General features: G+C 72.1%; 76 protein-coding genes (1 of these 76 only partly in view). 24 read left to right on the forward strand and 52 right to left on the reverse strand.

What is annotated here, in order from left to right; translation table 11 throughout:
• Positions 1–1,273 carry the 5' portion of a metal-dependent hydrolase family protein gene (locus ACZ5K7_RS28590; protein ID WP_351706025.1) on the reverse strand. Its footprint begins 8 nt before the window's first position, so only the first 1,273 of its 1,281 coding nucleotides appear in the window; it begins with the start codon at positions 1,271–1,273; its stop codon lies off the left edge, out of view.
• Between the two features lie 82 nt (positions 1,274–1,355).
• Between ACZ5K7_RS28590 and ACZ5K7_RS28595 the strand changes: the two genes are divergently transcribed.
• Together ACZ5K7_RS28595 and ACZ5K7_RS28600 are read left to right on the forward strand one after the other, a co-directional pair.
• The gene (locus tag ACZ5K7_RS28595; protein ID WP_468917618.1) at positions 1,356–2,531 is read left to right on the forward strand and encodes an Lrp/AsnC family transcriptional regulator; all 1,176 of its coding nucleotides are present in this window, start codon (positions 1,356–1,358) and stop codon (positions 2,529–2,531) included.
• Between the two features lie 58 nt (positions 2,532–2,589).
• Positions 2,590–3,396 (forward strand): alpha/beta fold hydrolase, encoded by an 807-nt coding sequence (locus ACZ5K7_RS28600; protein WP_468917621.1) that lies wholly within the window; start codon positions 2,590–2,592, stop codon positions 3,394–3,396.
• On the opposite strand, the gene ACZ5K7_RS28605 is transcribed toward ACZ5K7_RS28600, so the two are convergent.
• The 17 genes from ACZ5K7_RS28605 to ACZ5K7_RS28685 all read right to left on the reverse strand — a co-directional run bounded on the left by ACZ5K7_RS28605 (position 3,350) and on the right by ACZ5K7_RS28685 (position 19,572).
• Entirely contained in the window at positions 3,350–4,138 is a 789-nt protein-coding gene (locus ACZ5K7_RS28605) for an IclR family transcriptional regulator (protein WP_468917624.1), read from the reverse strand. The genes ACZ5K7_RS28600 and ACZ5K7_RS28605 overlap by 47 nt on opposite strands.
• Positions 4,135–4,929, reverse strand: a complete 795-nt coding sequence (locus tag ACZ5K7_RS28610; protein WP_468917627.1) for an alpha/beta fold hydrolase — start codon at positions 4,927–4,929, stop codon at positions 4,135–4,137. Before ACZ5K7_RS28610 ends, ACZ5K7_RS28605 begins: the two co-directional genes overlap by 4 nt.
• Positions 4,929–5,918 carry an ABC transporter ATP-binding protein gene (locus ACZ5K7_RS28615; RefSeq protein WP_351706010.1) on the reverse strand — a complete coding sequence of 330 codons (990 nt, stop codon included), beginning with the start codon at positions 5,916–5,918 and terminating at the stop codon, positions 4,929–4,931. The genes ACZ5K7_RS28610 and ACZ5K7_RS28615 overlap by 1 nt, the downstream gene beginning before the upstream one ends.
• Entirely contained in the window at positions 5,911–6,948 is a 1,038-nt protein-coding gene (locus ACZ5K7_RS28620) for an ABC transporter ATP-binding protein (protein WP_468917629.1), read from the reverse strand. Before ACZ5K7_RS28620 ends, ACZ5K7_RS28615 begins: the two co-directional genes overlap by 8 nt.
• Positions 6,945–8,522: an ABC transporter substrate-binding protein gene (locus tag ACZ5K7_RS28625; protein WP_468917632.1), complete on the reverse strand. Its 1,578-nt coding sequence runs from the start codon at positions 8,520–8,522 to the stop codon at positions 6,945–6,947. The genes ACZ5K7_RS28620 and ACZ5K7_RS28625 overlap by 4 nt, the downstream gene beginning before the upstream one ends.
• A gap of 56 nt (positions 8,523–8,578) precedes the next feature.
• Positions 8,579–9,457 (reverse strand): ABC transporter permease, encoded by an 879-nt coding sequence (locus ACZ5K7_RS28630; RefSeq protein WP_351706002.1) that lies wholly within the window; start codon positions 9,455–9,457, stop codon positions 8,579–8,581.
• Entirely contained in the window at positions 9,447–10,409 is a 963-nt protein-coding gene (locus tag ACZ5K7_RS28635) for an ABC transporter permease (RefSeq protein WP_468917634.1), read from the reverse strand. Before ACZ5K7_RS28635 ends, ACZ5K7_RS28630 begins: the two co-directional genes overlap by 11 nt.
• Positions 10,410–10,421: 12 nt before the next feature.
• The gene (locus ACZ5K7_RS28640; RefSeq protein WP_468917636.1) at positions 10,422–11,756 is read right to left on the reverse strand and encodes a metal-dependent hydrolase family protein; all 1,335 of its coding nucleotides are present in this window, start codon (positions 11,754–11,756) and stop codon (positions 10,422–10,424) included.
• Between the two features lie 155 nt (positions 11,757–11,911).
• Positions 11,912–12,244: a ferredoxin gene (fdxA, locus tag ACZ5K7_RS28645; protein ID WP_351705995.1), complete on the reverse strand. Its 333-nt coding sequence runs from the start codon at positions 12,242–12,244 to the stop codon at positions 11,912–11,914.
• 1 nt (position 12,245) lies between these two features.
• On the reverse strand, positions 12,246–13,268 hold the full coding sequence (locus ACZ5K7_RS28650; protein WP_468917638.1) for an NAD(P)/FAD-dependent oxidoreductase: 1,023 nt from the start codon (positions 13,266–13,268) through the stop codon (positions 12,246–12,248).
• Between the two features lie 66 nt (positions 13,269–13,334).
• Positions 13,335–13,727: a hotdog family protein gene (locus ACZ5K7_RS28655; RefSeq protein ID WP_468917641.1), complete on the reverse strand. Its 393-nt coding sequence runs from the start codon at positions 13,725–13,727 to the stop codon at positions 13,335–13,337.
• A complete protein-coding gene (locus tag ACZ5K7_RS28660; protein WP_468917643.1) occupies positions 13,724–14,245 on the reverse strand; it encodes an FAS1-like dehydratase domain-containing protein in 522 nt (173 codons plus the stop codon). Before ACZ5K7_RS28660 ends, ACZ5K7_RS28655 begins: the two co-directional genes overlap by 4 nt.
• A complete protein-coding gene (locus ACZ5K7_RS28665) occupies positions 14,242–15,057 on the reverse strand; it encodes an IclR family transcriptional regulator (protein WP_468917645.1) in 816 nt (271 codons plus the stop codon). Before ACZ5K7_RS28665 ends, ACZ5K7_RS28660 begins: the two co-directional genes overlap by 4 nt.
• A gap of 43 nt (positions 15,058–15,100) precedes the next feature.
• Entirely contained in the window at positions 15,101–15,970 is an 870-nt protein-coding gene (locus ACZ5K7_RS28670; RefSeq protein ID WP_468917648.1) for an alpha/beta fold hydrolase, read from the reverse strand.
• On the reverse strand, positions 15,967–16,926 hold the full coding sequence (locus ACZ5K7_RS28675; protein ID WP_468917650.1) for a DODA-type extradiol aromatic ring-opening family dioxygenase: 960 nt from the start codon (positions 16,924–16,926) through the stop codon (positions 15,967–15,969). Before ACZ5K7_RS28675 ends, ACZ5K7_RS28670 begins: the two co-directional genes overlap by 4 nt.
• Complete coding sequence (locus ACZ5K7_RS28680; protein ID WP_468917653.1) at positions 16,923–18,248, reverse strand: M20 family metallopeptidase; 1,326 nt, start codon at positions 18,246–18,248, stop codon at positions 16,923–16,925. Before ACZ5K7_RS28680 ends, ACZ5K7_RS28675 begins: the two co-directional genes overlap by 4 nt.
• Before the next feature lie 115 nt (positions 18,249–18,363).
• Positions 18,364–19,572, reverse strand: coding sequence for a Rieske 2Fe-2S domain-containing protein (locus ACZ5K7_RS28685; RefSeq protein WP_468917654.1), 1,209 nt, complete (start codon positions 19,570–19,572; stop codon positions 18,364–18,366).
• A gap of 259 nt (positions 19,573–19,831) precedes the next feature.
• On the opposite strand from ACZ5K7_RS28685, the gene ACZ5K7_RS28690 reads away from it, so the two are divergent.
• Genes ACZ5K7_RS28690 through ACZ5K7_RS28705 form a run of 4 tightly spaced genes read left to right on the forward strand, consistent with a single transcriptional unit; the run spans position 19,832 to position 23,434 of the window.
• Positions 19,832–20,833 carry an ABC transporter substrate-binding protein gene (locus ACZ5K7_RS28690; protein ID WP_468917657.1) on the forward strand — a complete coding sequence of 334 codons (1,002 nt, stop codon included), beginning with the start codon at positions 19,832–19,834 and terminating at the stop codon, positions 20,831–20,833.
• Positions 20,830–21,666 (forward strand): ABC transporter ATP-binding protein, encoded by an 837-nt coding sequence (locus ACZ5K7_RS28695; RefSeq protein WP_468917660.1) that lies wholly within the window; start codon positions 20,830–20,832, stop codon positions 21,664–21,666. Before ACZ5K7_RS28690 ends, ACZ5K7_RS28695 begins: the two co-directional genes overlap by 4 nt.
• A complete protein-coding gene (locus tag ACZ5K7_RS28700; RefSeq protein WP_351705965.1) occupies positions 21,663–22,484 on the forward strand; it encodes an ABC transporter permease in 822 nt (273 codons plus the stop codon). The genes ACZ5K7_RS28695 and ACZ5K7_RS28700 overlap by 4 nt, the downstream gene beginning before the upstream one ends.
• Positions 22,481–23,434 (forward strand): quinone oxidoreductase family protein, encoded by a 954-nt coding sequence (locus ACZ5K7_RS28705; RefSeq protein WP_351705962.1) that lies wholly within the window; start codon positions 22,481–22,483, stop codon positions 23,432–23,434. The genes ACZ5K7_RS28700 and ACZ5K7_RS28705 overlap by 4 nt, the downstream gene beginning before the upstream one ends.
• Before the next feature lie 50 nt (positions 23,435–23,484).
• Here the strand turns inward: ACZ5K7_RS28705 and ACZ5K7_RS28710 are convergent, their stop codons facing one another.
• From ACZ5K7_RS28710 to ACZ5K7_RS28720, 3 genes are all read right to left on the reverse strand, one after another.
• Entirely contained in the window at positions 23,485–23,847 is a 363-nt protein-coding gene (locus ACZ5K7_RS28710) for a cupin domain-containing protein (protein WP_468917664.1), read from the reverse strand.
• A gap of 92 nt (positions 23,848–23,939) precedes the next feature.
• The gene (locus tag ACZ5K7_RS28715) at positions 23,940–24,353 is read right to left on the reverse strand and encodes a hotdog family protein (protein WP_468917666.1); all 414 of its coding nucleotides are present in this window, start codon (positions 24,351–24,353) and stop codon (positions 23,940–23,942) included.
• Positions 24,350–24,835 carry an FAS1-like dehydratase domain-containing protein gene (locus tag ACZ5K7_RS28720; RefSeq protein WP_468917668.1) on the reverse strand — a complete coding sequence of 162 codons (486 nt, stop codon included), beginning with the start codon at positions 24,833–24,835 and terminating at the stop codon, positions 24,350–24,352. The genes ACZ5K7_RS28715 and ACZ5K7_RS28720 overlap by 4 nt, the downstream gene beginning before the upstream one ends.
• Positions 24,836–24,962: 127 nt before the next feature.
• On the opposite strand from ACZ5K7_RS28720, the gene ACZ5K7_RS28725 reads away from it, so the two are divergent.
• The 3 genes from ACZ5K7_RS28725 to ACZ5K7_RS28735 are packed head-to-tail and all read left to right on the forward strand — an operon-like array spanning position 24,963 to position 28,320.
• Positions 24,963–25,829: an alpha/beta fold hydrolase gene (locus ACZ5K7_RS28725; RefSeq protein ID WP_468917670.1), complete on the forward strand. Its 867-nt coding sequence runs from the start codon at positions 24,963–24,965 to the stop codon at positions 25,827–25,829.
• A gap of 17 nt (positions 25,830–25,846) precedes the next feature.
• Positions 25,847–28,165, forward strand: coding sequence for a CaiB/BaiF CoA-transferase family protein (locus ACZ5K7_RS28730; protein WP_468917673.1), 2,319 nt, complete (start codon positions 25,847–25,849; stop codon positions 28,163–28,165).
• The gene (locus tag ACZ5K7_RS28735; protein WP_468917676.1) at positions 28,162–28,320 is read left to right on the forward strand and encodes a hypothetical protein; all 159 of its coding nucleotides are present in this window, start codon (positions 28,162–28,164) and stop codon (positions 28,318–28,320) included. Before ACZ5K7_RS28730 ends, ACZ5K7_RS28735 begins: the two co-directional genes overlap by 4 nt.
• 129 nt (positions 28,321–28,449) lie before the next feature.
• Here ACZ5K7_RS28735 and ACZ5K7_RS28740 read toward each other — a convergent pair whose 3' ends face one another.
• Positions 28,450–34,605: a LamG-like jellyroll fold domain-containing protein gene (locus tag ACZ5K7_RS28740; RefSeq protein WP_468917678.1), complete on the reverse strand. Its 6,156-nt coding sequence runs from the start codon at positions 34,603–34,605 to the stop codon at positions 28,450–28,452.
• A 415-nt stretch (positions 34,606–35,020) separates the two neighbouring features.
• Between ACZ5K7_RS28740 and ACZ5K7_RS28745 the strand changes: the two genes are divergently transcribed.
• Positions 35,021–41,722, forward strand: coding sequence for an RHS repeat domain-containing protein (locus tag ACZ5K7_RS28745; RefSeq protein WP_468917680.1), 6,702 nt, complete (start codon positions 35,021–35,023; stop codon positions 41,720–41,722).
• Between the two features lie 17 nt (positions 41,723–41,739).
• A complete protein-coding gene (locus tag ACZ5K7_RS28750; RefSeq protein WP_468917682.1) occupies positions 41,740–42,081 on the forward strand; it encodes a hypothetical protein in 342 nt (113 codons plus the stop codon).
• Positions 42,082–42,507: 426 nt separating this feature from the next.
• Here the strand turns inward: ACZ5K7_RS28750 and ACZ5K7_RS28755 are convergent, their stop codons facing one another.
• Both ACZ5K7_RS28755 and ACZ5K7_RS28760 read right to left on the reverse strand, forming a co-directional pair.
• Complete coding sequence (locus ACZ5K7_RS28755; RefSeq protein WP_468917685.1) at positions 42,508–43,158, reverse strand: response regulator transcription factor; 651 nt, start codon at positions 43,156–43,158, stop codon at positions 42,508–42,510.
• The gene (locus ACZ5K7_RS28760; RefSeq protein WP_468917688.1) at positions 43,146–44,432 is read right to left on the reverse strand and encodes a sensor histidine kinase; all 1,287 of its coding nucleotides are present in this window, start codon (positions 44,430–44,432) and stop codon (positions 43,146–43,148) included. The genes ACZ5K7_RS28755 and ACZ5K7_RS28760 overlap by 13 nt, the downstream gene beginning before the upstream one ends.
• A 135-nt stretch (positions 44,433–44,567) precedes the next feature.
• Here ACZ5K7_RS28760 and ACZ5K7_RS28765 point away from each other — a divergent pair, with 135 nt between their 5' ends.
• The 4 genes from ACZ5K7_RS28765 to ACZ5K7_RS28780 all read left to right on the forward strand — a co-directional run bounded on the left by ACZ5K7_RS28765 (position 44,568) and on the right by ACZ5K7_RS28780 (position 50,019).
• A complete protein-coding gene (locus tag ACZ5K7_RS28765) occupies positions 44,568–45,083 on the forward strand; it encodes a hypothetical protein (protein ID WP_468917691.1) in 516 nt (171 codons plus the stop codon).
• A 53-nt stretch (positions 45,084–45,136) separates the two neighbouring features.
• A complete protein-coding gene (locus tag ACZ5K7_RS28770) occupies positions 45,137–45,622 on the forward strand; it encodes a hypothetical protein (protein WP_468917694.1) in 486 nt (161 codons plus the stop codon).
• A 208-nt stretch (positions 45,623–45,830) separates the two neighbouring features.
• The gene (locus ACZ5K7_RS28775; RefSeq protein WP_468917696.1) at positions 45,831–46,994 is read left to right on the forward strand and encodes an exonuclease SbcCD subunit D; all 1,164 of its coding nucleotides are present in this window, start codon (positions 45,831–45,833) and stop codon (positions 46,992–46,994) included.
• Positions 46,995–47,028: 34 nt separating this feature from the next.
• Complete coding sequence (locus ACZ5K7_RS28780; RefSeq protein WP_468917699.1) at positions 47,029–50,019, forward strand: AAA family ATPase; 2,991 nt, start codon at positions 47,029–47,031, stop codon at positions 50,017–50,019.
• A 151-nt stretch (positions 50,020–50,170) separates the two neighbouring features.
• Here the strand turns inward: ACZ5K7_RS28780 and ACZ5K7_RS28785 are convergent, their stop codons facing one another.
• Entirely contained in the window at positions 50,171–50,617 is a 447-nt protein-coding gene (locus ACZ5K7_RS28785; protein ID WP_360495034.1) for an Lrp/AsnC family transcriptional regulator, read from the reverse strand.
• A 132-nt stretch (positions 50,618–50,749) separates the two neighbouring features.
• Between ACZ5K7_RS28785 and ACZ5K7_RS28790 the strand changes: the two genes are divergently transcribed.
• Positions 50,750–51,223: a rhodanese-like domain-containing protein gene (locus tag ACZ5K7_RS28790; RefSeq protein WP_468917703.1), complete on the forward strand. Its 474-nt coding sequence runs from the start codon at positions 50,750–50,752 to the stop codon at positions 51,221–51,223.
• A gap of 47 nt (positions 51,224–51,270) precedes the next feature.
• Positions 51,271–51,786 carry an immunity 21 family protein gene (locus ACZ5K7_RS28795; RefSeq protein ID WP_468917706.1) on the forward strand — a complete coding sequence of 172 codons (516 nt, stop codon included), beginning with the start codon at positions 51,271–51,273 and terminating at the stop codon, positions 51,784–51,786.
• Between the two features lie 7 nt (positions 51,787–51,793).
• Here the strand turns inward: ACZ5K7_RS28795 and ACZ5K7_RS28800 are convergent, their stop codons facing one another.
• The 6 genes from ACZ5K7_RS28800 to ACZ5K7_RS28825 form a co-directional block, all read right to left on the reverse strand.
• Positions 51,794–53,026, reverse strand: coding sequence for a cytochrome P450 (locus ACZ5K7_RS28800; protein ID WP_450973725.1), 1,233 nt, complete (start codon positions 53,024–53,026; stop codon positions 51,794–51,796).
• Positions 53,027–53,060: 34 nt separating this feature from the next.
• A complete protein-coding gene (locus tag ACZ5K7_RS28805) occupies positions 53,061–54,455 on the reverse strand; it encodes an NAD(P)/FAD-dependent oxidoreductase (protein WP_468917710.1) in 1,395 nt (464 codons plus the stop codon).
• A complete protein-coding gene (locus ACZ5K7_RS28810; protein ID WP_351706295.1) occupies positions 54,442–54,669 on the reverse strand; it encodes a ferredoxin in 228 nt (75 codons plus the stop codon). The genes ACZ5K7_RS28805 and ACZ5K7_RS28810 overlap by 14 nt, the downstream gene beginning before the upstream one ends.
• A 144-nt stretch (positions 54,670–54,813) precedes the next feature.
• Positions 54,814–55,488: a hypothetical protein gene (locus tag ACZ5K7_RS28815; protein ID WP_468917713.1), complete on the reverse strand. Its 675-nt coding sequence runs from the start codon at positions 55,486–55,488 to the stop codon at positions 54,814–54,816.
• 144 nt (positions 55,489–55,632) lie between these two features.
• The gene (locus ACZ5K7_RS28820) at positions 55,633–57,321 is read right to left on the reverse strand and encodes a DUF885 domain-containing protein (RefSeq protein ID WP_351705897.1); all 1,689 of its coding nucleotides are present in this window, start codon (positions 57,319–57,321) and stop codon (positions 55,633–55,635) included.
• 33 nt (positions 57,322–57,354) lie between these two features.
• A complete protein-coding gene (locus ACZ5K7_RS28825; protein ID WP_351733861.1) occupies positions 57,355–57,846 on the reverse strand; it encodes an Lrp/AsnC family transcriptional regulator in 492 nt (163 codons plus the stop codon).
• Between the two features lie 59 nt (positions 57,847–57,905).
• Between ACZ5K7_RS28825 and ACZ5K7_RS28830 the strand changes: the two genes are divergently transcribed.
• A complete protein-coding gene (locus ACZ5K7_RS28830; RefSeq protein WP_468917716.1) occupies positions 57,906–59,114 on the forward strand; it encodes a trans-sulfuration enzyme family protein in 1,209 nt (402 codons plus the stop codon).
• A 101-nt stretch (positions 59,115–59,215) separates the two neighbouring features.
• Here ACZ5K7_RS28830 and ACZ5K7_RS28835 read toward each other — a convergent pair whose 3' ends face one another.
• The 6 genes from ACZ5K7_RS28835 to ACZ5K7_RS28860 form a co-directional block, all read right to left on the reverse strand.
• Complete coding sequence (locus ACZ5K7_RS28835; protein ID WP_468917719.1) at positions 59,216–60,628, reverse strand: GNAT family N-acetyltransferase; 1,413 nt, start codon at positions 60,626–60,628, stop codon at positions 59,216–59,218.
• Between the two features lie 180 nt (positions 60,629–60,808).
• Positions 60,809–63,475: a DUF7825 domain-containing protein gene (locus ACZ5K7_RS28840; RefSeq protein ID WP_468917722.1), complete on the reverse strand. Its 2,667-nt coding sequence runs from the start codon at positions 63,473–63,475 to the stop codon at positions 60,809–60,811.
• Positions 63,472–64,881, reverse strand: a complete 1,410-nt coding sequence (locus ACZ5K7_RS28845; RefSeq protein ID WP_468917724.1) for an SWIM zinc finger family protein — start codon at positions 64,879–64,881, stop codon at positions 63,472–63,474. The genes ACZ5K7_RS28840 and ACZ5K7_RS28845 overlap by 4 nt, the downstream gene beginning before the upstream one ends.
• Before the next feature lie 255 nt (positions 64,882–65,136).
• Positions 65,137–66,717 carry an alkaline phosphatase D family protein gene (locus ACZ5K7_RS28850; protein ID WP_468917727.1) on the reverse strand — a complete coding sequence of 527 codons (1,581 nt, stop codon included), beginning with the start codon at positions 66,715–66,717 and terminating at the stop codon, positions 65,137–65,139.
• Between the two features lie 154 nt (positions 66,718–66,871).
• Positions 66,872–68,302: a MocR-like pyridoxine biosynthesis transcription factor PdxR gene (gene pdxR / locus ACZ5K7_RS28855; RefSeq protein WP_468917729.1), complete on the reverse strand. Its 1,431-nt coding sequence runs from the start codon at positions 68,300–68,302 to the stop codon at positions 66,872–66,874.
• A 1,007-nt stretch (positions 68,303–69,309) separates the two neighbouring features.
• A complete protein-coding gene (locus ACZ5K7_RS28860) occupies positions 69,310–70,140 on the reverse strand; it encodes an alpha/beta fold hydrolase (protein ID WP_351705873.1) in 831 nt (276 codons plus the stop codon).
• Between the two features lie 764 nt (positions 70,141–70,904).
• Between ACZ5K7_RS28860 and ACZ5K7_RS28865 the strand changes: the two genes are divergently transcribed.
• Positions 70,905–71,666, forward strand: coding sequence for a GntR family transcriptional regulator (locus tag ACZ5K7_RS28865; RefSeq protein ID WP_468917732.1), 762 nt, complete (start codon positions 70,905–70,907; stop codon positions 71,664–71,666).
• 162 nt (positions 71,667–71,828) lie between these two features.
• Here the strand turns inward: ACZ5K7_RS28865 and ACZ5K7_RS28870 are convergent, their stop codons facing one another.
• From ACZ5K7_RS28870 to ACZ5K7_RS28880, 3 genes are all read right to left on the reverse strand, one after another.
• On the reverse strand, positions 71,829–72,986 hold the full coding sequence (locus ACZ5K7_RS28870) for an ROK family transcriptional regulator (RefSeq protein WP_351705867.1): 1,158 nt from the start codon (positions 72,984–72,986) through the stop codon (positions 71,829–71,831).
• Between the two features lie 101 nt (positions 72,987–73,087).
• A complete protein-coding gene (locus ACZ5K7_RS28875; protein WP_351705864.1) occupies positions 73,088–73,738 on the reverse strand; it encodes a response regulator transcription factor in 651 nt (216 codons plus the stop codon).
• Between the two features lie 14 nt (positions 73,739–73,752).
• Complete coding sequence (locus ACZ5K7_RS28880; protein WP_351705861.1) at positions 73,753–74,907, reverse strand: sensor histidine kinase; 1,155 nt, start codon at positions 74,905–74,907, stop codon at positions 73,753–73,755.
• A 109-nt stretch (positions 74,908–75,016) separates the two neighbouring features.
• On the opposite strand from ACZ5K7_RS28880, the gene ACZ5K7_RS28885 reads away from it, so the two are divergent.
• A complete protein-coding gene (locus tag ACZ5K7_RS28885; RefSeq protein ID WP_468917736.1) occupies positions 75,017–75,940 on the forward strand; it encodes an ABC transporter ATP-binding protein in 924 nt (307 codons plus the stop codon).
• Positions 75,941–75,942: 2 nt separating this feature from the next.
• Positions 75,943–76,653: an ABC transporter permease gene (locus ACZ5K7_RS28890; RefSeq protein ID WP_468917739.1), complete on the forward strand. Its 711-nt coding sequence runs from the start codon at positions 75,943–75,945 to the stop codon at positions 76,651–76,653.
• 32 nt (positions 76,654–76,685) lie between these two features.
• On the opposite strand, the gene mug is transcribed toward ACZ5K7_RS28890, so the two are convergent.
• The 10 genes from mug to ACZ5K7_RS28940 form a co-directional block, all read right to left on the reverse strand.
• Positions 76,686–77,174: a G/U mismatch-specific DNA glycosylase gene (gene mug / locus ACZ5K7_RS28895; protein WP_351705852.1), complete on the reverse strand. Its 489-nt coding sequence runs from the start codon at positions 77,172–77,174 to the stop codon at positions 76,686–76,688.
• A 65-nt stretch (positions 77,175–77,239) separates the two neighbouring features.
• Complete coding sequence (purB, locus tag ACZ5K7_RS28900; RefSeq protein WP_468917741.1) at positions 77,240–78,685, reverse strand: adenylosuccinate lyase; 1,446 nt, start codon at positions 78,683–78,685, stop codon at positions 77,240–77,242.
• Between the two features lie 188 nt (positions 78,686–78,873).
• Positions 78,874–79,212, reverse strand: a complete 339-nt coding sequence (locus ACZ5K7_RS28905; RefSeq protein WP_351705846.1) for a DUF4326 domain-containing protein — start codon at positions 79,210–79,212, stop codon at positions 78,874–78,876.
• Between the two features lie 10 nt (positions 79,213–79,222).
• The gene (locus ACZ5K7_RS28910) at positions 79,223–80,005 is read right to left on the reverse strand and encodes an SGNH/GDSL hydrolase family protein (protein ID WP_468917744.1); all 783 of its coding nucleotides are present in this window, start codon (positions 80,003–80,005) and stop codon (positions 79,223–79,225) included.
• 60 nt (positions 80,006–80,065) lie between these two features.
• Positions 80,066–81,079 (reverse strand): hemolysin family protein, encoded by a 1,014-nt coding sequence (locus ACZ5K7_RS28915; RefSeq protein WP_351698252.1) that lies wholly within the window; start codon positions 81,077–81,079, stop codon positions 80,066–80,068.
• Positions 81,076–82,416, reverse strand: coding sequence for a hemolysin family protein (locus ACZ5K7_RS28920; RefSeq protein ID WP_351698254.1), 1,341 nt, complete (start codon positions 82,414–82,416; stop codon positions 81,076–81,078). Before ACZ5K7_RS28920 ends, ACZ5K7_RS28915 begins: the two co-directional genes overlap by 4 nt.
• A gap of 299 nt (positions 82,417–82,715) precedes the next feature.
• Positions 82,716–83,135 (reverse strand): GNAT family N-acetyltransferase, encoded by a 420-nt coding sequence (locus ACZ5K7_RS28925; protein ID WP_468917747.1) that lies wholly within the window; start codon positions 83,133–83,135, stop codon positions 82,716–82,718.
• 79 nt (positions 83,136–83,214) lie between these two features.
• Positions 83,215–84,069, reverse strand: a complete 855-nt coding sequence (locus ACZ5K7_RS28930; protein ID WP_468917749.1) for an LLM class F420-dependent oxidoreductase — start codon at positions 84,067–84,069, stop codon at positions 83,215–83,217.
• Positions 84,070–84,111: 42 nt separating this feature from the next.
• Positions 84,112–86,679 (reverse strand): ABC transporter permease, encoded by a 2,568-nt coding sequence (locus tag ACZ5K7_RS28935; RefSeq protein ID WP_468917752.1) that lies wholly within the window; start codon positions 86,677–86,679, stop codon positions 84,112–84,114.
• A 4-nt stretch (positions 86,680–86,683) separates the two neighbouring features.
• Positions 86,684–87,526: an ABC transporter ATP-binding protein gene (locus tag ACZ5K7_RS28940; protein ID WP_351698262.1), complete on the reverse strand. Its 843-nt coding sequence runs from the start codon at positions 87,524–87,526 to the stop codon at positions 86,684–86,686.
• 140 nt (positions 87,527–87,666) lie between these two features.
• On the opposite strand from ACZ5K7_RS28940, the gene ACZ5K7_RS28945 reads away from it, so the two are divergent.
• Both ACZ5K7_RS28945 and ACZ5K7_RS28950 read left to right on the forward strand, forming a co-directional pair.
• Positions 87,667–87,918: a toxin-antitoxin system HicB family antitoxin gene (locus ACZ5K7_RS28945; RefSeq protein WP_351698264.1), complete on the forward strand. Its 252-nt coding sequence runs from the start codon at positions 87,667–87,669 to the stop codon at positions 87,916–87,918.
• 4 nt (positions 87,919–87,922) lie between these two features.
• The gene (locus tag ACZ5K7_RS28950) at positions 87,923–88,297 is read left to right on the forward strand and encodes a fic family toxin-antitoxin system, toxin component (RefSeq protein WP_351698266.1); all 375 of its coding nucleotides are present in this window, start codon (positions 87,923–87,925) and stop codon (positions 88,295–88,297) included.
• Between the two features lie 24 nt (positions 88,298–88,321).
• Here the strand turns inward: ACZ5K7_RS28950 and ACZ5K7_RS28955 are convergent, their stop codons facing one another.
• Positions 88,322–89,005, reverse strand: coding sequence for a class I SAM-dependent methyltransferase (locus ACZ5K7_RS28955; protein WP_468917757.1), 684 nt, complete (start codon positions 89,003–89,005; stop codon positions 88,322–88,324).
• Between the two features lie 75 nt (positions 89,006–89,080).
• Complete coding sequence (locus tag ACZ5K7_RS28960; RefSeq protein ID WP_450972357.1) at positions 89,081–89,767, reverse strand: esterase/lipase family protein; 687 nt, start codon at positions 89,765–89,767, stop codon at positions 89,081–89,083.
• Between the two features lie 116 nt (positions 89,768–89,883).
• On the opposite strand from ACZ5K7_RS28960, the gene ACZ5K7_RS28965 reads away from it, so the two are divergent.
• Positions 89,884–92,064: a helix-turn-helix transcriptional regulator gene (locus tag ACZ5K7_RS28965; protein ID WP_468917761.1), complete on the forward strand. Its 2,181-nt coding sequence runs from the start codon at positions 89,884–89,886 to the stop codon at positions 92,062–92,064.
• Positions 92,065–92,246 lie beyond the last annotated feature (182 nt).

The raw sequence follows: 92,246 nt of genomic DNA on the forward strand, positions 1-92,246 counted from the left end.
GTCCGGTGGGCGGCAGAAGATCCTTGCGTACGACGCCGTCCTGGACGACGCACACGATGTTCCCGGGATCGCCGAGCACCCCGATGTCCGTGAGCGGGTCGCCCTCGCACAGGACCAGATCGGCGGTCCTGCCGGCGGCCAGCGTGCCCAGCCGGTCAGAGAGGCCCAGGAGTTCGGCGGAGGTGCGGGTGCCGGCGACGATGGCGGCCATGGGGTCCATGCCCAGCTCCACGAGATAGCTGAGCTCCAGCAGGTTCTGGCCGTGCGGGCAGACGGCCGCGTCGGTGCCGAGCGCGATGCGGGCGCCCCGCTCGATGGCGCGGGCGATGTTCTCCTTGGTGATGCCCGACCAGCGGACCTTCTTCTGGTAGTGGTGCGCGGGCATCATGTCCTTGTCGATCCCCGCGAACACCGTGGACAGGGTCGGCACCAGGAAGGTCCCCCGCTCGCCCGCCAGGTCCAGCGCCTGCTCGTCCAGGCCGTAGCCGTGCTCGATGCTGGTGACGCCGCCGTGGATGGCGTTGAGGATGCCCGCGGTGCCCTGGGCGTGGGCGGCGACCGGCTTGCCGCCGTGCCGCCGGCACTCGTCCACCACGGCCCGGATCTCCTCTTCGAGCAGCCCCTCGTCCTCGGGCTGGTCGTAGGGGCTGGCCATGCCGCCGGTGGCGCAGATCTTGATCACGTCGGCGCCCGCGCGCAGCATCGTGCGTACCGCGAGCCGGGACTCGTCCACGGTGTCGGCCAGTTCGGCCATCTCACCGCCGCTGAGGTCGGTGCCGTCCGGCAGCCGGAAGTCGGCATGTCCGCCGGTGTGGCTGATGATCCGGACGGCGGTGTGCAGCCGGGGACCGACGATCCGGCCGGTCTCGACGGCGGTACGGAAACCGGTGGACAGTCCGCCCAGGTCACGGGCGGTGGTGATGCCGGCGTCCAGGGTCTGCCGGAGCCGGGTCGCGGTGTCGTAGGTGACCAGCACCGGGTCGAGTTCGCCACGCCGCCCGGGCGGCGAGCCCTGCGCGTACGCGAGATGGGTGTGGCAGTCGAAGAACCCGGGGAGAACCGTCCGGCCGCCCGCGTCGATGATCCGGACCGCGGCGGTGTCGCCGGGCAGCGGCGGGGCACCTGCGGCCGGGCCGGCGTAGGCGAGGGTGCCGTCCGCGTCCGAGACGATGACGGCGTCGTCCAGCGGGAGGGCACCGGTACCGTCGATGAGGCGGGCGTTCTCGACTCGCAGCGCGGTCCTCAAGCTCTCTTGCGTCATGGCATCCGTCATGGTGGGGCCGAATCACTCCTCGGTATCAGGAACCCCGGTATCGGGCACCTCGGTGTCAGGAACAGGCGAAAGGGAGTCTGCAATGGACGAGAGAACGCCGCGCTGCGGTGCAGCTTCCGGTCGTGATTCCAGTCGGGCACGCAGGAATACGCCGTCCCAGGAGGCGCAGGATTTCGCTGCGTCGGACCTCGATGAACTCGACCGCGGTGTCGTGCACGCGCTGCAGATACACCCTCGGGCCCCGTGGACCCTGGTGGGGGACGTGCTCGGCGTCAATCCAGTGACGGTCGCCCGGCGTTGGCAGCGGCTGGAGGAGGCCGGCCTGGCCTGGGTGACCGCCTATCCGCGGCTGTCCGACTTCCGGATCGTGGTGACGGGCATCGTCGAGGTCGACACCGAGCCGGGCGTCGCGGAGGACGTGGCGCGCGCGCTCGCCGCCGAGCACGCCGTGGCCAACGTCAAGATCACGGCCGGCGGACGCGATGTCGTGACCGCCGTACAGACCAGGGATCTCGACGAACTGGCGCACCTCACCACCCGGCTCTTCCAGCAGACACCAGGCGTACGGGCGACGCGTACGCACGTCTCCACCGGTGTCCCGACCGAGGGGAGCCGCTGGCGGCTGCGCAGCCTGGACGCGGCACAGTGCGCCCGTATCGAGGCCAGCCACGCGTCGGACGTTCCGCCCGATGCGGGCACGGGGACCAGCGCGCCCTGGGACGCCCTGGACGCGCAGATCCTGGAACTGCTCAGCTCCGACGGCCGGATGTCGATCCGCGCCCTGGCGACCGCCACCGGCGTCGGTCTCACCACGGTGCGCCGCAGGCTCCAGTCGCTGCTGGTCTCGCGGGTGAGCCTGCGCTGCGACCTGGCCAGGCCGCTGTCGGGCTGGCCGCTGTCCGCGGTGTACTTCGCGTCCGTCCCCGCCCAGTACCTGGAGGAGACCAGCCGCGTGCTGTCCGGTGTACGGGAGGTCCGGTCGTGCGCGATCACCGCGGGCCCGCACAACCTGGTGATCGACGTGTGGCTGCGCGCGCTGGCCGACGTGCACACCTTCGAGGCACACCTGTCGCGGCGGCTGCCCCGCCTCGTGATCGACGACCGCTCGGTGGTGCTGCGCACGGTCAAGCACATGGGACGGCTGCTGGACCGGGACGGCCGGTGCGTCGGCGTCGTGCCGTTGCGGGAACCCCGGGAGACCCACGCCCCGGCCGACCGCCTCGCCGGGGTGCCGGACGACAGACGTCTGTGGCGATGAGGACGGCACCGGCGAACCCGCCGGCTTCCCGCTGCCCGACACCTGCTGAGGAGCACTGATGCGATCCACCTACATCCCCACGGCCGGCGGTCACCTGCGCTGGATCGACATCCCGGGCGAGGGCCCCGCACAGGTGTACATCCACGGGCTGGGGTGCGCCGGCTCCGCCGACTTCGCCGGGACCGTCACGCATCCCGGCCTCCACGGCCGGCGGGCGGTGGTCGTCGACCTCCTCGGGCACGGGTTCAGCGACCGTCCGCAGACGTTCCCGGGCACGCTGGAGGCCCATGCCGAGACGGTCGCCGCCGTCCTGGACCACTGCGGGATCAGGGACGCCGTCCTCATCGGGCACTCGATGGGCGGGAGCATCGCGATCGTCCTCGCCGCGGCGCGCCCGGAGCTGGCCTCGCGGGTCGTCGTGGCCGAGCCCAACCTGCGGGCCGGCGGCGGGCTGTACAGCGCGGCCATCGCGGCCCATCGGGAGGAGGACTTCGTCAGCCATGGATTCCGTACCGTACTGGCGGGGCTGGAGCCCGACTACGCGGCACGGGTGCGCGTGGCGGACCCGGCGATCCTGCACCGCAGCGCGGTGAGCCTGGTGGCCGGTACCACTCCAGGGACGGCGGAGATCTTCTTCGGTCTTCCGCAGCCCCGGGTCATGCTGCTCGGCATCCGCAGCCGCCCGTACGAGGACGAACACGCGGTCCGGGCGGCCGGCATCCCGGTCGTCGAGGTCCCCGACGCGGGCCACCACATGATGCGCGACAATCCCGCGGGCTTCGTGGCGGCCCTGGTCGCAGGCGGTGCGGTGGCCGCCCTCACAGCGGAACGAGGAGGGACTCGTACCGGGCGAGTCGCGCCGTGATGATGCTCGACGCCCGGGTCAGGGCCGGGAGCAGCCGGGAGATCCTGCTGTCCGCCGTGGGGGCGATGACCGACAGCGCGCCCAGGTAGGCGTCGCCGGCGCCGCGTACGGGCACCGCGACCGCGAGGTAGCCGAGGCGTTTCTCCTCAACCTCGACGGCGTGGCCCTGCTCCCGGATACGCCTGAGTTCGCCGGGCAGTTGGGCGGGTCCGAGCGTGTGCGGGGTGCAGCGGACCGTCAGGGGGAGGATCCGCGCGAGCGGGTACTGCTCGGGGAGCAGGGCGAGGGTGAGCTTGCCCGCGGCGGTGCTGTGCAACTGCAGACGCCGGCCGCCGGCGGTGGAGCGGGCCCGGTTGCGGTGGGTGCCGAGGCTCTCGACGCACAGCAGCCCGGAGTCGTGCGGTATCGCCAGGATGACGGCGTTGTCGAGGCTCTGGGCGAGGTTCTCGATGACGGGCCTGGCCGCCTCACGCAGGGTGCGCTGGTGGGGTGAGCGCAGGCCCATCGTGTAAAGCCGCACGCCCAGGCGGTAGTTGCAGCCGTCTCGTTCCAGGAAGTCGGTGGCGACGAGTTCCCGGCAGAGCCGGTGGACGGTGGCCTTGGCGATGCCGGTACGGGATGTCAGCTCGGCCAGGCCGAGCGAGAAGTCGTCGTCCCCGAAGGCGGACAGGATGAGACTCACCTTGCCGAGCACCGAGTTGGGCCGCTCGTCGGCCGCCCGGACATCGCTGACGGTGGTCATTCCGCCGCCACCCATTCGATGACGTGCCGGGAGAACTCCTCGGGGAGCTGCTCCGGCACCGGGACATGCCCCCCGGGGATGACCCGTGTCTCGCAGCCGATCGCCTCCGCGAACCTCTCCAGCCCCGGCATCGAGTAGTGGTCGCCGGAGGCGCAGACGGCGAGGGTACGGGCGGTGACGAGGGGCAGGCGCCGGTCCATCATCGAGCCCCGTACCGCCACGTGTCCCTCCTCCACCCGGTCCAGCACGGTCAACGCGTCGATCATGAACCGGTTGAGGGCGGCCTCCTCGCCGTCCTGGTAGAAGGCGCGTCGGTGGTTCCACAGCTCCAGCAGGTGCGAGCCGTCGGGCTTCGGGACGACGTGGTCGACCGGTTTGCGCTGGTCCGCCGTACGTCGTTTCTCCTCGTCGATGAAGGGGGTGGCGGACAGGAACAGACTCGCGACCCGCTTCTGGTGACGCGCGGCGAGCTCCACCGCGATCACCCCGCCGGTGTGGTGGCCGACGAGATGGAAGCGCTCCAGGCCGAGTTCCTCGATCAACGCGTCGGCCGCGTCGGCCCACCGCTCGATCGTGTGGGGCCCGTCGGGTTTCGCGGAGGATCCGAAGCCCAGGGTGTCCATGGCGATGGCCCGGTGCACGGCCCCGACCCGTGGCAGTACCTCCAGGTACTCGGTCCAGGAACGAGGCGTCTGATGGAGCATCAGCACCGGTTCGCCCGTGCCGCATTCGACATAGTGCAGCTGACCGAAACGGCTCGATACGTAGCCGCGGCGCAGCGTGTCCGTCATCAGTGACTCCCTGGTTTGTGGCACGCAGTCAGATGGCCCGGCGCCTGTTCGGTGAGTGCGGGGCGTTCGCTGCGACAGCGGTCGTCGGCCAGCCAGCAGCGGGAGGAGAAGGGACAGCCGGCAGGCACGTCCGCGGGCGAGGGCAGTTCGCCCTTGAGGACGATCCGTTCGCCCGGCTCGGCGTCGGCGCCCGGCTCCAGGACGGAGGAGAGCAGCGCCATGGAGTAAGGGTGCTGCGGAGCCTCGAACAGCTCCCGCGACGGGGCGATCTCGACGATCGACCCGAGGTACATCACGGCGACCCGTTCGCTGAGATGGCGGACCACACCGAGGTTGTGCGAGATGAACAGGTAGGCGATGCGGTCGCGCTGTTGGATCTCCTGGAGGAGGTTGAGGATCTGCGCCTGGATGGAGACGTCGAGTGCCGACGTCGGCTCGTCCAGGACGATGACGGACGGCCGCGGGGCCAACGCGCGGGCCAGTGCCAGCCGTTGGCGCTGGCCGCCGGAGAACTCGTGCGGGTAGCGGCCGGCTGCCGCCGCGTCGAGGCCGACCTCCTCCAGCACCTGCGCCAGGCGGGTACGCCGGTCGGCGCGCGGTACGCCCCGGGCGCGCAGCGGTTCCTCGATGCTGGAGCCGACCGGCAGCCGCGGGTTGAGCGAGCCGTTGGGATCCTGGAACACCATCTGCACCGCACGCCGGAAGGCCCTCAGGTCGGCACTCCTCGGCTGGTGCGTCATGTCCCTGCCCTCGAAGCGCACCGCGCCGCGAGTGGGCCGGTACAACCGGGTCGCGATCCGGCCCAGCGTGCTCTTGCCGCAGCCCGACTCGCCGACCAGGCCGACCGTCTCGCCGGGGTTCAGGGTGAGCGAGATGTCGTCGACCGCCCGGACACCGGAACGGCCCGGGCGGCCGCCGAACTCGTGCCCGATACCGGAGAGTTCGAGCAGCGGCTCGCCCACGGTCCGGTCCGGCTGCGCTTCACTCATCGTTTCCTCCGGCCGCCGTCGGGGCGTCCTCCACGTCGCGCCAGCAGCGCGACACCCACCCGTCACCGACGGGCCGCAGCGGCTGCGGGGCGGTGCAGGCGTCGGCGGCACTCGGGCAGCGCGCCGCGAAGCGGCAGCCGGGCACCCGGCGGGCGTCGTCGGTGAGCTGGCCGCGGATCGCGGTCAGCGGGGTACGGTCGCCGTCCCTCGTCCGCGGTACCGCCGCGAGCAGCGCACGCGTGTAGGGGTGCCGGGGCGCGTTCAGCACCTGGTCGACGGTGCCGGACTCGACCGCCTGACCGGCGTACATCACCTGCACGCGACTGCACATGGCGGTGATGACACCGAGGTCGTGCGAGATGAGCAGCATCCCCATGCCGTGCTCCTCCTGGAGCGAGCGCAGCAGGCGCAGGATCTCGGCCTGCACGGTGACGTCCAGCGCGGTCGTCGGTTCGTCGGCCAGCAGCAGCCGCGGGTTGCCGGCCATCGCGATGGCGATGACGACGCGCTGCCGCATGCCGCCGGACAGTTCGTGCGGGAACTGCCGGGCCCGGCGCTCGGGCGAGGGGATCTCCACGAGGCGCAGCAGTTCCACCGCCCGTTCCCGGGCCTCCCGCCGGCCTGCCTTGCCGTGGATCCGCAGCACCTCGGCGACCTGCGCGCCGACCCGCATGCACGGGTTGAGGGAGGTCATGGGCTCCTGGAAGACCATGGCCACCCGGTCGCCGCGCAGGCTCTCCAACTCGGCGGGGCCGCTGCCCAGCAGATCCGTGCCGCAGGCCGTCAGCCGGTCGGCCCGGACGGAGGCACCGGAGCCCAGCAGCCCCATGGCTGCGAGCGCCACGCTGGACTTGCCGCAGCCGCTCTCGCCGATCAGGCCGACCACTTCGCCCTGTTCGACGCGGAGGTCCACACCGGAGACCACGTCCGAGCCGCCGAATCCGATGTGCAGTCCCGAGACATCGAGGACCGGGCCCGTGTCGTCGGCCTCGGTACCGGCCCGAGGGGGAGTCAGGGTGTCGGCTTTCACGGCACCAGCCACGCGTTCTTCAGGTTGAGGCGGGTCGCCGTGGCATCCGGCTGGTAGCCGTGCAGCCGGTCGCTCCACGCCTCGCCCCGCACCGCCTTGGCGTAGGGCACCAGCAGGTAGGCCTCGTCGGCGATGTACTGGGCGAGCCGGTGGTACAGCGTCACCCGCTTGGCGTTGTTCTCCTCGGCCTTCGCGGCGGCCATCAGGTCCCACAGGTGCTGGTCCTTGACCTTGGTCCCCGGGCTGCCCTTGGCGAACCACAGGTCGAGGTACTGGCTCGGGTCGGCGTTGAGCACACTGGTCATCATCACCATGTCGCCGTAGTCGCCGGCCAGCACGTGCGGCACGATGCTCGCGAACGGCACGAGCTTCAGGTTGAGGGTGATGCCGACCTTCGACAGCTGTGCCTTCATCAGCTCCATGGCGGAGATGTCGGGGCCGTAGGCCGGGTCGCTGGGGGCGAGCAGTTCGATGCTGACCTTGCTCTGCCCCGCCGCCCTGAGCAGGTCCTTGGCCTTGGACTGGTTCTGCTGGTACATCGGGTCGGAGGCCGTGGGGGTGGTGCCGTACGGGTCCTGGGGCGGGATGACGTAGCCGAAGGTGGCGGAGCCGCTGCCCAGGGTCTTGATCAGGGTGTTGCGGTCGATGGCGAGGTTGAACGCCTGCCGCACCCGCTTGTCGGCGAGCGGCCCGCTCAGGGTGTTCATGTTGAGCCAGACACTGGAGACGAGGGGCCCGTTGGCCTCGGTGACGCCGTTCGTGCTCTTGACGTCCTCGACCATGCGCAGGTCGCGGAAGGACAGCAGCTGGACCGAGTTCGAGCGCAGCGAGGCGACCCGGGAGGTCTCGTCGGGGATGAGCCGGTAGGTGACCGAGTCGAGGTACGGCTTCGGCTTCTCCCAGTAGCCGCGGTATCCGGAGAGCTGGATGGAGACGCCCTTCGTCCACTTCTTCAGGGCGAAGGGGCCGGTGCCGTTCTCCGACTGCTTGAGCTGGTTGCCGGTGCGCGACGTCGTCCACTTCCGGCTCATGACGGCGCCGCTCCACGGGCGGGCCAGGAAGTTGTACAGGGACGGCTGGGGGGCGCTGAGCTTCACCTCCACCGTGCTGCTGTCCACCGCGGTCACCGTCTTGATCTTGTACTGCTGGGTGTACGGCGACTTGATCGCGGGATCCATCAGCCGCTTCAGGCTGAAGATCACGTCATCGGTGGTCAGCTTGCTGCCGTCGTGGAAGGTCACCCCGTCGCGGAGCGTGAAACGGTAGGTCGTGGGGTTCACCTGCTGGTAGCTCTTGGCGAGGCCGGGCTGCACCTTGCCCTTGCTGTCCAGGCTCAACAGGCCCTCGTAGAACTGCGCGACGATCTGCTGGTCGAAGTAGGCCTGGGCCACATGCGGGTCGAAGCCGACGGTGGGCTCCCCGTCGAGGCCCACGAGGAGGGATCCGCCGCTGACCGGCTTGCCCGAGACCTTGCCGGCCGTGGCCGTGCCGCCGCAGCCCGCCAGCAGCAGGCCGGCCAGCGTGCTCCCGCCGAGCGCCAGCGCGGTTCTGCGCGTGTGTACATGGTTCGTCATGGTGACCGCCTGTTTCTCAAGAACGTGAGGGTGAAGTGACGTGGACCGACGTCCGATCAGGTGGTACGGCGCTTGCCGCGCGGGTTCAGCTGTTCCTGCAGGCCGTCGGAGATCAGGCCGAAGGCGGCGGTGGCGACGGCCAGCGTGATGCCGGGGACGATCACCAGCAGCGGGTCGTCCTTCATGTAGCGCTGCCCTTCGAAGATCATCCGGCCCCAGCTCGGTGTCGGCGGCTGGATGCCGAGGCCCAGGTAGCTCAGGGACGCCTCGACCAGGACGCAGGTCGCCGCCGTGTTCGCGTACTGGACGAGCGCGGAGGACAGCACGTTCGGCAGCACATGGCGGCCGATGATCACCGGGGTGCGGACCCCGGCGACGCGGGCCGCCGAGACGAAGTCGCGCTCGCGCACGGTGAGCGCCGGAGCACGCACGATCCGGGCGAAGTACGGCACGAAGATCAGGCCCATGCCGGTGATCAGGACCCACATGCCCGGGGTGAAGACCGACACCAGCACCAGCGCGAGCAGCACCGAGGGGATGGACATCGCGGTGTCCATCGCCGCCATCAGCACCGCGTCAAGACGCCGGGCGTTGTAGCCGGCGACGAGCCCGATCGGCACGCCGATCAGCGCGGCGAGCGTGGTCGCCCCGAAGGCCACCAGGAGGGACTGCCGGGCCGCGACGAAGGTCCTGGTGAACAGGTCACGGCCGAGGTTGTCGGTGCCCAGCCAGTGGCTCGCCGACGGACCGGTGAGCAGCGAGTCGCCGACGTCCTCCGCCGAATAGCGGCCGAATCCGGCGATGAGCAGGGCCAGCACCACGATCGCGCCGAGGATGCAGACACCCGTGGTCAGCGTCGGGTTCCAGCCGAGGCGGAGCCGTCGTCGCGGCGCCGCGGTCACGGTGACGGCGGGCGCGGTGGATTCAACCGTCACGGCGGCCTCCAGTCGTCCGGATGCGAGGGTCGATGAGGGGGTAGACCAGGTCGGTCACCAGGTTGATCAGCACGTAGGAGGCGCCCAGGGCGAGGATCGCGCCCTGGATGACCGTGAAGTCGTGCTGGGTGATGGAGTTGACGATCAGTGAGCCGAGCCCGGGCAGGGCGAAGACCTGCTCGACGATGACGGTGCCGCCGACCAGCACCCCGAGCTGGAGGCCGCCGGCGGTGACCACCGGCACCAGCGCGTTGCGCAGCGCGTGCCGCAGCATCAGCCGTCGCCGTCCCGCGCCCTTCGCCGCCGCCGTCCGCATGAAGTCCTGGCCCTCGACGTCGAGGACGGCGGTGCGCATGTAGCGGCAGAGCGTCGCGCCGAACGGGATGCCCAGGGCCACCGCGGGGAGCAGCAGCACCTGGAGGTTGAGGAGCGGGTCCTGGGAGAACGGCACGAACGAGAACAGCGGCCAGGCCGGTGCCAGCGTGCTGACGAGGAGGACCATGACCGTGCCGACCACGAACGGCGGGACGGCCAGCCCCATGAAGGCAGCGCTGTTGACCACCCGGTCCTTGACGCGCCCCTGGTGCATGGCCGACCAGATCCCCGCCGGAATGCCCCACAGGACCGCGATCACCGCGGCGTAGACGGCGAGTTCCAGGCTCACCGGGAGGCGCGCGGCGACCTGTGCGGCGACGCTCTGCCCGTCCAGCAGGGACGAGCCCAGATCGCCCCGGACGGCGTGCCCGATCCAGCTGAGGTACTGCGACCACACGGGCTGGTCGAGTCCCAGTTGCCGGGTGATCTCGGCACGCAGCTGGGGAGTCGAGTTCTCGCCGGCGATCAGGGCCGCCGGGTCACCGGGGACGAGATGCGCCAGGGCGAACACGATGGCGCTGAGGCAGAGGACCACCGCGAGCGAGCGGACCACACGGATCGACAGATAACGCAGCACTGGGTCTCTCCCCTATATCGCGGCGGCCGCCGCCGACGCCCGGGGCGCCGGACGGGCCGGGTCGGAGGGACGGCGGCGCGCGGCCAGGGCGTCGGGGACGGACTCCTCCGTGCCCGGGTCCACCGCCCGGCCCTCGCGGAACACCGCGCGCAGCCGCCGCCGGTCGGCGAGCACGCTCAGATCGGCGAGCGGATCACCGTCCACCAGCAGCAGGTCCGCCCACATGCCCGGGGCGACCGTCCCCGTCCTGGCACCGAGACCGAGGGCGTCCGCGGCCGCCGAGGTCGCCGCGACCAGGACCTCCGCCGGTGTCATCCCGATCTGCTCGTGCAGCAGCTCCAGTTCGCGGGCGTGGTTCCCGAAGCGCATCGTGTTGGAGGAGTCGCTGCCCGAGATGATCCGTACGCCGGCCCGATAAGCCCTGCGCACGGACGCCAGCCGGCGCTCGCGGAGCCGCTCCGCCTTGTCCAACTGCTCGGCGGCCAGGCCGCGCCCGGGCCCGTGTTCCGTCATGAACTCGCTGATCGAAAGGGTCGGGCACAGGAAGGTGCCCTGTTCGAGCATCAGCTCGATGAGGTCGTCGTCCAGGTCGGAGCCGTGCTCCAGCGTGTCGACCCCGGCGCTCAGCGCCGCCGTGATCCCGCCCCGGGTGTGCGCGTGGGCCGCCACCCGCAGGTCCAGGGCGTGCGCCTCGTCGACGATCGCGTCGATCTCGGCGTCCGTGTAGTTGCGCCACTCGGTCTTGTCACCGAGGGACAGCGTGCCGCCGCTCGTGCAGATCTTGATCAGGTCCACGCCCATCCGGGCGTACTGCCTGACCCGCTTGCGGCACTCGTCGACCCCGTCCGCCGGCGCCCACATCCGCTTCTCGTCGAGCGTCGCCGGACAGAACATGTCGCCGTGCCCCGCGGTCATGCCCACGAGACCCGAGGCGACGACCCGCGCCCCGTCGAGGACGTACTCGTCGATCACGTGCTTGACCGCCACCTCGGGCAGCGAGCCGGCGGTGTCACGGACCGTGGTGAAACCGGACCGCAGCGCCTCACGGGCATTGGCCGCGGCATGGAGGGTCTGTTCCTCCACCGAGGTCAGCATGTTCCACAGGTGCACGTCGTGCGGCCGGGTGCCCGCGTTGGACCGCAGGTGCACATGACAGTCGATGAGGCCGGGCACCAGGGTCGTCCCCCGCAGGTCGTACACCGCGTCCCGAGGGGTCGTCGCCACCGCGTCCGCGGGACCCACCTCGGCGATCACGGCACCGTCGATCACCACGGTCGCATTCGCCCGCGCGGCACTCCCCGTGCCGTCGATCAACGTCACTCCCGACAGGACCGTTCGCTCCGTCATGAGGCTGTGTTCACTCCTCTCCGTGGGAACTGGTAAGGAGGAGTGTGAGTGGGCGATGGTATGCCCGTGTTGCGGTGCAGCTTTCGCTTGGAATTCCCTCGGCAGGCGCAGGATTGCGCCACCCATGGGGACGCAGATTTGCGCCACCCCGTCCGTCAGGCACGGTCTGCGAGGGAGTTCACGAGGGCGGTGTCGACACCCACCGGTCCCAGCCCGCTCGCCCCGCCCGGCGTGCCGAGGGGAGCCGTACGGCCGGACAGCGGCTCCTCGAAGAAGCGGCGGTTGTCGGCGCGGAACTCCGGGTCCGCCAGCCGGTCGACGGTGATCGCCTGCTCGGGGCAGGCCGTCTCGCAGGCGCCGCAGTCGATGCACTCCACCGGGTTGATGTAGAGCTTGCGCTCGCCCTCGTAGATGCAGTCGACCGGGCATTCCTCCATGCACGACCGGTCCATGACGTCGACGCAGGCCGATCCGATGACGTAGGCCATGTCAGTTCTCCTTCTCCGTGGAATGTCCGGGGAACAGTGCCGCCTCCGGATCGATGACGGTGGCCGCGTTGTTCACGGCGGTGGCGACCTCGCCGAAGCCGACGGAGATCAGCCGCACCTTGCCCGGGTAGTCGGTGATGTCGCCGGCGGCGAACACCCGGGGCAGGTTGGTGGCCATCCGGGTGTCGACGGCGATCCGTCGCGCCTGGAGTTCGAGTCCCCAGGTCTGGAGCGGCCCGAGGTCGGCGACGAAGCCGAGGGCGGCGACGACGGTACGGGCGGGCAGCAGCCGGGTGGTCTTCTCGGTACGGTGCCGGACCTCGACCCGCTCGACCCCCAAGTCTCCGTGCAGCGCGCTCACTTCGGAGTCGGTGATCATTTCGATACCGAGGGCGCGCACCTTCTCCACGCTCGCCGCGTGCGCCCGGAACCGCGCGCTGCGGTGGACGAGGGTGACGGACCGGGCGATCGGGGCGAGCAGCGCCGCCCAGTCGAAGGCACTGTCGCCGCCACCGACCACGACCACGTCATGACCGGTGTGGGCGGCCGGGTCCGGCACGAAGTACACCTGCCCGCGCCCGAGATAGCCCTCGCCCGCCGGGAGCGGCCTGGGGGTGAACGTCCCCACTCCGCCGGTGATCACAACTGCCCCGGCCCGCACGACGGTTCCCCGGTCGGTGCGGACCAGGGGACGGCCGTCGGGCCCGTGGACCAGGTCGACCGCCCGCTCCCCGAGGAGGTAACGGACCCCGTACGGCGCCGCCTGCGCGACCAGGTTGCCGACCAGGTCGCGACCGCGCACCGACGGGAACCCGGCGATGTCGAAGATGGGCTTCTCCGGGTACATCGCGCTGATCTGGCCACCGCACTGGGGCAGTACGTCCATCACGGTGACGCGCAGTCCGCGGAAGCCGGCGTAGTAGGCGCCGTAGAGGCCGGACGGGCCGGCGCCGATGATCAGGATGTCGGTGTCGGTCACCGGCGATTCGTCCGGGGCGACCGGCTCAACTGTAGGAACGCTCATGGTTCAGGAGCGTAGGAACGGGCCGCTCCGCGCCCAACGGAACCGGTCCGGCTGACGGGACGGCGGTCAGCCGAGGGCCAGTTCGACGGTTCCCGTCACGCACGGGGTGCCGTCGGCCTTGAGAACGGCCACGTCCAGGGAGACCCGCGCGCCCTCCGCGGCCCGGACGGTCGCGGTCCAGGTGAGCGGTTCGCCGGCCACGGCGGTCGTACGGTTGCGCCAGCTCACCGTCTCCAGACGGGCGCCGGGTCCGGCCCACGCCAGCGCGTGCCGGCTGAGTGTCTCGCCGTGCAGGGTGGACTGTACGACCACGTCCGGGAAGCCCTCCGAGGCCGCGAACTCGGCGTCGTAGTGGATGCGGTGGGCGTTCCAGGAGACCGCGCTGAAGCGGAACAGCTGGACGCTGCTGTGCGTGTACCGCTGCGGCGGGCAGCGGTCACCGGCGACGGGCGTGTTCATGCGGCCTCGGGGGAGTCGATGGCTTCCAGCACGACGATCGTCTCGTCGACGGCCGTCAGTTCGGTCCCGTCCGCCGAGGTGAAGCGGGTGGTGAGACCGAGCAGGACGAAGGCGCCGGACCGGCCCTGTTTGCGCTCGGCGGAGGTGACCGCGCGGGAAGCGGTGACGCGACCGCCCGCGACCGGGGCCCGGCCCAGCCGTACGGTCTGTCCGCCGTGCACCTGGCGGACCGGCAGGCCCTCGGTGCACGGGGACTCCCGGGCGGCCAGCCCGTCCGGCCGCAGGTCCCGCTCGACCGGCCCGTCCTCCCAGCTCATGGTGGCCGCGAGGAAGAGGGCGGGCGCCTCGACCGCCGCGCCCGCCGCCTCCCGTTCGCGGGCCCGGCGGAGGTAGTCGGTGTCGTTCAGCGCGGCCGCGTACCGGCAGAAGTCCTTCACGGTCGGCGTGCCGCAGTCCTCGTCCTCCCACCGGCCGACGAGGCTCCGGGCCCGCGCCAGCACCTGCTCCAGGGCGCTCACAGGGCCGACCGCAGCGAGCGGCCGATGCCCAGACCCGCGGTGCGCAGCGCGCTCGCGTGCGCGGCGGCGTCCACGCGGTAGGTCGGGGCGGTGATCGACAGGGCACCGGCCAGGGTGTCCTGCCGGCCGAAGACCGGCACGGCCATGCTCATGTAGCCGAGTCTGACCTCCTCCGCCTCGGTCGCGATGCCCTCCTCCCGGATCCGCTCCAGCTGGCCGCGCAGCCGCCCCGGAGAGGTGATGGTGTGCCGGGTGAACGGCTTCAGCCCGTTCCTGACCACCTCGCCGAACAGCGCGGCCGGGGAGAAGGCCAGGATCGCCTTGCCGGTGGCGGTGCAGTACAGGGGGAGCCGCCCCGCCACCCGGGACTCCTCGCTCAGGCCCCGGTGCGGCAGGATCTTCTCCAGGTAGACCACGTCGAGGCCGTCGTGGATCGCGAAGTGGATGGTCTCCCGGGTGGCCAGCAGGAGGTCCTCCATGTACGGCTGCGCCACCTCGCGCAGGATCCGCTGCCGGTGCACTCGCTGACCGATCTCGAAGAGCCGCAGCCCGAGTCGGTAGTCGCAGCCCGCCCGCTCCAGCAGGCCCCACACGACCAGCTCCTGGCAGAGCCGGTGCACGGTGGCCTTCGCCACGCCCGTACGGCGCACGAGATCGGCGAGCGAGAGCGACTCGTCGTCGGCGGTGAAGGCTTCAAGGATGGGCCGCACCTTGCCGAGGACGGAGTTCATCGACTCCGGCCCCAGCGACGGCCCGGTCGCGGGAGACGGGGGAGAAGGGGCCACGGCACGGATGATCGGGACGACGGTCACGGCAGACACCTCACGATCAGGAGTTACGGCTGGAATCTCACGATCAGTGACCGGACGACGACTCGGCGAGAAACGCGAGACTCAGCGGGTTGTACAGCGTGGCCTTCTCATGTTGCGGCCAGTGCCCGCATTCGGTGAAGACCTCCAACCTGGCCCCGGGAATCGCGGCGGCGATCGCCTCGGCCTCCGGGACGTCCCCGAGCGGGTTCTTGTTGCCCCACACCACCAGCGTCGGGGCCTTGATCCGCGCCATCCGCTCGGGGCGCAGCAGATTGCGCTCGCGGGCGTCGACCTCCTGGAGGGCCAGCAGGTTGTGCAGGTTCCGCTGGAACTCGGGATGGTGGTAGATCTCGTAGCGCACCCGGGTCAGCTCCTCGCCCAGGTCCTCGTCCCACTCGGCCCACAGCAGCGCCAGCCGGTCGCGCGTGTACGAGACCTCCGGCTCCAGGGCCGCGGCGCGGGTCGAGGTCTTCAGCCGCTCCATCACCGCCGGGTTGACCTTCGTACCGCCCATGCACAGCAGCTGGAGGGAGGCGACCCGGTCCGGGTGCTCGCTCGCCGCCCAGGACGACACCCAGCCGCCCAGCGACTCGCCCACCAGGTGTGCGCGCTCGGCACCCACCGCGTCGAGGTAGGCCATCAGGTGCTCCACGTACGCGGGGATCTCACCCGGCCGGTCCGGCTTGCCGGTGTAGCCGTGGCCGAGCATGTCGAGGGCGTGGCAGCGGTAGCCGGCCGCGGCGTGCGCCGGGATGTTGCGGACGAACGCCTCCAGGTGACCGGTCGTGCCGTGCAGGAACACCACGTGCTCGCCGTCCTGCGGACCGGCTTGCAGGGCGCGGGTGGTGACGTCGCCGGTCTCGACGTACGCGTGCCGGTAGTCGATGCCTGACAGTTCGGTCCAGATGCTCATGACTGCCTTTCGGTGGGGGCCTGTTGGGGGTCGAGGACGGCCACGGCCATCCCGGTGAGCCACTCGGGCATCGGCTCGTACGCCAGTCGGCGGCCGGGCACGTGGTCGAGCACGGCCGACATCAGCAGCCAGGTACGCAGCTCCTGCGCCCCGTTGCCGGCGACCTTCTCCAACTCCTCGGTGGTGTACGCGGTGATCCGCCCGGCCTCGCCGCGCTCGACGAGGGACAGGAAGCCGTCGTCGAACTCCGGGTTGAGCGCGGCCTCGGCGGCGCGGATGATCTCGCGGCGCCGGACGTCGTAGTCCTGCCAGTTCTCCCGGCCGTTCAGCCAGGCGCCGACCATGAACTCCTCGTCGTCGCCGTGCGGTTCCCGCCAGTCCGGCCAGGGCAGCCGGTGCGACAGCCCGCCCGAGCCGACCACCGCCACCCGCCGGTCCCCGGGGAAGGCCAGAACGGCGTCCCGGATCGCCCGGCCCAGTTCCTCGCAGCGGGTGAGGGTGGGCAAAGGCGGGGCGAAGACGTTGACGACGAGCGGCACGATCTCCACGTCCAGCCCTTCGAGGAGGTACTGGATCGCGTGCGACTGACCGTGGTCGATCTGGAGCCTGGCCGAGAACGCCGGGTCGAAGCGGCCGTGCTCCACCAGGGCGCCGGCGATGTGCCGGGCCAGGGGGATGTCCACCGGCTGGGGTCCCTTCGGGGTGCCCGACTCGCCGCTGGCGACGCACTCGCCGACCCCGATCGTGAAGCTCGGGATGAGGTCCAGCCAGAAGCCCCGGAAGTGATTGGAGCCGACCACGATCACCGTGTCGGGGCGGGCCGCGGCGAGTGCCTCCCGGGCCCCGTACAGCGCGTCGCGGAACCGCTCGGCCCGGTCCTTGTGGAAGGTCTCCTCCCAGTGCGTGTTCATCAGCGTGCTGTGCGAAGCGCCGACGCCCAGGACGATCTCGGTCACGGTGCTGCTCCTTCCACGTCGGCGCGGGACCGGGTGACGGTGTCGACCGCCGTACGGATCAGGTGGCGTGTCAGCTTCTCCATGGCCCGCACGGAGACGGTGTTCATGCCGCGCGCGAAGTCGATGTCGAACAGGGCGTCCGTGACCTTCGGCATGCCGACCCGGACGGTCGGGATGCCGCGCCCGCGCAGGATGTTGGCGTCGGTGGCGCCGCTGTTGCCCCGGATCACCTCGTGCGCGTGTCCCTCGAAGGCCTCCCAGCCGGCCGTCGCCGAGCGGCAGATCCAGCTCTCCGGGTCGGTCCGGGTGCCGGGGATCGCCAGGACCAGCTCGGCGGTGACGTCCGACGGCACCTTGTCCAGGGCGGCGAGGAACTCCCGCTTGGCCTGCATCGGTGTCGTGTCCGGGCCGATGCGCAGGTCCACCATGAGGGTGCACGCGGCCGGTGTCACCGCGGCCATCCGGGGCCAGCCGCCGCGTATCGAGGAGACGATGCCCTGCGGCGCGACCGTGCCGGCGGTGTGCCGGTCGGCGTACTCGACGAACCACTCCTCCAGATGCCGGGCGACCTCACCGGCGCGCGCGACGGCGTTGTCGTAGGGGAGGCGGTGGCGTGAGCCCACATAGGTGTGCGTGCCGTGGACCGTCACCTCGAACCACACGAGGCCGACCTCGTCCCAGGACACCGTCCAGCCGGGCTTGGCGATGACCGCGTAGTCGGTCCACACGCCCTGCTCCAGGAGGAACGAACAGCCCACCCCCTGACCGGTGTTGCGGCGGGTGCCGACGGGCCGGGCGTTGGTGGGCATGCCGCCCGCGCCGAAGGCCGCGACCAGGTCGCCGGTGAGCGGGATCCCGGCGAGCGCGATCGCCTCGGCGGCCATCATCACGCAGGCGGCGTGGCCCTTCGGGTTGGAGGCGCCGAGGCCGACGACCAGGTCGTCGTGGACGGTGGCCCGCGGGCGCATGTCGTCCCGCAACTCCGGCCCGATCCAGGGCAGATCCTCGCTCTTCTCGCCCACGGTCAGGGTGTCGATCGGGGCGTACAGCATGAGGTCGGGCCCGGTGCCGTCGCCGGAGAGCCGGGCCCAGGCGTTCGCCTGCCGGTCGTCCAGGGACTGGACCCGGGCTGGGCAGCCGGCGGCCGTGAGGGTGTCGGCGATGTGCGTGGCCAGCGGGGCCTCGTCGCCGGTGGGGGACGGGATGTCGACGAGCCCGGTGATCAGGTCACGCAGCCGGTCGGCGGTGACGTGTCGCCAGGCGTCGGCGACCCAGGCGGCCCGCTGGTCGTCCAGACCGGCCAACCCGTCCGCGGCGGTCACTGGTTGATCCTGTGTACCTGGGTCATCGTCGTGCGCTCGAAGCGCTTTTTCGCGAAGGGGAGTCCGATCGCGATCCCGGCTCCGATCAGCAGGGTGAGCAGTGTGCGGCCCATGGTCAGGCCTCCTTCCCTTCGGTACCCGTCGCGGCCAGCTTCTTGCCGTACTCCTCCTCGCTGAGGTTCCGCCAGGCGGTCAGCGAGATGTCGGGGCGGTAGAGCTTCTCCGGGGGTGCGTCGGTGATGTCGACCATCCACGCGTCCTGGCCGGAGAACTGGCCGTGGAACAGCCAGCGGATCGCGCCCAGGTACTTGCCGTAGAAGCGCAGGGTGTCCCAGCCCTCGGTGAAGTTGACCATCACGCCGACATAGCGGTGGTTGTCCTGGTCGACGGGGACATAGAACTCGTAGTGGATGAAGTTCGGATACGCGATGCGCAGCACGCCGGGCATCGACAGGGACGCGAAGCCGGGGAACTCCTGGGCCTCGATCGTCGGGTCGACCTTGTCGGGCTTGCCCGTGTTGCCGATGTTGAAGGTCTCCTTCGGCGGCTGGGCCTTCCACCAGCGTTTGTTGGTCCAGTGGCCGACTCCGGGGAAGTCCGCCTCCCAGTACACCTCGTCCTGCACGCGGAAGATCCAGCGGCCCTTGGCCACGACCCGGGTGATGTTCCAGGTGGGCATGGGCTTGAAGAGCCGCCACAGGGCCGTCCGGTGCAGGTACTTGGCGTGGCCCTCGTCGAAGCCGTTCTCGCAGGCGAAGCGCCAGTTGCCGCTGCGCGGGTCGATCCGGCCGCCCATCACGAAGGCGTTGGAGACGAGTTCCTCGGGCAGCTGCGAGTCGATGGGGTGCGGGTCCTCGTCGGCGAGGGGGATGTACACCCACACCATGCCGAGACGTTCCTCGACCGGGTACGTCCGCACCGAGACCTTGCCGGTCAGGCGGCAGCCGGGCCCGTCGGTGATGACCGCGGCCAGCTTGCCGGTGGGCAGGTCGAAGGTCCAGCCGTGGTACGGGCAGCTCACGGTGCCGGGGAACTGCTGGTTGCCCTCGGACAGCGGCACGCCGCGGTGCGGGCAGCGGTTGTGCAGCGCGTACGCGGTGCCGCCGTCCCGGATCAGCGTGATCTTCTCGCCGCAGATCGTGAACGGGAGCGGATCGGCGGTGATGTGGCTGGACCAGGTGACCGGATACCAGTAGCCGCGGAAGCCCGCGCCCGCGGCGTCGTAGTGCGGCCACGACTTCCAGTCCTGGCGGCCGGGCTCTCCTGCTGGCCTGCGGCGGCTCCGGACCGGGGGCGGTGTGTCGGGAGAGTCGTCGACCGTCATCGTGGGCGTCCTCCTGCTGCCGGGTGAGCTGTGAGGTGAGCATGCGGCGGGCCGGAGGATCCGCCCAAGAGACCCGGTCCGCTGAGCAGACCGCACCGCGCGGAGCGGCCGGGAGACCAGGGCCCACCTGCGCGTCCCGTTCAGCGGACCCATGTCGATGCGTGGCGGGCGCCCCCCGTTCTACGGTGCGCCAATTCCCGGGCCGCACCCCGACGACCAGCCGTAACCCGCGGACTCCCCCCGACCCCCCGAGGTGCTCATGGAGACACGGTCCACGACAAGACACCCCTTCGCAGGCCCCGCCGCCCTCGCCGTCGCGCTGCTCACGCTCACCGCGTGCAGCGCGGCCACCACCGACTCGGCGGCGGGCTCCGGCCAGAGCGCCGCGGGCCCCGCGATCCGCATCGGCGTCGGCATCGACGCCTCGTACGCGCCCTTCTTCCTCGCCGATGCCGAAGGCCTGTGGGCCAAGCACGGCGTGAACGTCGAGCTGGTCCAGTTCGGTCAGGGCAGCGAAGGCGTCAACAACCTGGTCGCCGGCCAGGTCCAGATGTCCGGAAACTCGGACAGCACCACCATCAGCATGCTGCCCCAGGACCCCGGCCTGCGGTCCTTGATGGTCTACGAGCAGTCCGGCGAGTACCTCAAGGTCGTCCTCGGCCCGAAGGTGGCGTCCCCTTCGGAGATCCGCAAGATGGCCGTGGCCCCGGGGCTGTCCGAACTCGCGGCGACCCGGTTCCTGGAGTCGAAGGGCATCGACCCGAAGTCGGTCGAGTTCGTCACCGCCGACCCGCCCGAGATCCCGGCGCTGATGAAGAAGGGTGACGTCGACGCGTACGTGCTGTGGGAGCCCTGGCCCACCAAGGGGGTCGCGCAGGGCGGCAGGATCCTGGAGAACACCGGCGCCTACGGGGTGACCTACTCCCAGTGGCTGCTCACCAGCGCCGCCTGGCTGAAGGCCAACCCCGACACCGCCACCAAGGTCGCACAGACCCTGGAGGAGGCGGCTCGGCTGACCGAGACCGACCCCGAGGCCGCGGCCCGGGCGACCGAAAAGGCGGTGAAGGTCCCGGCGGCCCAGACCCTGACCGCCATCAAGGAAATCGACTTCGGAGCCCGCGACTTCACCGCCGCCGACCTCAAGGGATACGCGGACACGGCCAGGTTCTTCGTCGACACCGGCAAGGTCAAGGCACAGCCGGACGTACCGGCGGCCGTCCAACGCGGTTGGTTCACCCAGCACTTGAAGGGATCCTCATGACGGAGGCCGTGGGGACCCACCCCCCGCAGACCGGCCGCCGTGGCGCGGCCCTGACCGCCGACGGCGTCGGCATCCGCTTCGACTCCTTCCAGGCCGTACGGAACATCTCCCTCGACATCGCCGCCGGTGAGTTCCTCTGCCTGCTCGGCCCCAGCGGCTGCGGCAAGTCCACGCTGCTGTCCGCCATGGCGGGCTTCGTGACCGCGGACGAAGGCACCCTCAGCGTCGGCGGTTCCCCGATCACCGGCCCCGATCCGGAGCTGGGCATGGTCTTCCAGAGCAGCGAGGCGCTGTTCGACTGGATGACGGTGCGTCAGAACGTGGCGTTCGGCCCACGGATGCGCGGTGCCTCCCGCGCGGAACAGGCGAAGCGCGCCGACGAGTACCTGGGCCTGGTGGGGCTGCGCCACTGCGCGGACCGCTTTCCGGGGCAGCTCAGCGGTGGCATGCGCCAGCGCGTGCAGATCGCCCGGGTACTGGCCAACGAACCGGGCGTCATGCTGATGGACGAGCCGTTCGGGGCGCTCGACGCGCAGACCCGGCAGGTGATGCAGGAGGAGACCGACCGCGTCTGGCGCGCCTCGGGCTGCACCGTCGTCTTCGTCACCCACGACATCGACGAGGCGATCCTGCTGGCCGACCGGATCGCCGTCATGACCGCGGGCCCGGCGGCCTCGGTGAAGTCCGTGTACCCGGTGGACCTGCCGAGGCCCCGGGACGAGGACGATCCGGCCGCCGTCGAACTGCGCCGCCGGCTGCGGGAGGACATCGGCGAAGAGGTCCGCAAGGCGCTGCGCGACCAAGGGCTCGACACCGAGGAGGACGACCGATGACCGTCGCGACGGCTGCCGCCACCGGCAGGGCGGAAAGCGGCAGACGCCCGGCCTGGGCGAGCGTACGACGGCTGCGCACGCTCGGGATGTACACCCTGTCCGTCCTCGTCGGCCTCGGCGTCTGGCAGCTGCTGGCGATGCGGTACGGCTCCTCGCTGGTCGCCTCCCCGAGCGAAACCCTCAGCGCCGCACGCCAGTTGGCGGCGGACGGCACACTGACCAACTCGATCGTCGCCTCCAGCCGGCGGATCCTGATCGGCTGGGGGCTCGGCGTCCTCGTCGGCGCACCGGTCGGTCTGCTCGTCGGGCAGGTCCCGGTGGTACGCCAACTCCTGGAGCCCTACATCGAGTTCTTCCGGTTCATCCCGCCGGTCGCCTTCGTGACCCTGGCGGTGGTGTGGCTGGGCATCGGCGAGTCGTCCAAGGTCGTCCTGATCTTCTACACGGCCGTCTTCATCGTCACGGTGAACACCAGCGCCGGGGTGCTGGCCGTGAGCGAGTCGAAGCTGCGCGCGGCGCAGAACCTGGGCGCGAGCCGCCGGCAGATCCTCCAGGGGATCGTGCTGCCCTCGACCGTGCCGCACATCGTCACCGGTGCGCGCCTCGCCATGGGCAACAGCTTCCTGACCATCGTCTCCGCCGAGATCGTCGCCTCCCGGGTCGGGCTCGGGTCACTGATCTGGACCTCCCGCAACTACGGGCGGATCGACTGGGTCTTCGTCGGCATCATCACCCTCGGAATCCTCGGGTTCGTCTTCGACCGCGTCCTGCGGATCGTCGCGTCCCGCGTCCTGCGTCGATACGGAGTGAAGCTGTGACCACCGGTATGTCCCGGGCCCTGGTCCTGGAGAACTTCGGTTCCCTGCCCCGCCTGGTGGAGCGCCCGGTGCCGGAGCCCCGGCCCGGCCACACCCTCGTACGGATGCGGGCGGCCCAGGTGGGCCACCTCGACCTGAACGTCGTGGACGGCAGATTCGGGATCCTTCCGGACCTGCCCGCGGTACCGGGCACCACAGGATGCGGGGTCGTCCTCGCCTCGGACACCCACCCCGAGGGCAGCCTCGTCCGGCTCGGCGGGAAGGGCCTCGGCCTGCGCCGCGACGGCTGCTGGGCCGAGCACGCGCTGGTGCCGGACGCCGCCGTGGAGGCGGTCGCCGAGGGCACGGACCCCGCCCTGGCGTGCAGTTGGTTCTCCCCGGCCGGTACCGCGTGGGCGGCGGTGCACACGGTCGCCGCCGTACGACCGGGCGAGCGGGTCCTGGTGACCGGCGCGGCCGGTGCGGTCGGGGCGCTGACCGTGCAGGTCGCCGCGCGGGCCGGGGCCGAGGTGGTCGGCGTGGTCGGCCGGCCGGCCAAGCTGGGTCACGTCCCGGCTCCCGCCAAGCCCGTCCTCGCCGCCGAACTGTCCGCGGAGTCGGCGGGCGGGCAGGTCGACGTCCTCATCGACACGGTGGGCGGCCCGGTGCTGCGGGACGCCCTCCCGCTGGTCCGTCCGCGGGGCCGGGCCGCGCTCGTCGGCTACACCGCCGGACGCGAGTTCACCGTGGACCTCGCGGACTTCCTGCTGGCCGACGTGTCCGTGCTGCCGGTGAACCTGATGTCGCGGGGGAAGGAGGTCGCCGCCGACGCGGAGGGTCTGCTGACCGACCTGCGGTCGGGGGCGCTGACCCTGGAGATCGAGCGCCACGGCCTCGACGGACTGGCGGAGGCCGCCGACCGGCTCCGGACCGGCGAAGCGGTCGGCAAGGTGGTGCTGGACCTGGACTGAAGGGCCCCGGCGCCGCACCGGCGCCACCGACGCGCACCCGGCTCCGACGCTCAGGGCGCCGCTCCGCCGGCCGGGTCGGGGTAGGTGATGACAAGCATCGTCACCCCGTCCTCGGAGGTCCAGGGCCCGTGCGGCATGCCGGGCGGGCGGCACGCGTACATGCCGGCGGTGAAGGTCGTGTCCAGCGTGAGGTCGTGCAGGGTTCCCGACAGGAGGTGGACCTCCTCCCAGAAGCCGTGCCGTGTCACGCCCTGGGCGGACGTGTCGGTGCCCGGCGCCCACCGCACGAGCGCGGTGCGGGCGCCGGTGGCGGGGTCCTCGGCCAGGGTCTGTTCCTGTACGCCGGGGGCGGCTCCCGCAGGTGTGGTCCAGGGCGCGTCGGGCCGGTGGAACTCCAGCTCGGGCTTGCTCATCGGCACACCTCCGGTCGCACACTTCCTGGCCAGTGATCGTATGCGCCAGTCCCGTAGGAAAAGCCGACCGCGGTGAAACTCCTGGACCCGTCTCACCCCGGGACCACCACCGCCCGCCCCCGGCAGCACACCATGCACCCGGCGCCGCAGCGCTCGACCAGATCGAGAGTGACCGCACCGCTGACCGCGTCCACGGACGCCACGGTGCCGGTCACCACCAGCCGGTCACCCACGTGGGCCGGCGCCCGGTTCTGCCACCCCACCTCCCGCACCTGTCCGCCCGCGCCCGCGAACTCCGCGGCGGCACGGTGGAAGAGGCAGCCGTGCAGCTGCGCCATCACGACCGGCCCGGCCAGTCCCTCCGACCGGGCGAACCCGGTGTCGTAGTGGATGCGATGGGCGTTGCGGGTGACCGCGCCGAACCGCAGCAGGGTGACCGCATCGGGCGTCTGCTCCACGGGCGGGACCGTCTGCCCCACGACGATCCGCCGCTCCTGCCCCGTCATCGGACGATGAACCTCTCCGTGACCTCCACCAGCGTCCCCCGCTCCGCGCCGTACACCTTCTCCACCGTGAGCAGCAGGAAGCCCTCGCCGCTGCCCTTGCGCTCCACGGCCGTGAGCGTGCGCCGCAGCTCGATCCGGTCTCCTGGCCGCACCGCCTCGATCCACCGCACGGCCTGCCCGCCCGCCATCAGCCGGACGTCGAGCCCGTCGGTGCCGGGCACCTCGTCGCGGTACATGCCGTCCGGCCGGAACTCCGCCGGGCCGGCCCCGGGTGCCCCGCGCAGCAGACTCACCACGTACATCGGATGGACGGCGAAGTCGGCGCGGGCGGGATCGACGAGACACGGCGCGCTCTCCCCGGCCGCCCGCGCGAACTCCGCCGCGTCCTCGGCCCGTACGACCCCCAGCGACCGCCGCTCCGCACTCCCGATCGACGCGCGGGCCCGCTCCTCGACCAGCTCCAGCACGGTGTTGTGGATCATGCGTTGCCTCCTGCGGTCATCCCGTGCCCGGACGCTAGGGACGGCCGGCCGCCGGGCGCCACGGAACCGGCCCGCTCAGCGGAACGCTCCGCTTGGGCGCGGACCGCCGCCGTCCCACCATCGGTCCATGGACCTCATGGACATCCAGGCGCCCCCGGAAGGCGCCTACGCGGAAGCGGACGGCGTCAAGTACCACTACGTCGAACTGGGGGAGGGCAGCCCGACGGTCTTCCTGCACGGCGGCGGCCCCGGGTGCACCGGATGGTCGGACTTCGGACAGGTGGCACCCTTGTTCGCCGCGGACCGCCGGTGCCTGCTCGTGGACATCCTCCAGTACGGCAAGTCCGCCAAGCCCGTCATCGAGGGCCCCATGTGGGACTACCACGCGGCGAAGACCGTGGCCCTGCTCGACGAACTCGGCATCGAGCGGGCCGACTTCGTCTGCAACTCCTGGGGCGGCACCATCGCGCTCAACCTCGCCGCCAAGTACCCCGCGCGCGTGCGGTCGTTGGTGATCACCGGCAGCATGCCCGTCTTCTACGGCCCGCTCGCCCCCCTCCCGGAGGGCGGCCGGCGTGGCCGCAACGCCCGCGACGTGTACTACGGCGGCACCGGCCCCTCGTGGCAGAAGATGCGCGAACTCATCGCCCGCCTGGAGTGGTTCGACCCCGGCGCCATCCCCGACGGCACCGTGACCCTGCGCTACGAACAGAGCCTCGACCCCGAGGAGACCGCCCTCGCCGGCGCCTCCGACAACCCGCGCGGCGACTGGCAGGACCTCACCGCCGAACTCGGCCTGATCGCCGCGCCGACGCTCTTCCTGTGGGGCATGCACGACGCGTTCCTGACCCCCGACTACCCGCTGATGCTGGCCCGCATGATCCCCCAGGGCAACCTGCACGTGATCAGCGAGGCCTCCCACCACCCACAGGAGGAACGGCCGTACGACTACCACAGCGTCGTCTCCGGCTTCCTGAACCAGCGCCACAACTGATTCTCCGGGGAGGAGACATGAGCGAGACTGCCGTGCGTGTCGTCGAACTGCCCAGCCCCTTCACCCGGTTCGCCGGCAGGCTGCTGGTCGGGCTCGGCTACGAGGTCGTGCTCGTCGAACCGCCGGAAGGCGACGAGACCCGACGCGAACTCGACGGCGACGCGTTCGTCCACTGGCACGCGGGCAAGCGATCGGTGGTCCCCGCCACGCCCGAGGAGCTGCGTCGCCTGCTGGCGGGCGCCGATGTGCTGCTCGACGGGAGCCCGACCGGAGCCGAGGCACTCACCGAGGGTCTGGATCACCTCGTACACGTCCGTGTCACCCCGTTCGGCCTCGTCGGCCCCCGCACCGGCTGGCAGGGCACCGACCTCGTGGTGGCCGCGCTGGGCGGCATGCTCGCACAGGTCGGTGAACCCGACGGCCCGCCGCTGCGGCTCCCCGAGCACCAGGCCGAGCAGCTCGCCGGCGTCAACGCGGCGATCGCCGCCGTGCTCGGCCTGCACGCCCGGCGGAGCGGTCCGGGACAGCTCGTCGACGTATCGGCCCAGGCCTGCGTGGCGGCCGCGCTGGAGGCCGGAACCCTCACCTACCTGCACGAGGACCGGGTGCCGCCACGCCCGGGCCGCGTCCATCCGCTGGTGCCGCACGCGCTGTTCCGGGCCGCCGACGGCTACCTGGGCGGTGGTCTCGGCGGCAGCCCCCGGATGTGGGACGCGCTGCTCGACTGGCTGCGCGAGGAGGGCGCGGCCGCCGATCTCACGGAACCGCGCTGGCAGGACCCGGTCGAACGCAAGAAGCACCAGGAGCACGTCTTCAAGGTCGTCCAGGACTTCGTGGGGAGGTGGCCGAAGGCCGAGTTCGCGGAGCGGGCCCAGGCCAGGAAGCTGCCCTGGGCCGCCGTCGACCTGCCCCACGAACTTCCCCGCAACCCGCAGCTCGCGGCCCGCGGCTTCTTCACCCGGGTACGCACGGGGGAGGGGGAACGGACCGACCTGGGCTTCCCCTTCGCGTTCCCGGAAGGCCGCCGGGTCCGGGAGCTGGACGTCCGCGACCCGGGCGCGGACCAGGACCTTCTCGACGCCGGGCCCCGCCCCGCGCGCCCGGTCCCGGTCGGGCAGGACCCCGTACGCCCCGCCCTCCACGGCATCCGGGTCCTCGACCTGACCTGGGTCCTCGCCGGGCCGTACTGCACCAAGATCCTGGCCGACCACGGCGCCGACGTGATCAAGGTGGAGTCCGCGGGCCGCCCCGACCCCACCCGCTTCGCCCCCTTCATGCACCTGTCCCGCGGCCCGCACACGGATCCCGACACCAACGGCTACTTCAACGAGGCCAACCGCAACAAGCGCGGCATCGCGCTCGACACCCGGACCGGCGAAGGCGTCGCGGTGCTGCGGGACCTCATCGCGCACTGCGACGTCCTCGTGGAGAACTTCAGTTCCACGGTCATGAGGAAACTCGGCCTGGGCTACGAGGAGTTGCGCCGGATCAATCCGGACCTGGTGTACGTCAGCATGTCGGGCATGGGGCACACCGGGCCGCGCAACGGCTGGGTGTCGTACGCCGACACGGTCTCGGCGAGCTCGGGACTGACCGGACTGACCGGCTGGGGACCGGACGACGTGGTCGGTGTGATCTACGGCCACGGCGACATCGTCGCGGGCCTGCAGGCGGCCCTCGCCACGGTGGCGGCGCTGGAACACCGGGCCGCCACCGGGCGCGGGCAGCACGTCGACCTGTCCCAACTGGAGACGATCGCCGCCCACATGGGCACCAGTCTCCTCGGCGGACCGGAGGCGGAGCCCAGCGGCAACACCCACCCGACGTGGAGCCCGCAGGGCGTCTACCCGTGCCTCGGCGCCGACCGCTGGCTGGCCGTCAGCGTGCGCGACGACGCCGAATGGGCGGCGCTGTGCGAGGTGATCGGCCGCCCCGGACTGGCCACCGACGAGCGGACCCGGACGGCCGAGGCGCGCAGACACGCGGCCCCCCTGGTCGATGCCGCGCTGGAGGAGTGGACCCGCACGATGCCCGCCGACCTCGCCGCCGAGTCGCTCCAGGCACACGGCGTCCCGGCCGGAACCGTCCAGGACGGCCGTGAACTCGTCGAACACGACCCGCAGTTGCGGGCCCGCGGCTTCTACGTGCGCAAGGAGCACCCGGTCGCGGGAGCCTTCCTGCACGAGGGCGTCCCGATCCGCCTCACCCGCACGCCCGGCGGGATCCGCACGGCCGCGCCCGTCCTCGGCGCCGACACCGACGCCGTACTGAGCGAGGTGGCCGGGTTCCCGGCAGAGCGCGTCCGGGAACTCAGGGAGGCCGGAGTGCTGCGGTGAACGACACCATCCCCGGCCGGCTCGACGCATCAGCACGGGAGTTCGGCGATCGGATCTTCCCGCGGGTGGGCGAGGCGACCCGGACGTACGCACAGTCCCGTACGGCCGCGGCCACGATGGCGGGAGCGCTCGCGGAGCGCTGGTGCTGGTGCTGATGACGCCTGAGGCCCACGAGGAGTGGGTCTGGTGAGTGGCTCAGGTGCGCCTGGAGCGCCCCGTCCGAAACGTGGGCGGGCCCCGCCGCTCCTGGCCGGGAGTGGCGGGGCCCGAGGCGCATTACGCGGTCAGTGCAGGTTGCCGACCTCGGTCGCCGAGAGTGTCCTCGGGTAGACGTGGACGTCGGCGACGGAGCCGGGGAAGGCCAGGTACGGGGTTGTGGCGGAGGCGCTGTTGACGCAGCCGCCGACGGTCAGGGGCAGGGAGGAGTCGTACTGGGGGCTGAGGTTGGTGGCCGTGCCCATCAGGGTGCCGTTCTGGTAGAGGGCCATGTTGCCGGTGGTGGACTGCCCCGGGACCGGTGCCCGGAAGGCGGCGACCAGGTGGGTCCAGGTGCCGACCGGACCGGAGTTGTTGTCGCCTTCCGCGGTGGGGAAGTCGGAGTTCTCGTCGTTGGTGGTGGTCGTCTGGAACATCCAGGCGCTGCTTGCCTTGTCGTACGAGAGGTAGAAGGCCTGGTGCTGGGTGGTGCCCTGGCAGACGGCGGTGGTGCCGAGTGCTGAGTTGATCTTCACCCAGGCGGAGACGGTGTAGTCGCCGAGGGTGTTGACCGCGCTCTGCCTGCTCTTGAGGAAGCCGGTGCTGCCGTCGAAGGCGACGCTGCCGGACAGTCCGCTCGGCGCGTCGCTGCCGTAGGTGGCGCTGCCGGTGGCGGTGACGGGGTTGAGGGAGGCGGTGTCGGTGCCGTTCGATCCGAGCTTCCACTCGTCCTCGGGCATGCCGTTGTCCCAGCCCGCCGGGACGATCACGCTGGCCGCGTCGGCGTCACTCGCCGGCATGGCGTACGGGTAGACCTGCACGTCCGAGACGGAGCCCGGGAAGGCGTTGTACGGCGAGGTCGCGGTGGGGTCGTTGATGCAGCCGCCGACGGTCAGGGGCATCGACGAGTCGTACTGCGGGGTGAGGTTGGTGGCGGTCCCCATCAGGGTGCCGTTCTGGTAGATGGACATCACGCCGCTGCTGTCGTCGCCGTCCACGGGTGCGGTGTAGGTGACCAGGAGGTGGGTCCAGGTGCCCACGGCCCCGGTGTTGGTGTCTCCTTCCGCGGTGGGGAAGTCGGCGTTGTCGTCGTTGGTGGTCGTGGTCTGGAACATCCAGCCCTTGTTGCCCCGGTCGTAGCCGATGTAGAACGCCTGGTGCTGGCTGGTTCCCTCACAGATGGCCGTGGCCGGATTGTCCGTGGAGTCGAGCTTCACCCAGGCGGAGACGGTGTAGTCGGCGGAGGTGTCGACCGCGGTGTGGTCGCTCTCCAGGAAGCCGGTGCTGCCGTCGAAGGAGGTGGCGGTGGCCGGCGCGTTGACGGCGTTGGGTCCGGTGGAGCCGAAGGTCGCCCCACCGACCGCGGTGAACGGGTTGTCTCCGCGTGCGTCGGTGCCGTCGGTGGCCACCTCCCACTCGTTGTCGGGGGTGTCGCCGCCGGTGGCCTCCGGGACGATCAGGTTCGGCGCGATGCCGACGACCTGGGTGTTGGTGTCGTTGAGGTAGCGGGCGGCGAGGTCGTCGTAGTACGTGTTGGACGGGTTGCCGCTCGAGAGGTCCGCCGCCTTCACGGTCGACGAGATGGCCGTGCCGTCCGTGGAGACCGCCGCGGCGAAGTCGATGACCTGGCTGCTGAAGTTGTCGAGCAGGTACTGGTTCACCACCTCACGTGCGGACTCCTGGGCGGCCGTGCCCGGGTGGGCCGCGGTGAACGGCGGGATGGTGGTCAGGTAGACGGTGAGGTTGGAGTTCTGGGTGACCGGCTGCCCGTTGATGTAGGCCTGTCCGTCGTCGGTGTAGTACGAACTCAGCTCGCTGTTGAGGGCGGCCAGGCCGTTCTCGACCTTCGTGGCGCAGGTGTTGGCGTCGCTCGTGCAGTTGAGAAGGTCACTGGCGCCGGTCGAGACGAGAACGGTGCGCACGTTGCCCTGCGCCAGGACGTTGCGGTCCAGCGGGTTGAGCGCGTTGGTCGGGGAGTCGCTGTTGGTGATCTGTGGCAGCAGGTTGTTGTTCAGGCTGCCACTGTTGGTGCCGGCGTTCAGCACGCCGTAGTCCACGGTGCCTTCACCGTTGGGATCGTTGACGATGGCGCCTGTGATGGCGTCGCTGAGGTGGTGCCGGCCGTCGCCGCTCGCGGTGTCGCCGTTGACGCTCTGGTCGCCGTAGAGGACCAGTGAGCCGGTGGGTGCGGTGGTGGGCGTGGTGACGTCGATGCCGGCCAGGTAGGGCAGGCCGGTGTACGTGGTCTGCGTGTACTTGGTGGCAGCGGTGTCGCCGGTGCGGTTGGCCGCGTCGCTCACCCAGACCGGGGTCTGGGCCGCCGCGTGGCCCGGCAGGGCCGCCACCGAGCCGTGCACCTGCAGGCTGACCAGCACGGTCGCTTGCTGGTCGACGTGCAGGGTCACCGGGTCGCTGGTGACGTCGCCGCCGGCCGGGACGGTGACGGAGGCGGCGCCGTTGAAGGTCACCGGCGTCGGCGCCGAGGCTGCCGTGGCGCCACCCGCGGTCCCGTCCTGCGGAGCCACCGAGGCCGCGTCGAAGGTCACGGGTGCGGTGCCCATGGCGTTGGACAGGTGGAGGCGGACGCCGTTGCCGTCATCGGTGCCGATGCTGACATGGGCCGGGATGCGCAGGGTCTGCCCGTTGACGGTGGCGGTGGTGCCGCCGGACTGTGTCACCTTGGCGGTGTCCTGGACGGAGGACCAGGTGCCGACCCAGTGCTGGGCGCCGGTTCCGCTGCCGGTGGTCGTCAGCGGGCGCACACCCATGCCCAGGATGTGCAGGGTGGGCTGGCCGGCCTGGACACCATTGGTGAACAGCGGGAGGGAGATGCTGCTGATGACCGAGCCGGGGCAGGCCAGCGGGACGCTGATGGCGTAGATCTTCGGCCCGGGACTGGGGCTGGTCTGGGTGTTGTTGCTGTGGTTCTGGTGGACCAGGGTCACCGAGGCGGACGAGGCGGGGCCGCTGAGCCAGTCGGGCACCGTGTCCAGCGTGTAGGACTGGTCGGCCGGGTCGCCGTTGGGGTCCAGGCAGTTGTTCTTCGCGTAGGTGATGCTGCCGGTGGCGCCCTTGGCCGCGCCGCCGGTGGCGAAGCCGAGGAAGACCACGGCTCCACCTGTGTTCATCACGCCGCTGCCGGGCACGGTGACGGTCTGGCCGGAGGCCAGCATGTTGTCGTAGGTGCCGGTGCCGAACTTGGGCAGTGTGACGGTCGCGCCGCCGACGGTCACCGACTTGCCGCTCTGCCAGCCCGAAGTGCCGGTCAGGTCGGCGGAGTTGAGGCTGTTTCCCGAGCCGTCGGCGTCGGCCGTGCTGGTCGTGGTGGTGAAGGTACTGGTGGCGGTGTTGTTCAGGCAGCTGCTCGTGGCGTTGATCGCGCAGGTCAGTGCCGGCGCCAGCCGCAGCACGTCGAGGCCCGCCTGGTATCCCGTCGAGCTGGGGTTCTTGCCGGTCAGGGTGAGGGTCAGGGTGTGCGCGCCCTGCTTGAGAGTGAGCAGCTGACCGCTCGCGTCCTTGGGGATGCCCAGGTTGACGAACCGGGTGGTGGTGTACGAGTTGTAGGCGTCCAGGCCGCTGAGCAGGGTGGCCTGGGTGGGCTTGCCCGCGTCCAGGACCAGGTTGTAGATGCCGTAGTCCTTGGCCCTGGTCAGGTTGACCCCGAAGCTCCAGGGACCGTCCTTGGGGATGTCGAAGCCGAAGGTCGCGCTGTCACCGCTGACCACCTTCGAGGTGGTGCTCTTGTTGGCCAGCATGGCCTGGTAGCCGTCGGCGAACTCGTAGCCGCTGCCCGCCGCCTGGCTGATCAGCTGGCCGCCCTTGGACGTGGTGGTCGCCTTGGGCACGACGGTGGTCGTGCCGTCGGTGTTGGTCGCCGTCCAGCCGGCGATCATCTTGTCGCCGTAGGCGTACGTCGGGGTGCTGGTACCGGCGTAGAAGGCGTACTTCGTCTCGGAGATGGACGTCGAGCCCGCCTGGTCCACGGCCTTGGCGTACAGCGTGTGCGGTCCCGCCTTGGCGGGGGCGAAAGCCGGGGAGGCGCTGCCGTTGAGGACCGAGGTGCCGGTGCCGGGGCCGTTGTCCGAAGTTCCGTAGTAGACGTGGCCCGGCACGATCGTCGTGCTGGTGGTCCAGTGGGTGACGCTGCTGCTGTAGACCGTGTTGCCGAGCGTGGCGTCCAGCGCGAACAGGTAGCCGGTGATGTTGTTGGTGTGGTTGTTGCTGAGCGTGAAGGTGCCCTTGTCGCCGAACGCCGCACCGATCTGCTTGGCCGGGAACTGACTGGATGTCACTGTCGGGGCCGGTGGGGCGCTGGTGTCGACCGTGAAGCTCTGCGTCTTGGTCCAGATGCCCGAGCCGGTGCCGGCCCAGTACCCAGCCGCGTTCTGCGCGGTTGCCTTCCAGGTGTAGTTGCCGTCCGGCAGGCTCGGAGTGGTCCAGTCACTTCCGTTGGTGTTGTACCGGGCGCGCTTCTTGGAGTCCGTACTGGGTCCGAAGCCCTGGTGGATCAGGGTGCCGGAGGAGTTGTAGACGTTGTACTCGATGCGCACCAGCTCGCTGCCGCCCGCCAGGTCCGGGTCCACCGCGCGCGCGGACAGCGTCGGCGTGTGGGTGGTGGTCATCGTCTTGCCCATGTTCACGCTGGACGGCTTGATGGCGGGGGTGCCGGTGCCGTTCTTGAGCTTGGGCCGGTAGCTGTAGGTGACCGACATGGTCGCGCCGCCTCCGTAGGCGAGCTGCTTCCACTGCTGGGCGTCGTTCATGTCGGGCGACTGGACCATCAGTGTCATGCTGGCCCAGCTGCCGGCGGCCGCGCTCTGCGCCCGCGAGGTCACGTCGAACTCCAGCGACGGCGGGCTGACCCAGGAGTTGGCGCCGTCCGTGACGGGACAGGTGCCGGCCTCGTGGCTCTTGGGGTTGGTGCCGAGCGAGCCGGTGCGGCCGCCGGGCTCGTGACCCCAGTACAGCGAGGAGGAGCTCCAGCCGGCGGGGCGGTCGGTGCCGTAGACGGCGGCCGGGGTGTCGGCGCAGGAGGCGGCGGAAAGCTGCTTCACGTATAGCGAAGCGTGGCTGACCACGGCGCCTTTGATGCCGCTGGTGTTGATCTGGTAGTAGGTGCGTGCCCGTTCACCGTTGCCCGGGCTGTTGTTGTCCCAGCCCTCGCGGGCGTTCGTGGAGCCCGAGGTGGACGTCGAGTTGTAGACGTTCCAGCCGTTGTCGGAGATCCGCGCCCAGTCCAGCTGGGAGGGTCTGCCGCTCCACTCCGGGTCCACGTAGACCGGGTACGCGGTGCTCTTCGCGGACAGCAACTTCTTGTCCAGGCGGAGCAGTTGCCTGCCCGACTTGAGGGTGACGCGGACCCGCGAGCGGTGTTTGCCGACCTTGGCCGCAGCCTTGTGCTCGGCCCCCGCCGAGGAGGCGGACGCTACGCGGGCCACGGCCTTGTCGCCGGCCGGCCGGCCGGCGCTGTCCCACATCAGCGCGGTGTCGCTGTGAAACACCGTTCTGCCGGTGTGCCTGTCGGTGGCCTGCGCGCCGCCGTCACGGGTGGGGGCCAGCTTCAGGCCCGCCGACGTGGTGTTCAGGGCGAGGCTGTCCAGGCGCGGATCGGCCGCGGCCTTGGGGGACTTGATGACCAGGATCGAGGAGTAGCCGGAGGCGTCCGCGGTCAACTGGAGGTCGACCTGCGGCAGCACCTCGGGGTAGGTCGCGGTGTCACCGGATATCACGGGCCTGGGCAGCGTGCCGGGCCAGGAGAAGCCCAGCCTGTCGCTGCCGTCGCGCAGCGTGACCAGCGCGCCGGGACCGCCGCCGGAGAAGGCCACGTCGGTGACGGCGGCCTTGGGCGCCCAGGTGCCGTCCGCCCGCCGCTCCAGCGTGGTGTCGATCGGCACCCACTTGCCGTGCCGGCGAGTGCGCTGCGGCATCGAGGAGTCGGTGCGGGTGAACGTGCCGTTCGGGTTGGCCACCACCTTGGTCCCGGTGTCGGTGAGCTGGTCGATGGTCACCGGTTTACCGGTTGCCTTCGCCCGGGCGGACGCCGACTCGGTCGCATTGAGCCGTCGGGCGGCGGAGTGCGGGTGCCGGTCGCGGTGGGATGCCGCGTGAGGTGATCCGGTGGGCGCCGCGTCGGCCGGCACCGTCGCCGACAGGGACGCGGCGGCCAGGGCCGCGACGACGGCTGCGGCGACGGGTCTGGAGGCGGGACGTCTGGATGTGCGTATGCGTGTGCGAAATGCGGACATGCAGGCTGGGATCCTTCGCTGGTCTCTTGCGGTCCCCCGTGGGTCCGCGCCGCTGTGCATTCTGAGGTCCGGGAACGAGAAGGGTCCATTGCCAAATGACCAGATGAAGACCGAAGTTGGTCCGTTTTTGATCTATAGGTGCGCACTTGGTGCTCAACTTGTGTTTCCTCTTGGGTGTTTCACAGGAAATTCTTTACCTGTGGAGGGTCTGTGAGGACCTAGCGTGACGCCCACGGGGGAAGTGATCTTTGTGTGCCCCCGTTTGACGTGCACTCAGACGCCCGTCGGGCGACCTGTGTGCTCCTGCTCAAGGAGGGGGTCGCGCACTATGGCGCGCACAACGGGGTGGAGTCGGGCCCGGTGGGACTCACGCACCCGAAGATTTCGGCGTACGGTCTTCGTGACGGTCGGCGCCATGGTTCTGTCGGGACTGCTGCCCGCCGGTATGGCCGCGGCGGCGCAGACGGAGCGCCATGTGGCGGCCCCGCCCGCCCCGCACGACAAGCGGATCCCCTTCACTCACGCGAAGCCCCGGCACACCGTGCCGCACCAGGGGTTCAAGCACTTCGACCCCGCCGCCCACGGGAAGCTCCCCCTGCCGGGCAGCGCCGAGGTCACCCTGCCCGTCGCCCCCGCCGCAGGGCACCTGACCGCCAGGGCGACGCAGAAGCGGGCCGGCGGCACACCCGTCCTGCTCGGCCCGGCGGCAGGCGCACGGCCCGCGGCGAGCGCCGTCACCGGGGCGCAGCGCGTCCGCGTGACCGTGCTGGACCAGAAGGCCGCCCGCGCCGCCGGTGTGCACGGTGTGCTCTTCACGCTACGGCGCACCAGCCCGGGCGGCGGAAAGGTCGCACTGCGGGTCGACGACTCCTCCTTCCGCTACGCCTTCGGCGGTGACTTCGCCACCCGTCTGCACCTGGTGCAGCTCCCCGCGTGCGCGTTGACCACGCCGAAGCGGGCCGAGTGCCAGGCGCAGACGGCGGTGCGCACCGCTCCGGGAGCGCCCCTTTCCGCGCAGGTCACCGTGCCCGGCACGGCATCCGCCGGCACCGCCCGTGCCCGTACGGCCGCCGCGTCACCCGGCGCCATGGTGGTCATGGCGGCGGCAGCGGGCTCCTCGGGCCCGGCAGGCGACTACTCGGCGACCAGCCTGTCGCCCGCGGGCTCGTGGTCGACGTCGGGGAACACCGGCGCGTTCACCTACAGCTACCCCGTCACGGTGCCTGCCGCGATCGGCGGCGTCACCCCCCAGGTCGGCCTCTCGTACGACTCCTCCAGCCAGGACGCCCGGACGGAGGGCACCAACAACCAGTCCTCGTGGCTGGGCGACGGGTGGAGTTCGACGGAGAGCTACGTCGAGCGCACGTACAAGCCCTGCGACGACGACTCGTCCTCGGGCGCGCCCAAGAACGACGGCGACCAGTGCTGGGCGGGACAGATCCTCACCCTGTCCCTGAACGGCAGGTCGACCCAGCTGGTCTACGACGACACCACCAAGACGTTCCACCCGGCGCAGGACGACGCTACCACCAAGGTGGAGGACCTGACGGGCACCACGAACGGCACCGACAACGGCGAGTACTTCAAGGTCACCGAAGGAGGCGTGCAGTACTTCTTCGGCTACAACCGCCTGCCGGGCTGGAGCAGCGGCAAGGACGAGACCAGGTCTGTCTGGAGCGAGCCCGTCTACCACGCGCACAGCGGCGTGTCGGCGTGCCCGGACAGCACGACCTTCGCCGACACGTCCTGCACGCTCGGGTACCGCTTCAACCTGGACTACGCGGTGGACACCCACAGCAACGCCACCGCCTGGTACTACGCGCCGGAGACCGGCTACTACGGCGCGGACATGAAGAACACCGCGGTCGCCTACACCCGCGGCGGCACCCTGTCCCGCATCGACTACGGCATGACCGCCTCGACCGTCTACTCGGGCACCGCCCCGGAGCAGATCCTCTTCGACACCGCGGAGCGCTGCATCCCCGGCACCCCGGCGGGCAACACCTGCGCGGACAGCCAGTTCACCGCGGCCAACGCGGCCTACTGGCCGGACGTCCCCGTCGACCTGAACTGCACCTCAGGTGCCGACTGCACCACCCACAGCCCCAGCTTCTGGTCGCGAAAGCGCCTCACCTCCATCACCACCCAGATCCAGGTGGGCGGCGCCACCAAGCAGGTCGACAAGTTCAGCTTCACCCAGTCCTTCCCCGACGGCGGCGACCACGCCCCCACCCTGTGGCTGGACTCCGTCCAGCGCACCGGCCTGGACACCCAGGGCGGCGCCACGGGCAGCACCTCCACACTGCCGGTGAGCTTCGACCCGCCGCTGCAACTGCCCAACCGGGTCGGCACGATCCCGCAGATGCCGCTGATGTACCACGACCGCATCCAGACGATCACCAGTGAGACCGGCGCCGAGACCTCCGTCACCTACGACCGCCCCAACTGCTCCAGCGCCCCGGCGAGCGACCCCGACGACCCCACCGACGCGGCGGCCAGGTCGTTCGCCTCGACGAACACCCTGTCCTGCTTCCCGGTGTACTGGACCCCGACGGGGCAGCCGGCGCCCTGGATGGACTGGTTCTACAAGTACAAGGTCACCTCCGTGGTGACCGAGGACCCGCACAACTCCTACCAGGACGGCTCGCAGCCCAGGCTGGAGACCGACTACGCCTACAAGGGCAACCCCGGCTGGCACTACGACGACAACGAGGTCGTCAAGGCGAAGAACCGCACCTGGGGCCAGTTCCGCGGCTACCCGGAGGTGGACGTCACCACCGGCGATCCGAACGTCTTCCACCTCACCGACGGCGCCCAGGTCCACGACCAGAAGACGCTGACGAAGACGCACTACTTCCTGGGCATGGACGGCGACACCCTGCCCGGCGGAAAGACCCGTTCGGTGCCAGACCTGACCAGCCAGGACGGCACGGTCGACGTCGCGGACGACGACGCGTTGGCCGGGCAGGTCTTCGAGACCGACAGCTACACCAGTGCGACGGGCAGCCTGGACAAGGCCGCCGTGACCGTACCGACGGTCATCGGCCCCACCGCCACCCGCAACCGCAGCGGACTGCCGGACCTGATGGCGCGGATGGTCCGCACGGCCAAGACGCTGACCCGGCAGGCGGTCTCCTACGGCTGGCGCAGAACCGAGACCGACACCTTCTACACCACCGCCCTCGGCAAGCCCACCACCGGCATGCCCGTGCAGGTCGACGACCGGGGCGAGACCGCCGACAGCCACAACGTCGCCCAGTGCACCTACACCCGCTATCTGTCCAACACCAGCCCGCTGCTGGTCCTGCCCGCGGAGACCATCACCACCGCGCAGGACTGCACGACCGCGGGTGCCACCCCCAGCGGCACGCTGATCTCCGACGCCCGTACCTCGTACGACAAGAAGGCATTCGGCTACGACGGCGACGGCAGGCAGAACCCGGCCCTGCCCGACCACGGTGACGTCACCCTGGTCCAGAAGGCGTCGGCCGCCGGCGGAGCCACCGCCACCGCGTTCGTCGACGAGGTCGCCACGGACTACGACTCCTACGGCCGCGCGAAGAACGTCACGCGTACCCCCAACTCCACGTCCCCGGACGGCAAGAGTCTCGCCCAGACCGTCTCCACCGCCTTCAGCCCGAGCAGCGGCGCCCTGCCGACCAGCACGGTGACCGCCACCCAGGTGACGCCAGGCGCGGCCTGCACCACCGACAGCACCAGCTCGAAGGACTGCCAGGTCTCCACCACGACCGTGGACGCCGCCCGGGCACTGCCGGTGGCCAAGACCGACGAGGCGGGCCTGCTCACCTCCCTCACCTACGACGCGCTCGGCCGTCTCACGGCCGTCTGGCTGCCCAACGAGAACAAGGCCAACAGCGCGCCGGCGAACATGACCTACAGCTACCGGCTGGCCCAGAACGCGCCCACCGTCATCAGCGAGAACACGCTGCTGGACGACGGCACCTACCGGACCGGCAAGACGCTGTACGACGCCATGCTGCGCACGCTGCAGACGCAGGACACCGCCGAGAACGGCTCGACGACGGTGACCGACACCCAGTACGACTCGCACGGCTGGACGGTCCTCACCCACAACGCCTACAACATCGGCGGCGCCCCCAGCGACACCCTGGCCAGCATCTCCCAGGTGTCCATACCGGACACCACCGCCACGGACTACGACGGTCAGGGCCGGCCCGGCCTGGTCACCGAGGAGCACGACGGTCACCGGACCGTGGCCACCACCACCGCCTACACCGGAGACCGCACCACGATCCTGCCGCCGAAGGGCGGCGTGGCCACCACCAAGGTCACCGACGCCCGCGGCCGGACCAGTGAGCTGGACCAGTACACCACCGCTCCCACCGTGTCCGGGTCCGCCGCCACCGGCTTCACCGCCACCGGCGGCACCCCCTCGGCCACCACCTACGGCTACGACAAGGCGGGCCGGCAGGAGCAGGTGACCGGGCCGGACAACGCGGTCTGGAAGTTCGGCTACGACGTGCTGGGCCGCAAGACCTCCCAGACCGACCCGGACGCGGGCCCGAGCAAGTACGGCTTCGACGACGCCGGGAACCTCGTCTCCACCACGGACGCGAGGCAGGTCGAACTCGACTACACCTACGACCTGCTGGGCCGCAAGCTGGCCGGCACCGACAAGAGCAAGTCGGACTTCAAGTTCGCGTCCTGGACGTACGACACCCTGCGGATCGGGCAGCCCACCTCTTCGACCCGGTTCGTGCAGGGCGTGACCGGCGGTTACACGGTGGCCACCACGGGCTACACCACCCTCGGCAAGCCCACCGGCAGCACGATCACCCTGCCCGCGTCGGAGGCGCCGCTGCCGACGACGTACACCACGTCCTACTCGTACACCACCAACGACCAGCTGCTGAAGACGCAGAGCGACCCGCGCGCCCAGGGGCTGAACAACGAGACCATCACCTACACCCGCGACAAGCTGGGCAACCCGACGAGGACCAGCAGCAGCATCAGCACCTACGTCGACGCCTCCGTCTACACCAACTACGGCGAACCCTCGCGGCTGACGTTCGGCCCCAGCACCAACCCGGCCTGGGCGACCTATTCCTACGACGACCAGACGCGCCGGGTGACCGACCGTCTCATCGAGCGGACCCAGGCGCCCGGCCCCACCGTCGACGACACGTCGTTCGGCTACGACGACGCCGGAAACCCGACCTCCGTCACGGACCGCCAGTCGGAGACCGGTAACACCGTCACCGACCAGCAGTGCTTCGACTACGACACCCTCGCCCGGCTGTCCTCCGCCTGGACGGCGACCGACGACTGCAAGGCCGACCCGCCCACCTCGGGCACCCTGGCCACCACGCCCGGCTCCTACTGGCAGTCCTACGGTTACGACGCCGTCGGCGACCGCCGGCAGACGATCGACCACGCGGTGGGCTCCGGCGGCACGACCACCACGACCAACTACGTCAACGGCTGCACCGCCGCGTGCAACTCCACCGGCGCCCAGCCCCACACCCTGACCGACACCACCGGAGGCGCCGACCCGACGCACTTCGTGTACGACACCGCGGGCAACCTCCTCACCCGCACTCCCGTAAGCGGTCACGGCCAGAGCCTGACCTGGGACGACGAGGGCCACCTGGCCGAGGTCGACACCACCGGATCGGCCCCCACGGCCACCAAGTACCTCTACGACGCCGAGGGCAACCAGCTCATCCGGCGCGACCCGACCCAGACCACCCTGTTCGCCGGTGACACCGAGATCGTCGTCAACACCTCCGTCACCCCCAACGTCCTCCTCGGCGCGGTCCGCAGCTACACCCACGGTGGTGGCAGCGGCCTGCCCGTCGCCGTGCGCTCCAGCCTGTCGGGCGGCGGAGTGAAGTACCTGTTCACCGACGACCACGGCACGGCGACCCTGGCCATGGACGTCACCACCCAGCAGGTCGCCCGCAAGCAGTACACGCCGTACGGCCAGACACGGGCCGGCGCCAACAGCACCAGTTGGCCCGATCCCACCCGCTCGTTCCTGGACAAGCCGCAGGACACGAGCACCGGCTACACGGACGTCGGCGCCCGCAAGTACGACTCCGCGCTGGGCCGCTTCATCAGCGCCGACCCGGTCTTCGAGGCCAACAGCCCCCAGGAGCTGGGCGGCTACACCTATGCCGCGGACAACCCGGTCTCCAACAGCGACCCGACCGGCCTCGAAGTCGGCTCCAAGCCCAACTCCTGCCAGTACGACATCAAGTACTGCACCCCCCAGGAGCGCGGCGACCCGCCGTACCTCCCCGGCAGCGGTTCCAGCGGCTGCTACTACGTCCTGCTCGACCCGTGCGGTGGCGGTGGCGGTGGCGGTGGCGGCAATGGCGGCGGCGGTCAGAGCGGATCGGGCGGCGGTACCGCGACGTCGGTGATCGTCAACGGCACGGTCGCCGGTGTCCACGCCGGCACCAACCTGGTCAAGATGCTGTCCAACACGGAGCGCAACGCGGCCTTCCTGCGCGGCTGGGCCAAGTCCATGGGGTGGTCCCTGAAGCCGAACAGCCCTGTCGAGAAGTGGGGTTACACCGAAGCCGACGGTACCTTCGTCTGGATGCTCCAACTGAAGTTCCAGGCGAGCACCACACCCGGTCTGCAGCCGGGCAGTAACCAGCCCCGCGTCTCGGCCCGGCTCTTCCAGAGCGGCAAGTACAAGTCCACCAACCCGTTCACCGGGCAGGTGGGACAGAAGGCTGACGCGCTCCTCGGATCCTCCGACCCCAACGCCAATCTCTCGCACATCCCCCTGGACGAGCCATGGGTGAAACCGGGCAGCATCGACCTGCTGAAGAGCGGGGTGAAGGTCGGCGGCAGGCTGATGCTCGGGGCAGCGGTGGCGTACGACGCCTACGACGTGGCCTCGGCGCCGAGCGACCAGAAGGTCAGCACGGCGACGCGCGACGCGGCGGGTCTGGCCGGCGGTCTGGCCGGTGCGGCCTACGGAGCCGAGACCGGGGCGGCCATAGGCTTCGCCTTCGGCCCCGTCGGAAGCGCGGTCGGCGGAGTCGTCGGCGGCGTCGCGGGAGGCATCATCGGTAGCGGCGTCGGTGAGGGCATCGTCGACGGCATCAAAGATCTTTTCTGAGAGGAGCGGTTGAGCCGATGTCGACACCACCACCCGACGACCCCGTGGGGGTCCAGTTGATCGCCATCCTGGACGACCCGGAGGCCCCCGAGGCAGACCAGCTCGACGCGGCGATGGACCTGGAGTTCCACTCCGGTCCCCGGCTCGAGCAGGCGATCTTCGAGATCCTGCGGCGGGAGGACTTCAGCAGTGTCCTGGCCCAGTTGTGCGCGGAGTCGCTCGGCGGAATCTGGGCCAGGGAGGGCCGGATCGACGAGGCGTTCTTCCCGGAGCTGCGGGGGCAGGCGCTTCGGGAGGTGCTGAGCGTCCTCAGAGACCGCGCACCGCACCTGATCCCCGGGGGGATGCAGGAGGGCTGACACGCCTGCCCGCGGCGGCCCCACCGGTTCTCCCGGTGGGGCCGCCGCTCGTCCGGTCCGCGAACGGGCGAGGCCGGCGTCCATATGTCCTGCTCCGACGTTTGCGAAGGGCTCCCGCAGCCCACACGCCGCGGGCGCTCACGCACCGCACACGCTGCGTCACTTCTTCGTGACTAGGCGGTTTCGTTCGGAGCACCTGGCTGACCAGAGGAAGATGCTCGCAACGGGGAGTCCGGCCAGGTAGATGGCTGCTGTCTTCTCGTAGCGGGTGGCGATGCCTCGCCACTGTTTCAAGCGGTTGATGCGGCGTTCGACCGTGTTGCGTTGCTTGTCCGGCGGTGAGACGGAAGGCCAGGGGCCGGCAGTTGCCATCGGCCGCGAGGGCTCAGCACCGTTGTCGACTGGGCGTGCGGGCGTGATCGCGCACTATGCGGTCGCAACGCCCAGGAAGCGCAGCACCGCCAGGACGCGGCGGTGGTCGGCGTCGGCCTTGGGCAGGTCGAGCTTGGTGAAGATGCTGTTGATGTGCTTGGCGACCGCGCTCTCGCTCACGACCAGCTCGGCGGCGACGCCGGAGTTGGACCGGCCGCCCGCCATCAGCTCCAGCACCTCCCGCTCGCGCGGCGTCAGCCGGTCGAGCGGATCGCTGTGCCGGCGCACCAGCAGCTGCGCGACGACCTGCGGGTCGAGCGCGGTGCCGCCGGCCGCCACCCGGCGTACCGCCTCGGCGAACTCCTCGACGTCGGCGACCCGTTGCTTGAGCAGATAGCCGACGCCCGAGGTGTTGGCGGCGAGCAGATCGGCGGCGTACCGCTCCTCCACGTACTGCGACAGCAGGAGCACGGCGGTACGCGGGTACTGGCGGCGGATCACCAGCGCGGCGCGCACTCCCTCGTCGGTGAAGCCGGGCGGCATGCGCACGTCGGCCACGGCGATGTCGGGCCGGTGCTCCTCGACGGCTGCCAGCAGCCCTTCCGCGTCGGCGACTTGCGCGCACATCTCGAAGCCGGCCGCCTCCAGCACCTTGACCACACCGATGCGCAGCAAGAGGGAATCCTCGGCGATCACGGCGCGCACGGCAGCTCCACGGTGATGACGGTCGGCCCCCCGGCGGGGCTGCGGCAGGAGAACGTGCCGTCGACGGACGCGACGCGCTTGGCGAGCCCGGCGAGCCCGGTGCCACCGCCGGCCGCCGCGAGATCCGCGCCGCCCGCGCCGTCGTCCGCAACGACCACCAGCAGTATCTCCCCGATCCGCTCCACGGTCACGTCCGCCCGGGTCGCCTGGGCGTGTTTGACCACGTTCGTCAGGGCTTCGGAGACCACGAAGTACGCGACGGCCTCGACCGTGGGTGAGGGGCGCTGCGGCAGGTCCACCGCCACGCGTACCGGGATCGGGAGCCGGGCGGCGACCCCGGACAGCGCGGCGTCGAGGCCGCGGTCCTCAAGGACGGCCGGATGCAGGCCGCGCACCAGGTTGTTCAGCTCGGCGATCGCCTCCTTCGCCTCGCGGTGCGCCTCGTCGATCACCTTGCGGGCGTCCTCCGGCAGGTCGCCGAGGGTGGACCTGGCCAGGCCCAGGTTGACGGCGAGTGAGACGAGGCGCTGCTGCGCGCCGTCGTGCAGGTCGCGCTCGATCCGCCGCCGCTCGGCGTCGGCGGCGTCGAGCACGCCGGCCCGGCTCTCGGCGAGATCGGCGACCCGGCGGGCCAGCTTCTCCGTGCGGCTGGGGCCGAGCAGGACCTCGGCCGCCCGGGTCTCCAGCCGCACCAGAGCGCCGGTCAGCCGGGGCCCGAGGAACAGCAGGGCGAGACCGCCGGCGGTGATGTACGCGGCCTGCGTGGTGTACCCGACGTCGGTGACCCGCCACTGCGGGGGCAGCGCCCAGATCCACACGTAGATGGAGGCGGCCACGAGAGCGACGGCCCAGACGGCGAGGACGGCGAGGTCCAGGACGGCGAGCAGTGGACCCGCCACGGTGTGGTAGCAGACCTGCCGCCACAAGGCCCGCGTGGTCAGCCGGCGCACCGCCGACTTCCAGTTGCGTCCCGGCCCGGGTACGGCGGGGCGCGGAAGGTCCTTGCCGACGAGCGCCCGGTAGCGCCGCCGCTGCCCGACGGTCAGCAGGGGTGTCACCACGAGCGTGAGCAGCACGGGCAGCGCCACGAGCGTGAGCAGCACGGGCAGCGGAGTCGGGGCCGGCACCAACGCCGCCATCGTGCCGACCAGCCAGAGCCACAGTGGCACCACGGCGAGGTGGAGCGGCAGGCCGGCGGCGACGAGCGCGGTCCGGTGTCCCGCCCTGCGGAACGGCCGGCCCAGCACCAGCTGCAGCCACGTGGTGAGTTGCATGCGTCAAACGGTAAAGCCGCAGGCCATCCCCGTGCCATGACGCTCCCGCCCGGTTCGGGGGTGCACTTGTCTCCACCCCGGGTCGGAACCCTGCGTGACTGACGGCGCCCTGGTGTGCGGCGGAGGGTGGAGCACGTGAAGGGGAGAGCCGGCGGGGAGCGGGGAAAAACGATGCGTCAACTGGGCTTGTGCGATGAGGAAGTGGCCAGCGCCGAGGACTTCGACCGCGCCGAGGTCATCCCGCTCCACGAAGAGGCGGAGGAACCGCGCCCGGCGCGGGGCATGCGGCGGGCCGGGTGGCTGCTGGTCGCCTGCGGGCTCGCCCTGCTGCCGTGGCTGTACGTGCTGGCCACCGGCCTGCCGGCCACCGCGACCGCGGCGCACTGGCCGGTCGCCTGGGTCGGGCTCGACACGCTGGAGGCGCTCGGCCTGATCGCCACCGGCCTCCTCGCCGCCCGCGGCGACCGGCGGCACGCCCTGACAGCCGCCGCGACCGCGACGCTGCTTGCGGTGGACGCCTGGTTCGACACCACGACCGCGGCCCCGGGCGGCGACTTCGCCACCGCGGTCGCCATGGCGCTCGGCGCCGAGCTGCCGCTCGCCACGCTGTGCGGCCGGCTGGCGCTGCGGGCACTGAGCCGGCCCGCGTGACGCCGACCGTCCAGCCACATGCCACGGACCGAATCGATGCACCGGAGAACACCATGCACCGCCTCACCACCGCCCCCGTCGCCCCGATCCCGGCCCGGACCCGCTGGGCGGTCGCCGCCGGCGCGGGCGCCGCATTGGCCGCCGTCTGGTGGCTGGGCGACACGGCGCCCTATCCGTACGCCCAACGCGGCCTGCTCGACGTGCCGTTGCCGTTCCTGACCGCCGACCGGATGGACGCCGTACTGCGGCCGCGGCCGGGGGAGCGGATCCTGGAGATCGGCCCGGGGACCGGACTGCAGTCGCTGCACGGCGGCCAGCCACGAAAACCGCGGCGCCCCCACGAGGTGGGAGGGGAGTCCGGTGGCTTCCGCTGCGTGAATCCGGTCATCGATTGCGCTGGGCTCCTCTCCTTCAGCGGCTCCGGGGGCGCCGACCAGGCGGAGATCGGTGAGTTCCTGCGACATGAGCTGGAAGACCACTTCGGTCTCACCCCTCTTCCGTCAGAGCCGGAAGCGATGGCTGCCCGGGTGATGTCCTGAAGTGTCGCGGTGGCCCGCCACGCAACCACCCAGATCACGGCAGACGCCCACGGCCACCTGACCCCAGATGTCGGTGGCAGACTGAGGCCCGTGATGGACCAGGTGCTGACAGGCGTTAGCGTGGTCGGTGCGGAGAGCGAGAACCGTGCTGGTTCGGTGCTGTGGCCAGGGGCGAAGTAGGGAGAAACATGCAGGTCGGAGCAGCGTCTTGAGAATTCTGCACACTTCCGACTGGCATCTCGGCCGCACCTTCCACCGGGTGAACCTGCTCGGCGCCCAGGCCGATTTCATCGGCCACCTCGTCACCACCGTGCGTGAGCACGACGTCGACGCCGTGGTCGTGTCGGGAGACGTGTACGACCGCGCGGTCCCGCCGCTGGCCGCGGTCGAGCTGTTCGACGACGCCCTGCACCGGCTGGCCGACCTGGGCGTGCCCACGGTGATGATCTCCGGCAACCACGACTCGGCCCGCCGCCTGGGCGTCGGCTCCGGTCTCATCGACCGCGCGGGCATCCATCTGCGCACCGAGCCGTCGGCCTGCGGCACGCCCGTCGTGCTCGCCGACGCCTTCGGTGACGTCGCCTTCTACGGCCTGCCGTATCTCGAACCCGCCCTGGTGAAGGACGAGTTCGCCGTCGAGAAGGCCGGGCACGAGCCGGTGCTGGCCGCCGCCATGGACCGGGTCCGCGCCGACCTCGCCGCCCGCCCGTCCGGCACCCGTTCAGTCGTCCTCGCGCACGCCTTCGTCACCGGCGGCGAGGCCAGCGACAGCGAGCGCGACATCACCGTCGGCGGGGTGGCCGCCGTCCCCGCCGGTGTCTTCGACGGCGTCGACTACGTGGCGCTGGGCCACCTGCACGGCTGCCAGACCCTCACCGAGCGCATCCGCTACTCCGGGTCCCCGCTGGCGTACTCCTTCTCCGAGGCCGACCACCGCAAGAGCATGTGGCTCGTCGACCTGGCCGCCGACGGTGCCGTCACCGCCGAGCGCCTGGACTGCCCGGTCCCGCGCGCGCTGGCCCGTATCCGCGGCACGCTCGACGACCTGCTCGCCGACCCCGCCCTGACCCGGCACGAGTCCGCCTGGATCGAGGCCACCCTCACCGACCCGGTCCGCCCCGCCGACCCGATGGCCCGGCTCACCGACCGCTTCCCGCACGCCCTCAGCCTGGTCTTCGCCCCCGACCGCGCCCCGGACGACCCCGACGTGACCTACGCCCGCCGCCTGGCCGGCCGCACCGACCGCCAGATCGCCGAGGACTTCGTCGCCCATGTCCGCGGCGCGGGCCCCGACCAGCGGGAACTGACCGTGCTGGGCGACGCCTTCGACGCCGTGCACGCCGATCTCGCGGTGCGGGAGGTGGCGCGGTGAGGGCGTACGCGCGACGGATCACGGAGGCCGCCCAGTGAGGCTCCACCGGCTCGACATCACCGCCTTCGGCCCCTTCGGCGCCACCCAGAGCGTCGACTTCGACGCGCTCTCCGCGGCCGGGCTCTTCCTGCTGCACGGCCCGACCGGCGCCGGAAAGACCTCCGTCCTGGACGCCGTCTGCTACGCGCTCTACGGCACCGTCCCGGGCGCCCGCCAGAGCGGCCAGGGCACATCCCTGCGCAGCGACCACGCAGACCCGGCCACCCGCACCGAGATCCGCCTCGAACTCACCGTCGGCGGACGCCGGCTGGAGATCACCCGTCAGCCGCCCTGGGAACGCCCCAAGAAACGCGGCTCGGGCACCACCCTCGACAAGGCCCAGACCTGGCTGCGCGAGTACGACGCCACGGGCGGCGCCTGGAAGGACCTCAGCCGCTCCCACCAGGAGATCGGCGAGGAGATCAGCCAGCTGCTCGGCATGAGCCGCGAGCAGTTCTGCCAGGTCGTCCTGCTGCCCCAGGGCGACTTCGCCCGCTTCCTGCGCGCCGACGCCGGCGCCCGCGGCCAGCTGCTCGGCCGCCTCTTCGACACCCAGCGCTTCGCCGACGTCGAGAAGCGCCTCGCCGAGCGCCGCAGAACGACCGAGGCCCGGGTGCGGGACGGCGACTCCGCGCTGCTGGCCGACGCACACCGCATGCAGCAGGAAGCCGGCGACGCGATGGAGCTGCCGGAGCTGACCCCGGGCGAGCCCGGTCTCGCCGAGGCCGTCCTCACCGCCGCCGCCGTCGCCCGCAGCACCGCCCGCGAGCGCCTCACCGTCGCCCACTGCCGCCTCACCGCGGCCGAGTCCGCCCAGTTCACCGCCGACCGCGCGCTGGCCGGTGTCCGCGAACTGGCGCGGTTGCAGGGACGGTTCGCCGAGGCGCGGGAGCGGGCGGTACGGCTGGAGGAGCGAGCCGGGGACCGCCGTGCGGCACAGGCGCGGATGGAGCGGGGGCGGCGGGCGGCGGCGGTGGCGCCGGCGCTGGAGCTGCGGGAGGCCGCCGAGGCCGGGCATCGCGAGGCGGCCGCCGCCGAGGCACGCGCGCGGGCGCTGCTGCCGGAGACCTTCGCGGGAGCCGGAGCGGCAGGGCTCGCCACCGCTGCCCGCCGGGCCGCCGAGGAGCTGGGCGGGCTGGAGTCGGCGCGCCGGGCCGAGCGACGGCTCGCCGAGGTCGCCGACGAGCGCGGGCACCTGGACCGGCAGGAACGGGACGACGAGGACGTCCGGCGCGAGGCAGCGGGCTGGCTCGCCGACTGGGACGCCCTGCGCGCGGGACTGCAGTCCCGTATCGACGCCGCCCAGGAGGCCGCGACCCGCGCCGAGCAGCTCGCCGTACAGCGCGAACCCGCCCGCCGGCGGCTGGACGCGGCCCGGCTGCGGGACGAGCTGGGCCGGGACACGGACGAGGCCCAGCGCGCGGCCCTGACCTCCGCGCGCCAGGCCGTCGACGCACGGGCCCACTGGCTCGACCTCAAGGAACAGCGGCTGAACGGCATCGCCGCCGAGCTGGCCGCCGATCTCACCGACGGCGCACCCTGTGCGGTCTGCGGGGCCACCGAACACCCGGCGCCCGCGCGGAAGTTCGCGGGGCACGTCGACCGGGCGGCGGAGGAGCGGGCGCTCGCCGCCTACCAGCGCGCCGACGAACAGCGCGCCGGGGACGAGCGGCGCCTCGGTACCGTCCGCGAGGCACTGGCCGCCGCCACCGCCGAGGCGGCCGACACCCCGACCAGCCAACTCGCCGCCCAGGCGGACGAGTTGGAGCAGGAGTACACGCGTGCCCGGCGCGGCGCCTCCGACCTGCACGCGGCACACGAGGAGCTGCGCCTCGCCGAGCAGGAGCGCGAGCGCCGGCTGACCGGCCGGCAGCAGGCCGAGGTACGGGCCGCCGCCCGGCTGACCCGACGTGACGGCCTCGACGCCGAACATGCCTCCCTGGAGGCGGAGTTGGCGAAGGCCCGGGGCGGTGCGGTCAGCGTCGCCGCCCGGGCCGCGCAGCTGGAGCGGCAGGCGGCGCTGCTCACCGACGGCGCCGACGCCGCCCGCGCCGCCGACGACACCGCCCGGCATCTGAAGGACGCCGACGCACGGCTCGCCGACGCCGCCTTCCGGGCCGGCTTCGACACCCCGCAGGCCGCGGCCGCCGCCCTCCTCGACGACACCGCCCACCGGGAACTCCAACGGCGCCTGGACGACTGGCAGTCCGAGGAGGCGGCGGTGCGCGCGGTACTGGCGGAGGCCGACACCGCGGCGGCCGCCCAGCAGCCGCCCGCCGACCTCGACGCGGCGGAAGCCGACGCCGCCATTGCGGGCCGGCGGCTGCGCGACGCCGCCTCCGCCCGGGACCGGGCCGACGGCTGCTGCGCCGAACTCGACCGGCTGTCCGCCCGCGCCACCGAGGGCGTACGCCGGCTCGGACCGCTGCGCGAGGAGTACGAACGGGTCGCCCGGCTCGCCGCCCTCACCGCCGGCACCTCCGCCGACAACGAGCGCCGGATGCGACTGGAGTCGTACGTCCTGGCGGCCCGCCTGGAACAGGTCGCCGCCGCAGCGACCGTACGCCTGCACCGCATGTCCTCCGGCCGCTACACCCTCGTCCACTCCGACGACCGCACCGGACGCGGCCGCAGTGGCCTCGGGCTGCACGTCGTCGACGCCTGGACCGGACGCGAACGGGACACCGCCACCCTGTCCGGCGGCGAGACCTTCTTCGCCTCCCTGGCGCTCGCCCTCGGCCTCGCCGACGTCGTCACCGACGAGGCCGGCGGGGTCCGGCTCGACACCCTCTTCATCGACGAGGGCTTCGGCAGCCTCGACGAACAGACCCTGGACGAGGTCCTCGACGTCCTCGACTCGCTGCGCGAACGCGACCGCAGCGTGGGCATCGTCAGCCATGTCCCGGACCTGCGCCGCCGTATCCACGCCCAACTGGAGGTGGCGAAGGACAGGTCGGGCTCGGCACTGCACCAGCGCGGGGGCTGAGCAGGACTGGTGAAGTCCGCTGCGGTGCGGCCGTTGCCCCGAAGGGGCGCTGGGGGGACCCCCGGCCGAAGGCTGGGGGAGGAACTGCGCGACCGGCTACGACGGTGCCGCGGTCGGGCGACGGCCAAGCATGGCACTTCCAGCGCAGCGCTCAGGTGCCGATGGCGCGGCGGGGGAGCGGCGAGGAGTAGACGACGCTCGTCGTCACCGAGCCCAGGGTGCCGATCCTGCCGGAGATCTCCTCCAGGTGGCGCATCGAGCGGGCGGTGACCTTGATGACGAAGCAGTCGTCGCCCGTGACGTGGTGCGCCTCCAGGATCTCGGGGGTGGCGGCGACCAGGTCGTGGAACGGCCGGTAGTTGCCGTTCGGATAGCGCAGCCGGACGAAGGCGAGGATCGGCAGGCCCAGCCGCTCCGGATCGACCACGGCCGCGTACCCCTGGATCACGCCCGCCTCCTCGAGGCGGCGCACCCGCTCGGTCACCGCGCTCGGGGACATCGCGACGGCACGCGCCAGCTCCGCGAAGCTGGCCCGGCCCTCGCGCTGGAGGACATCGAGGATGCGCCAGTCGGTGGCGTCCGGGGAAAACACGGTCATGGGCGATGGATAACAGGGAATCCCCGGCCGGACAAGGCCAGGGCCGGGAATCGCACCTTCAGGGCGGTCGGTCACCGCCGTAGATTTCGGGTCAGGAGATCCGCCGCACCGGCGGCCAGCGAAAGGCCCCGGATGCCCGCCACCACCGTGAACCCCGTTCTGCGCGTCGCCCCCGCCGCCCCCGTCGAGGCCGCCGCCCACTTCCGGGCGAGCCTCGCCTTCCACGCCGACGTCTCCGACGTGGCCGCCGCCCTCGCCGCCGACGGCGACCCCGGCTTCGTCGTCCTGGACTCCCGCTCCACCGAGTCCTGGGAGCAGGGTCACATCCCCGGCGCCGTCCACCTGCCCACCGCGCTGATCCCCGAGCAGGCGGCCAGGCTCCTCGACAGGGACGTGCCCGTGGTGACGTGCTGCTGGGGTCCCGGCTGCAACGGCGCGACCCGTGCCGCCCTCGCGCTGGCCGAACTCGGCTTCCGGGTCAAGGAGATGCTCGGCGGGTTCGAGTACTGGGTGCGTGAGGGCTTCGAGTTCGAGACCTGGCAGGGCCGGGAGCGGCGCGCCCCGGACCCGCTCACGGCACCCGTCGCGGGCGACTGCGGTTGCTGATTCCCGGCGGCGAACCCGTGCCGTCGCTGTCCGTGTAGGTTCACCCCATGACTCGTTATGCGGATCCAGGCGCGGTGGAGTGGGTGGAGTCGGGCGGCGGCCCGCTCGTGGCGGTCCCGGAGACGGTCCTGCCGTTCTGGGCCGGAGCCGACAGCGAGGAACTGGCCACCGACTACGACCGGGCCTGCGAGGTCGACGGCTATGTCGGACTGCTCCCGGTCGGGGACAGCGCGGCCCTGGTCCTCGGCGACGAACCCGCCTCGACGTCGTTCCTGCCGGACCACGGCACGTTCGTACGCTGGTCCGCCGCCAACTCCGAGGACGAGCTCCTGGCCCAGGTCCCCGCCGCGCTCGACAGCGCCGTGTGGGAGAACGAGATCCGCTGGCGGGTGCCGGGCCCCGTCGTCCTGTTCGACTCCGCCTGGCCGGGCGGCGAGGCGGAGGGCGGGGACCATCTGCGGGTCCCGCTGGAGCCCGGCACCTACGAGGTGCGCGCCGCCTACACCAGACCCGGCCCGGAAACCTGGCTGGGTCTGGTGCAGTTGCGCAGGATCGAGTCCTGACCGACCGTCACTTCACCCCGTCGACCGCGATGTTGAGGTGGCGCGGGCCGCGGAGCACGGCGTTCGGACGGTAGGGCGGTGGGTCCTCGACCAGCCGCGGGTTGTCGAGCCGACGGGCCAGCTGGGCCAGCGCGAGCTGGGCTTCGATGCGGGCCAGCGGGGCGCCGAAGCAACTGTGGATGCCGCTGCCGAAGCCGAGGTGCTGGATGTCCTGGCGGTCCGGGTCGAAGCGGTCGGGGTCCTGGAACCGCTCCGGGTCCCGGTTTCCGGCGCCCAGGACGAGCCAGATGCGGGAACCCTTGGGAATGGTCACCCCGCGCACCTCGATGTCGGCGATACAGGTGCGCTGCGGCACGAGCTGCACCGGTGGCTCGAAACGCAGCAGTTCCTCCACGATCCGCACCGACAGGCCCGGGTCGTCGCGCAGCCGCTCCAGGACCTCCGGGTGCCGCAGCAGCGTGAGCATGCCGTTGGTGATCAGGTTGACGGTCGTCTCATGGCCGGCGATGAGCAGCAGCACCGCGGTGCTCAGTACCTCCATGGTCGTCATGGAGCCGTCCGGACCACTGCTGTGCACCAGGTCGGACAGCATGTCGTCACGGGGCTCCTTGGCGCGCTGCTCCACCAGCCCGTTCAGGTACATGCCGAGCTGCAGCCGGGCCTCCTGCGCGGTGCGCTGGGACTCGGCGGCCGTACGGCTGTCGGGGTCCAGGCCCGCGACGATCGGGTCGACCCAGGCACGGAAGCGGGGCTCGTCCTCGCGCGGCACGCCCAGCAGCCGGCAGATCGCGGTGACCGGGAAGGGGTACGCGACCTGGTCGACGAGGTCGAACTCCCGCGCGTCCCCGAGGCCGTCGATGAGACCGGTGATGATCTCCTCCAGCTGGCCCCGCATGTTCTCGATCCGGCGCGGCCGGTGCGGTGGCCCGAAGGAGCTGTTGGCGATCCGGCGCAGCCGGTCGTGCTCCGGCGGGTCGAGCCGGATGAAGCTCGGCGGCAGTCCCGTCGCCTCCGGACCGGACAGGTCGTCGTGCCCGCCGGCGGTCACGTTGGACTCGTCGGAGCTGATCCGCGGATCGTGCAGCAGGGCCTCGATGTCGTGGTAGGAGCTGATGAGGTAGGGGCCGTCGTCCTCCTCATGCAGCACCGGAGTCTTGCGGAGTTCCTCGTACACCGGGTACGGGTTGGCGCGGTTCGCGAAGTCGGTGATCTGGCGCAACATCGAGGTCTGCGTCGTCATGACAGGTCCTTGGAGCGTCGGGGCCGGGGCACGGTCAGTGGCGGGCGGGGTGGAAGACCAGCTGCTGGTCGGTCGGCGAGTAGCCGCTGAGGGTCACCATGGGGCCGTGCGTCGGCAGCGCGGGGTCCGGGAAGTCGGCGTCGACCGGCACCCGGCCCTCGGGGCGGCGGTCCACCGTCGGGAACTCCACCGGGAACGGCGCGCCCTTCTCGATCTGCCGCTGGTAGAACTCCAGCCACCGGGTGTTGTCGAAGCTCACCGCGGCGATCGTCCGGCCCTTGTAGCCGTACACCCCGACGAACCGGCGTTCGGCCAGCGAGCCCTGCGTGATCATGATCTGCTCGCCCATCGGCGGCACCCCGACCGACTTGATGTTCACCCCGAACTGGGACGACCAGAACGCCGGCACCCACAGATGCGGCCTGCGCTCGGCGCTCGGGCTGATCATGTTGTGCGCGGCGATCTCGGCCTGCGCGACCGCGTTGCCCCAGTGCTCCAGGGAGAGGAACTGGTAGCCGAACAGCGCGTGCGGGGACCGGGCGACATCGCCGGCGACGAAGATGTCGTCGGTGACGATGCCCCGGAAGTCGAAGGCACGGCAGCCCGCGTCGCAGGCGATGCCCTGGGGGCCCGCGCCGAGACCGGATCCGGTGAGCCAGCCGGTGTTGCGGGTCGCGCCGAGCGACACGATCACGATGTCCGCCTCGACGATGCTCTCGTCGGACAGATGGACGGCGCGCACCCGGCCCGCCGGGTCGCCCTCCAGCGCGGTGACCATGACCCCGGTGCGCAGGTCCACCCCGTTCTCGCGGTGCATGTCGGCCGCGACCGCGCCGATCACCCCGCCCAGGGCGCCCACCAGCGGCGCGCCCGCGCGTTCCGCCACGGTGACCTCGATCCCGTGCTCCCGGCAGGCCGAGGCGATCTCCGAACCGGTGAACCCGGCGCCGATCACGAACACCCGGCGCGGGCCGGCCTTGAGCCGTCGCAGCAGCGCGGCCGCGTCGTCCCGGGTGCGCAGGGTGAACACGCCGTCCAGCCGGGCCTCGTCCTCCTTGGGCCAGGGCCGGGCGCTCACCCCGGTCGCGATCAGCAGACGGTCGTACTCGACCTCGTCGCCGTCGGCCAGCCGTACCCGCCTGGCCTCGATGTCGAGACCGGTCGCCGCGACCCCCAGCCGCCACTTCGCGTCGATCTCCCGGCGGCGGGGCAGCTCGGTGTGGGTCGGGGACGCCTTGCCGAGCAGCACGGCCTTGGACAGCGGCGGCCGGTCGTACGGCTCGTAGGGCTCGTCGCCGATCATGGTGAGTTCCCCGGCGAAGCCCTCGGCGCGCAGCGTCTCGGCGCCGCGCAGCCCGGCCAGCGAGGCACCCACGACCACGATCCGGCCCTCGCGCCGGAGCCAGTCGAGATAGTCAGCGGGTGCCATCGGAAGTCCCTCCCACAGCGCCGTCCAGGCCGTCGGCGGTGATCGCCTGCACCGGGCAGGCGGCGACGGCGCGGGCCAGCCGCTCCCGCTGTTCCTCCGCGGCGTGCGGGTTGTAGACGAGCGATTCCTCGCCGTGCATGGTGAAGACGTCCGGGGCGAGGAACGCGCACTGCGCGTACCCCTGACATCTGTTGAGATCGACGACAAGGCGCATCATGGCTCCGCCCTTCCGGTGGCCAGGTGTCGTGCGTACCGCCGGTCCGTGCCATCAGTCTCGGACCGCGGAGAACTCCCCGCACGTCAGCATGGGCGCTCGTGGGTGCCATCGCCCGCCGGGGACTTCCGATCGGGTGAGTCCTCAGGACGCCGGGGCCGCGGCGGAGCGGCGGAAGCCCTCCATGACGATGTACACACTGAGCAGCAGGGACCAGGCCGGGAACACCAGCTCCGCCCACGGTACGGCGGCGGAGACGAACAGCAGGACCAGCGCGGTGAGGAAGCCCAGCAGCGTCAGCCAGCGGGGCAGGATGCCCAGGCGATGCCCGATCACCGACGTGGAACAGACGAAGACGGCCGCCATCCGCATCGCGTACTCGATCATCAGCGTGTAGGCGAGGTGCTGGCCGAAGTCCCAGGTGGGCCGCGAGGGCGAGGTGCCCGCCGGATGGGCGGTGTCGAGCACGGCCGAGGCCACCGCGGCGGCGCCGAACATGGTGGCCGTGAAGACCACGGCGCTGCCGAGGTACACGGTGGCCACGAACCGGTCCTCGGCCTCGCCGACGTGCGAGCGGACGGCACCGACGAACCACAGGAAGAAGATGCCGGCGAACGGCACCAGCAGGAGGGCCGCGTGGACGGCGCTGCGGCGGGTGGGATCCGGCCGCTGGGCGGAGACCGCGTCGGCGCCCTGCGGGATGCCGAGCCGGATGAGCACGATGGCGGCGGCGAGCAGCAGCGCGAACACGACCCCGGCCACACCGGCGGCGCGTGGAGTCTGCAACGGATCCCGCCGTGGGGTCGTGGAGGTCTGCATGCGCGGCTCGCTTCCTGTGCGATCACCCCTCGCACCAGCAAGCCGCCTGCACCCGTCCACCGCCACCGGAGCACACCCGAACGGCCGAGGGCGGCAGCCCGGTAGCGGCCGCCCGCATCGGGGTGGCCGCTCGTCAGGCTGCCGTCAGAGCTGCGACAGCTCGTCCACCAGGTCGTCCAGGCCCAGCGACCCCTGGGACAGGGCCGCCATGTGCCACGCCTTGAGGTCGAAGCCGTCACCGCGCCGCTCCCGGGCCTGCTCCCGGCCCAGCAGCCAGGCCCGTTCGCCCAGCTTGTAGCCGATGGCCTGCCCCGGCATGGACAGGTAACGGGTCAGCTCGCTCTCCACGAAGTCCGCCGGGCGGCTGCTGTGCGCGCCGAAGAACTCCTGCGCCAGCTCCGGCGTCCAGCGCTCCCCGGGGTGGAAGGGGGAGTCGTCCGGGATCGTCAGCTCCAGGTGCATGCCGATGTCGATGATGACCCGCGCGGCCCGCATCATCTGCGCGTCCAGGTAACCGAGCCGGCGCTCCGGGTCGGTGAGGAAGCCCAGCTCGTCCATCAGCCGCTCCGCGTACAGCGCCCAGCCCTCGGCGTTGGCGCTGACCATGCCCACGCTGGCCTGGTAGCGGGAGAGGTTGCCGGCGATGTGCTTCCACTGCGCCAGCTGGAGATGGTGGCCGGGAACGCCCTCGTGGTACCAGGTCGAGACCAGGTCGTAGACCGGGAACCGGGTCTGGCCCATGGTCGGCAGCCAGGTGCAGCCCGGGCGCGAGAAGTCGTCCGACGGCGGCGTGTAGTAGGGCGCCGCCGCGCTGCCGGGGGGAGCGATCCGGGACTCGACACGGCGGACCCGCTCGGCCAGGTCGAAGTGGGTGCCGTCCAGCTTCTCGATGGCCTCGTCCATCACGGACTGCAGCCAGCGCTGGACCTCGTCGACGCCCTCGACGTGGGTGCCGTGCTCGTCCAGGTGCGCCAGCGCCACCCACGGCGTGGCCGCGCCGGGCAGGATCTTCTCGGCCTCGGTCCGCATCTCGCCGAGCAGCCGGTGGTATTCGGACCAGCCGTACGCGTACGCCTCGTCCAGGTCGAGGTCGGTGCCGTTGAAGTAGCGGACCCAGCGGGCGTACCGCTCGCGGCCCACCACGTCGGGGGCGCCCTCGATCGCCGGCGCGTACACGTCCCGCATCCAGTCGCGCAGCGCCGCGACGCCCTGGGTGGCGGCGCGGGCGGCCTCGTCCAGTTCGGCGCGCAGCGCCTCGGGCCCGGACGCGGCGAACTGCTCGAACCAGCCCCGGCCGTCGCCGGTGTCGGTCCATTCGCCGAGCTGTCCGACGAAGGTGGCGGTGGCGCGCGGACCCGCGTGCAGCTTCCGCTCCAGACCGAGTTCCAGGGACTGCCGGTAGCCCTCCAGCGCGGCCGGCACCGCGCGCAGCCGCTCCGCGATCGCGGCCCAGTCCTCCTCGGTGGCCGTGGGCGTCACGGTGAACACCTGGCGTACCGCGTGCGCGGCCGAGCTCAGGTTGCTGACGGAACGCAGGCTCTCGTCCGCCTCGTGCACGGCGAGGGAGGCGGTGAGCCGCTCGCGCAGCAGACGTGCGCAGCGACGCTCGATGTCACTGTCCGCGCCGGGCTGCCGCTCGGCCTCGTCGAGCCGGGCGAGCGTGTCACGCTGGAGCCGGGCGAGCGCCTCGCCGCCGGCCGGCGAGGTGTCGGGCAGACGGCTCGAACTCTCTTTGACGCCGAGGAACGTACCGGTGATCGGATCGAGGGCGATGAGCTCGTCGACGAAGGAGTCGGCGACCTGACGGGGCAGCGGGCTGTTGGTCAGTGACATGCGGTCCATCCTCGTACGACGGGCCGCCGCACGTCACTGGGATTGAGCCGACGGCGTAGGCGGGAGCAGCGGTCCGCACTCCCACTGCTGGAAGATCAGGCGGGTCTCCACCCGGGCCACTTCGCGCTGGGACGTGAACTCGTCCAGGACCAGCCGCTGGAGGTCCGCCATGTCGGCCACGGCCACATGCACGAGGTAGTCGTCGGGTCCGGTCAGATGGAACACCGTCCGTGACTCCGGCAGCGCCCTGATCCGCTCCACGAACGGCCCCACCAACTCCCGCCGGTGCGGCCGCACCTGCACCGACAGCAACGCCTCGAGACCGCGCCCGAGCTTGGCCGGATCGAGCTCCAGCCGATGCCCGAGGATCACTCCGGAGCGCCGTAGCCGGGTCACCCGGTCCAGACAGGTGGACGGTGCCACGCCCACCCGGGCGGCGAGATCGCGGTAGGTGGTCCGGGCGTCGTTCTGCAGCAGCCGCAGCAGATGCAGATCGACCGGATCCAGTACGACAGATTCGGCCATACGGCGAACGTAACACGGTGTTCGCTCCCCGTACCCCGGTCGTTGTTCACCCTTCGGCCATGGACTCGACGAGCACCTACGACGACTCAGTGAGCGCCTACGACGACCCGCTGCACCTCCGCGACGGTGCTGCACGGGGGTTTGGCGCCTCGCGCGCCCTGGCCACCGAGGCCGTGCACGCGGGCCGCGACGACCTCGCCCGCCAGGGCCTGCACGCCCCGCCGATCGACCTGTCCACCACCTACCCGTCCTACGACAGCCGCGCCGAGGCGGCCCGCATCGACGCCTTCGCCGTCGACGGCGCGAACCCGATCGGACCGCCGGTCTACGGGCGGCTCGGCAACCCGACGGTCGCCCGCTTCGAGACCGCCCTGGCCCGCCTGGAGGGCACCGAGTCGGCCGTCGCCTTCGCCAGCGGCATGGCCGCCCTGAGCGCCGTGCTGCTCGCCCGCGCGGCGGCCGGCCTGCGCCATGTCGTCGCCGTACGGCCCTTGTACGGGTGCAGCGACCACCTCCTCACCGCCGGTCTCCTCGGCACCGAGGTCACCTGGACCGACCCGGCCGGCATCACCGACGCGCTGCGCCCGGACACCGGTCTGGTGCTGGTCGAGTCCCCGGCCAACCCGACCCTCGCCGAACTCGACCTGCGGGCCGTCGCCCACGCCTGCGGCACGGTCCCGCTGCTCGCCGACAACACCTTCGCCACCCCGGTGCTCCAGCGCCCCGCCGAACACGGCGCCCGGCTGGTGCTGCACAGCGCCACCAAGTACCTCGGCGGCCACGGCGACGTGCTGGCCGGGGTGGTCGCCTGTGACGAGGAACTCGCCGGGCAGCTCAGGAAGATACGTTTCGCGACCGGGGGCGTGCTGCACCCGCTGGCCGGCTATCTGCTGCTGCGCGGCCTGGCCACCCTCCCGGTACGGGTCCGGGCCGCCTCCGCCACCGCCGCCGAACTCGCCCGCCGTCTGACCGCCGACCCGCGCGTCGCCCGTACCCACTACCCGCGCCTGGGCGGCGCGATGATCGCCTTCGAGGTGCACGGCGATCCGCACGAGACCGTCTCCCGGGTACGGCTGATCACCCCGGCCGTCAGCCTCGGCAGCGTCGACACCCTCATCCAGCACCCGGCCTCCATCAGCCACCGCATCGTGGACGAGGGGGACCGCAGGAGCGCTGGGGTCAGCGACCGACTGCTGCGCCTGTCGGTGGGCCTGGAGGACGTCGACGATCTGTGGGCCGACCTGGACTGGGCACTGGGGCCGCACTAGCACGCCCCCTCAGGGGGCGCGGGGCTGCATGCATACGCGGCTACCGCCGCGTGGGCACGACCAGCCCCCGCGCACCCGCAGTCGTGCGACGGCCCTGAGCCCTACGGCGCTTCGGACTTCCCCATCTCACCCGCACCGGAAAGCCGCCCCACGGCAGTCACGGCATCCCCCGGCTCCGTCGGCACCGCATCGAGACGCGCCGTGATCACCAGCGTCCCCTCCTCGATCTGATAGTCCAACGGCAACTCCAGCCCCCGCATCGCCGCCACCATCCCCGTGTTGGACGCCTGAGTCACCGCGTACACGCTCTCGCAGCCTGCCTCTACGGCCATCCGCACCAGCCGGCCCAGCAGCTCGTTGCCGATGCCGCGCCGCTGCCAGTCGTCCTCGACGAGCAGCGCGACCTCCGTCTCGTCGCCGTCCCACAGCAGATGCCCGAGGCCGACGATCCGGCCCGACGCGGTCTGCACGGCCAGCGTCCGGCCGAAGCGGGGGCTGAGCAGGTGGTTCAGATAGCGGTCCGCGTCCCCGACCGGACCGTGGTAACGCAGCCCGAGAGTCCGTGCCGAGCAACGCTCGTGCATCGCCTTCGCGGCCTCCACGTCCCCGGTGTCGGCCCGGCGTACGGTGATCTCCCTGCCTTCGGGCAGGGTGAGCACGTCCTGACTGCGCGGGATGCGCGGCCCGAGCCGGGCGTCCAGCTCCACCAGCGCCCGCGCCCGCGCGAACTCGGTCGGCGTGAACGGCAGATACGGCCGCTCCACGGTGATCACTCCACCCTCCGGTGCGCGCAGCCGCATCACGGTGTCCTCCAGCGCCCCTTCGACGGGAACCGTCTCGGGGCTCCGGGCCCCGCCGACCGGATGGGCGGGGAGTGAGCGGATCGTGCACCTCCCCAACAACTGCCGGAGGGCCAGCGGAAGTTCCGCCGCGTCCAGGGCGGTTCGGGTCGCCAGGCTCAGGACCCGGGTCGGGGCGTCCACCAGATCGTGCGCGTCGGCCCGCTCGATCCAGGTGTCCGTGCCCCCGGCCAGCGCGACCGCCCGGGTGATCTCGCCGGCCGTCAGCCGGCCCGGGGCCCGCAGCAGGAACTCGTCCACCGTGCCGTCGGCCAGCGGGTGCGTCTGCAGGTTCAGGATGTCGACCGCGTGCCCGGCGAGCGCGGTGCACAGCGCCGCCAGCGAGCCCGGCTCGTCCCGCACGGTCGTCCGCAGCCGCCACAGCGTGCTGTGCACGCCTTCGGCCGCCGGGGCCCTCCCGTCGGTCCCGGCCTGCCGCGTCTCGGTGACGGGCGGCCGGGTGCCGGTATCGCTGTCGGTCACCGGAGGTGCGTGACCTGAGCGCCTCGCCCACCAGACGTGGAATCCCGCCGTCGCCGCCAGCACCAGCGCCGAGATCACCAGCAGCGCCGGACCGTCGGGGCCGTGCCCGATCAGGTTCGCCACCGCGTCCGCCACCGCGACGGCAGTGAACAGGGCGGCCAGTTCGACGACGTCCCGTCGCCAGTGGTGCACGGGGCGTCCGTTCCGTGTGCGCCTCACATCAGACATGTCTCGATTCATGCATCCACTGTGAAGGAAGGGTGTTGCGTGATCACGAACGCTCTGTGACCGACGGGTAAAGCGTGCTTATGTTGTTTTTGCGCTGGTTTTTACTGTTGCCGAGGTATCTGAAATGACCGGTTCTGGTCTCTGTCACGCGGCCGCCTTCTCGCCCAGCGCGTCCCGCAGCCGACGGGCCTGGACCACCAGACGGGACGAGCCGCGCCGGGCCGCCGTCTGGGAGAGATGGGGCAGCGCACCGCGGGCCCCGGACCGCTCGGCGCACTCGGCGGCGACCGAGAGCAGCTCCCCGAGCCCACGGGCCGGACCCGGTGTCCCCGCGCCCGCCGTCGCGAGGTCGGCGAGCAGCACGGGAAGGGTGTGCCGGAGCATCTCCCATATCGTCGTGTTGGCCCCGGTGGCCGCGGCCGTCCGCGCCGACTCGGCCAGCCGCAGCGGCTTCACCGCACCACGCCGGACCAGCCGGCCCAGGTCGGCGCCCAGCCGCTCCGCGTCGAGCTGCCCACGCGCGGCGAGCACCAGCAGCGCGTCCACCGCGGCGAGCCGGTCCTCCGGATGCCGGGCGCCCAGCCCGTAGGCGACGCACAGACGGGTGCTCTCGCCTGCGGTGCCGCCGGACTCGGCGAGCAGCGGAAGGGCGGCGGCGATGCCCCGCTGGTCGTCCACGGCGGCGTGGGACAGATCGTGCACCAGCCGCACGGCGACCAGCTCGCGCTGTTCGGGGAGGATGGCCAGCCAGTGCTGGTGGTTCTCCTGGCCCCAGTGGTGGCAGTACCGCCGCTCGTCGCCGACCGTGACCGGCCGGCCCAGCTGCCGGAACGCCTCCGGGAAGTCCGCCTGGAGTTCCAGGACTTCACCCGACTCGACCAGGATCCGCACCCCCGAGGTCCGCTGCTGGGACGTGGGCAGGGCGGGTCCCCCGGCGGAGAGCCGGCGCGCGAGCCGCTCGCCCTCCGGCGTGCCGAGCGCCGCCGCCCGCTCGGCCGCCACCAGCGCCGCCGCACGGTCCTCCCGGCCCACCCGCAGCAGCGCCTGCGCGAAGTCGGCGGCACCGACCCGGGCGCCCAGCCGACCGTAGACCGCGAGCCGGTCGACCAGCTCGCCCGGTTCCAGCAGCCCGGTGCTCCACGACGGCGTGGCCAGCAGCAGCGGCTGCGGATCCGTCCGTATCCGGTACGCCAGTTCGCGCAGCCGGACGTCGAACACCCGGGAGAACCCGGTGTGCGCGCACGCGTGATCGGCCGGACCGCGCTGGTGGGCGGCGAACAGGGTGTCCGTGCCGACGACCCCGAACAGCGTGGCCAGCAGCAGCTCCAGGCCGTCCCGGGCGCCGAGGAGGCCGTAACGGGCGTTGCCGAAGTACTCGTCGGTGTGCCACCAGCGGCGGGCGTCGGGCTGCTTCCACCAGCGAGTGGCGGCGACCGGTTCGAGCGCCGCCCGCAGCGCGTCCTGGTCGCGGTGGGCGTGCCGGGCCAGCCCGTCCAGCGCCCGCTCGAACGCGGCCACGTCCCCGTCGGCCGCCAGCAGGGCGCCGACCTCCTCGGCGAGTTCCACGGCAGACTCAGGCGCCGGCGCCGGCCGGAACGGCTCCGGAGCCGGCGGCAGCACCTCCTCGTACCCCTCGGGCGCCGCCGCGGCCTCGATCCCCAGGGCGTCGGCCGCCCGGTTCCGCAGGACGGGACTCAGCTGCCCCGCCGCGCCGGCGATGTCGGACCGGGCCGCCGGGTCGTCGAGCCTCTTCGCGTGCCGCTCCACCAGCTTCAGCGCCCGCTCCTGCACCTGGGTGTCCTCGTGCCCGAACGCCTGGGCCACGGCCGGCAGCAGCTGTGCCGCCGAGGCCGGCTCACGGGCGAGCGCCTTGCCCAGCAGCACCAGCTGGGCGCGCACCAGCTTCTTCTCGGTGCGGAACAGCAGCCCTTCGGAGGCCTCGGCCAGCTGCCGCGCGGTGAGCCCGCCGTCGAGCGCCAGGGCGGCGAGGACCGCCTGGGCATGGGCGGCGACGGGGGAGGCGGCGTCCCGGGCCAACGCCGTCCAGTCGGTGACGCGCTCGCGCTCCTCCTCCCGGGTGAGGGCGAGCTGGAGCAGCATCGGCAGGAAGATCCGGTGGTCGGTCGGACCGCCGCCGCGCAGCAGACGGGCGACACAGGCGTCGACCACCGCCCCGCGGTCCAGTTCACCCGTGCGGGTGAGGTCCGCGACCGCGCTCTGCCAGGAACCGGGACCGTCGCCGAACAGCCAGCGGACCTCGCCCACCTCGGAGAACTCGAACAGGCCGTTCACCAGCGGCGCCAGGTCCGGCTCGGCCCGCAGCCGGTCGATCAGGGGAACGCGCCCCCAGCCATGGCCGATGTGCCGGACCCAGCCGACCACATAGGCGTCCGTCACCGGCACCTCGCATCCCGAGCGGCGCACCAGCCCGGCCATCAGCGCGAAGGGCACGTCCGCGGAGACCGGCCGGCCCGCGAGGCGCCGGGCCACATCGGCCTGCCAGCCGGTGTCCCGGTCGGCCAGGGCCCGCAGCAGCGTCTGCACCGGTGCCTGCCGCCAGCGCATGTCCGCCCCGGCGATCCAGGCCGCGGCCGCCGCCGCCCCCGAGTGACACATCGCCCCCGCCACCTGAAGCGCCGGGTACATGCGCTCAAGCCGGTCCCGCTGCTCCCACGGCAGGGCCCGCACCTCCTTGCGCAGCCTCTTCAACTCCGGCAGCAACGCCCGCCGTTCGGCATCCGGCGTCTTCCTCAGCAGGAGCTCGGTCTCGCCCGCGCGCCCCATCCGCACCGCTTCCAGCACCGCACTCATCGCGTACCCCCGTCGATCTCCGCCATCTCCCGCTCCACCGCTCCACCGCGCCGCACCATCCGCACCGCCAGCGCGTGCTTGCACGGCCCGCGCCCGCCCCGGTACTTCGCCCACCACAGACAACTGCAGCTCAGCACTCCCGCCGCGTCCCGCACCCGGTGCGCATGACCGTCCTCGGCCGTCACCGTGCCGACAGCGCCGTCGACGGTCACCGCGCCCGCGGCCACCAGCGCCCGGGCCGAGCGCAGCCGGGGGTTGTGCCGCTCGACGCGGCCCGCGTCGTACGGCAGCTCGCGGTGGAAGTAGGCGGCCTCCGCCGTGTCGTAGCCGACGCGTCCCGAGGTGCCGAGGCGGACCAGGGCCGCGCGGACCCGTTCCGGGGTGAGCCCGGCGGAGGCGGCCAGGTCGGCCACGTCGACCCGGGGCTCCCAGGCCAGCAGTACCGCGATCAGCTCCGCGTCCTCGGCGGCCGCGTCGGTGGCGAGCGCGTCCAGCACCCCGCCCTCGCCGGAGAACCCGCGGGCCGCGTCGGGCGACAGGGTCAGCGTCAGCCGCATGCCCGGCAGCACGACCTCCCAGGCGGCGGCCGTACCGGAGACAGCGAGGGCGCCCTGCGGGCCGTAGACCCGCAGCGCCGTCGCATGGCGCACCACCCGCTGGAGAGCGGCCAGCCGCTCGGGTCCCGGCAGGCACACCGCGCCCGGCACCGGGCGGGTCGTCGGCCGCAGCCCCCGGCCCGCCGGCACCACCCAGCGAGGCCCGGCCGAGCCCCGGCGGCCCGTGCCGGCGCGGGGCAGCGAGCGCAGGAACCGCACCGCCTCCTCGGCCGGCAGCTCGGCCCGCAGGTCGAACCCGGCCGCTATGACCTGCGCCTCCGCGAAGCCGCGCAGCCAGCGGTCCGGCAGCGGGACCTTCTTCTCCACCACGGGGCCGTCGAGCGTGGTCACCGCCAGCTCCTCGGGGCCGACGCGCAGATGCAGCGGATCGTCGGTGCCGAGCCGGGAAAGGGCCTCCCGCAGCGGGTTGTTGACGTCGACGTTCGTCGTGCCGTGGCCCACCTCGGCGCCGTCCAGGCCCGGGCCGAGCAGGTCCAGCCGGGCGTACACCCCGCCGCAGCCGGAGAAGGACTCGAAGCGCAGCCGGTCGCCGTTGCCCGTCACCACCGGGTCCAGCGAGGCGCGCAGCTGCGGCTGGTAGTACCGCGCGGCCGCCACGTCGGCCACCGCGAGCAGTCCGGCGGCGGCCACCTGAGGCGAGGTCAGGAAGCCCGCGAAGAACCGCGGATGGTCCTCGACCCCGGTGGGCGTCGCACCCCGGGAGGTCTCCAGTCCGAGATGGCGTCCGTCGGCGGCGGAGCGCAGCACGGAGGGTTGGCGATAGGCCACGGCCTGTGAAGATCGCGTCATGGAAAAACCGTAGAGGCGACCACTGACAATCGGCCCTGACCTGCGAATACGCGCTGCGGGCAGGGAAGTTCGAGGAGGCTGCGAGGGGCGCACGGAGGGGCCCGGCGGGACCCGTGCCGGGGAGTCGGGAATTGTCAGACAGGCCCTAAGGCCCGGCCTGTGCCGAGGAGGTGGCGGAACCCGTGCCGGGAGTGCGGCAGGGCCCCGCACCGGGAGATGACGCCGGTGCGCGGCCCTGCGAAAAGCGTACGGGAGTTACTGGCCGACCCGGCCCGGCTGCAGCGTCTGGGTGAACAGCACGGTGCCGTCGTACTCACGCAGACGGACCGTCAGCTCACCGCTGTGGCCATCGATGTCGACCTCGCCGAAGAACTGGTAGCCCTCCGCGGGAGACACGTTCGAGGCGGTCGGCGCCTTGACGAACACGCGGTCGGGGCCGAACGTGCCGTCCAGCGCGCTGGCCGGGAAGGCACCGGCGTTGAGCGGCCCTGAGACGAACTCCCAGAACGGCGCGAAGTCCTTGAACGCGGCCCGCGACGGGTCGTAGTGCTGGGCCGAGGTGTGGTGGACGTCCGCCGTCAGCCACACCGTGCCGGTGATCCTGCGGTGCTTGATGTACCGGAGCAGTTCGGCGATCTGCAGCTCGCGGCCGAGCGGCGCGCCCGGGTCGCCCTGGGCGACGGCCTCGAAGTTCGCCAGGCCCTCGACCGGGTCGGGCACCACCAGGCCGAGCGGCATGTCCGCGGCGATGACCTTCCACACCGCACGCGACCGGGACAGCTCGCGCTTGAGCCACTCCAGCTGCTCGGCGCCGAGGATGCCCTGCGGATCGGTCGTCTGGTTGTCGGGCGAGTTCGCGTTGCGGTAGGTCCGCATGTCGAGCACGAAGACGTCGAGGAGCGGGCCGTGGTGGTGGACGCGGTAGATCCGGCCGTCCGGGCGGCCGCTGATCGTGGAGATGGGGAAGTACTCCGAGAACGCCCTCCGGGAGCGCACCGCCATGTCGTCCAGCCTGGTTCCGGCCGGGTAGGGGGTGCCGGTGCCGATGACCTCGCCCGGGTACCAGTTGTTGCGGACCTCGTGGTCGTCCCACTGGATGACGTTCGGAACCTGGGCGTTGAACCGGCGCAGCGCGTCGTCCAGCAGGTTGTAGCGGAAGTTGCCGCGGAAGTCGTCCAGGGTGACCGCGACGTGCGACTTCGCCTCGCTGGTGACGTTGCGGTACAGGCTGCCGTCGGGCAGTGCCTGGGTCGCCGAGATCACGCCGTCGGCGTAGATGTTGTCGCCGCTGCACAGGAAGAAGTCCGGGTCCAGCTTCGCCATCGCGTCGAAGATGCGGTAGCCGCCGATGGACTCGTTGATGCCCCAGCCCTGCCCGGCCAGGTCGCCGGACCACAGGAACTTCACGCCCTGGCGCCGACGGGTGGACGCGGTGCGGAAGGTGCCGGTGACCGGCTCGCCGGTGCGGCGCGGGTCGTCGGGGTCGGCGAGCAGCACGCGGTAATGGATCTGCTCACCGGACGGCAGCCCGTGCAGCCGCGTGGTGCCGGTGAAGTCGCTGTCCGCGCCGAGCAGCGGGCCCCGCCACCTGCGCGGGTTGCGGAACGACTCGGTGGCCGAGGTCTCCACGATCATCCGGGCCGGCCGGTCCGAACGGACCCACACCAGGCCGGAGTCGGCGGTCACGTCGCCCGCCTGCACACCCCAGTCGGCCCGGGGCCGCCCGGAGAGCGCGAACGCCGGAGCCGCACTGAGCGCCGTGGGCAGGGTCAGGGCCGCCGACGCGGCGAGGGAGCCGCGCAGCACGCTGCGGCGGCCTGGGAACGAAAGGGACATGAAGGGCCTCCAGAGCGAGATCCGGCCAGTTGTGCACAGCCACAACTACTGGTGCGCCGCAGCGCTCACGGAAACCACAAGTGAACAACTGCCCGGCCCATGAAGGAGCCCATGAAGGGCCCCATGAAGGAGTCCACGAAGGAGCCCATGAAGGTCACCCGCCGAGCACCTCCGCCATCACCCGCACCCCCTCCCGGATCCGCGCCGGCGACAGGTGCGCGTACCCCAGCACCAGCCGTACGCGGGAGTCGTCGGCCGGTGCGTGCGTGCACGCGCCCAGCGGACGCACCGCGACCCCGGCGGCTGCCAGCCGCGCCACGAAACGGCTCTCCGGCCCGCAGGACTCCGGGAGTTCGGCGATGGCGTGCAGCCCCGCCGCGATCCCGGACACGCGCGCGTGCGGGAAGTGCTGGGCCAGCGAGTCCACCAGGACGTCCCGGCGTTCCCGGTAGGCGCGCTGGCAGCGGCGCAGCTGTCGGTCGTAGTCGCCGCGCTCCAGGAACCGGGCGAACACCGCCTGGTCGAGGGAGGGGTGACCCAGGTCCATGGTCCGCTTGCGCTCGACGACGTCGTACGCCAGATACTCCGGCACCAGCAGCCAGCCCAGCCGCAGCCCGGGGGCGAGGGACTTGCTGACCGATCCCATGTACGCCACGCGTTCCGGGTCGAGACCCTGGAGCGCGCCGACCGGGGCGCGGTCGTAGCGGAAGTCGCCGTCGTAGTCGTCCTCCAGCAGCAGGCCGTCCACCGCACGGGCCCAGTCCAGCAGCCGGGTCCGGCGTCCCGCGGAGCAGGCGATCCCGGTCGGGTACTGGTGGGCGGGCGTCGTCATCGTCGCGCGTACCCCCGAGTCGCGGAGCGGGCCCAAAGCCAGGCCCTCGGCGTCCAGGGGCAGCGGCACGGTGCGCAGCCCGGCCGCCGCGTACAGGCCGTCGTGCTGGGGGCTGCCGGGGTCCTCCACACCGATCTCGCGCAGCCCGCGCGCGTGCAGCACGGATCCGAGCAGCGTCGTCGCCTGTGCCACCCCGGACACGACCACGATCCGCTCCGGGTCGGCGACCACGCCCCGGCGCCGGGCCAGCAGTTCGGCGAGGGCCGAGCGCAGCCGGGGCAGCCCGCGCGGGTCCGGGTAGCCGAGGTCGCGGTGCGGGAGCTCGGCCAGCACCTCGCGCTGCGCGGCGGCCCAGGCGGCGCGCGGGAACAGCGCCAGATCCGGTGACCCCGGTACGAAGTCCACCCGCACCCCCGGCGAGCGCGGCGCCAGATCACGCGCGCGTGCCGACGCCGCCCGCACCGCGCCGCCCACCCAGGTCCCCGCCCCCTGTCCGCTGCGCAGATAGCCCTCCGCCGTCAGTTGCTCGTACGCCTCGGTGACCAGTCCGCGTGACACACCGAGGTCCTTGGCCAGCTCACGGCTCGACGGCAGCCGCGTGCCGGGCGCGAGCCGTCCGGTACGGATCGCCTCGCGCAGGGCCGCCTGGAGGAAACGGCCACGCGCGCGTGCCGGTGCCGACGCGGCCGGCAGCAACAGCTCCCAGGCGGCGGATCCCGGCAGGCCGCCCGGATTGGTCCCCGATGACGTCATGGAAGTGGACCTTAATCCGGGCCGCCCAGGTTCCTAGCGTCGTCCTCATGAACGCGACCACCGCACGCGGCGCCTTCCTGACGGCGTTCGCCTATGTACTCGTCGGGGCCTCCTTCACCGCCAACAGCGTGCTGGGCCACTACCCCTACGCGGGCGGCCAGTTCCTGCGCTACGGGGCGGCCTGTCTGCTGCTCGTGCCCTTCGTCGGGCCGTGCGCGGTGGAGCGGCTGCGCGGGCTCGGGGCGCGCGCGTGGCTGCGGCTGGCCCTGCTCGCCGCCGTTGGCATGGTCGGCTTCAATCTGGTGATCCTGGCCGCCGAACGCACCGCGGAACCGGCGGTTCCCGGTGTCTTCGTGGGCTGCGCTCCGGTGGTGGTGGCGGTCCTGGTTCCGCTCCTCGACGGGCGCGGGCCGCAACGCCGGGTTCTCCAGGGGGCGTCGCTGGTCGCCGTCGGCGCCTTCGCCGTCCAGGGCTGGGGACGTACCGACGCGAGCGGGATCGCCTTCTCGGTGTGCGCGCTGGCCGGTGAGGTCGGGTTCGCGGTGCTCGCGGGGCCGGTGCTGCGGGCGCTCGGGCCACGGCTGCTGACCGCCACGGTGTGCGCCGTCGCCGCGGCCGAGGCGGCGGTGGCCGGGGTTCTGCTCGACGGCGGGGCGTGGCTGCGCAGGCCCGACGCCACGGAGACGGCCGCGCTGCTGTGGCAGGCGGCGGTCGTCACCGTCGTCGGTTTCGTGTGCTGGTACATGGGCGTGCAGCGGATCGGCACGGAGCGCGCGACGCTCCTCACGGGCCTCGTCCCCCTCACCGCCGTCTGCACCGCCCCACTCGTCGGAACGGGCTCCTACGGCCCCGCCCAGGCCGTCGGCGGCGCCCTGGTGGGCGCGGGGGTCGCCCTGGGCTCCGGAGCCCTGCCACACATCGGCCGACGGGCGCAGGCCGCCGCGGCCAGGTCCGGTGCGAGCCGGCGGCCGGGGACCGCCGACGCCGCACCCCGCGCCCGGCGACGCTCAGCGGCTGCCGTCCAGGATGACCCGTGCGACCAGCGCCGGGTCGTCGTTCATCGGGCAGTGGCCGCAGCCGGGCAGCCGGACCAGGCGGGCCTTGGGGATGATCTGCTTGGCCCGGACCCCCTGGCGGCGCACCAGCAGCATGTCCCGGGTGCCCCAGCCCACGGTGACCGGGATGCCGGGCACGTCGTCGGTGAACTGGACGGCGGACCCCGCCCGCAGGGTCTCGGCGAACCCGGTGGCCCCCGCGAGCGCGAGCGTCTCGGCGACCACGGCCTCGGGTGAACGGCGCGCCGGGCGGGCGTAGATGGTGCTGGTCAGGGCCGTCCGCCCGGCGGCCGTCCGGGACAGCCGCTCGACCAGCGGGAGCGGCAGCCGCTCCGCGATCCGCCGCATGGCGATGAGTACGCCGAAGGCGTAGCGCCGCTCGGCCTGTGTCCAGAATCCGGCGGGGGAGAGGGCGGTGACGGATCGTACGAGCTTCTCGCGGCCCAGCTCCAGGGCCAGCAGTCCGCCGAGCGAGTTGCCGGCCACGTGCGGCCGGTCCAGCTCCAGTGCCTCGAACAGGGCGGCGAGCACGGTGTTGGTCGTGGGCAGGTCGTAGGTGAGGCCCGCCGGCAGGCCGGGGGAGGCGCCGAAGCCGGGCAGGTCCACGGCGATCACGTCCCGCTCGGTCGCGAGGATGTCCACCACCGGGTCCCAGGCCTGCCGGTGATGCCCTATGCCGTGGATCAGGACCAGCGGCTCACCGCGGCCCACGCGCGCGTAGGAGACGGTCACGTCCTGTCGGCCCTGCGCGGCCGGGACTTCGAGCGAGACGGTGGCGGACATGGAGGCTCCTCGTCTGGGACATCGGCTGACGTCGTAGACAGCTTGTCAGCAATTGCTACTGGCGGGTAGTCCCCGATCGGTGTGTCGCGCCTCGGCGGCGGACGGCGTCACCCAACGCACCCTGCGCGGCTCCGGGTTGCCATCGGGATGCCCGACGTGCCGCATGAGCGTCAGTCGCGTCGGCAGCCGCACGTCCAAGGCCCCCGGGGTCGCCGGCCGGCAGTGGTCCGCGGATCATTCTGGGCCGAGCCCGCGGCGAACGGGGCGATTCCGGCGGAAGGGGGGAAACGTGTCGGATGGCGCGGGGGCGTGATCGGCGTTGCCGACGGTCCCGGTCGGTCCATCCCGTCCATCCGGTTCATTCCGTCCATTCCGTCCATTCCGTCCATTCGGTCCGACCGGGTCGTCCGCGTCATCCGGACCGTCCGCATCATCAGGACCGGCCGGACCGTTCGGGCCGTCCGCGTCATCCGTCGGACGAAGAGACAGTGGACCCTCGCCGCCCGCCCCTCGCCGCCCGCCGGCCCCGGCCGCCCCACGGTGCCCGCCGTGCGACGGGAGCTTTGCCGCAATGTCACGAAAACGCCCCCGTGCGAACGCCCCGTGAACGCTCCATGGCACCGCTTTCTATGCGCTGCCCATGGGATCGAGGATTGGTCTTGACCAAGGGTCTGCGTCGCCTTATGGTCGCAGATAAGTACAACAACCTTTAATAAACAAGGGCGCTAAAACGCCGCCGGACCACGGCGATTGCGGAGGACAGGGTGGGGACCACGCAGCTGGAATCGGTACCGGAACCGAAGTACTGGCATCTCAAGACCGTGCTCAGTGAGGCACTCGACTCGGAGTTCTCGGTCGGCGAGATCCTGCCCAACGAGCGCGACCTCGCCGCCCGCTTCGGCGTGGCCCGCGCCACCCTCCGACAGGCCCTCGAGCAGCTCGAACTGGAGGGTCGCCTCCAGCGCCGCCGCGGTGTCGGTACGACGGTGGCGCCCCCGCGCATGGGCGTGGCCGTCGGCACCGACCAGCACGCGTGGCCGGGCGCCCCCGAGGACGCCTGGCAGCCGGTCGACTGCACCCTCGCGGTGCCGCCCGCGGCCGTCGCGGCCGCCCTGGAGACCGGCTCGGAGGAGCCGGTGCACATCGTGCGCCGCTCCCGCGTCTCCCACGGCCAGCCCGTCGCCGCCGAGCTGCTCTACATCCCGGAGTCCTCGGTCCCGGACCTGACGGCGATCGACGCGCCGTCCGGAGCGGCCCGCGCGCGTGCCGTGCTGCGGGAGCTGCAGCGCCTGGCGCTGGAGGGGCAGGACAGCTCCGTGGAGCTCGGCTCGGCCCGCGCCGACGACGCCAAGGAGCTCGACCGCCTCCCCGGCGCCCCGGTCCTCGTCGTCACCACCCGCTTCCTCGCCGCCGGCCGCACCGCCGCGCTCTCCGTCGCCACGTACCGCGCGGACACCTGCCGGCTGACCTTCGGGGACTCCGGCGGCGTGGAGATCCACCACGGACCGGAGCGGCAGGCCTCGTAGCCACCGAACCGGAACAGGATGCGCCCCGGAACTCCTCCGGGGCGCGTCGCGTTTCACAGCGGCTGCACGGCTGCACGGCTGCACGGCTGCACGGCTGCACGGCTGCACGGCTGCACGGCTGCACGGCTGCACGGCTGCACGGCTGCACGGCTGCACGGCTGTTCAGCGGCGCGCTGTGACCGTCCCGTCCACCGCGAACAGCTGCTCCTCCACATGGTCGAGGGCGAGCCGCAGCGCGCCGGTCGCCACCGCCGCCTCGCCGAGGAGGGAGAGAGCCACCCTCGGCGGGCGCAGACAGTAGCGGGCGAGTTCGCGGCGCAGCGGCTCCAGGACACCGTCGAGCCCCGCCGCCCAGCCGCCTATCACCACCAGCTCCGGATCGAGGGCCAGCGCGAGCGCGGCCACGTCGTGGACCAGCCGCTGGATGAACCGGTCGACCGCGGCCCGCGCCCGCGTGTCCCCCTTCCTGGCCAGCGCGAACACCTCGGCGACCGCCTGTTCGTCCAGCGGGTGCAGCGGTTCGTCGGTGGTGGACAGCAGCGTCTCCGGGGTCACCTCCCGGCCCAGCAGATGCAGCGCTCCGATCTCCCCGGCCGCCCCGCCGTAGCCCCGGTGCAGCCGTCCGCCGATCAGCGAACCGGCGCCCGGACTCAGCCCGGCCAGCACCATCACCACGTCGTCGGACTCGGTGGCCGCGCCCTTCCAGTGCTCGGCCACGGCCGCCGCGTTGGCGTCGTTCTCCACCAGCACCGGGCACTTGAAGGACCGGCTCAGCCGCTCGCCGAGCCGCAGTCCCGTCCACTGGGGCAGCGCGGTGCCCAGCCGCACCCGGCCGTCCGCCTCGACGATGCCCGGCGTGCCGACCCCGACGGCCCGCAGCGAACTGCGCGGCACCCCGGCCCGGCGCAGCAGTTCGGCGACCGCGGTGCGCAGCCGCTCCAGCCGCTCGTCCGCGTCGGCCGTCTCGTCCACGTCCTTGGCCTGCGCCCCCAGTATCCGGCCGTCCAGGTCGGCCAGGAGCGCGGCGACGCGGTGCGGGCCGATCTCCAGGCCCAGCAGATGCCCGGCCTCGGCCCGGAACCGGAACCGCCGAGCCGGCCGCCCCTGCCGCCGGGTGGCGCCCTCCTCGGCCGCCTTCTCGACGACCAGACCGGCCTCGATGAGCCCCTCGACGACCCCCTCGACGGTCGGCCGGGACAGTCCGGTCACCCGGGTGATCTCGGTCAGGGTCGCGGAGTCCGTGGCACGCAGCGCGTGCAGCACCACCGCGGAATTGATCCTCCGCAGCAGCGACGGATCACCGCCGGTCAGTCCCGCCAACGTCCGTCCTCCCAGCTAGCCCTGCGTGTTGGCCGGATCGTACTTCGGTAGCGACGACCCCGGCGAGTGCCTGGCGCCCCCTACCTGTCGAGGATCCGCGATCAGCGGGGCACGACGAACCCCGACTCGTACGCCGCGATCACCGCCTGCGTCCGGTCCCGCGTCCCCAGTTTCGCCAGGACGGCACCCACATGGGACTTCACGGTCTCGGTGCCGACGATCAGCCGCCCGGCGATCTCGGAGTTGGACAGCCCCTGCGCCATGAGCCGCAGCACCTCGGCCTCCCGCTCGGTCAGCCGCGCCCACCGAAGCGCGTCCCGCTCGCCGTCCCCGCCGTACCGGGCGGCGAGTTGCCGTACCGAGGCCGGGAAGAGCAGCGACTCGCCCTCGGCGACCAGCCGCACCGCGTGCACGATCTCGGCCGGCCGGGCCCGCTTCAGCAGAAACCCGTCGGCACCCGCGCGGAGCGCCTCGTACACGTACTCGTCGTCCTCGAACGTCGTCACCACCAGGATCTTCGGTGGTTCAGCGACCGTGCGCAGCACCGCACGCGTGGCCTCGATCCCGTCGAGCAGCGGCATCCGTACGTCCATCGCCACCACGTCCGGCCGCAACCGCCGTACCAGCGGGATGACCGCCGCCCCGTCGGCGGCCTCGCCGACCACCTCGATGTCGGGCTGGGTCTCCAGCACGGCGCGCAGACCCGCCCGTACGAGGGGTTCGTCGTCGACGAGGAGAACGGTGACCGGCATCCGGCCAGGGTAGATCAGCGCACCGGCAGCTCGGCGTGCACCTGCCAGTCGCCCCCGTCCGGTCCGGTGCGCGCGCTGCCCCCGAGCAGGGCCGCGCGCTCGCGTATCCCCCGCAGCCCACTGCCCCGCCCGGGCCCCGGTATCCGGCCCGGCAGCGGATTGCGCACCTCCAGCCCGAGCAGCCCGCCGCCCACGGTCACCCGGACCCGCACGGGCACGGCCCCCGCGTGCCGCAGCACGTTGGTGAGCGACTCCTGGAGGATCCGATAGCCCTCCCGGGAGACCGGACCCGGCACCGTCTCCAGCGGACCGGTGACCTCCGCGTCCACCTTCGCGCCCGAGGCCCGCGCCGACTCCAGGAGCCGGTCGGCGTCGATGAGCGTGGGCCGCGCGTGCACCGGCTGCCGGGACTCGCGCAGTACACCCAGCACGCGCTCCAGATCCTCCAGCGCGCTCCGGCCGGTCTCCTCGATGGCCGCCAGTGCCCGGTCGGTGAACTCCGGACTCCCCGCCGCCCGGGCCGCACCGGCCTGTACGACCGCCACCGTCAGGGCGTGCCCGATGGAGTCGTGCAGCTCGCGCGCGATACGGGTGCGCTCCAGCAGTTGCTCGGTGCGCTCCTCCAGGGCCGCGAGCCGCTCGGCGGCGGACGGGCCGAGCAGCCGCCGGGCCAGCGCGGTCACCAGCTCGCCGAAGCCGACGACGGCGCCGTAGAGGGCGACCAGCGGGAGCGGGACCAGCAGGGCGTACGCCCAGTGCGGCTGGGCCGTGTCCAGGAGCGGGAAGCCGCCGGGCACCTGACCCGCCGCCAGCCGGCCGAGGTCGAACGCGATGGCCGGAAGCCACACCGAGGCCAACGCGCCCGCCGAGCCGACGACCATCCGCGCCTCCAGCCACAGCACCGTGCGCCACCGGTCGCGCCAGGTCGCCGACGGCGCCTCGGAGATCCCCGAATCCTCCTCGCCGGGCGTGAGCAGCAGCCGCGCCTGCACGCCCTCGCCCCGGCGCACCGCGGGGATCAGCCCGACCGGAACCAGCACCAGCGCGGGCACCCACGGGGTCGACGGGTCGATGAAGAGCCACAGGCTGACGACGAGCAACGGCACCCACAGATGCAGCAGGCGCGTGTACGTCGTCCCCCGCAGCAGCGGGCGTAGAAAGCGGGCCATGCGGACATCCTGGCAGGGCCTACTGACAACGGCCCTCCCCCGAGCGGGGGAGAGAGTCTCCACCGGCGGGGGAGGAGTCCAACCCCGCCGACCCGCCAGGGTGTTGGCCATGACCAGCATCGACGTGCACGAACTCACCAAGGAATACGGCGGTCGCCGGGCCGTGGACCAACTCACCTTCACCGTCCGCCCCGGCCGTGTCACCGGCTTCCTCGGCCCCAACGGCGCCGGCAAGTCCACCACCCTGCGACTCGTCCTCGGCCTCGACCACGTCACCTCCGGAACCGCCACGGTCGGCGGCCGCCCCTACCCGGAACTCCGCGAACCGCTGCGCCGCGTGGGTGCCCTGCTCGACGCCGACGCGGCGCACGGCTCCCGCACCGGACACGACCATCTGCGTGCCCTCGCGGTGAGCAACCGGATCCCGGCCGGCCGGGTCGAGCGGATGCTGGAGGAGACGGGTCTCGCCCCCGTCGCCCGGCGCCGGACACGGACGTACTCCCTGGGCATGCGACAGCGGCTCGGGATCGCCGCCGCCCTCCTCGGCGATCCCGAGGTGGTCCTCCTGGACGAGCCCGCCAACGGACTCGACCCCGAAGGCATCGTCTGGATCCGCGAGTTGCTGCGTCGGCTGGCGGCGGACGGGCGCACGGTCCTGGTCTCCAGCCATCTGATGAACGAGACGGCGTCCTTCGCGGACCACCTGATCGTCCTCGGCCGCGGCCGGCTCCTCGCCGACACCCCGATCCGGGACTTCATTCACGCGCGCGTACGGCCCGCGGCGAAGGTCCGCACCACCGACGACGAACGACTCGGCGACCTCCTCGCCCGGCATGGCTACGAGGCGGAGCGCGGCCCGGACGGGACCTGGACCGTACGGCACGCGCGTGTGGAGGACATCGGCCACCTGCTGGCCGACGCGCGCGTGCCCGTCCTCGAACTCACCCAGGAGGAGGCCACGCTGGAGCAGGCCTACCTCGATCTGACGTCGGCGGAAGCCGAGTTCACCGCCGTCCGTCATCAGGAGGCCTGACCATGCCGTTCCAGCCCGTACTGCACGCCGAGTGGATCAAGATCCGTACGGTGCGCTCACTCGTGGGCGGTCTGTGCGCCGTGCCGCTCGCCACGGCCGTGTTCTCCGGCCTCACGGCCGCCGGTTCCCACGGCCCCGACCCGCTGTTCTCCGCGTTCGCCGGCGTCTCCTTCGGACAGATCGCGGCGGTCGCCTTCGGTGCGACGGCCGTCTCGTCCGAGTTCCGGGGCGGCGCGCTGCGGCTGACCCTGTCCGCGGTGCCCGACCGCCGGCGCTGGTTCGCGGCGAAGGCCACGGCGATCGCGCTGCCGGTGCTCGCCGTCGGTCTGCTCACCGGCCTCGTCACCCTCGTCCTGGGCGAAGCCCTGCTCGGGGCCGACGGGCCGACCTGGTCCGAAGGACTGCGCGGCGCCCTGGGCTGCGGCGTCTACCTGACGCTGATGGCCCTGCTCGCGGCGGGACTGGCGGCCGTCCTGCGCAGCGGGACCGCGACGCTCGGCATCCTGGTCCCGTTCCTGCTGGTCGTGTCCTTCGTGATCGGCGACCTGGCCGCCGGCGGCGCCGACCTGCTGCCCGACCGGGCCGGTCAGGCCGTCCTGCACAGCGCCCGGGACGGGGCCCTGGGGCCCTGGACCGGACTGGCGGTGACCGCGGTGTGGACGGCGGGCGCACTGCTCGCCGGAGCCCGCAGCGTGCGCCGACGGGACGCCTGACGTCCCGCAACCGCCCTTCCACCGGCGAGCGGCTAGCCCTCGGCCGCCTCCCGCAGCCGCCCGAACTCCTGCGCCATCGTCGCCGCCGTCCAGTGCGCGTTCAGTCCGCTGGGGTTCGGCAGCACCCACACCCGGGTGTCCCCGATCAGCCGCTCCTGCGGCCCCACCTGGGCCGTCCGGTCGCCGAACGCGGCCCGGTAGGCCGTGACGCCCACCACCGCCAGCCATCCCGGCCGCACCCGGGTCACCTTCGCCGTCAGCAGCCGGCCGCCTTCGGTGTACTCCGCCGCCGTCAGTTCGTCGGCGCGCGCGGTCGCCCGCGCCACCACGTTCGTGATGCCGAGCCCGTACGACAGCAACTCGCCCTGTTCCGCGGGCTTCAGCAGCCTCGGAGTGAACCCGGACAGGTGCAGCACCGGCCAGAAACGGTTGCCGGGACGGGCGAAGTGGTGGCCCGTGGCCGCCGTCATCAGGCCGGGGTTGATGCCGCAGAACAGGACGTGCAGGCCGTCCGCGATCACGTCCGGGACGAGACGATCGCGGGCGGCCTCCAGTTCTGCCGCGGTGAAGCGAGGGGAGCGGCTGGTCAGAGGATCGCTCCGGGGGTGTAGCCGGCGGCCTCCGGGTGCTGCTTGGCGATCTCCTCGATCCGGCCGACGACGGCACCGACCTGCGCGGCGGCCGCGCCCGTGAAGGACAGCTTGTCGGCCATCAGGGCCTTCAGCTGCTCCCGGTCGAGCGGCAGCCGCTCGTCGGCGGCCAGCTTGTCGAGCAGGTCGTTGCGCTCGGCGCCCTGCTCACGCATCGCCAGCGCGGTGGCGACGGCGTTCTCCTTGATCGCCTCGTGCGCGACCTCACGCCCGACGCCCGCCCGCACCGCGCCCATCAGCACCTTGGTGGTGGCGAGGAAGGGCAGATAGCGGTCCAGCTCGCGGGCGATGACGGCGGGGAACGCGCCGAACTCGTCGAGGACCGTCAGGAAGGTCTCCAGCAGACCGTCCAGCGCGAAGAACGCGTCCGGCAGGGCCACCCGGCGCACCACCGAGCAGGACACGTCGCCCTCGTTCCACTGGTCGCCCGCCAGCTCGCCGGTCATCGAGGCGTAGCCGCGCAGGATCACCATGAGGCCGTTGACGCGCTCGCAGGACCGCGTGTTCATCTTGTGCGGCATCGCCGAGGAACCGACCTGGCCCGGCTTGAAGCCCTCGGTGACCAGCTCGTGTCCGGCCATCAGCCGGATCGTCTTGGCCAGGGAGGAGGGGGCGGCGGCCAGCTGTACGAGCGCGGTCACGACCTCGTAGTCCAGCGACCGCGGGTACACCTGGCCGACCGAGGTGAAGGCCTGCGAGAAGCCCAGGTGCCGCGCGATCCGGTTCTCCAGCTCGGCCAGCTTCGCCGCGTCCCCGCCCAGCAGGTCCAGCATGTCCTGGGCGGTACCGACCGGGCCCTTGATGCCACGCAGCGGGTAGCGGCCGAGCAGCTCCTCGACCCGGCCGTACGCCACCAGCAGCTCGTCGGCGGCGGTCGCGAAGCGCTTGCCGAGGGTGGTCGCCTGCGCGGCCACGTTGTGGGAGCGGCCGGCCATGACCAGCTCCGCGTACTCACCGGCCAGCTTGCCCAGCCGTGCCAGGACGGCCACCGCACGGTCGCGCACCAGCTCCAGCGAGAGCCGGATCTGCAGCTGCTCGACGTTCTCCGTCAGGTCGCGGGAGGTCATGCCCTTGTGCACGTGCTCATGCCCGGCGAGGTCGTTGAACTCCTCGATCCGCGCCTTCACGTCGTGCCGCGTGACCTTCTCGCGCTCGGCGATGGAGGCCAGGTCGACGGTGTCGAGGACCCGTTCGTAGTCGTCGATCGCCGCGTCCGGCACCTCGATCCCGAGGTCCTTCTGGGCCCGCAGCACGGCGAGCCAGAGCTGCCGCTCCAGCTTCACCTTCTGCTCGGGCGACCAGAGCGTGGCGAGCTCGGCGGAGGCGTAGCGTCCGGCGAGGACGTTCGGGATGCGGGGCTTGGCGGGGGCGGCAGAAGTCACGTGTACGGATTCTACTGGCGGTTCCTGCAGGCCAACGCCACAGGTCCGCTCGTGCGAAGCTACGAGAGCCGGGTCACGGCCGGCCCGGGTCCTCCGGACCGGCCCGGCGGCATGGGCCACCCGGCGGCACGGGCCACCCCGCGGGACGGACCGGCCCGGCGGCACGGGCCACCCCGCGGGACGCGGCCCTAGGAGGCCTCGGCCAGCTCCGCCAGGACGTCCGCGTGGCACGGCTCGGGCGCGCACCAGCACGCCAGGGTCTTCCCCCGCAGCTCGGCCACCAGCTCCAGCAGTTCGGGTCGCTCCAGCAGATACGCCCGGTACATCGCCATCACCTCGGCCCGGGTGCCGTCCCGCCTCTTCTTCGGAGTGTCGTAGGCGAAGGGGTTGCGGAGCGGGTGGCGGGGCAGGTCCCAGCCGCCCATGGTCCAGCGGCGGCCGACGTAGACGACGTCCTCGGGGGCGTGTTCCAGCCGGGGGCCGAACTCATGGATCCGGCCCCTGACATTGATCACCCGCGTGGACACAGGACCCACGCTATGCCTCGTACGGCAGCAGCTCCGGCCGCTTCGGCGCGCGGCCGTCGCCCGAGGAGCGGCCGGTCAGACGGCGGCCTATCCACGGCAGCAGGTACTGCCTGGTGAAGCGGGCGTCCTCGACCCGGCGCGCGACCCAGCCCGGCGGTGGCGTGGCCGGCATCGGCGTGTGCCACTCGCTGTCCTCGGCCTCGTAGCCGAGGGTCTGCCAGACCGCCTCGGCGACCCGGCGGTGCCCCTCGGCCGTCAGGTGCAGCCGGTCCACGTCCCACATCCGGGGGTCGGCCAGCGAGGGGGCGCCGTACAGGTCGACCACGAGGGCGCCGTGCTGCCCGGCGAGGTCCTCGACGCAGGCGAACAGCTCCTCCATGCGCGGCCGGAAGCGTTCGAGGACCGGGCCCTGGCGGCCGGGGCTGCGCATCAGCACCAGCTGCTCGCAGGCCGGCGTCAGCCGCTCCACCGCCTCGGTCAGCAGGTCCCGGACCCGGCCCATGTCGCACTTGGGGCGCAGGGTGTCGTTGAGGCCGCCGACCAGCGTGATCACGTCGGGCCGCATCGCGGCCGCCACGTCCACCTGCTCCGCGACGATCTGGCCGATCAGCTTCCCGCGCACCGCGAGGTTCGCGTACTGGAAGCCGGGCGTGCGGGCGGCCATCCGTCCGGCGAGGACGTCGGCCCAGCCCCGGTAGGAGCCGTCGGCCTTCAGGTCGGACATGCCCTCGGTGAACGAGTCGCCGATCGCGACCAGACTGGAGTGTGCGGGAAGCACAGGGTTCTTCTGCATGGCGACGGAAATGGTATCCCGGGGCGCATACCCGTCGGTCGGTCGCTCCCCGGTACGGATCTACGCGTGCTGCCCGAACAGCTCCCGCAGCACGTCCTCCATCGTCACCAGCCCCGCCAGCAGTCCGTCGTCGCCGAGCACGCCCGCCAGATGGGTGCGGCTGCCGCGCATCGCGGTGAGCACGTCGTCCAGCGGGGTGTTCTCCCGCACCCGCGCGATGGGCCGCATGTCCCGCAGCCGGAACGCCTCGTCCCGGGGCGAGGCGTCCAGCGCGTCCTTGACATGCAGATAGCCGACGATCCGCCGCCCCTCGTCGACCACCGGGAACCGGGAGAACCCCGACTCCGCCGACAGCCGCTCCAGCTCCTCGGGGGTGACGCCCACGCGCGCGTAGACGACACGTTCCAGCGGTACCACCACGTCCCGCACGGGCCGGCGGCCCAGCTCCAGGGCGTCGTGCAGCCGCTCCTGGGCCCGGTCGTCGATCAGGCCCGCCTCGCTGGCGTCCTTGACGATCTCGGCGAGTTCGGTGTCCGTGAAGGTCGCCGCGACCTCGTCCCTGGTCTCCACCCGCAACAGTTTGAGCAGCCCGTTCGCGAAGGCGTTCACCGTGAAGATCACCGGGCGCAGCGCCCGGGAGAGTGTGACCAGGGGCGGTCCGAGCAGCAGCGCGCTGCGCACGGGCTCGGCGAGCGCGACGTTCTTCGGCACCATCTCGCCGAGCAGCATGTGCAGATAGGTCGCCAGGGCCAGCGCGATCACGAAGGACACGGCATGGCCGGCCCCCTTGGGCACGCCGACCGCGTGGAACACCGGCTCGAGCAGATGGGCGATGGCCGGCTCGGCGACCACGCCCAGTACCAGCGTGCACAGGGTGATGCCGAGCTGGGCGGCGGCCAGGAGCGCGGACACGTGTTCCAGGCCCCACAGCACGCTCTTGGCGCGCCGGTCGCCGGCCTCGGCGTGCGGCTCGATCTGGGAGCGGCGCACGGAGATCAGCGCGAACTCGGCGCCCACGAAGAAGGCGTTGACGACCAGCGTCGCGAAACCGATCAGCAGCTGTACGACGGTCACCGGCGCCCCTCCCGCTTCTGCTCCTGCTCGTCGGCGAGCGGCGCGTGCAGCAGCACCCGGGCCGCCCGCCGTCCCGACGCGTCCACCACGTCGAGCCGCCACCCCGCGACCTCGACGGCGTCCCCGGTCTCGGGTATCCGCCCCAGCTCGGCCGCGACCAGCCCGGCCAGCGTCTCGTACGGCCCCTCGGGCGCCCTCAGGCCGACGCGCGCGAGCTGGTCCATACGGGCCGCGCCGTCCGCCGAGTAGAGCGTGCGGCCCTGCTCGTCGGCGCCCGCGGGGGCGAGATCGGGCGTCTCGTGCGGATCGTGCTCGTCGCGGACCTCGCCGACGACCTCCTCGACGATGTCCTCCAGGGTGGCGACCCCGGCCGTACCGCCGTACTCGTCGATGACGACCGCCATGGTGCGCCGGCCGCCGAGCCGGTCCAGGAGGCGGTCGACGGTGAGGGACTCGGGGACCAGCAGCGGCTCGCGCATCACCTGGGCCACCCGGACGCGCGCCCGCTCCGCCACGGGCAGGGCCACGATGTCCTTGATGTGGGCGGTGCCGACGACCGAGTCCAGGCTTTCGCGGTAGACCGGGAAGCGGGACAGCCCGGTCGCCCGGGTCGCGTTCGCCACGTCCTCGCAGGTCGCCCTGACCTCCAGGGCGACGACCTGGACGCGCGGGGTCATCACGTTCTCCGCGGTGAGGTCGGCGAGGTTCAGGGTGCGCACGAACAGCTCGGCGGTGTCCGGCTCCAGCGCACCCGCCTTGGCGGAGTGCCGGGCCAGCGCGGCCAGCTCCTGGGGCCCGCGCGCGGAGGCCAGCTCCTCGGCGGGCTCCACACCGAACCGTCGTACCAACCGGTTCGCGGTGTTGTTCAGGTGCGTGATGAACGGCCGGAAGGCCGCGCTGAACCAGCGCTGGGCGTTGCCCACCCGCCTGGCCACGGCCAGCGGCGAGGAGATCGCCCAGTTCTTGGGCACCAGCTCGCCGACGACCATCAGGAACACCGTGGACAGCGCGGTGCCGATCACCAGCGCGAGCGAGCTCGCCGCCGACCGGGCGATGCCCACCGCCTCCAGCGGACCGGCCAGCAGCTTGGCGATCGACGGCTCGGCGAGCATGCCGACCACCAGATTGGTGACCGTGATGCCGAGCTGCGCCCCCGAGAGCTGGAACGTCAGCTGCCGTACGGCCTTGAGGGCGCCCGCCGCCCCGCGCTCGCCACGCTCCGCGGCACGCTCCAGTTCACCGCGACCCACCGTGGTCAGCGAGAACTCGGCGGCGACGAAGGCACCGCAGGCGAGCGAGAGCAGGATCGCCACCAGCAGGAGGAGCACTTCGGTCATCGGGTCACCTCCGTCCCATGATCGGACAGGGCGGCCGGGACCGCGCGGTAGTGCCGGGACGGAGGACCGGGAGGCTCGCCCATGGGCGGAGCTCACACACCTTTCATCGAGGAACGGGACGATCCCCCAATGGTAAAGGATCGGCAAAGCGTGTCACTCGGAGGCCTCCGTCGGCGCGTGCCCGCGTCGCCCACCCGGCCGTACGGCCCGGTCCTCGGCGACGGCAGGCAGCTTCGGCCGTCGAGCCGTGGTTGGCCGTGGTTGGCCGTGGTGGCTCGCACACGTCGCCTTTCCTGCCTCTACAGGGGCTTGACCCAGCGTCGCCAGTGGTCCTCGCGGTGGTAGCCGGCGGCGGCCCAGGCGTGGTGGGCCTGTTCGTTGGCTTCCAGGACCATGGCGTCGACGCGTCGTCCGCCCAGGGTGGCGAAGCGTTGTTCCGCGGCCTCCAGCAGGGCGGTGGCGATGCCCTGCCGGCGGTGGTCGGGGTGTACGGCGAGCCGGTAGGCGGAGCAGCGCCATCCGTCGAAACCGGCTATGACGGTTCCGGCGAGGAGGCCGTCAAGCTCGGCGAGGAGCAGGGCTTCGGGGTCTCGGGTGAGAAGCCGCGTCACTCCGTCGTGGTCGTCGCTGATGCTCGTTCCTTCCGCGGCGTCACGCCAGAACCGCAGCACGGCGTCGATGTCCGAGAGGGTGGCGGGCCGGATGCGCAGATCGCTCATGGGATGAGCCAAGCAGGGCGCCGCTCCGTCTGGCGAACGGGTTTCCATGAGCCGCGAGCCCGTCGGCGGAAGTCCGCGGTCACTCTGACAGCTCCGCCAGCACCGGCGCGAAGGCCTCCATGTACGGCTCCAGGACGGTCAGATAGGAGAACCCGTACCGCTCGCGCAGCCCCCGCACCCGCCCGACGACCTCCTCCACGGTGCCGACGAGGACCGTGGGCAGGGCGAGGGCCTGTGCCAGGGTCAGCTCGGGCCGCCGCTCCAGGAGCGGGCCGAGTGCGGAGTGCGGGTCGTCGGTGACCGCCACGATCTGGATGAGCAGGTTCCGTTCGGCGGGTTCCGGGCGGCCCGCCGCCAACTCCCCGTAGCGGGCGACCCGTTCGTCGAGTTCCGCCGCTGGGACCGGCTCCAGGCGGCCCTCCGTGCTTCCCGGTGTCAGACGGGCCCCGGCGAAGGCCGCGATGTCCGCGTGCTCGGCGGTCAGCCGCAGCATCCGGTCGCCGTTGCCGCCGATCAGCAACGGCACCCGGCACTCGTCTGACGTGAGCAACTCCTCGACCGTGCGCCGCAGATGGTCCACCCGCTCGCGCGGCGAGCCGAAGGGCAGACCGGCTCGCTCGTGCTCCGCCTGTACGTAGCCGGTGCCGAGCCCGAGTTCGAGACGGCCGCCGGTCAGCGCGGCGGTCGTCGCCACCTCGCGGGCCAGCAACACCGGGTTCCAGAAACCCGCGTTGAGCACGAAGGTGCCGAGGCGGGGCCGTTCGGTCGCCCCGGCCGCAGCGACCAGCGCCGGGAAGGGCGCCGGCATCCCCAGATGGTCGGGGACGAGGAGCACGTCGTAGCCGAGTTCCTCGGCGCGCCGGCACTTCTCGCGCCACTCGTCGGCCGACGCGGGCGTGAGCAGGTTGACCCCGAAGCGGAACGGGCGCGGCATGAACTCTCCTCAGCGGTCCGGGACGTGAGAGCCACGATTCCATCACTCGTGCGCGATGGCCGCCAGCACGTTCATGCGCGACGCGCGCAACGCCGGCAGCAGCGCCGCCACGATGCCCACGACCGCCGAGCCGATCACCACCGCGACGATCGTGCCCCACGGGATCGCCAGCGCCTTCATGCCCTGGAGGGCCAGCACCTGCTGGGTGCACACGCCCCACACCAGGCCGAGCGCGAGTCCCAGCACCGCGCCGAACACCGCGATCACCACCGACTCCAGCCGGATCATCCGGCGCAGCTGCCGCCGGCCCAGCCCGATCGCGCGCAGCAGCCCGATCTCCCGGGTGCGCTCCACGACCGACAGGGCGAGCGTGTTGACCACGCCGAGCACGGCGATCACGATCGCCAGCCCCAGCAGCGCGTACACCAGGTAGAGCAGCACGGCGATCTGGTCGTGGACCAGCTTCTTGTAGTCGGCCTGGTCGCGGACCTGCACCTGCGGGAACGGCGCGAGGGTCTTCTCCAGGTTCGCGCGGAGCCGGTCCGCACTCGTGCCCGGGGCGTGGTTGACGTACAACGACGAGTCCTGGCCGCCGGGGACGTACTTCTCCACGGTGGCGATGCCGAAGAACAGCCCGCCCTGGGTGCCGAAGCCGCTGCCGCTGTCCTGGTCGGTGAGGGCGCCCACCTTCATCTCGGCGCTCTTCCCGCCCTGGAACTCGACCGGCAGCACGCTGCCGAGGCGCACCTTGTGGTCCGCGGCGAAGGTGGCGTCCATGCCGATACTGCCGTCGGCCAGCGCGGCCGCGGTGTCGCCGCCCTTGTAGGCGACATGGGCGACCTCGTCGACCTGCTGGTCGTACCCGGCGGCGGTCGTGGTGACCCGCTTGCCGTCCGGCAGCCGTACCGCCACCGGCGCGAACCGCTGCCGTACGACGAGACCCACGCCCTCGGTGCCGCGCACCTTGTCGGTGACCTCCTGGGTGAACGGGAGGAAGTTGCCGTTCTGGACGATGAAGTCGGCGCCCAGCGTCTTGTCGATCTGCTGGTCGAAGGAGCTGGACATGGATGCGCTGGCCACCGACATCCCGCCGACCAGGGCGAGCCCGACCATGAGCGCGGCGGCGGTGGCGCCGGTGCGGCGCGGGTTGCGCAGGGCGTTGCGCTGGCTCATCCGGCCCACCGAGCCGAAGAGCGCGGGGAAGGCCCCGCCGAGGACCCGGATCACCGGGCGTACCAGCAGCGGGCCCGCGATGACCGTCGCGAGCAGCGTCAGTACCACGCCGAGGCCCAGCAGCGAGGCGGCCGAGGCGGTCTTCGTGGCCGCCGCACAGCCCGCGAGGGCCGCTGCCCCGAGCGCCCCGACGACCGCGCCCACGATCGCCCGCGTCCTCAACGGCTTGCCCACCCCGGCGATCTCGGCGTCCGCGAGCGCCGCCATCGGCGACACCGTGGCCGCGCGCCGGGCGGGCAGATAGGCGGCGACGAAGGTGACGCCGACGCCCACCACGTAGGCGGCGACCGGGGTGCCCCAGCCGATGACCATCTCGGTGGTCTTGAGGTTCATCCCGAACGCGCTCATCAGCTTGATCAGCCCGAGCGCCAGCCCGATGCCGGCGCCCAGACCCAGCGTCGAACCGACCAGCCCGAGCAGCACCGCCTCGGTGAGCACGGACCGCCGTACCTGACGCCGGTCGGCGCCCAGCGCGCGCAACAGGCCCAGCTCGCGGGTGCGTTGGGCGATCAGCATGGAGAAGGTGTTGACGATCAGGAAGACGCCCACGAGCGTGGCGATGCCGGCGAACCCGAGCATCACGTACTTGATGACGTCGAGGAAGCCGCCCAGGTCCGCGGCGGAGGACTTCGCCTGCTCGTCGGCGGTCTTCAGGTCGTACGTCCCGGTGCCGATCGCCTCGCCGATCCGGTGCTTCAGCTCGGCGTCCGGGACGCCCGGCGCCGCGTCCACCGAGATGCTGGTGGCCCGGTCGGCGGAGCCGAGCAGTTCCTTCGCGGCGACCGACGGGTCGAGAAAGACCAGGGCCGCACCGGGGTTGGTGGTGGTGAAGGTGGCGATGCCGACGATCTCCACCTCGAAGGTGCCGGGCTGGGCCTGCACGGTCAGGGTGTCGCCGACGCGCACGTGCTTCTTGTCGGCGGTGTCCGCGTCGAGGAGTGCCTGGCCCGCGCCCTGCGGGGCGTGCCCCGAGGTGAGCTTCACGGGGCTACGACGGGTGAGGTACCAGTCGGTGGCGATGGTCGGGGCGCCGGTGGTAGGGCCGACCGACTTGTTGTGGCTGTCGACCACCACGATGTTCTGCACGGAGACGTCCGCGTGGGTGTCCGCGACCCCGTCGACCTTGGCGACCTGTTCCTGCAGCGCGGCCGGTACAGTCTGGACGGCGCCGGTCGGCACCGACGACTTGAGGTCCTCCTTCGGCTCCACGGTCACATCGGCGGAGGTGGAGGCGAACAGCCGGTCGAAGGTACGGGTGACGGTGTCGGAGAAGATCAGGCTGCCCGCGACGAATGCCACGGACAGGACGATGGCCAGCGCGGACAGCAACAGCCGTCCCTTGTGGGCCAGGAAGCTCCGCAGGGTTGCCTTGAGCACCGGGTCAGTCCTCCTCGGGCCCCGCGGACCCGTGTCCCACGTCGGATCCGGGGGGCTGGGGCCGCGCGGCGGAGCCGTCGGTGTCACCGCCCCCGGAGAAGAGGCGCATGCGTTCCAGTACGGCGTTCGCCGTCGGTCCTTCCATCCGGTCCACCATCCGGCCGTCCGCGAGGAAGAGCACCAGGTCGGAGTGGGCGGCGGCGCCCGGGTCGTGGGTCACCATGACGACCGTCTGCCCGAGCTGGTCGACCGCGTCCCGCAGAAAGCCCAGCACCTCGAGACCGGCTCGCGAGTCCAGGTTGCCGGTCGGCTCGTCGGCGAAGATCAGCTCCGGCCGGGAGGCCAGCGCCCGCGCGCAGGCCACCCGCTGCTGCTGGCCGCCGGACAGCTGCGCGGGCCGGTGCTTGAGCCGGTCCCGCAGCCCCAGCGTGTCGATGACCTGGTCCAGCCACTTCTCGTCGGGCTTCCTGCCCGCGATGTCCATGGGCAGCGTGATGTTCTCGGCCGCGTCGAGCGTCGGGATCAGGTTGAACGACTGGAACATGAACCCGATCCGGTCCCGGCGCAGCCGCGTCAGCTCGCGATCCCGCAGCCCCGTTATCTCGGTGCCGCCGAGCCAGACCTGACCGGCCGACACGGTGTCCAGCCCCGCCAGACAGTGCATCAACGTGGACTTGCCGGAGCCCGACGGGCCCATGACCGCGGTGAAGCGGCCGCGTGCGATGTCCACGTCCACCGAGTCCAGTGCGAGCACGGCCGTCTCACCCGCACCGTACGCCTTGGTGAGCCCGCGGGCGCGGGCCGCGACCCCGTCGGCGGCAGGCGCCTCCGCAGCTGCTGTGGACAAGACTGCCTCCCCGATCACCTGACGGTCACCCGACCTCTTTGTCCGGGTCGAGCGTAGTGTGACCCGCCCCACAGGCGGTATTACTTTTCGGTTCCGATGCGGACTTGCCGCTGCTAGCGCAACCGCGCTAGCGTCTAGGTATGGCGAAGACCCAGCTGAACGTACGCGTGGACGAGGGCACCGCCAAGGCGGCCCGCGAGCGCGCCCTCGCGCGCGGCATGAGCGTCAACCGCTACATAGAGGAACTGGTCATGCAGGACACAGGTGAAGCGGGCCGTACGTTCGTCGAGGCCGCCGCCGACTTCATGAAGCAGTACGAGTCCGTCTTCGCGGAGGAATTCGGCGAAGCGCAGGGTCCCGATACGTCTGACAAGACCGAAGGCCGTCACTGATCCCTTGAGCGACCTGACCATCGACCTCGCCTGGCTCCTCATGCTCGCCGAGCAGAAGACCCCGGGGGACCCCCAGGTCACCGACTGGGGTGCGCTGATCGCGGCCGTCGCCAGGCACCAGGCCGAGATATTCGACGTCCCCGTCTACGACACCCCGCAGGCCCGCGCCGCCGCCCTGCTCCAACTCCTCATCCACGTCCCGGCCCTCGAGCGTTCGAACGCCCTCTTCGCGTCCTCGGTCGCCTACGCCTATCTGGTCGCCAGCGGCCTCAAGGTCGCCACCTCGCCCGAACAGGTCCGCGATCTGGCCCGGTTGGTGAAGACGGGCGAGGCCAGCGTGTCCGACATCGCGGAGGAGCTGCGCCGCTGGAGCCTGTGAGCGGGGCTCGGGTCAGGAATCCGCTCACGACTCCAGGGGTTTGCGTGCGACGCCCAGCACGCAGTAGGAGGACGGCAGCCGCAGACCGTTCTCCGGCACGAACACCCGCCGGTACGGACCGAGTTCGAACCCGGCCGCGCGCAACTCGGCGACCGGCTCACGGGACAGATGGCAGCCGCCGCTCAGCAGCGGCCACACCGTCCGGTCCAGCGCCCGCTGGGTGAACAGCATCGCCGGGCCGCCGCCCCGCCCGTGCTCGAAGAACCGCAGCTCACCGCCCGGCCGCAGCACCCGCCGTACCTCCGAGAGCGCCCGCCGGACATCCCGCACACTGCACAGCACCAGCGAGAGCACCGCCGCGTCGTAGGCCTCGCTCTTCACCGGCAGCGCCTCCGCCGCGCCCGGTACCACGTCCACCGGGACCTCGGCGCGGACCGCGGCCTGTGCCGCCAACTGCCGCAGGGAACGCTCCGGTTCGATCGCGACGACCTCCGCCACCGACCCGGGGTACCGCGCGAAATTGAGCCCGTTGCCCGCGCCGATCTCGATCACCCGGCCGGACAGCCCGGAGAGCAGCCGCTCCCGGGTCGCCGCCATACCGAGCCTGGTCTCGGCGGCCACACTGCAGCGGGCGTAGAAACGGGCGAACAGCGGGTGGTGGACGGGATCGCGCACCGGGTTCCCGGCACCGGTGGACATCAGCCGCATGACGATACCTCCCGACGGGAGCAGGTCTACGGTGATTGTCCCCCGCGAAGGCCCGCCGCACCCCCCGCCGCCCGATCAGGCGATGAAGTCCCGCACCTGCTGGTAGACACCGTGGTCGTCGTTCATGTCGGTGTGCGAGATGCAGCCGACGCCGACGTTGGTCGCCCCGCTCAGCAGCGCCGAGGAGTCCGGGTCGATCGCCGCGTCGCAGTTCGACCAGTACGCGGCGTACGAGACGCTGCCGGGCGTCTCGTCACCGGAGTTCAGAGCGGTCAGGAAGGAGCTGCCGGTCGTCATCTCCTTGCAGGACGTGTACAGCCACCCGCACAGCGAGGCGACGCTCGTCCCGTGGTTCACCCCGGCGACCGACACGAAGTCGTCCACGTACGAGGTCCCGCCGAGGTTCTTGAGGTAGTAGCGGCTGTTCAGCGCGCCCATGGAGTGGACCACCAGGTCCACCTTCGAGGCGCCGGTCTGGGAGAGCACGGTCTGGATGTAGCTCGACAGCTGGGAAGCCGTGGTGACGTTCGACTTCGTCCAGTCGTACGACCACGCGTACAGCTGGGAGGACGAGTAGCCGTCCGCCTCGAAGTCCGCGATCCAGGTGTTCCAGCTGCTGGAGTCGCTGCTGAGGCCGTGCACGAAGACGACCGGGTCGTGGCTCGCCGCCTGCGCGGGAGTGGTGGCCAGGGGGAGTGACAGAAGGAGCGAACCGGCTATCGCCGTCAGAGCGGTTGCGATGCGACGCTTGGCGCGTCCCATGATGCCTCCTGAAACAGGTGGGGTTGTTCAGGAGTGTCGGGACGGGTCTACGCGCGCCGCATCGGTGAAGTCGCCAGTCTTTACGAGTCAACTAACTCGCCAGTAACGTCTTTCGTGTGGTGATACCGGTGAATCCCCCACCTCTTGACCGCACTTCGCCACCGCAGACGTCCGACGCGGGGCCATGCCCCGTATCGGCGCTCCCCGAGGGTGTACGCGCCCGGGTGCGACGCGTCGTATACGAAGATCAGCGCGCCGTGGCCGAACTCGTGCCGCGTCTCACCGCACGGCAGACGGCGGGACTCGACCCGCTGCCGGCCGAACCGGCCGAACTCGCCCCGCGGCTGCTCCATGCCCTGCGCCGGGAGATCCGTGCCCTGCCCGACGACACCCGCCGGCTGCTGCTCCTCGCCGCGGCCGACCAGTACCCGGTCGCCACCCACGCCTTCCTGCGCGCGGTCACGGCCGGCCGGCTCGACACCCGCCCCCTGGAGGCCGCCGAGGCCGCCGGGGTCGCCCATGCCGGTGCCGGCGGGGTGTTCTTCCGGGACGCCTGGACCCGGATCGCCGCGTACGGGACCGCCTCACCGGCCGACCGGCGCGAGGCCCACCAGCTGCTCGCCCGGGTGCTGGGCGGCAAGGGCGAGGCGACCCGCCGCTCCTGGCACCGGGGCGCCGCCGCGCTCGGCCCCAGCGCCCGGCTCGCCGCGGAACTCCGGACCGCCGCCGACCGGGCCCGTACCGAGGGCAGACCCGCGCTCGCCCGCGCCCTCGCCGAACGCGCCGCCGACCTCTGCCCGGACCCGGCGGCGGAGGCCCGGCTGCTCGCCCTGGCCGCCGCCGACGCCTGGCGCTCCGGAGAGCCCGACCGGGCGAGACGGCTCGCCGCCCGTACGGACGACTCAGCCCTCGACGGCGTCCTCGCCCTCAGAGCCGGCAACGCCTCGGAGGCGTTCGACGCCCTGCTCACCGCCGCCGTCCGGCAGGAACGTTCCGTCGACTCCGCCGGACTCCTCGCCCTCGCCACCGAGGCCGCCGTCTACACCGGCGACCTGAGACGCTGCCGCGAGGCCCATGACCTCGCCCGGTGGCTGGGCCTCTCCCCGCCCGGCATCCTCGCCGGACTCACCGCCGCCGTCGAGGGCCGCTACGACGACGCCCGGATCCTCCTCGAGGGCACCGCCGGCCGCTGCGGACCAGGCGGCGACCCCGGTCTGCTGATCCACTCCGGCATGGCCGCGCTGATGCTCGGCGACCCCACCCGCGCCGCCACCGCCACCCTCCGGGCCGCCGCCTCGGCCCGCGCCCACGGCATCCCGGCGACGGCCGCACAGGCCATGGAGTTCCGCGCCTACGCCGACTTCTGGACCGGCCGCACCCGGGCCGCCGAGGCCGCCGTCCAGGAGGCCCTGGGCCAGGCCCACGCCACCGGGCAGGACAACGGGGCCTGCCATCTCCAGGCCGCGCTCGCCATGTTCGCCGCCGTCCGGGGCGACGAGGAGGCCTGCCGCGAGCGCACCGCCGCCGTCCGCTCCCACGCCCTGGCGCACGGGCTCGGCCTCCCGGCCGCCCTCGCCCAGTGGGCGCTCGCCTTCCTCGACCTCACCAACGGCCGCTTCCCCGCTGCCGCCGCCCGGCTGCGCGCCCTCGCCGGGTTCGGCCCCGGACACGGTCACCGCGCCATCCGGCACCTGGCCACCCCGCACTACGTCGAAGCCGCCGTCCGCACCGGCAACACCCGGGTCGCCCGCGCAGCGCACGCCGACTACCACCGCTGGGCCACCGCCGTCCGCAGCACCGACGACCTGGCGCTCAGCGCCCGCTGCCGGGCCCTGCTCGCCCCCGGCGCCGAGGCCGTCCAGCACTACCGTGCCGCCCTCGACCTGCATGCCCGGGGCACCCGGGACTTCGAACGGGCCCGTACCGAGCTGCTGTTCGCCGGAGCCCTGCGCCGGCTGCGGCAGCGCCCCGAGGCCCGGGACCGGCTGCACAGCGCGCTGGCCGCCTTCGAGTCCTTCGGCGCCCCGCACTGCGCCGCCCAGGCCCGTGCCGAACTACGCGCGCTGGGCACGGCGTTGACACCTGCCACCACCGGTGCGCCCGACCCGGCCGCCGTCCTCACCGCCCAGCAGCTCATGGTCGCCCGGATGGCCGCCGAGGGCGCCACCAACCGCGAGATAGCCGACCGCCTCAACCTCAGCCCGCGCACCATCGACCACCATCTGCGGGGGGTCTTCAGCCGGTTGGGGATCCGATCCCGGATCGAACTGGTACGGCTGCTCGGCGAGTCGCCCTAGGTCCGTCTAGGTCCGTCGGTCGGGTGCGGCGCCATCGTGGGGGGGGGGGGGGGGGGGGGGGGGGGGGGGAGGGGGGGGGGAGGGGGGGGGGGGGGGGGGGAGGGGGGGGGAGGGGGGGGGGGGGGGGGAGGGGTGGGGGGGGGGGGGGGGGAGTGGGGGGGGGGGGGGGGGAAAAACGCAGT

The sequence above is a fragment of the Streptomyces sp. NPDC031497 genome, from assembly GCF_055580905.1.

Bases quoted from the DNA above. Each gene is read 5' to 3' on its own strand.
- ACZ5K7_RS28685 (WP_468917654.1), bottom strand. From the start codon at position 19,572: ATGACGGTCGACGACTCTCCCGACACACCGCCCCCGGTCCGGAGCCGC.
- ACZ5K7_RS28710 (WP_468917664.1), bottom strand. From the start codon at position 23,847: ATGAGCAAGCCCGAGCTGGAGTTCCACCGGCCCGACGCGCCCTGGACC.
- ACZ5K7_RS28640 (WP_468917636.1), bottom strand. From the start codon at position 11,756: ATGACGGAGCGAACGGTCCTGTCGGGAGTGACGTTGATCGACGGCACG.
- ACZ5K7_RS28805 (WP_468917710.1), bottom strand. From the start codon at position 54,455: ATGGCACCCGCTGACTATCTCGACTGGCTCCGGCGCGAGGGCCGGATC.
- ACZ5K7_RS28850 (WP_468917727.1), bottom strand. From the start codon at position 66,717: ATGTCCCTTTCGTTCCCAGGCCGCCGCAGCGTGCTGCGCGGCTCCCTC.
- ACZ5K7_RS28610 (WP_468917627.1), bottom strand. From the start codon at position 4,929: ATGACGGACACGCTGCGCCGCGGCTACGTATCGAGCCGTTTCGGTCAG.
- ACZ5K7_RS28825 (WP_351733861.1), bottom strand. From the start codon at position 57,846: ATGGCCGAATCTGTCGTACTGGATCCGGTCGATCTGCATCTGCTGCGG.
- ACZ5K7_RS28600 (WP_468917621.1), top strand. From the start codon at position 2,590: ATGCGATCCACCTACATCCCCACGGCCGGCGGTCACCTGCGCTGGATC.
- ACZ5K7_RS28960 (WP_450972357.1), bottom strand. From the start codon at position 89,767: ATGGGACGCGCCAAGCGTCGCATCGCAACCGCTCTGACGGCGATAGCC.
- ACZ5K7_RS28625 (WP_468917632.1), bottom strand. From the start codon at position 8,522: ATGACGAACCATGTACACACGCGCAGAACCGCGCTGGCGCTCGGCGGG.
- ACZ5K7_RS28790 (WP_468917703.1), top strand. From the start codon at position 50,750: ATGCCCGCCACCACCGTGAACCCCGTTCTGCGCGTCGCCCCCGCCGCC.
- ACZ5K7_RS28860 (WP_351705873.1), bottom strand. From the start codon at position 70,140: ATGTCCGCCACCGTCTCGCTCGAAGTCCCGGCCGCGCAGGGCCGACAG.
- ACZ5K7_RS28845 (WP_468917724.1), bottom strand. From the start codon at position 64,881: ATGACGCGATCTTCACAGGCCGTGGCCTATCGCCAACCCTCCGTGCTG.
- ACZ5K7_RS28785 (WP_360495034.1), bottom strand. From the start codon at position 50,617: ATGACCGTGTTTTCCCCGGACGCCACCGACTGGCGCATCCTCGATGTC.
- ACZ5K7_RS28605 (WP_468917624.1), bottom strand. From the start codon at position 4,138: ATGACCACCGTCAGCGATGTCCGGGCGGCCGACGAGCGGCCCAACTCG.
- ACZ5K7_RS28720 (WP_468917668.1), bottom strand. From the start codon at position 24,835: ATGATCCACAACACCGTGCTGGAGCTGGTCGAGGAGCGGGCCCGCGCG.
- ACZ5K7_RS28875 (WP_351705864.1), bottom strand. From the start codon at position 73,738: ATGCCGGTCACCGTTCTCCTCGTCGACGACGAACCCCTCGTACGGGCG.
- ACZ5K7_RS28595 (WP_468917618.1), top strand. From the start codon at position 1,356: ATGGACGAGAGAACGCCGCGCTGCGGTGCAGCTTCCGGTCGTGATTCC.
- ACZ5K7_RS28695 (WP_468917660.1), top strand. From the start codon at position 20,830: ATGACGGAGGCCGTGGGGACCCACCCCCCGCAGACCGGCCGCCGTGGC.
- ACZ5K7_RS28795 (WP_468917706.1), top strand. From the start codon at position 51,271: ATGACTCGTTATGCGGATCCAGGCGCGGTGGAGTGGGTGGAGTCGGGC.
- ACZ5K7_RS28945 (WP_351698264.1), top strand. From the start codon at position 87,667: ATGGCGAAGACCCAGCTGAACGTACGCGTGGACGAGGGCACCGCCAAG.
- ACZ5K7_RS28760 (WP_468917688.1), bottom strand. From the start codon at position 44,432: ATGCAACTCACCACGTGGCTGCAGCTGGTGCTGGGCCGGCCGTTCCGC.
- ACZ5K7_RS28925 (WP_468917747.1), bottom strand. From the start codon at position 83,135: ATGAGCGATCTGCGCATCCGGCCCGCCACCCTCTCGGACATCGACGCC.
- ACZ5K7_RS28725 (WP_468917670.1), top strand. From the start codon at position 24,963: ATGGACCTCATGGACATCCAGGCGCCCCCGGAAGGCGCCTACGCGGAA.
- ACZ5K7_RS28650 (WP_468917638.1), bottom strand. From the start codon at position 13,268: ATGAGCGTTCCTACAGTTGAGCCGGTCGCCCCGGACGAATCGCCGGTG.
- ACZ5K7_RS28700 (WP_351705965.1), top strand. From the start codon at position 21,663: ATGACCGTCGCGACGGCTGCCGCCACCGGCAGGGCGGAAAGCGGCAGA.
- ACZ5K7_RS28615 (WP_351706010.1), bottom strand. From the start codon at position 5,918: ATGAGTGAAGCGCAGCCGGACCGGACCGTGGGCGAGCCGCTGCTCGAA.
- ACZ5K7_RS28920 (WP_351698254.1), bottom strand. From the start codon at position 82,416: ATGACCGAAGTGCTCCTCCTGCTGGTGGCGATCCTGCTCTCGCTCGCC.
- ACZ5K7_RS28770 (WP_468917694.1), top strand. From the start codon at position 45,137: ATGCACCGCCTCACCACCGCCCCCGTCGCCCCGATCCCGGCCCGGACC.
- fdxA (WP_351705995.1), bottom strand. From the start codon at position 12,244: ATGGCCTACGTCATCGGATCGGCCTGCGTCGACGTCATGGACCGGTCG.
- ACZ5K7_RS28830 (WP_468917716.1), top strand. From the start codon at position 57,906: ATGGACTCGACGAGCACCTACGACGACTCAGTGAGCGCCTACGACGAC.
- ACZ5K7_RS28890 (WP_468917739.1), top strand. From the start codon at position 75,943: ATGCCGTTCCAGCCCGTACTGCACGCCGAGTGGATCAAGATCCGTACG.
- ACZ5K7_RS28745 (WP_468917680.1), top strand. From the start codon at position 35,021: ATGGTTCTGTCGGGACTGCTGCCCGCCGGTATGGCCGCGGCGGCGCAG.
- ACZ5K7_RS28880 (WP_351705861.1), bottom strand. From the start codon at position 74,907: ATGGCCCGCTTTCTACGCCCGCTGCTGCGGGGGACGACGTACACGCGC.
- ACZ5K7_RS28655 (WP_468917641.1), bottom strand. From the start codon at position 13,727: ATGAACACGCCCGTCGCCGGTGACCGCTGCCCGCCGCAGCGGTACACG.
- ACZ5K7_RS28820 (WP_351705897.1), bottom strand. From the start codon at position 57,321: ATGTCACTGACCAACAGCCCGCTGCCCCGTCAGGTCGCCGACTCCTTC.
- pdxR (WP_468917729.1), bottom strand. From the start codon at position 68,302: ATGACGTCATCGGGGACCAATCCGGGCGGCCTGCCGGGATCCGCCGCC.
- ACZ5K7_RS28840 (WP_468917722.1), bottom strand. From the start codon at position 63,475: ATGAGTGCGGTGCTGGAAGCGGTGCGGATGGGGCGCGCGGGCGAGACC.
- ACZ5K7_RS28740 (WP_468917678.1), bottom strand. From the start codon at position 34,605: ATGTCCGCATTTCGCACACGCATACGCACATCCAGACGTCCCGCCTCC.
- ACZ5K7_RS28715 (WP_468917666.1), bottom strand. From the start codon at position 24,353: ATGACGGGGCAGGAGCGGCGGATCGTCGTGGGGCAGACGGTCCCGCCC.
- ACZ5K7_RS28670 (WP_468917648.1), bottom strand. From the start codon at position 15,970: ATGAGCATCTGGACCGAACTGTCAGGCATCGACTACCGGCACGCGTAC.
- ACZ5K7_RS28800 (WP_450973725.1), bottom strand. From the start codon at position 53,026: ATGACGACGCAGACCTCGATGTTGCGCCAGATCACCGACTTCGCGAAC.
- ACZ5K7_RS28810 (WP_351706295.1), bottom strand. From the start codon at position 54,669: ATGCGCCTTGTCGTCGATCTCAACAGATGTCAGGGGTACGCGCAGTGC.
- ACZ5K7_RS28750 (WP_468917682.1), top strand. From the start codon at position 41,740: ATGTCGACACCACCACCCGACGACCCCGTGGGGGTCCAGTTGATCGCC.
- ACZ5K7_RS28910 (WP_468917744.1), bottom strand. From the start codon at position 80,005: ATGCAGAAGAACCCTGTGCTTCCCGCACACTCCAGTCTGGTCGCGATC.
- ACZ5K7_RS28955 (WP_468917757.1), bottom strand. From the start codon at position 89,005: ATGCGGCTGATGTCCACCGGTGCCGGGAACCCGGTGCGCGATCCCGTC.
- ACZ5K7_RS28885 (WP_468917736.1), top strand. From the start codon at position 75,017: ATGACCAGCATCGACGTGCACGAACTCACCAAGGAATACGGCGGTCGC.
- ACZ5K7_RS28730 (WP_468917673.1), top strand. From the start codon at position 25,847: ATGAGCGAGACTGCCGTGCGTGTCGTCGAACTGCCCAGCCCCTTCACC.
- ACZ5K7_RS28930 (WP_468917749.1), bottom strand. From the start codon at position 84,069: ATGCCGCGCCCGTTCCGCTTCGGGGTCAACCTGCTCACGCCCGCGTCG.
- ACZ5K7_RS28690 (WP_468917657.1), top strand. From the start codon at position 19,832: ATGGAGACACGGTCCACGACAAGACACCCCTTCGCAGGCCCCGCCGCC.
- ACZ5K7_RS28815 (WP_468917713.1), bottom strand. From the start codon at position 55,488: ATGCAGACCTCCACGACCCCACGGCGGGATCCGTTGCAGACTCCACGC.